Source organism: Rhizobium sp. RU35A (assembly GCF_900156005.1).
GTDB classification, from domain to species: Bacteria; Pseudomonadota; Alphaproteobacteria; order Rhizobiales; family Rhizobiaceae; genus Neorhizobium; species Neorhizobium straminoryzae.
Genome location: NZ_FTMR01000015.1, coordinates 1 through 99995 on the forward strand (window position 1 = coordinate 1; position 99995 = coordinate 99995).

Here is a 99995-nt window from a genome sequence, read left to right on the forward strand (position 1 = left end):
AGCGGGAATTCTCGACACGGTTTTGACGGAAGAAGGGACGCCGCAGGAGGCTTAGCATAGCGCCGCGAAGCGGAAGCCGGGACCGACTTCCCCCGCCAAAACCGTTCCGTTAGATTCGACAGTGACAGGAAAGGTGATCCCATGACCAATGCTTTTGACCAGGCACTGCAAAAGGCAACCGGCGGCTACCCAGTCGATACGCTGATCGTAACCAAAAACGAGGATGGCGAACCCGAAGTGTCCATGTTCGTCCTCGATGCGGACAATCAGCTGCTTCACGTTTCCTATGACCCAGAGGGCGGTATCATATTCAAAACCGCTCAACAGGACGAGCTGCTATTCTCGCGCCAACTCCTTGAGACCATCGCGAAGATGCAGGTTTCGGCGGACAGAAGATGGAAAGAGCTTCAGCGTCATTGGGTGGACGACAAGGCGACCTGGGAGGGCTTTGAACATCTTCTCGATACACCAGATATTCAGTGAAGCGAGCGCGTCGGCTCCGGCAGCAGCTTTAGCATCTGCTTTACGACCGTTCGCAATTTCCTCCAGTCTCGCAGATCGCCTTCGTTCACGCGCTCCTGGATCGCCGTTAGGATCCATCCAACGCAGGCGATATCGTCCGCAGCGCGATATTTGTCTGACCTGTGGAAGCACGCGACGATGCGAGGCCGCGCGCCTTCCTCGGTCTTTGGAATCTGCGAAACCAGATCCTGCGCTTCTCGATAGGCATTTGCCACACGTTTGAGGTCGTCTGGCCCGGCTTGGGTGATCATGCCGACGGTCCACATCAGCGTGTTTGACAGGTGTTCCACTTCGTCAGTCATGGCGATCCTTATTCCTCTCCATTGTGACAACGCCTCAAAAAGTTAACACCACGCGGACACTCGCGTCAGGTGCAAATCTGCAGATTAGGCTCGCGTCATGTTCCATCTTGACTTTTAGCGGCCCATGCGTTCCCTGTTTGTTCCTTTCATTCCGTATCACGAAAGGACCAGTTTGAAATGCTCGCCGGCCTGAAAATCGAGGCAGAAGTCTATGTGCCTCTCATGCTCCATGGGTTATGCGCCGGCTTTCCGTCACCCGCAGATGACTACATCGAAGAATCGATTGACCTCACAAAGCTCCTAATCCGGAACCCGCCGGCGACGTTCTTGTGGAAGGTCGACGGCAATTCGATGCGAGACGCGGGAATCTTCCACGGGGATTTGATCGTGGTCGACCGCAGCCTGCGCCCGGTCGACGGCGATATTGTCGTAGCGACCGTACATGGCGAGCGGTCGTTGAAGCGGCTGCGCATGACAGGTGGTCGCCCGCGGCTGATGTTCGAGAATTCGGACATGCCGCTGTTCGACCTTCCGGAGATCGCAGAAGTCGAGATCTGGGGCGTGGCACTCTGCAACGTTCATTGGCTGCGACCGAGGAGAAAGGTATGACCTCCTTCGCGCTGATTGACGGCAACTCATTCTATTGCTCCTGCGAGCGCGTCTTCGACCCGTCAATAGCCAAGCGCCCGGTGATTGTTCTGTCCAACAATGACGGCTGTGCCGTCGCCAGGACGGCGGAGGCCAAGGCGCTCGGAATTGGCATGGGCGAACCATACTTCAAGATCCGTGACCTCTGTCGCGATAACGGCGTGGCGGTCTACTCTAGCAATTACACCCTTTATGGCGACATGAGCGCCAGGCTGAATGCGATCTATCGGCAATGGTCTCCGGATGTTGAGGTCTATTCGATCGATGAAAGCTTTTTGGATATGACCGACATCAGGCCCGCCGATCGCGTTACTTTCGGCCGCGATCTTCGGTCCACGGTTCAGCAATGGACCGGGATCCCGACATGTGTCGGCATTGGCCCGAGCAAGACACTGGCGAAGTTCGCAAACCACGTTGCAAAGAAGAACCCGGAGCTTGGCGGCGTCTGCGATCTGACAGATGCAGCCGTTCGGCAAAGCTGGCTCGATCGCGTCGAGGTGGGGGAGGTTTGGGGCGTTGGATCGGCATCAGAGCGAAAACTCTTCGGCCTGGGCATTGAGACAGCCGGCGACCTGGCCCGCGTTGATGCGCGGCTTGCTCGCAATCTCCTGAGCGTGGTGGGCGAAAGGACGGTTCTGGAGCTGCAGGGCATTTCATGCCTACCGCTCGAAGACGTACCGCCACAACGGAAGGGCTGCGCCGTAACCCGATCCTTCGGAACACCGGTTACGGATCTGGCCGGAATGCTCGAGGCGGTCGCGGCCTATGCGATGAGGGCAGCAGAGAAGCTGCGCCGGCATGGTCTCGAGGCAACACATATGGCGGTCTTCATGCACACATCGCGCTTCAACCAAAAGGACAATCCGCATTCGGCCCAAACGACGGTGCATTTTACCGAAGCATCGAATGACACATTCGACCTGATCCGGGCAGCGCAAAGCGGAGCGCGAAAGATTTTCAGGGACGGCCATCGCTATGCAAAGGCCGGCATCATCATGAATGATCTGGTGCAGGCGGCGTCACAGCCGCGGCCCCTGTTCGATGCGCGGGACCGAGATCAGTCAGAACGGCTGATGACCGCACTCGATGCGGTCAACGGCAAATTCGGGCGAGGATCGCTCATTCCTGCCTCGGCCGGAATCAAGCGTGACTGGCAAGCGAAGTTTGACCGCCGATCGCCGCGATACACGACCGATATAAAGGAGCTGCCAGTCGCGCTGGCAAGATGAGGTTTAGGCCATGCGTGAGAAGCCGCCCTAGTGGGGCGGCTCGTCGCTGATCAGTGCTTCGAAAGCAGCATCCTCTTCGGCAAGCTTCGCTTCGGCCGACGCCAGCTCGGCTGCGATCTGCTGGCGCTCGGCCTGATCGATGGATGCCGCAAGTTCAGCGCGCAGTTCGTTGATGTGGTCGTAAGTGGTCATCGTCGGTAAGCATCCGGCGAAGGCCGCAGGTAAGGTCAGGCCGCCTGAGCACTCAGCGTCTTGGGTGTCCAGTTCCACGGCAGCAATTGCTCAAGCCTGCTGATCGGCGTGTCCGCAATGTTGGCGAGGACGTCGGCAAGCCAGGCCTGCGGGTCGATGTCATTGAGCTTGGCGCTCATGATCAGTGTCGCCATGAACGCGGCGCGATCAGCACCCCGATCCGATCCGGCGAAGAGCCATGACTTCCTGCCGAGTGCAAAGCCTCTGAGCGCGCGCTCGGCGGCGTTGTTCGTGAGACAAATCCGGCCGTCGTCGAGGAAGGATGTGAAGCCAACCCAGCGCTTGAGCATGTAATCGATTGCCTCGGCGACGGGAGAACTGCGCGACAGTTTTGCCCGTTCGGTCTGGAGCCAATCGCGCAGTTCTTCGACGAGCGGCTGGCTATCTTTGGGGCGGTGGGCCAGGCGCTGCTCGGCGGCAAGACCGTTGATCTCCCGTTCGATGTCGAACAGGGCATCGATCCGTTTGACGGCCTCCAGCGCCATCGGGGAGATCGGCGCAGCCTTGCTGCCACGTTTGGCGTTCGTGGCAATATCGGCCAGCACGAAGAACTTGCGGCGTGCGTGTGCCCAACACAGCGCCTGCGTCAGAGGCGCGGGATCGCGGTCTGTCTTGAACAGCGGATTATACCCGCCATAGGCATCCGCCTGCAGAATGCCGGTGAAGGTCTTCAGGTGACGTTCGGGATGCTCCTGCCGCCGGTCCCGCGAGGCATAGTAGAGGGCGGCGGGCGGTGACTGTCCGCCGAACGGTCGATCGTCCCGGACATAAGTCCAGATGCGGCCAGTGTCGGTCTTGCCTCTCGCCAGGATTGGCACTGTCGTGTCGTCGCCATGCAGCCGTTCAGCGGCCAGAACATGCGCCTCGATCAGCGAATGGATTGGCTTGAGCGCCGCGGCACAAGCGCCGACCTGGTCGGCCAGCGTCGACAGGCTGAGATCGATCCCCTCTCGGGCATAGCGCTCGCTCTGGCGATTGAGCGGCTGGTGCTGGGCGAACTTCTCGAACAAGATCATTGCCAGAAGGTTGGGCCCGGCAAAGCCTCGTGGTGTCACATGGAAGGGCGCTGGCGGCTGGGTGATCTTCTCGCATTCGCGGCAGGAGAACTTCTCCCGCACGGTCTGAATAACTTTCCACTGACGAGGGATGACCTCCAGGGTCTCGGTGACATCCTCGCCGAGCTTCGACAGCTTTGCCGAGCCGCAGCAAGGGCAACTGGCCGGGGCGGCGATAACGACATGTTCGCGCGGCAGATGTTCAGGAAAGGGCTTGCGTGACGGACGCTTGCGATCGAAGGCCCTGACGGTCGAGTTTTTGGCAACCATCTCCGCCGTGAACTCGTCTTCGCCGGCATCAGCTTCGAGTTCTTCGAGTTGCAACTCCATCTGTTCGAGAAGCCGCGCCTTGCGCTCAGTGCGGCTGCCGTAAAGCTCGCGGCGAACCTTCTCTATCTCCAGCTTCAACCGCGCGATCAGCGCCTCGGAATGCGATACGAGCGCCTTCGCACTGGCGGCCTCTGCTTTGGCCGTCGCCGCTTCTGCCTCGGCAGTAACACGCCGCGCGCGCTCTTCGGCAAGCAGTGCGAGTGCACTGGCAAGGTCGTCCGGAAGCTGTTCGACGGGGGTGTTCATGGCGAGATGGAATCATATTCGCTCCCGCCATTCTAGCATTTTTGCTTATCCGGCCGAGGTCGGTCGCCAGGTTTTTTGTGGCATCCGCCAGTCTATACCTTCTAGCAAATAGCCGAGTTGCCCAGGGGTAATCACCACCGTCCCATCGGCCGCCGACGGCCATATGAAGCGTCCCCGTTCCAGCTTCTTCGTGAACAGGCAGGCTCCCTGGCCATCATGCCAGATGACCTTGATCAGGCCACCGCCACGACCGCGGAAGACGAACAGGTGTCCGCACATCGGATCACGCTTCAACGTCTCCTGTACCATCAGTGACAGACCGGGAAAGCCCTTGCGCATGTCTGTATGGCCCGTCGCCAGCCAGACCTTCACACCAGCAGGAACCGGAATCATCGCCGACCCAGTACACAATCGAGAATGCGGCCGAGCGCCTCCGTGTCGATGTCGCTGTCCACACGGACACGGCGACCGCGGCCCAGCTCAATCGTCACATCGCTACGCTTCCGACGGGGTTGCGGCGCGACTGGCGTTTCCGTGGCGGCGGGCTGGACTGCTGGCGAGGCCTCCGACACGATCACGGGCACCAACGTGCTCGCCGTGTCAGGCCTCGGTTCCTCGATTTGGCAGAGTTCCTTGCGCCACCGAAAGAGCTGGCTCACGTGGATGCCGGCCGCACGGGCAATCTCGGAAAGAACCGCACCAGGCTCAAGGCAGGCTGCAACCAGCCGCTCTTTGTCCTCGCGAGACCAGCGCCGACGGCGCTCGACAGACGTGATCACTTCAATCGGATGCTTCGTCATAGGACTACTCCTAGTGTTTGCACTAGGACTTCCGATGTTCGCATCAAGCTCGCAAGACGGCCCTCAACGTGGGCTTACCATCGTCGGCTCCTTTGAATGAAAACAAAGGTGCCGGACCGATAAGGGAGGGGTTGGGTCAATGACCGCCGAAGGCGGCCTACGGGGCGTGGGGGAGCCGATTTCGTTGCGCAGCGGCGAAATTGGGGGTACCGCGTATCGTTGACGCAACCCCTCCCTTGTCGGTGTAATTGGCTAGTGTTCAGAGAGAATATACCTCTCCGTATGGCACCTCTTTTGCTCTTTCGGAGCAGCTAAGCGCGGCAGACGTTTTGGGTTCGAAGGGATACCCGAACGACTGATAATCTAGTGCTATTCAGAGAGCATGCCTGGAGCATGATGGTTCGCAATGCGCTGCAGAACCATGCGAAACATGAGCCTGCGGGCGAATGATGGTTTCATCGCGCCGGAATGACATGGCGCATCGCCCTCGCGACGGTCGTGGGCACGCGCACATATTGCGCGACCCCAAGATCATGGTCGTAGTCGCCTGCGCCTTGAACGGATTCGAACCGAGAACCCACCACCTGCGAGAGGCCGTAGAAATATGTCTTTTCAAATACTTGGCCAATTCATCGGCAATAATGAGCTGAATCCGTTCGACAAACAGATGCTGTCGAAGCAGCTCTACGGCTGCCAATCTGTCATATGTAACACATTTCCTCCGAGCTTCTGAAACGCCCGCTGACGGCAGGAGAACACGATAATCTGCTGATCTCGAGACTGCCTGTGGAGTGCGTCGAACATCTTTTCGATGCGGTCGTCGTCCGAGTAGACCAGCGCATCATCGAGGATGACGGGGGCCGGCCGGCCGTCACGCGCGAGGAGCCGCGCAAACGCCAGCCGCGTCAGCACTGACAACTGCTCCCGCATTCCGCCGCTCAGGCGGTCGACATCCTCTTCCTGCCCGTTGCGCAGGATGGTCTGGGGTAGAAGCGTCTTGTCATCGAAGGTGATCGAAACATCGTCGAAGAGCAGTCTCAGCAGCGGCCCGAGCTCAGCCATAACAGGTTTGAGGTAGAGTTCTCGAGCCTCGGACCTGGCATTTTCCAAGGCGGTGGTCACACGCTGGAGGACAGCCACCTCCTTCTCGAATGCCGCCACCCGCGCAATCGCCGCAGTGAGTGCCTCCGAGGTCTCCCGCCACTTCTCTTCTACGGCTTCGTCGGATTGTGTCCGGATCTCTGCGTTCAGTCCGGCCATGGTCTCCCGCAGTGCATTGATCTCCTTGTCGGCTGCCGCTTCGATCGAGCGAGCACGCGTCAGCGTCGCCTCGATCGACGCGAGATCACCGGCATCTTCACCCAGTTTCAGGGCTCGCGCCTCAGCCTCCGAAAGCGATTGATCCAGATCGGCCAGCGTGGCCGACAATGTGCGTTCGCGCTCTTCACGCGCTTCGTCCGGCCCGAGGATCACAGCCAACTGTGCCTGATCGGCAGTCAGAGACGCCAATCGCGTCTCCGCGGCGACGAAGGCGTCATCGGCACGAGACTGGTCTGGCTCTACCTCACGGAGGGCGAGACGCGCCTGCTTGCGGCGTTCTTCCGCTTGTGCCAGCGCGGTGCGAAGCAGCGCCGGATCCTCATTCAGGTCGAGACCCTCAAGGCTGGCCGTGTTACCTGCTTCGATTTCCTCTCTGAGTTTCGCCAGGCCCTCTGGAGCAATGAAGGACAGCCGGTCTCTAAATCCCCGCAAGTCAGCATCGGCCATTTGTGCCCTTGTCTGCCTGTTCCGCGCTGCAGAGAGGCTATCGACGCCCATTGACGCGAGAAGGGCGGTTCGTGCCGCCTCTGCCCGCACCAGTTGATTGTCGCTCCTACTGGGGCGGTTGGAACGCAAGGCAATTGTCCCAATTCCTGCGACTTCAAGCCGAGCATGTCCGTCGTAGGTACGGTCTTCGCCATCTACCAGGGGCTTGCCGTCGAGGGTCACCATTCCGGCTGTATCGGCTTCGTAGTGGACTGAGACTGACGGGCGAGCCGCCTCATCGATGGCACGCAGCTTCGCAATTTCGACTTCGCATGCTTGCAGTTCTTCGACGGACTTTGTCGGTATTTGCAGAAGTGCGAGTTGAGCCTCACCCTCTTCAATGCTCTGACGTAGCTTCTCCGCCTCGGCCAATCGCTGCTTCAAGTCGGCCAGACGTTTATGCGCCTCGCGTGCCTTTGTTGCCGCGTCGAAGCGAGTTAGCCGCTCGCGAAGCTCCTGCTCCTCAGTCTCGGCGAGGTCCACGTTCTTGCGTGCCATTTCGATCGCGTCGGCCGCCTCCCGGCGCTGCTTTATCGCTTCAGCCCTATCGACCTCGGCAGAAGACAGACTGCCTTGCAGAAGAGCTGCCTTCTCCCGAGCTTCGGTAAACGTCTTGAATTCCCGCTCTGCCGCGTTTCGCCTTTCGCGAACAAGCTTCAGTTCCGCTTCTGCCGTCTTCAGTTTCTCGTTCTGCGCCTTGGCGGCATCAAATCTGCTCTGGGCTGTTTGAATCGCCGCCCTGCGCTCTTCTCTTTCTGCAGGACTGTCGAGTTCGGCGAGCTTCGCTGCTGCGTTCGCGCGTTGGTCCAGCGCTTGGCGCAATCGGGTTACCTCGGCTGCCAGCCGCACCTCATCCGCGGCGAGCCTATCCCGTTCCTCGATCGCAGCCGCATAGCGACCGCCAGTTTTTGGTCTCCCCGTCGCCGTGACCATGTCTGACAGGGCTTCTTTCACGGCCGCCATGATCTCGGCCATCCGGCGCCCGCCGGTGACGGCTTCCACCTCGCCCTGAACCGACTCGAGCAGGCTTTGGCGGACCTGCTTTTCTCCTTCCTCCTCGGTCCGGCTTCGCTTTTCCATGCCCGTAATGCCCTGGCGCACCCACAGGAGGCCTGCAGGTCCGGAGGTCCCTCCCCTGATCAAGCTGGTGATGAAGTTTTCTGCCTCATCTGCCTGGGCGACGAGACGGCCGGATCCAAGATCCAGGACACGGGCTGATCGCCCACCATAATACTGCTTGGTAATTCGGAAGCTGCCCGCGCCGGTCGTGATATCCGCTTCGACCAACGGGTTCCCACCGCTATAGGGGCGCAGTCTCTGTACATCGCCCGGGGTGCCGGAATGAGGTTGGAAGAAAAGCGCATGCAAGGCTTCAAAGCTCGTGGACTTGCCGTACTCGTTGGCGGCGCAAAGCACGTTCACGCCATCTCCAATGCCTTCGATGGCAACGCCGCGACCGCCAAACCGTTTCACGTTGAAAAGGCGCAGGGCTGAGATCTTCATGGCGTGATCGCCTGTGTGTAGGAGTAGAGACGCATCAAGGCCGCTCGCGCAATCTCACGCTCAGACAAGGGTCGACGCTCATCCGTAGACTCGGCGAGCAGAGCATTGGCAGCTTCACGCAGGGCGCCGCCACGATCGATCTGGTCGAGGTCGTCGAGCTCGCATTGCGTGACCAATCCATCCTGGTCCAGCTCCAGAAAAGCGAAATCCGGAACTGCCCTTTCAACGGCGGCGACAAGCTCCCCGCGCGCTGCGAGACGGGTATGCCCTGATGCCACCACCCGGAACAGCGAGTTCCTGCGTTCCCGCGAAGCCGGCAGCAAGGAACTAAGAGCAGGCTCTGGAGCGTCGCCTTCGAGCAGATGAAGATCGAGGCTACGCCAGACGAACGTCGCTGTGGGCAAAGCTTGGATTTCGGGTAGCATCGAGGGACCGGCAATAGTCACCAAGAGCGCCGTGCCTGGCGCATCATGCTTGAAACGGTCCGGCTCTGGCGTCCCGCAATAATAAGTCCGCGGGTCTACACCGACCATGCCGTGCCAATCGCCGAGCGCGAGATAATCAAGCCCTGCGCGTCTTGCCCGGTCTGGTGCAATCACCTCGGAAGAGGCTCCCTCCTCTGAAAAACTGCGAATGCCTCCATGAGCCAGTCCAATCCGCAGCGTCCCATCGGGTGTAGCTTGGCCATCCATCCATTCCGTCAGGTCTCGGCCGGGGCGACGGGTGGTACACGGTGCGGGCAACAGGACGACACCGCTCGCCAATTCTACCGGCTGAGGCTCCACCGCGAGCACAACGTTTTCGGGTGCTTCTGCCCTTAACGTGGTCCAGAGCTGGGAGGCCTGCAGGGAATCGTGATTTCCCGGCAAAATGACCCATCTGATCGCGGGATCGTACGCCATCTCGGTAAAAGCCTGGCGTCGCACCTGCGCTGCAGGCGTCTCGGTATCGAAGGTGTCTCCAGCGAGCAGCACTGTTGTTGCATTTTGCTCGCGGGCATGTGCAGCGAGCCGCGTGATTAAATTGTGTCTTGCTTCCCGCAAACGGCTGGGCAAGTCACCCTCAAAGTTGCCGAAACGCTTTCCGAGATGAAGATCGCTAGAATGGATGAATCGAAACATGACTACTCAGGTGTTTGGATGGTTGACGCATGCGACCGCGCCACTGCGATTGCTTCGTCCAGCCGTGCACGGGACACTGCGGCAAGGCGTTCGACACCGAGCAGCCGAGCCAGATCACGCGCCGGGTCTGGCTGATCCAGCAGATCTGGGTTATCGGAGACGACAGAGGCAAGTTCCGCCAGCGGTATATCTGCGATCGACCTGCGCGCTTCCTCGCTGGTCGGCTGCCGATAGGGCATGATCTTTGAAACAGTGCCCGCCTTCCATATGAATTCGCCGCTCGACTCCTTTGTTTTTTCATAACCGCGGAGGTGGAGATCTATCCGCTCCCGGATCCGCCCGCCCGTGCGCAACCAGCCATGCGCCCGGGATATACGCTGGGCAAGAATGTCTGCGCGCAACGGACTTTCAGTTTCGATGACTGCCTCGATCATCCTGCGCAGGGTATCGCGATAGCCAAATTCAAAAAACTGATCTGGCTCGGGTCGGAAACTGGAAAGATCGGTGACCTTGTATCCCCGCTCGTTCGAAGTTTTGTTGCTGGCCAAGGTGGGAGTGGCTGGCATTTCCAGAGTTTGCGGCTCGCTGGACAGTGGCCGCTCCTCCGCAGAAACGCGTTCGGCCTCGAACGCGACCGACGGCAACTCGATCGGCTGAACGGATATCGTAGTATCATCGATACGATTTTCTTCAGTCCCTTCAACCTCGTGTCCCATATCCCAATGGGTCACAGTGCTTTCTGTTTCTGCAGTACGACGTGCCCGGCTCTCCTCCAATAGGGCCTCCAGGCTGCTATGAAGCCGCTCGGCGCAGCCTGTGGCATCGAACCACCAATCGGTCGACCAGACGCGGAGTATATTCCAACCGAGACCTCTCAACACCTGTTCACGGACCTTGTCGCGGTCTCTGGCGGTGGCTGATCGGTGATACGTCGCACCGTCGCATTCGATGCCTGCCAGGAAAGCGCCAGCTAGGTCCGGGTGACGGATACCGAAATCGATACGGAATCCGGAGATGCCCACCTGCGGCACAATGCGCCAGCCACGCCGTTCCAGCTGTGCTGCCACGGCCTCTTCAAAAGGAGAATCGAATCCGCCGACAGAGCCGATATCGGCAGCCGGCAGGGCGACCGGTCCGCGCTCGGCATAGTCGAGGAAGGTCTTCAGGTGATGCACGGCCAATGCCTTGGTGCGTGTCGGGTCGATCTGGTCGGCCGTGAATCCCGAGAACACGACAAGTTCCTGCCGGGCGCGCGTAACGGCGACATTCAGACGACGCTCGCCACCATCCCGATTGAGCGCACCGAAGTCCATCGTGAGCTTGCCTGCGGCATCCTTCCAGAAGGTGATCGAAAAGAGAATGATGTCTCGCTCATCGCCTTGAACATTCTCCAGATTCTTCACGATCGTAGGCTCGACCCGCTCTTCGGCAAAAAACCACTCGAGTTCCGGCTCGTCACGGCGCGCGGTATCAAGAAGATCGAGGATCAGCGATTGTTGTTGCGCGTTGAAAGTGATCACTCCCAGCGTCGGGCGATCGGTTTCGGGCAGCTTCAGCCATGCCTTCATTCGGGAAACGGCTTCTCTTACGACCGCATCCGCTTCTGGTCGATTGGTTCGGCTCTTGCCGCGATCATAGACACCCGCTGGCACTTTCCGCAGATGAACGGCGCGGTCTTCAACGACCGGCGACGGAAAGGTCACCAACCGGTTCTGATAGTAATGATGATTGGAGAAGGCGATCAGGGACTCGCTGCGGCTGCGATAGTGCCATCGCAAATCACGAGTGGGGATGCCTGCCGCCTTGGCCTCGTCGAGAATGCTTTCCAGGTCCTTCTCGTGATCAGCGACGTCCTCCTCTTCCTCGTTGCGTCCGAAGAAGTTCGTCGGCGGCAACTGCTTGGGATCGCCGACGATGATCGTCTGACGGGCTCGCGCGATGGCGCCCACAGCGTCCCAGGTCGTAATTTGCGATGCCTCGTCGAAAATCACAACATCGAACAACGCCTGGTTCGGTGGCAGATACTGAGCGATCGACAAGGGTGACATCAGCATGCAGGGCGCGAGCTTGGAGAAGTTCTGCGGCATCTTGCTGATCATGTCCCGTATGGACTGGCTCGGTCGCTGCAACTCCATCTGATAGCGCAGCAGCCCGAGCTCTGAATTGCGGGGAACGCTTTGCACGGGCGGCAATCCGTGGGCGATAGCACTGATGACGCGCGATGTCGCGTGTGAGCGCACGAGATCGTCAATGTCGCGAAATTCACTGATCGCGTTCTCGTGCTGGAAACGCCTAAAGTTTCGCAAAATCGGGTCGGCATCGAGGACCTTTGGAAGCCACCACCTTGCATAGGCCAGGCGAAACGCAGCCCGTGTTTCATCAGGTCGGATTGCACCTATTTCGAGCTGTTCGACCAGCGATGAGAGATTCGCCTGCACCGCCTGATTTCTGATCCGGCACCAGGCTGACCAATCACGAAGCAGATGCCTTGCGCCGATAAGAGCATCGAGTTTGTCCCTCAGCGTCGCGAGGTCGACGACATCCTTTTCAAAGAGACTGTCGCGGCCGGCGATCGTGCTGAAGCGCCTTTGCGCCTCCTTCATGCCGTCGACCGCCGCCAGCAACCTGTCGCCTGCATGCCGGACCACATCGTCTTGAACCACCGCACGAAGACACGGCGCAAGAGCGCGGAGCGTCGTCCGGGTCTCGTCCTGATCGCGGCCCGGTAACGGGATTATTGCACGAAGCTCACGCGCAATGTCCAGCACTGCCGCAACGGCTCCAACATCTGTCGCCAGACCATCGACCGGCAGAGGCTTGCCGTTCAAGAGATTCTGATCGATCGCTGAAAGGCAAGCCTTCATGCGCCGCAAAAGGGGAAGATCCCGTTCCGGATCCACGGAGCCCTGCTCGGCATAGCTCTGGAGAAGCTTCTGAACCTTGCGCTTGCCCAGCATCGCATTCGGCCAGAATGAAGCACTAGCCTCGCGCCACTGGCGATCCAGGACTTCAGCCTCGAGGTCGCGGACGGCGGGGGAACTGTAGGAAGCAGCGGCCTCGCGCTCTGCTTCGCGATAGGCACTGATGGAGCTGGCGAGACTTTCCAGCGCTTCCGCGCATCGGGGAAAATCCCGATCAAAAACGATAGATACGTCATGGCCGCGCGATTTCTGCAGCACCCCTGCCAAGCTTACCAGTGCCTGCAGCTCAATTCGTGACAGCCGCTCCTGCGGTTTGAGGCCAAGGCGGGCGACAAATCCATTCGCCGAGTCAACTAGTAGTTCGATCGCATTCAGCAGCGACTGTGCTGCCGCAATTACGCCATCCTGCCAGCCGGAACTCCATTCGTTGACATTGATGAGGTCGAGTGCCGGCTGACGTTCAACCGAACCGAAGACGAGACCGAGTTCGCTGGCGAGCTCTTCGAGCTCGCGTAACGTCTGTGAGTCATGTGCGTCGCGTTCCAACCACGTCAAGCCTGGTGCAGGCGCCTCCGCAGCTTTGAGAGCGATGCCCAACGCGAGATACGGCGTCCATCCGTTTGAGTAGCGTCTATGCAGTGCGCCGACATACGCGTTCAGCTCGTCGCGACGCAACCGAAGGCGCTCGTTGATCGCGATCCATTCAGACGCATCATTCCGTCCACCATGTTCCCAAGCCGCTTTCAGCTGGCCAAGGAAATGGCGGCGATCCGCCTTGTTCGAGTGCAGCTCGATGCAATGATCTCCAAGACCATGTGTGCGCAAGCGGCGATAAACCACGTCGAGCGCAGCCGTCTTTTCAGCGACGAACAGCACCGTCTTTCCAACGGCAAGACAGTTGGCGATCATGTTGGCGATCGTCTGGCTCTTACCCGTGCCGGGTGGGCCAACGATGACAAAATCCCGCCCTTCGGCTGCGGCCAAGCTTGCCGCCGTTTGCGACGAGTCTGATGGAAGAAGACAGATGATGTCCGCTGGCGCGTAAGCCTGATCGAGCTCGCGCTCGTCGCGGAACGTCGTTTCTCCGCTTCCTTGATGAAAGGCCTGCTCAGGCGTGTCGATCAAGTGCCGAACGACCCTGTTCTCGCGCAAGGCGTCCGTGCGTTCGACGAGATCCTTCCACATAAGAAATTTGGCAAAGGAGAAGGTCGACAGGGCCGTTTCGTCCACAACCTCCATCCCCGGAACATCGCGGATGGCCTGGCGCATCAATGAGAATACGCGCGGCACGTCTATCCCATTGTCGTCGAGCGGCAGGTCGCCGCTGAATTGAGGGAGAGACAGGTCAAAATCCCGTTCCAAAAACTGAAGAAGTGTCGCATTGAACCGCGGTTCATCTTCATGGAAGCGGATGGTGAAGCGTGAACTGGCGCTGCGGCGCTCAAGTTTGACTGGGACAAGTAGAAGCGGCGCACGATAGCTGCGTTCGTCTTCCGGCTTCTTCTTCCACCTGAGGAATCCGACTGCCAGAAAAAGAGTGTTGGCGCCACCCTCGGCAAAATCGTTGCGAACCTGCCGATAGAGATCGATCAACCGAGCTTCGAGCTGGCGCACGTCGAGGGGCGAGGGCAACTCGTCCCGAAGCAATGCTTCCGCCGCGAAGCCACGTTGGAGATCCCGGCCATGGACATCCCGATAAAGTGCTGCATCCCGTTCACCGAGCGGGTTCTGCTCTGGCAAGGATATGATGCGTATTGCTGCGCCGTTCGCCAGCCGATCTTCGAGATAAGCCACGTCCGTGCAGAGAAATGGGATCGTTTTCTTGGAATCCGGGAAATTGAGAAGTCGATTGCGAAGCGTCAGATCGAGCAGCTTTTTCTGCCATCTGTCGATGCGACCGGCAGCGTTGGTTGGCTTTACCTCAACGGTTTCAGCCGGCATCTCTGTGAAATTGGGGGCAGAGGGAAGCGGCAAGTCGGCCACGGGGGCCGAGTCATCCTCCTGAACATTGCGACGGATAGGCTCATGTGAGGCAAGCGGCATGATCCCGCCGCCACGCGATCGCCTGACATCAATAGCGGCCACAAAAGCATGCGCCTCGTCCACTCCAAGCCGGCTGTCCAGGGCCCGAAGAGCGCTTTCAAACGTCATGGCAGGCCGATGTGTCACGCCAGTCGTTTCAAAGACGATCAATTCGCGCGATGCCAGGGCCTTGCGAACCTCCATCTGGTCCGGCTCTATGGCATGTGCGAAGGTTCTCTTTGCAAGCCACACACCAACGGAAGCATGCCCCTCGAACATCAAGATCACGGGGTTCAATCCAGCGGCTTCCAACCCGGCGGCGAAAAGAAGCGTGGTATCGAGACAGGTGGCGAGCCGCTCCTCAGCGACCGTGCTCGGACGCCGGATCTTCTGGCCGCGATTCTCGAAGCTTGCAGGCGGCTCTGCATAGTGCAACCCGATCCCTGCAATCGCTGAGTAGACTGCCGCAGCCAGCATGTAGGCGCGCTGGGGATTGTTTGTCTGGTAGCCATCCAGTCCACCTGAATGGCCATGAGCATTGAGCCTTTCCGCAGCCATTCGCAGAATCTGGGACACACCGGGATCGTTGGGCATGACGAAGGCCGGGAGTAGCTGCACCATGTCGGCAACCCCTCCCCATTCGTCACGCGCAAGCAGTCTGACGGGAAGGCGCCGTTCGTCCAGAGTTTGTCCGCCAGACGACGCGCGAAGTGTGATCTCACCGCGCTCTGCTTCATTTAGTCCTGAAAGATATCCTGGATCGAACTCCACTTTTCTATCGGCGAGCATAACCCGGTCACCCGGCACCAGGCGATCAAGTGTCCATGTCTTCGGCCTAAGAAAAGCGGGCGACGCTGTCAGCTCGATGCGGCAGTTTTCGAATTGCCTGTCCGTATTGTTCTCGACCAAGATCGATCGGATGACCGGGATTGCGTTTTGGTAGGACGCATAGGTGAAGCACGCAGCAATATCGGCAACAATGGCAGGATTGTCGGGCTTACTGGCCTCTTGGTTCTCCGTCCCACTCATTTCTGAAAACTGCATCGCCATATCCCCCTAGCGGGAGATTAGCGACGTTTCTCAACTTTAAGAAGACCAATATTAGGACCAGAGTAACTTTTTGAATGGTTTTATCCGCCACTGCGGCACCTGGTTTTTAGTGCACGGACGCCTTTGGTGCGCGCTCGCGTAGCAAACGAAAAACAACGCGCCGAACAGCATATACAGCTCCTGAGGCCTTCGCGGCTTGCATGCTTCGAGGGCAAGAACCCTCGGACGCCGATTGCGTCACTCGTCAGGAGCACAAATTCGCGCACAATATATGCGCCCGTCCTTGGCCAAGAAGCTAGCGAGTGGTTGCCGGTGAGTGCCAGGGCTAGGTATTCAATCTCTTTTCGATACGACGGCCCCTTGCTTGGCCGTGATTAAATCACAACCTACAATAGGGTGCCGAATCGAGTAGCTCGTCATTGAAAAACCAAAGGCTCCATGGCGCCGCTGTACTCGGAGGCTAGTACGACCTTGATGATGTTTGTGGATAGGGGCGACCGTTGAGTGCTCGATACGTAAAGCCATTAACGAAATGCAGATCTGACGGCACACTTTACACGCGTCGCGCGGATATTGAGGAAGCGTTGGCGAGACTGCTTGAGCAGTCCCGCGAGGAAATCATAGCTGCCCTGAAGATCCGCGACACGTCATCACCGCTCTACGTGAAGTCCGAGTGTATCGTCTATTTGATACGCGACACTCGGCATGACAATGACGAGAGCTATTTCAACGACCTTTACCGCGAACTCATGCGCCGTCTCTCAGCTGCACTGCCACGCATCTGCGGCGAGCGCATCGACGTGTCCGAGAGGGTTCATGCCGCAGATGCTCGCGATACGGTAAGGGATACCTTCGTCCGCAAGTTGATCGAGGATCGAGCCGAGCCAGGGTCTGCCCTCGACTATTTCGAGGTCATGTTTGCCGGTGCCATTGCAGCGCTCCGCACGACATCCATGCACAGGGCGAGGAGACAGACGGCGCGCACCGAAGCCGTTGAGGCTGACCACGAGACAAACGAACCCTCGCTGGCGGTAGAGCGCGCGGTCGGGAGTTTAGACCTCAAAGAGGAGTTGCTGTCTGACGATCCGATTTACCGGTCGCGCGTAGCCGACGCGATTAGGTCCCTGCCAGACAAGTTACGCAGAGTCGTTGAGTTGATCATCAGGGACATGCCAATCGATTCGTCGGACGATAGCGTCATGACAATTCGAAAGGCGATCGGCGTCAAATCCGAGAAAACAGTTCGGAACAGACGTGACGAAGCATACCTATTGATACGCCAAGCTCTGTCGATTGGAGACGACCATGACTGACAGCCGTAACGACAGCGCAGAGGAGATCCTGCTCGCATTCGCAGTTGAGCAGGCGCACGACAAAGCGACTCTTGACCGCTACCTTCAGCTATACCCTCATCTTTCGGGCGAGTTGATCGACCTATCCCTTGATCTGAGACTGCAGCGCGCGACTGGAGAGATTACCACGCCGGCCGATGAGGCGTGGGTAGAAGCGTCCCTTGCAGCCTTCCGAGCCACGTCGCCAGTTCAGGCATCCACCGCTGTGGTTGACCCCTTCGCCAACGTTTCTTCCCAAGAACTGGTAAGTCTTCGCCGTGCCCTCGATGTGCCCAGCGGCGTGATCCAGGGATTTAGCTCCCGACTCGTGGACATCGCCAGCGTGCCCGCCTGGTTCGTCGACGCTCTTGCGCGCGGCCTACAATCCACCGTGGACGACCTGCGCCGCTTCATGGCAGCACCACCTCGACTTGCGTCTAGCGTCAGCTACAAGGCCGACGATGCACCATCAGCCGACCAGAAGAAAATCACTTTCGAGGACCTGCTCAAGCAATGCAAGGTGCCGGATGAGCGACGGCAGCAGTTGCTGGCCTCACGGGAGTGACCCATGGACGCTGTCGAACTTGCGCGGCAGCGTGCCGCGGCGCTTCACGATGAGGTGGTCTCCAACGGGGCTGACCCGTGGGATCCTGAGGCTCTCGTTAAAGCCGCCGCATCCAGTCTGGAATTGGACATCGAGCTCGTCGAGCCAGGCAGCGCGATCCTGGAGGGCGGTCGGGCACAGTTCGATCCCATAAATCGTGCCATCAGGCACGAGGACTCGGGAACAACCTTCTTCAAGGCCTTCCTGGTGGGCCACGAACTCGGCCACGCCACGCTCGGCGACGACCGGATCGAGCACGTCGCCCACGACGTCGATCCCACGCGGCCAGCGGAAGCTGCCCCCGTTGGCGAGGATCGGGTCGTCGACTACAGCCGGCGGCAGCGCCGCGAGATCCAGATGGACCTGTTCGGTCGCGAACTTCTGCTACCGCGCAACCGGGCTCGCTCACTCCACCTTGAGGGCATGACGGCGTCAGAGATTGCGACGAAGCTGGGGGCGCCCTTCGACGTCGTCGCGCTGCAGCTTCTCGACGCGTTGCTTCTTCCTGCGGTCGAGCCGGAACCCGAGCAGGCCGAGGCAAGACCTCCAAAGCCGCTCAACGACGAGCAGCGCGAGGCCGCGCGGCATCGTGGGGTCCCCTATCTTCTGGAGGCCGGACCGGGAACGGGGAAGACGCAGACCCTCGTCGGGCGGGTCGCCGGCCTCGTCGATGAAGGAGTCGATCCCCGATCGATCCTTGTGCTGACCTTCTCCAACAAGGCTGCCGGAGAACTATCTGAGCGCATCGCTAGACTGCGGCCAGAGGCAGCGTCGGCGATGTGGATCGGGACATTCCACGCCTTCGGTCTCGATCTAGTGCGAAGATACCACAAGCAGCTGGGCTTCCCGAGAGAGCCCCGCATGATGGATCGCAGCGAGGCGATCGCGATCATGGAGCGCGAATATCTCGCCCTGGACCTCACCCATCATCGGGAGTTCATGAATCCCGATCGTCCCCTCAAGGACATGCTCACCGCGATATCCCGGGCGAAAGACGAGGTCGCGGACGCTGACCGCTACGCCGCGCTGGCGCGGGAGATGCTGGACAAGGCCACCGACCCCGAAGGCCGCAATGCCGCTGAGCGGTGCGCCGAAGTCGCGCTTGTCTATAAGAAATACGAGGAGTTGAAGCTCGCGGCATGCGCGGTGGACTTCGGCGATCTCGTGTCTCTGCCCGTAAAGCTGCTCGAGTCCGATGCCGAGGCAGTCTCGATTCTGCGCGCCACATATAGCCATATCCTCGTCGACGAGTATCAAGACGTGAACCGCAGCAGCGTGAGGCTGCTTCAGCGACTGACGGATGTTGGTAAAAACCTTTGGGCCGTTGGTGATGCGCGTCAGGCGATCTATAGGTTCCGCGGCGCGTCCTCATTCAACATGTCGCGATTCAAGACCGAGGACTTTCCTGGTGGTACTGGTGATCGGCTGCGTCTCAACTACCGCTCGACGCCCGAGATCGTTGGTGCATTTTCGAATTTCGGCGGGGGCATGCAGGCTGGCACTGGCGATGCCTCCCTCAAAGCAGATCGACCGTCCAGCGGTGTCCCGCCAGAGCATGTGACCTTCGGTGACAACGACGACGAGGCGGACGCACTCGCCGACGAAATTCTGCGCCATTCTCAGGATGTCGCCTTCCGCGACCAGGCTGTGCTCTGCCCCGGCAACGACCGGCTCAACCGCATGGGTCGTGAACTGGAGCGACGCGGAATTCCGGTTCTCTACCTCGGCAATCTCTTCGAACGACCCGAGGTCAAGGATCTGCTGTCCGTTCTGTCGTTGCTCGTCGACAAGCGTGCCATGGGACTGGTGCGTAAGCCCTCCCTCCAGGGATTGTCGACCGGGCTAAGTCTGGCGGGTGCGGCAGCGGTGGTCGAGCACCTTCGGAAGGCGGAAGCTGGACCGCTCGCCTGGGCCGGTTCATCGCCCTCGCTACCAACCCTGGACGCCGCTGACACTGACGCCATGCGCCGGGTGGCCGGCATGCTGGACGGCTTTGGAACCGATGCGCTTCCTTGGTCCGTGCTGGCGCATGTCATGCTCGATCGGACACGAACGGCGGCGCTGATCGCTTCGACGGACGATATCTCGAGTCGCGCCATGGGCGTGGCGATCTGGCAGCTGATGGGCTTCCTGCGCGCTCAACGTGCAGGGCCGGGTTTGGCGATCCACCGCACGCTTGACGGGATCAGGCGACTTGTCCAGCTCGCCGATGAACGGGATCTTCGACAGATTCCGCTAGCCGCTCAGGGCATCAACGCGGTCCGGCTGATGACCATCCATGGTAGCAAGGGTCTCGAGTTCCCCGTGGTGCACGTCATGGGTATGAATAAGGGGAGCATGCCCAGCACTGCGCGTAAGCCGGCCTGTCCGGTTCCAGATGGCATGATCGCTGGCGGAGAAGGCGGAACCGTTGCTCTGGCCGCTACGGATCACGGGCTCGAGCAGGAATGCCTTTTATATGTCGCCGCCTCTCGAGCGCGGGACCGCCTTCTCCTTTATTCAGCGACCCGTATGGCGAACGGCAATCGGCGCAATCCCTCGGATTTCATCGCACGGTTAGGCGTAAGGACAACGCGCGCGGCAATGCCGCACGCGGACCGGAAACCGGACCCCGAGGATGAACCGATCCCGATCGTATTGGGGCCTGAAATCAAGATCACGACAGCGCAATTGGATTTGTATGATCGGTGCCCGCGGCGCTTTTTGTACACCCATGTACTTGGCGTCGGCGGTCGGCGCACGCCAACAACCATGACGACAATGCACGATCTGGTCCGCGCCATCGTGACGGAAATCGCGGCGACTGATCCCTCCGCCGTGTCGCTTGGCGACGTGGAGAGACTGCTGGAGCAGAGATGGTCTGAAGGGCCACTGGCTGGGGACGAGTATCGGCTGCACCGTGAAGTTGCGACCCTGCTTGTCCAGCGGTTCGTGGCGATGCGTGCGGGTACAACCCGTTCGATACCGCCCTCTCTCCAAACAGGGCTCGGAACGACTACCGTCTCGGCAAATGCAGACGATGTCGTGATGACACCTAATGGACGGCACATCGTGCGAATGGTTCGGACCGGTCACCGATCCTCCAAAACCGGACAGGGCCTCGCCGACGCCGCCTTTCAGATGGCGGCTGTCAACTCACTTCCCGGCTGCACGGTCGAGATCGTCCACCTCGGCGACGACGATCACACTACAAGGGTCGAGTTCGACCATAAGGCGCTCGGCAAGAGAACAGAAAAGCTTGCCGAAGTCTTCGCGGCGATCGAGGGCGGAAACTTCACGCCTGAGCGATCCGACCGCACATGCCCCTTTTGTCCCGCCTTCTTTACCTGCGGTCCAGTGGCCGACGGCAGGCTGCAAAAAAATCTCTGACCAAAATTACCGGTCGGCCGATGCTGGCGAGATTAACCCTGTGAGACCGACGCAATAAGGCTGAGGTCCACAGGAAAACAAAATATGTCTCTTATCGAAAACCCCGACATCGACGATGTCGCACTCGCCGTGCAGGAAGATCGCCCCCTGCGCCCCGGTCGCTACCGGGTCTCGCTCGCTGTCGACAGCGTCGATTTCAACCCGCTTATCCTCGACGATCCGGTTCCGCTCGGCCGCCAGATCCTGAAGAAGGCCGGCATTAACGACATCGACGGTCACTCACTGTTCGTGATCACGTCTGAAGGCGACTTCGAAGATGTCCGGGCGGATGAGGAGGTCGATCTGCGCGATCGGGCCGCCTTCCGCTTCATCACTTTCAGCACCGACCCGCTCTACCGCGTCAAGCTGAACGAGGCGCGCATCGTGTGGGGCCGTTCTTCCATCCCTGAAGCGGTGCTGCGTGCGCTCGCCGGCATCGGCAGTGACGAGGCGGTCTTCTTGGAGGTGCGTGGCGGCAAGGACAAGCTGATCGAACCGGGCACCGATGCGGATGTCGCCGCCAACGGCGTCGAGAAGTTCATCACGGCGCCCAACAAGGTCACGTACACGTTCTTCGTCAACGGCAAGCCCTATGAGACCGATAAGAAGAAGCTGACCGGCGCGCAGATCAAGGCGATGGTGCCCGACTGGGATCCGCAGCACGACCTTTCGCTGGAGGGCGAGGGCGACGATCCGGACCGTATCATTGCCGATGACGAGGCAGTGAGCCTCACCCCGAAGCATGGTGTCCGCCGCTTCTCGTCGGTCCCCAAGGCGAACTTCGGCTGATGCCCGGCGTTCTCGACATGCAGCTGGAGCAGCTGCGGGAGCGCTTCGGCGAGGTTCAGACCCGGCAGTTGCCGAGCGGCACTACGCTCGTCACCGTGCCGGGCGTCCGCCTGCCAGAGGGGTGGTCGAAGTCGTCGACCACCATCCGCTTCATCGTCCCGCCTGGATATCCATTTGCACAACTCGACTGCTTCTGGGCGGATCCTGATCTTCTTCTAGCACATGGAGGCCCGCCACAGAATTCGGCGTCAAATCCTGTCCCGGAGACCGCCGAGCCGGCGCTGTGGTTCTCCTGGCATCTGATGGGGCCTTGGAACCCCAACCGCGACACACTGTCGACGTGGATGAATGTGGTGATCGATCGAATGAGGCAGGTCCAATGAGCCGCGTCCGCTTTCCTGCACCTCTCTACTTCGACCTGGCGTCGACGCTGCTCGACGCCGATGGTCTGGAGAGCTGTGCCATCGCGTATGCCCATCACGATGCGCAGAGCGAGACGTGGATCGTTGCCGACGCCACACCTGTACCGGACGATGCATATGAGCACCGCACCTGCGTATCTGCCGTCCTGAAATCGTCCTTCCTTATCGAGGTTGCAAACCGCAGCCGGGTCACCGGCATGGCCGTCGTCGCGATCCACACGCATCCCGCCAGTCCCGGCCATCCACGTTTCTCGACGATCGACGATGCGGGCGAAACGGAACTGGGTTCGTATTTTACGCGTCGAGCCGCTCCAGTGCCGCATGTCGCACTGGTGATCGGGCCAGAGGGTTGTCGCGCACGGCTTCTCGGAAACGATGATGAGATTGACGTGTGGGAAGTGGGCGAAAGTCTCATGCTCCATTCGCCCATGCACGGCGTCTCCGATCAGGAACGCGACGATCGGCAGCTCCGGGCATTCGGAGCGCCGGGGCAACGGCTGCTACGCCGCCTCCATTTCGGCGTAATCGGTGCGGGTGGGACGGGATCGCTCGAGTGCCAGCAACTTGCCCATCTCGGCGCCACGCGGATCACGGTGATCGATCCCGATCTGGTCGAGGAGACGAACCTGAACCGCCTCGTCGGCTCCATCCCCTCGGACGTCGGCCGGCCGAAGGTCGAGGTGGCGGCCAGAATGATCCGTGCCATTAACCCTGATGTCACGGTGGTTCCGCTTCAAGCTGACATCGTTGACGAGGAGGTAGCTAAGCTCATCGCGGGCTTCGATTTCATGCTGCTGTGCACGGATTCCCACGCGAGCCGGGCGGTCGTCAACCAAGCCGCCTATCAGTATTTGGTGCCCGTGATCGATATGGGCGTCAGCATCACCGTCGCGTACGGAGCCGTCACCCACATCACGGGACGCGTGCAGATGCTCGCCCCCGGACTTCCTTGCCTGACCTGCTCGGGCGCGCTCGACGGCGAGGCGATCCGTCGCGAGATGCTGACGCCAGAGCAGCGTGCGGCGGACCCCTATGTCCACGGCGCGCACGAACCTCAGCCCGCCGTTCTGTCGATCAACTCTACCGTGAGTTCGCTCGCGATGACCATGCTGCTCGGGGCTGCCACGTCGGTTCCGGTCAAGCCGCGTTATCAGGTTTATGACGGCATTCGCGGCCGAGTGAAGGAAATGGCTGTCACGGTGCAGCCGAATTGCGTGGCCTGCTCGTCCATGGGCGCATTGGCAAAAGGCCCAGCATGGAAACTGCCGGTCCGGCCGAAACGTCACAACAGGAGCGATAAATGACAGAGCCTGCGCGAATGGTCCGGTTGCTTGGCGATGCCGAATACAGAGACCAGGCTGAAGAAACCCTCAGCGCCCCTGGCGACGCTTCCATGGTGTTTCGCTCACGACCCAGATCGATTGTCATGGCCTGCCCTGATGGGTGCGGCGAGACCTTAGTAATTAACCTGGACAGTCGCGCCGACAAGGCATGGCGCTTTGATATGCGGGGAGAAGGACTTACCCTCTTTCCCTCGGTGTGGCGTGAAGGAGGGTGCGAAAGCCACTTCATCGTCTGGCGTGGTCACATTCTGTGGTGCGACCGATTTGAGGGGGGAAATCGGGAGCCGCCTTATAATCCCGAGATCGAAGCGGCCGTTCTCAGCGCAATGGACGAGGTTCAACCACGCAATGCCGTGGAACTAGCCGATGCAATCGATGAACTCGTCTGGGACGTAAATCGCGCAGCAGGCCGGCTCGTAGCTCGCGGGCTTGCTCGGTCGTGGAAAATCAATACCGGGTGGGTGTTCGTGCGTGTGGTATAGCCACTACAAAATGTGGTTGACTAACGTCTTTGACGCCAGAAAGGCGTGGCGGCTCTACAAGTACTCGGCTAAAAGTTGTGGGCACAGGAGAGGCCGCCAGCATGTCGAATTCAGATGCCAAGATTGCTTTCGTTGCATACGCCTCCAAAGAACCGGCGGTCTCCAAGATCATTTTTGATGCCGTTCGACGTGCCAACTCCAAACCCATTCCGGTTCGTTTCGAGCCTTGGGAATTCAACGATGTCCCCGGGACTGAGTTGGTAGGACCAATTCTCGGGAAAATCTCGGAATCACCATTTGTTGTGGCTGATATCACGACGCTTAACTTAAATGTTGTCTATGAAGTAGGATTCGCAATCGGGCGGGGAAAGCGAGTATTCCTAATCCGCCACAGAGAGACCGATGGCGATAAATCGCTCGCCAGCGAAGTAGGCATTTTCGACACGCTCGGCTATCACCAATATTCCACCGTTGACGACCTTCAAGCTCGCTTGACGGCTCACATCGACGAATCCCCGCTTCCTCTAACAACTCAGCTCAACAAAAAAGCGCCGATATATACCGTTGACCCTCCGGCTGTCGGGCAAGCAGAAAAGCTGCTCGTATCGCGGATGAAGAAAGCGGGTTTCTATTCCTATAGAAGCTTCAATGCCGACGAAGATCTTCGGCTCAGTGCAACGGACGCGATCCAGCAAATTTCTCAATCATCTGGTGTATTCCTCGCACTTCAGGGCCAAGCGACACCTGGATCCTTGGTGCATAACATAAGGATAATGTTCGCTGCTGGTTTGGCGCATGGGATGGAGAAACCTACTCTGATCATAGCGCCTAGCACCTTCACCGTGCCTCTGGACATCCGTGACGTGGTTCGTCCCTTTAAACGAGAGGAAGACATTATAAATGCGGTCGCTGATTTTTGCCCGTCGATAGTCGCCTACAATGCTAGTTTCGAACCAGCGTCTGAGGAGCCGCTCACGAAGCTTCAGTCCCTAACATTCGGAGATCCTCGGGCCGAAAATGAGATGCCTACTCTTGGACGCTACTACTTGAAGACCCATGAGTACGAGCGGGCCCTAAAGGGCGAAGTTAACCTCGTTGTAGGTAGGAAAGGGTCGGGCAAAACTGCTTTATGGATCAGCGTGCGTGACAAAACCAGACAGGATAAGCGGAACATTGTCGTCGATCTTCGGCCCGATGGTTATCAGCTGATAAAGCTTAAGGAAGAAATTTTCGATCACCTATCAGAAGGTGCCCGCGAACATCTCATTACCGCCTTTTGGGAATACCTTATTCTCCTTGAAGTTGCTTACAAGTTGCTTGAAAAAGACCAGCAGATTTACCGTCAGGACCATGAGCTATATCAGCTCTACATTGATTTGGCAGACGCTTATAAATCACCGGACCTCTCCACTGACGGCGACTTTGCCGAGCGCCTGTCAAATCTTTCTCAGCGCATCGTCAACGAGTACCGAGCTCGTTTCTCGGACAAGGAGGGGCAACGTCTGACAACCGCTCAGGTTACGGAGTTGCTCTATTCTCATGACCTTCGGGAGCTACGTCGAAGGGTGTCAGAGTATCTGGAATTCAAGAAATCGGTTTGGGTGCTGTTTGACAATCTTGACCGTGGATGGAGTACACAGGGGTTTGACGCCCTCGATGCTATCGTCCTCCGCTGCCTTGTGGATGCTGGCCGCAAGCTCGAACGAGAAATGCGGCGGGACCAGCACGATTTTCATTGTATAATTTTCATTCGGAACGACGTCTACGACCACCTCATGAGGCACTCCACCGATTACGGCAAGGAGATGAGGGCCACGCTAGACTGGTCCGACCCAGATTTGCTCAAGGAGATGCTTCGGCTTCGCCTCGCTGCGGGCATTGAGGGCAGTGAACGATCTTTTGACGCGATATGGCGCCAAATCTGCGTCCCGCATTTTCAGGGCGAGGAGACCTTTGCGTTTCTGACCGAACGCTCGCTCATGAGACCCCGCAACATCATCAAAATTCTCAGCCACTGCCGAGGCTTTGCGACAAGCTTTCGACATGAACGAATAGAGGAAGGGGATATAGAGAAGGGGTTAAAGGCTTACTCCACCGACATCACTTCGGAGCTGGATCGGGAGCTCACTGATGTATTCCCTGAAGCTCGTGATCTTCTTTATCATTTCCTTGATGCACCCGACACGCTAACAAACGAGGAACTGAAAAACATACTGAAAAACAGCGGCATCGAAGATGATCGCTGTGAGGCAGTGGTCGACTTCCTCCTTTATTACGGAATCCTTGGAGTGAGAGCATCTGGAAGTGAGTATTATATCTACACTGTAAATTACGACTCAAGACCAATCAAGATCAGACTGAACCGCGATCCGAACGCAAAATATATAGTAAATCCTGCATTCTGGCCGGAGTTGAATATAACGCGCACATCACAAGGACTGTTAGAGCCTGACGGAGATGCAAAAGTAAGGGCAGGCCAAGAGATCGCCAGCAGTTAAAAGCAGTCGCATTTTTGCTGATGATACGCATCATTGTCAGAGCACTCCCCACGCCCGAAACCTCCCCCTCCCCGTCATCTCGCGCAGGCCGAGTTCCAAAACGATCCGCCGCGCCGCCTGCGGCGTCACCTCCAGCGTTTTCGCCACCATCCCCGCCGACACAAGAGGACGTGCCATCACCAGCTCGACCAACTCGGGCAATTTTGAAGATGTTCGCCGTCCCTCGAGCTTGCGGTCCATCATCGTTTTCGCCAGGGTCAACCGGTCATGCTCCTTCAGCCCGATCTCGGCGGCCGCCAAAAATCCATGAGCGATGGCGAGCAGACGCGCCTCGCGGTCGCGATGCCGGCGGCGATCGACTGGGATGGTTTTGAGGCCGAGATTAATCGCGGCGAGATGGGCGCCGGTGGTGATGCCGGCTTCCCGCAGGATGGAGGCGCAAAACAGTCGGCCGAGCCAGGGCGCGTGCTGAAGGACCGACAATTCGTTCCAGGCATCAAGGGCAATGATCGCCTGCAGTGCCGCCGGGAGGTGTTCGGCCTGCCGCAGCACGCCGCGCCATTCGTCGAGCCGGGCATCCTCGTCCCAGTCGAGATCATAGACGAGAGGATCTCGTTCGCGGTTATCGGCCGGAGCCCGGCTGGGTTTCATAGCTTGTTCGATCGCGGCCTCCGACCGGGCGAGCACCGCATCGATGGCGGCATAGTCGACGCCAGGAAGGTTTTCGATGTCGTCGGCGTCATCCCCCTCCCCTTCCGGATCGATTGTGGCCGCACGCCGGATGGCACCGATCGTCTGCGCTTCCTCCTTGTCAGCCGACGTGATCTCCGCGGTTTTTCTGAGAATGCTGACGCCGTCTGCCGACAATGCCCAGCCGGGAAGTTGGGCGGCGATGCGCCGGCGGGTGCGCAGCACGTCGCGGGCGATGGTGAGTTCGTGGGTCGGGGTGCGGATGTCTCGCGTGGCGTCGTGGAGGACGAGGTCTTCGAGATGGACGAGTTCGCCGTCGATCCACAGCGAGGCGCAGGCGTCGGCGAAATTTTGCCGCTCGAGAAAGCCTGCGCCGACGGGCGAGCGAGAAATGCGCTCGTCGAGACGGGTGAGGGCGATGCCGGCGTCAAAAGCCGGCCGCATCAGGGCACTCGTACTAATTTTCGCGAGATCGTAAGACATTGATTTTATGGTAAATGATTTGCTAAAAGAACTCTATTTAAATATTATGCTTCCTCACATGGTATGTTTGGCGGTTGGGTATATAGCCACCGATAAGTAACCCTTATCGGTAGCCATGTGTACACCGTGATTGTACATCGTCAGGCCCAGTGCTAAAGTGTTCTCCAGTCGCAAAACCGGAGCCCACAATGCCCCAGACGCACTACAAGATCAGCGAGGCACGCAAGAACTTTGCCGAGGTTCTCGAACGGGCCAACCAGGGCGAAGAAATCATCATCATGCGCGGCAACGAGATCTACGCCCGCATCGGTCCAGCTGATCCTGCCGGCAAAAGGCCGTTCGGACTCCTGGCGCAGCGGGGACTTCCGGACGACCTGTTTGATGAGCATGATGGCGAGCAAGCTGCAATCGACGCCGGTGACTGGAATGATGACACCGGAATCTTTCACGGTGAGCCTGCCGATGGCGAGAAACTTCCGTGAAGCTCCTGCTCGACAGCCATGCCGTCTATTGGTGGACGATCGGCAGCGTACGCCTTTCGCCGCGTGCGCGCTCACTGATCGAGGACAAGAGCAATACTGTGCTCGTCAGTGCGGTCTCGTTTTATGAACTCGACAACAAGATGCGGCTGAATAAGCTGGATCTCAAGCCGCAGGAATTGCGCGCCGCTATCACCGCCAGCGGCTTCCAGACCCTTGCCATCAGCGACTTGCATGCAGAACTTGCGGCGGCCTTCGACTGGGAGCACCGTGATCCTTGGGACCGCATCCTCGCGGCACAAACAAGATTGGAGCATTGCGCATTGGTCTCGACCGATGTCGTGTTTGATGCCGTGCTGCAGGAGAGGATCTGGTGAGGAGAGCCTTATGAAAGTCCTTGTCGGCGTAACGGAAGCGGCGGAACGGTTCGAGGAGTTGATTGAATTGGTATTGCGCGGTGATGAGATCACGATCTGCCGCGACGAGCGGCCAGTCGCGATACTGACGCCCATCATCCGAAATGCCAACGCTTTTCAGGAGTTCCTGGATTTAGCAGCGGAGGGTCGCAAGGGTGTACCTTCAGGCGCAACCTCCGACCATTCTGATTTCTACGACGAACAAGGCCTACCCAAATGAGTGGAGTCGATCGCCGCGTCCATGACCTCGACACGATCGCCGCTGTCTTGCCGATGGAACGACGCGACGAACTCGCGGAGTTGCTGACTGACCAGGATGTCGAGACGCTGCGGCATCTCGTCAACGAGGGTATGGGCGCCAACACGCTGCGGGCGCTGACCTCCGATCTCGCCTATCTGCAGGCCTGGTCGCTGGCCGCAACCGGGCGATCACTTCCCTGGCCGGCACCCGAGGCGCTGCTGTTGAAGTTCGTCGCGCATCACCTTTGGGATCCGGAAAAGCGGCTTGTGGACCCAGAGCACGGCATGCCTGATGATGTCGAGCACAAGCTTCGAGTCCATGGTTTTTTGCGATCGCCCGGCCCGCATGCCCCGGATACTGTGCGCCGGCGTCTGGCCACCTGGTCGACACTCACCAAATGGCGAGGCCTCACTGGTGCCTTTGCCTCCCCTGCCCTGAAATCCGCAATCAGGCTGGCGGTGCGAGCGACGCCGCGGCCAAAGAAGCGCAAAAGCGCCAAGGCTGTCACGGGAGATGTACTGTCCAAGCTGATCGCCACCTGCCAAACCAGCAATCTGCGTGACGTCAGGGACCGGGCCATCCTGATGGTCGCCTTTGCCTCCGGCGGCCGTCGCAGAAGTGAGATTGCAGGGCTTCGAAAGGAACAGCTTGCGCGCGAGACACCGATCCCTGTCGACGGTGGCCCTCCCCTTCCCTCGCTGTCCATTCACCTTGGTCGCACGAAGACCGCCGGCGCCGACAACGACGAGATTGTCTATCTCACCGGTCGCCCGGTCGATGCGCTGGACGCCTGGCTTGAAGCAGCCCGTATCGACAAGGGTACGATCTTCCGGGCGATCGATCGGTGGGGGAATGTCTCACAACGTGCGCTGGATCCAAAGGCGATCAATGACATCGTCAAGCAGCGCGCCAAAATGGCTGGTCTTGATCCCACTGAGTTCTCTGCTCACGGTCTTCGGTCAGGGTATCTGACGGAAGCGGCCAATCGCGGCGTCCCGCTTCCAGAGGCCATGGAGCAATCACGACACAGGTCCGTTCAACAGGCCTCCGAATATTACAACAGCGCGACCCGGCGAAGTGGCAGGGCAGCTCGGATACTCAGCTAAACCCGCGCACCTTCTGAAGACCCCTCGTATGAGGCGTCCGTCTATCGCGCCTTGTCGATGGCTGCGAAAGCCTGATTGCCGTTGCCAGACAATGGATGCCGCGCGGCATGGCGATGTTGGCAGGCACCCGCGCCGTCAGGACCAAGTCCTTGTCTCCCGACAGGCGGCCAATCGCGACCTGAGCGATCGGCTGGCTTTGGCCCTGCACATGCACGCTCTGAATGACCTCGCAGGTTTGGACACAAGCGCGGCCGGATTTGCCCGTATCGGCTGCAGTTTGTGCAGGCTGAGTAAAATGCATACAGCGCAGAACCCAACTGCCGTAGCTCGCCGTCGTAGCCATGGCGGAAGAATGCCGGCGGCGTCGATGCGGACGACGCAATCGCGAGCAAGATGCCGAGCAGGGTCATCGCGGCTGGCACGAGGCAGAATGTCTCGGAAATGGCTATGAGCAATTTACGTAGGCGCGCCTTCATGAAAACTGGACCAAGTTGGTCCCAAACGGCGCGGCGCGCGACCTTTCACAGGAAAGCTGTCGTCCCGGATACAATATCGTCCACTCACACGGGTTCCGGTGGACCGCCGAATGGCAAGTGCACCGACAAAAAAATCCGCAGCCGTTGTCGGCTGCGGATAAAAAATACGATTAAGCCTTGTCGACGACCTTCTCGACCTTGTCCTTGGCTTCGCCCTTGACCTGCTGGGCATCGCCCTTTGCTTCCTGAGCGGTGCCCTTTGCCTTCATCGACGTGTCGTCGGTGGCTTCCCCGACGCCCTGACGAGCTTTGCCAGCGATTTCGTTTGCTTTACCGGACGCTTTGTCTGCGGTGCTACCCATGAGAATTCTCCCTGTGAGAAACGTGATTGTTTCACATTGCACAACACTTAGTAGAAATGATTGTTCCGTACAATTTTAGATTTTTCTGAAAAGAGATGACTTATCGACTATCAACCCGATGGAGTCTCCTTGTCGAACAGCATCTCGCGGGCGACCAGCACAAACGTCAATCCCTGCACAACGACGCTGAGCAGCACGACGGGATAGGTTGCGGCGAGGAGGGCTGAATTGTCCGGACTCTCGGCCGGGGGAGCGCCAGAGCGGCCAATATGACGCTCCGTAAGCGGTGTTTTGACCACACCTTCCGGATCAGTTCGTGATTGACGATGTTGAAGCCGAACGAGGGCTTGGAGATATGTCGATTTCACAGCTTACGCTGACATCGAGTGATGAAGAGCCGGTGCGCCGGTTCGAGGTTTTCACGGGCAGCGGCCGACGGCGTGAGTGGAGCGACGAGCGCAAAGCTGAGATCGTGGCGGAGAGCTATGATCCAGCCGTAACGGTCTGCGCTGTCGCGCGGCGTCACGGATTGACGCCGCAGCAATTGTTCACCTGGCGTCGGCTTGCCCGCAAGCCGCTCGAAGTTGTGCCTGATGTCGAGGACGTTCCGATGTTTGCGCAAGCGGTCTTGGCCGTGCCTACCAAAGCGGTAGCCAAAGAGCCGGAACCGGCGCGTGCGCCGAGAAAGAAGCCGGGGAGCGGCGCAATTGAATTGGAGATCGGCGGGACGATCGTCAGGATCGCATCCGGTGCAGATGCGGCCACGATTGCTGCCGTCATCCAGGCCGTGAAGGCACAATCGTGATCGGGCCGTCGGGAGCGGTAAAGGTGATGGTTGCCACTCGGCCTGTCGACTTTCGCAAAGGCGCGGAAGGCCTTGCGGCGCTGGTCAAGGCCGAGATGGGGGCCGATCCGTTCTCCGGCGCGATCTACGTGTTCCGGGCCAGGCGGGCGGACCGGATCAAGCTCGTCTTCTGGGACGGTAGCGGTGTATGCCTGGTCTCCAAGCGGCTTGAAGATGGCGAGTTCCATTGGCCCAAGATGCAGGATGGAGCGATGCGTCTGACGGCTGCCCAGTTCTCGGCACTGTTCGAGGGGCTGAACTGGAAGCGCGTTCAAGCGCCGATCGAGGCGCGTGTTCCGGAGAAGGCGGGATAGTCGCCGCGACCAATTGAATCAGGCTCATCCACACCCTCGTCTTGGTCGCAGGATTGTGCTGTTGTCGATCCATGACGATGACGGCCGACGAGCTTCCCGACGACCTGAACGCGCTCAAGGCCATGGTGCTTTCGCGCGAGCTCGAGAACGCCAGGCTGCGTCAGATCATCAGGGAATTGCAGCGTCATCGCTTCGGCCGTCGCGCTGAGACGCTTCCAGAAGATCAGCTTCTCCTTGGGCTCGAAGAGGCCGAACAGGTCGAGGCGGACGGCCTGGAAGATAAGGAGCAGGCATCGAGCGATCTGCGCCGGGAACGGGTCGCCAGGCGGCGGACAAACCGTGGTGCCCTTCCTGCCCATCTGCCGCGCATCGATGTCGTCATCGACATCGAGAGCCATGACTGCCCCTGCTGTGGCAAAGGCCTGCATCGGATCGGCGAAGACGTCAGCGAGAAGCTCGACATCGTGCCAGCCCAGTTCCGCGTTCTGGTAACGCGCCGTCCCAAATATGCATGCCGGGCCTGCGAGGAAGTCGTCGTCCAGGCGGTAGCTCCCGCGCGGTTGATCGAAGGTGGCATTCCGACTGAAGCGACCGTCGCCCAGGTGCTGGTCTCCAAATACGCCGATCACCTGCCGCTCTACAGACAGGCGCAAATCTACAAGCGTCAGGGCATCGACCTCGACCGCTCGACACTTGCCGACTGGGTCGGTCGCGCCGCCTGGCATCTGCGCCCGGTTCATCGAAGGCTGCTCGAGCATCTGAAGGCCTCGTCAAAGCTTTTCGCCGACGAGACGACCGCCCCGGTGCTCGATCCGGGCCGGGGAAAGACAAAGACCGGGCAACTTTGGGCTTATGCGCGCGACGACAGGCCATGGCAGGGAGCCGACCCGCCCGGTGTCGTCTATGTCTATGCGCCCGATCGCAAGAGCGAACGGCCGATGGCACATCTCAATGGCTTCGTCGGCATCCTGCAGGTCGACGGATATGTTGGCTATCGAGCGCTCGCCGCCGGCAACAGTGTGTCTTTGGCATTCTGCTGGAGCCATGTGCGCCGGCGTTTCTATGAACTGGCGTCGGCCGGTCCCGCGCCTATTGCCAGCGAAGCGCTCAGGCGCATCGCCGAACTCTACAAGATCGAGGACGATATCCGCGGTCTCATTCACAAGGAACGTCGCGCTATCCGGCAGGCCAAGAGCCGTCCGATCATCGACAGTCTCGCGCCTTGGCTGACCGAGCAACTCTCGCTCATCAGCCAGAAGACCAAGCTCGCCGAAGCAATCCGCTACACGATCTCACGCTGGGATGGATTGATCCGTTTCATCGATGACGGCCGTATCGAGATCGACTCCAACACCGTCGAACGCTCTATCAGGCCGATCGCCCTGAATCGGAAAAATGCATTGTTCGCAGGCTCTGACGCCGGGGCCGAACACTGGGCGACCATTGCCTCGCTCATCGAAACGGCCAAGCTCAATGCCGTTGATCCGCTGGCCTATCTGGCCGACGTCATCACCAAGATCGTCAATGGACACCCGAATGGTCAGCTCGACGACCTGTTGCCTTGGGCCTACGCCGTGAAGCCAGAAACCAAGCACGTGGCCTGAGAACACCGCTTACGACGCTCCGGATCCCCGCCCAGGTGAAAAAAGGGGTATTGCGGTACGAAATCAGCTCGCTGAAGATGGGAAGATAGATTTTACAAATGATATTTGAGAAATGCACAGGCGTCGCACGCCAACGCCCTTGATCCACGCACCCTCGGATGAGTGCAACGAGCACCTTTGAAAAGGCCACATAGCCGCGTGACGCTCAACGATTCATTTTCATCTGCCACCTTCGCCTCAAGGCGCTTCCAAGATTACACTGACCTTACTGAAACGATCAATGCTCGTGCCAACATAGGTTACCCTAGCTACCACCAGAACATGTCCAACAACGCCCTATGTAAATATCTTCATAGACGTGTTTCAACGCTTTCATGAAAATCCAATCAGCAAGCCAGACTAGTGTCTTCGCCCGTCATCATTCTGAAAGAGCAACTCCTCTTCTATTTCACGGATGTGCTGTCTCCCACCGGAAAGCCGGAAGTAAGGCCCATATCGGTGCTCGGACACAATGAACACAAATGACCATTGTCGCCGTTCAAGCTCCTCAGCGAGGTGAAACAATTTTTGGATGTCAAGCTCAACGTCGAGGAGAGCACCAAGAAATCGGTCAAGGGGGATGCGATACAGATCCGTAATATCTGTGCACGTGATAAGCGTGATTCCTCCTGCTGTCCATTGCGCTCGTGTCTGAGCAGTGAGCACTCCCGGACGGCAGAACAGAGCGATCGAGCGCGTAGACACAGAAGCTGTCCTTTTTTCGAAAACCTCAAAATCTACAGAAGGTTGCGAGCGATTGCGCCTTCGATGATCTTCTGGAGCCCGTAACTGTTTACGCCCTGCGGCAACTCTTGGTCAGGCCACGGCAACGAAGTCGGTTGACCTCAAACCCGCTTGTCGAAAGAGGGGATCAGCCCCCAGGAGCATGCGGAGTAAAGCGTTGACGACAGACCGACGTCAAGCATGTAGGGCGCACTTGTGCCATAACCGTCGGCACCATCGACAGGCGTGCCATGTCCCATTCCGGCAACGGTGATGAGTTCGATGACGACCGTGCCGTGCCGGTTCTTCCAGGATGAAACGCTGTGGCCCTCCCGCGTCTCGACCGCTGCTTCTTTGGAGACAATATCGTGCACAGCCTGCCATTGTGTGACGACAGCGTCTCCGTTTGAGGGCACGACCGTCCTATCCTGCAGTCCATGCCAGACGGAGATCGTCGGCCAGGGTCCTTGATGGCGAGATGCCAGACGAAGTTGGTCCTGTAGCTTTGTCACGTTCGGGAGACCGTGACCACGCATGCGGTCAAAGGCTTCAGGTACCGAACTGGCACATCCATAAGCGAGGCCGGCGATAACAGAGCCGCCTGCGAACAGTTCCGGATAGGTCGCAAGCATGACGTTCGCCATTGCGCCTCCGGCTGAAAGGCCAGTCACGAAGATCCGCGCAGGATCGATGTTATAACGCTCCATAGCGGTGTCTACCATCTGCCGGATGGAAAGTGCCTCTCCCCGGTCGCGACGCATGTGATCGGGTACGAACCAGTTGAAGCAAGTATTGGAATTGTTCTGCCTCGTTTGCTGGGGATAAAGAACCACAAAGCCGTATTCTTCGGCCAGACGCGACCACCCTGATCCATGGTCATAGGCCGCGGCGTTTTGAGTACATCCGTGAAGGACTACCACCATTGCGGGACGTTCGGCCCGTCCCGCCGGGACGTGAATCTTGGCATCCAGGCCGCCTGGATTGGAACCAAACGGTCCGAGGTTCACCAGTGGCGTTGGCGAAGAGGGCAAGTGGGGCTGCATGACGCGCAGTTTCGAAAGGCGGGCCAGGGTATCGGACATTGATCGCATTCCATAATCCTTTGCGTATGTCGCCGCCTTAACGCGCCGCAGTCCCTAACGCGTCATCTTGGCCAGTGCTGCTGCGCCGCACAAATATTGTGGTTGGCTTGTCTGCTCGATCAAGTCGCCTGAGATCTGAAAGACCGTACTCCAAGGGTGATGAACTATCTTGCGGATGGGCACAGCGCGTTGGTTGTTGGGTGATGATTGACGACCACTCCTCCTCAACCGTCGCCCCCATCTTTGGCGAGAGCGGTTTCCAGATCGTCAAGGGTCACCTTGATCGCTTCCGTGACGCCGCCGCGTGTGAGCATCAAATTCATCGTCCGGTGGTAAGCTTCCCACATCACGTTCAACGGTTCTTCGGTGATGTGGACTTCGAAGACACCCGGCGCGTGCTCGCGCTCCATTCCTGGCAGCAGAAAACTGTTGCGAAAGGTTACCATTTCCACGCGTGTGCCAACGGTCATGACACTGCTCCCTTCAGGTTTAACGCTAAGGTGTTCAGTTGAATGGCTGCTTTCGCCGCAAGGCAGGAAGCTGCCGGGACCGATAGGTGCTCCCAAGTTGCAAGCATTGCCGCCAAGGCGTGGTGACGCAGAGTGGACGGGCGTTGCGCGAGAAAGATAGGCACCGCAAGTGGGGCTCCATACCCATCTGGCGCACGGTTGCCCCCGTGAGGAATGCAGGCTCTATACGGGGTCACCGCTCTTTCGGACAACTTCTGGCCTTCGCTTGAACCGGCTACATCATTGATTGGATCGTCCATGACAATGTCCTCTTCAGTGCGGGTGGCGTTTTCGGCATGCTTTAACGAAGGCCTTCGGTCGCCTTCAGCGAGACCAGTTTTTGTGTCTTCTCGTCCCAGAGGATGAGCTTTATGCAACCGAGGCTGTCGCGAAGGCTGATGCGGCCAAAGTTCGCGAGTTCGGGATAGTCGCGAAGAACCTCGGGCAGACGATAAGACGGCACCTTGCTTGAGAGATGGTGAATGTGATGCATCCCGATATTGCCGGTCATCCATCGCAGCGGAGCCGGTAAGTCATAGTAAGAAGCACTGTGCATCGCAGCAAATGGGAAAGTCCAATCCGGCGGCCTTGACCAATAGGTGTCCTCGAACTGGTGCTGAACGTAGAAAAGCCAGACGCCGGCTGACCCCGCCAGCAGCACGATCGGCAGATGAACGATGAGGAAGGGCAGGATCCCGATTGCCCAGATAAGGACGAGAGCGATGGCCGCGACCGCTGCATTGGTTGCCATGGTCGAAACCCAGGGCAAGGCGCCCGCACGCATCATGCCGAATGGAAGCCTTTGCTTGAATAGAAACAGGAAGGCCGGACCGATGCCGAACATCACCAACGGGTGCCGGTAAAGGCGGTAACCAAACCTGCCACGCGAACTCAGTGCCTCATATTCGGCGACGGTCAACGTGGTGATATCGCCGACGCCGCGCTGATTGAGATTACCGGCCGAGGCATGATGCGCCGCATGCGCGCGCCTCCAATAGTCGTAGGGTGTCAGCGTGAGAATGCCGATCACACGGCCAGTCCAGTCGTCCCAGAGACGGCGCCCGAAAAAAGAGCCGTGCCCGCAATCATGCTGCAGCATGAACAGCCGCAACAGGAAGCCAGCCGCTGGAACGATCAGCAGGAGGCCGATCCAGTAGCCGAAATGCAATGACGCCCAGGCCGCTGTCCAGAAGAATACGAACGGCACAAGAGTGACGATCAGTTCGTAGACGCTACGCGTTACGCTCGGTACACGATAGACAGAAAGAACTTTCAGCCAAGCCTTTTCAGCGGCATCGTGAGGTGCAGCTGCCAATGAAACGACGCTCATTGCCTACCACCGCCATTTTGCTCCGACGCACTGCGAAAGAAGTGTTCGGCATGCTGAAATTCGCTTTCGGCGCCGATCCGGTCGCCCGCAGACAGCTTCATTGCGGCAAAATGCAGATGCTGCTTATGTTTGTCGAACAGGCGCTCGCGCGCAGTACCCGCTTTGAGGCCGGCGGACCGGCTAGATCTGTTGTTCATGATTGTTAGGGCCTTGCGCCCACTCCTTGCGTCTGACATGGGCAGTCTCAATCGATCTGCTCGGCAACAATCTTGCGCAGTTCCTGGCGACTGAGGCCGACCACCACCGCCATCGGCCTGGCCGCTGTTGGAGATGGTGAGGCCTGGACGTTCGAGACGGTGAATGTATATGGATATTAAAGGGTTGGCATGAGTATCCACGCGCAGGAGTCGGACTCGACTGCGGCATTTTGGAACCGCTGAAGGAATGTGAGCACGTCGGCGATCCGAACGGAATGCTCAAAAGGTCTCGGACAACATGTCCGAACATTCACTATCTTTAGCGCAACATTGTGGCAGCATCGCGTTCACGGGACGATGTCAGGCATCCTTCTGCTCCGTTGTCACCTCGAAGTGCACAAGTTTCGCCGGGCCAAATGCGGTGGACATGGCCACGTCCGTTGCATCCCTGCCGGTTGCCATCAGAACACGTCCGATTCTCGGTGTGTTGTGGCGCGCATCGACGGTGTACCAGCGGCCGCTCAAAAACACCTCGAACCAAGCGCTGAAGTCCATCGGGTTTGGGTCTGTCGGCACGCCGATGTCCCCTAGATAGCCGGTGCAATAGCGGGCCGGCACATTCATGCATCGGCACAAGGTGATGGCGAGGTGCGCATAGTCTCGACACACACCCGCCCTGTCCTGCCAACCGCCAAAGGCCGTTCTAGTCGGATCAGCTTTCGAATAGTCGAACACGATCCGGTCGTGTGCATAATCGAGGATTGATTTCACGCGATCCCAGCCGGGCCTCGTATGGGAAAAGGTCTCCCAGGCGAAATCCGCCAAGCGGTCGGTGTCACAGTAACGGCTCCCGAGAAGATAAACGAGAACATGATCGGGTAGATCATTGATATCGTGTTGAACGGCGTTGACGGGGACAGAATCCGGTTGACCATCGTCATAGATCTGAAACCCGGTGCTGATCGTTGTAACGCCCTGCGGGGCAACGATACGGCTGCACGCATTGCCGAAGCCATCCATATATTCCCACGCCCTGATCGGGCGATCAAAGGAAATCGTCTGATCCCCGAGCAAATCCCCGCGCCGGCTGGGATGAAGGTTCAGGACCAGCAACATGGGTGTATCCTGCTTGCATTCATAGCCAATCCGGAAGCCGGCACGTATTTTCATAAAGAATTCCTTTCTCGGGGGCGACGCGATCCACCAACGGTTGTGGATGCAGAGTGTTCCGTGCGGCCATCTTAGCAGTGCATTTATTCGCAGGTCGTCACATTCACCTGAACATTCATGTCAATTAGATTCCCTTGGGCCCCGTCGAAACTGCCGGAGAGAGGAACCGCCTGCTTCGGGTCACGAGCAACGCCAACCCGGATCAGTTCCCGGTTTCCAACGATGCCATTCGTCGGATCAAACTCCACCCAACCTGCACCAGGGAGATAGACTTGGCACCAGGCATGGGTTGCCCCACCCCCCAGATTCGGATTGCCATCGCGGTCGGGAACATAGATATAGCCCGTGACAAAGCGAGCCGCCAAACCCAGCGAGCGCACCGCCTCCATCATCAACAGTGCGAAGTCTCGGCACGTTCCGCTGCGAAGCCATAAAGTCTCCACCGGAGTTTGAATGCCGCGGCTCTCACGGCGTCGATAGGAAAAGCTTTCCCGAATGGCATAACACAAGGTCATCAGCACATTGCCGGTTCGGGCAGGACCTGCGACGGGAACAAATTGCCGAGCCCAGGGAGCGACAGCGTTATCAGGGTCGGGGTAATGGCGCTCGACGGTTCGTCCCAGATCAATGATTTCATCATCATCATAGCTGAACGGATAGCCACGCACATCCGTGTGCATTTCCAGGTCAAGCGGGACATGGACCGTATGATCGAGCTTTATACGCGTTTCGATCACCAATTCGAACGAGGACGCTTCAATGTCGACCAAGGCGATACAATTGCCGAAGACATCGTAGATCCAACGGACGGACGACGGGGGAGGACTTGTCTGAAGAGAACATGCGAGGAGAGTTTGATCAAAGCTGTCCCGCGGACGGAACATGAGACGGTGACGTCCGAACGTCACGGGATGCGTGTACTGGTACTGCGTGCGGTGCTTCACCGAATAAAGCGTCATGACGTCTGCGCCTTCATTGTCGCAAGGAGATCCGTCGGCGGGGCGTCACGATCGACGTTACGTTTCTTTTTGGGGAAGCGGATAATGGACCGCATCATACAGAGAACGAATTTCGTTGCTTTCGAAACGCGTGTCGCCGATTTCGAGGACCGCTCCCCGAAGCTGGGAACAGGGCAGTTCTTCAATAGCGAACCGAAGGGTCTCTGCGGTATTGTCGAACCGCTTGTAACGGGGACCGCTGGTGCTCCCGCCCACGCGCCTGCCCGCGAAAAAGCCTGCAGGCGACGAATAGTCGATCTGTATCATGGTTCATCCTCTCAAAGGCGTGCGGGATCAAGGCCGGCAATGCCGGCTCCGGGCTGGCCAATCGGGCAGGTTGCGCTCTCATGGCGGTCGAGAGCGGAAAAGCTCGTAAGGCCAATGATGCGCAGCCGTCCGCAACGCTCGGAAATATCCGCCGAAACGGCAGGAAGGTTGTCGCCATACTCACGTCGGCCGATCCTCACGAGATTACGCGACATGGAGGCGGGATAGAATTCTGCACGCATTGCCTTGCTCCTTCTTCATCGAGGCGCCGGCCATGAATGCAACTGTGCGAGACAAGAGCGACGAGAGGAACTGCGGGTAGGACGCGCGCAGTCGACGCGTTTCGGGACGGTTGGGCGGTACGATCCGGCATCACACGAGGCAGAACGCGTTCCGGCCACTATTTCTTTTTGGAACGAGTCACCGGTTCGGAATTCGCCAGAGCTTCCTTTTCCAGACGCAATTGGCGCAGACGAGACGTCTTGCTCACTCTGAGCGCGTTCTCGGAGGATATGATGTGTCGAGCGGTCTGATCGGTCACGGCAGCCTTCTCCCCGGCCGAAAGTTTAACCGGTGCAGCGTGAGGCCCCTTCGACGTCGACATGAAACATCCTTACATCGTGCTGAACTGAATTCCCATGAAAATTTCGCCTTTATCGAAGGATATAATTCGGGAAAATTCTGAATTTTCGATTTTATCTATCCAATAGATGGGAGTTTTTTTCATAATTAAAACCGTTTGAACATATTAATATTTTTTCTATCGGAAAAACATTACCGTCCATACACGCAGGGCGCTGGATCAGAGCTTTCTCTTCCGATCCGGACAGCGGTGTTTCGACGAACGAATCCATGAGACACAGCCTGTTGTCGGCTGCGAATGGGTCCACCCTGTCGACGGCATCGCGCGGCACTTGAAAGTCTGGAGCCGGGCGCCATATCCGCACTGACGGAGCAAGGCATGCTGTAGGCAGCCAAAATCTAACCGGCTACGATCTGACACCTCGGCCCAGTTGATGCTCTCATTGCAGGTTTTGTCCTTTACTCTCGACATACATCGCTCGGCCACATTCACAGCGAGCCGGCACAGTTTGCCGGGTCTGATTCTGATCGAGACGCAGGCTTTCGATTGTCAACCATCTCGATAGACGCACAGACAATGCCGGCGAAAGACGCCGGCTAGCGCATTCTATCGGGATCACACACGAGCGCTCATTCGCTCAGGGGAGCTTCATTATGCCGACAGACAAGCAACCGGTCGACGACATTGGCGCGACCGAAAAAATCACCCGGCGCGTGTTAAAACGCAGCAACTACTCGACGACCGACCTTGGCGCCGTTGCAGGTCCCGATCACGGCGGTGAACTCGCAATCATTGAACGCATCCAAACCGGCATGATCATGAGCGAGATCTATCCGATCTCGAAACGGCGCAAAGCGCATTCCGACAAAGTGGCACTCCGACGATGGGAGAACGAGGGCGGCAGCATGGATGAAGGCGAGCAGTAAGGCATCGCAATCTACGGAGACGAGGCATGTCAAAGACAGATAACGTGGTGATTCTGGCGGTAGTCAGAAAAATGCGGGAGCCGGCGTTTGGCGAACGGCTGAATGTGATCGAACTGCCCCCCACGCAAATCAAGGCGAAGAAACCAGATACCGATCCCCCCGAGCAACCGGTGCCTGCGGGGTACTGAGATGCATTTCCAAAACCAACCAGGACCCCAAACCCCTATCCAGGGAGGATATGCCGATGAGCGAATGGCGTGAATTTGCAGCCAGTTCCAATGGGGATCGATGGCTGTTGGGACGAGATCCGGCAACGGACAATCCTCTGGTGCTTCACCGGGCCAACCCGTCTTCCGGTGGATACGAAACGCGCACCCCGATTGACGCTTTTCTGGCGCAGCGTATCGGAACGCCCGAGCGCGATGCCCTGCTGGGCATGCTCGGCAAGGATAAGGCGGCAGAGGCGAACCCTTCAGACGCGAAAACACCGTCCGCGAAGCTCGCGGCAGAGTATCTGCGGCTTGGCGGAACGCGACGGGCCAAGATCGACGACAACATCGTCAATACCCGCAAGTGGGAGAACGAGCCGTCTGCCGCAAACGACTTCTGGATGAAGCACATCGAGCCCATGGACGACCGACAGCGACGAGATGTCGAAATCGAGTTGCCATCCATCAGCGATGACTGAACAAGCAACGGCCTCCATGTCCATCCAAAGAACAAGTTTTTACGTCCTTTTGACGCTCGTGACGATTTCCTTTGTATGGCTTATTTTGCCCTATTACACCGCCATCCTCTGGGCGGTCATCTTGGCCATCATCTTTTTCCCCATCCACGTCCGGCTTGAGAGGCGGATGAAAGGCCGCAAAAACATCGCGGCCTTCCTGACAGTTCTGTTATGCGTGCTCCTGGTCATTTTGCCTGCCATGATTGTTTTGGCCTCACTGATCCAGGAGGGGACCAATCTTTACCAGCGCATGAGCAACAACGAGATTGATCTCAACAGTTATCTCAATCAGATCGAGCAGGCCCTGCCACCGTCGCTCGAAGACTGGCTGGCCTCCCTCAAGCTCGGAGGCGCCGCGCAAATGCCGGAAAAGATTTCCTCGGGCATAATGCAAGCAGGACAATCCATCGCCGGCAGCGTCCTGAGCTTTAGCCAGAATACCGCTCATGTGTTTGTCAGCATCGGGCTCATGCTCTACCTGCTGTTCTTCCTGTTCAGGGATGGAGCAAGCCTTGCCGGGACGCTTCGTCAGACAACGCCCCTGAGTGACACCTATACGCGGAAATTCCTGGACAAATTTGCGGAAGTGGCGCGCGCAACGGTCAAAGGCAACGTTATCATAGCCATTATCCAGGGGACTATCGGAGGGCTGACATTCTGGATAATCGGGATGGAGGCGGCACTGCTTTGGGCCGTCATCATGACTCTGCTATCGATGTTGCCAGCCATCGGTGCAGCGCTGGTCTGGGGACCGGCGGCGATCTGGATGTTTCTCATCGGCGCGTGGATGAAGGGGGGCGTCCTCGTCTTCGTTGGTGTCGTGTTCATCGGTTTGGTCGACAACCTGCTGCGCCCGCCCCTCGTCGGGAAAGGTACCCGCCTGCCCGATTACATCATTCTGATTTCAACTCTGGGCGGCATTTCCCTGTTCGGGTTGAGTGGCTTCGTGATCGGCCCCCTCATTGCAGCTCTCTTTGTCTCGGCCTGGTCACTCTTTACGCAACAGCAGCAGGACGAGGGTGTGAAGCCGCAGCATGCGGCATATGCGCAGGAGAAGGCCGCGCCTTTCCACTAGGCGGAGCAACAAATCCCATATACGGTCAGCACGTCTGGATTGCTGAGAGAGCCGGGACAGCTCGGAATAACGGCAGGAGCGGCGACCGTGAAGCAATTTGGGACTATGCGCGATTCAAACATGCTCGCGCGGGCGATCGTGGAGACCATGCCCCAACCCTTCGTCGTTCTGGACGAAGACCTTTGCGTCGTCGCTGCCAACAGCAGTTTTTATGAGACTTTCGACATCAATCCCGCTCATGCCTATCCCAAATCCCTGCTGGATCTGGGAAACGGCGATTGGAACAGGCCTGTCATACGCCAGGCCCTCGCGGCAGCGGTGTCTCAGCGTATCATGATGGAGGGCATGGAGTTTGAGCAGGATCTTGGACGGTTCGGCAAGCGGATCTTTTCGATTACGTCCAGGCTTCTCAATATCCGGTCTGCGAATACGCCAAACACTCTGCTGGCATTTGCCGATGTGACGGTGATCCGACAGATCGCGGCCGACAAGCAGCAACTCCTTGAAAAGGCTGAAGAGCTTCTGGCCCAGCAACGTGTGCTGTTGCAGGAAATGCAACATCGGATCGGCAACAGCCTGCAGATCATCGCCAGTATCCTGATGCTGAAAGCGCGTGCTGTCAGCTCGGACGAGACACGCCGGGTACTTGAAGACGCCCGTCAGCGCGTGGTGTCGGTTGCGACTGTGCAGAACTATCTGCACCTCGATGCGGGGATGGACGAAATTGATGTGTCTTCGTACCTGACAAAGCTGTGCAAGGGACTGGCAAGTTCGATCGTGCTCGACAGTGCGCCGGTCACATTGGAAGTCTCGGCGAGTGAAACCCGGATATCCTCGCAAGAGGCCGTCAGCCTCGGCCTGATCGTCACCGAACTGGTCATCAACGCGATCAAATATGCCTTCCCTGTCCCCAAGCCTGACGCGAAGGTTATCATCAACTACAGAGCGCATCTGACCGAATGGCATTTGACTGTCAGCGATAATGGCGTTGGACAGATAGCCAAGCCCCCTGGAGACATTTCCGGTGCGGGTCTTGGCTCCCTGATCATTGATGCCCTGGCCAAACGACTGGACGCATCCGTCTCCACCATCTCAAGCGCTGCGGGCATGAGCGTGTCAATTACACAGGCGGGATCGACGAGCCCACTTGTAAACGGTGCTGGACCGCACGACATGTAAGGGGATAGCAGCTCGTTTTACGGGCGCTGCGATTGAGGATTGACGTTCCTCGCCCCAACGAAGGAGGACGACATGTCTTCCACTCACCTACAAGAGCACCTCGATCCCTCCGATTTTGCGATGATCAGGGATGTCCTGAGAGCCGGTGGTTTCAGAGGCGTTGAAGCTACGGCAAACTCCGATGCAAAAAAGGCGGCATCGGTCTTTCTGAAGACCGAGTTCCGTAACGGGAAGAGAACCCGGGAAACACTGCTCCTAGCCCTCCAGAGCAAGCGCGTCGACCTTCACAAGGGTTTGCCCGTCGCCATCTCACGCAAGAGCGAAGCCATCGACAGATGGCAGGACGAAGGAGGCCAGTGATGGCGCTTTCCTTTCCCAACTCCAGCCGAAGCTACGATGAAACGCATTCCCGCATCCGATTTCTCGGCTATGACGGTATGTTCGAGGTGAGGTTTTACGTGCCCGCTGAAGTGCTTACGGCCGGGCTCTCGCCCTGGACGGCGAGCGAAAGCGATTATCTCGCCTCGTTCGACGCGCTGCGTTCAAAAATTCTCGATGCAGCCAAAAGCGCCTACAAATCCCGCCCAAACAGATCCATCACATTGGCTCTCGAACACTTCAAGTGACGTGTGACGCGCAAGACGCTCCGCCAGGAGGCGCAGCCGAGAATGAACGCGAACAGGAGAATTCGCATGGTCATGGAAAAAGGAAAAGCCACGATGTTCGAGCGTCTGGACAACTACCGGCCCTCGAAGACCATCCTTGTCTGGGCTTGCGGCATGACGGCCGTAGCCACGATGGTCGCCGGATTTGGCTGGGGAGGGTGGATGACGGGAAGCAGCGCCGTGAGAGCGGCGACGGCTGCAAGCGAAGCGGCGAACCTGCAGCTTGCATCCGCTGTTTGTGTCGAGCGGTTCAACGCTGCACCGGATTCGGCAAAACGGCTGATCGAATTCAACGCTCTCCCGGACCGGTACAAGAAGCGACAGTTCATTGAAGCCGGCGGCTGGGCAACAATGCCGGGCCAGACCTCAGCGGATGGTGGCGTGGCAGAAGGGTGCAGCACAGCCCTTTCGGCATGAAGCAGAGGATGGGCGCCTGGGGCGCGCCCGCGACAGCAATTGCAGTCAATGTGCAGGCCTGCCACCGCCACCTCTGCCGGAAAAATGTCGCGGTCGCCGCAACGCTTCGTCCCTATAAGTGGTGGCAAGGCCGAGTTATGGTAGATGCGAAGCCTCAGGTGTCTTTGATCAGTCGACCACCTGGATGACGACACGCGTTCTCGCATCGACGATCAGGCGTATCTGGTTTACGAACACAAAGGCGTAATCAGGGCTGTCTGGTATCGGCAAGAGCAAGAGGTTCGCCGGAATCGTATGACCGACCTTGAGGGTCTCCGTCATTTGAACCGGGTTTGGCGGCGCAGGCTGACTGGCGACATAGGCAACGGCCAGATCGGTCGGTGGCCGTGGCGTTGGCACCACATCGGCGGCCGTTCCCGCAAAGACAGTCTGCGCGGATATCACAATCGCCAGGGTGGCGAACAACAATTTGATCATCGAACTCTTCCAAGGACATTGACTGGCTGCGGGGCGGACGAAGTTCCCCCGGGAGCTGGATTATTCCAGATCCGACTTGCGTCAGCGGTCAGCAAAGGAGCGCCACGCAGCGGCAGGGCGAAAGATCGAGACTACAGCCTGAACTTGCTGGTCGCGGAATCGACCTCCAGGCGCATGGCGTTGAGAGAGCCTCTGATCACGCGAATATCGGCACTGAGGGCAGCAGGGGCCTCTTGCTTCTCCCAATACAAAAGCGTGTCGTGCCAGCCTCTGGTATTTTCCAATAAGCCCCGCGCGCTCTGCATTTCGTGCAAGCTCGACAAGGTCATTCGCCTCGGCCCCCCATACGGGAAGTGCTTCACGAAGCCTGAGAATCTGTTTGTGAATGTCGGTGATTTGATCGTTTTCCGTCTACTTTAGATGGACATGATTTTACAACAATCAACTTTTGGTTTTTCACGTTCACGTGTTCAGTTGCGATGGTTTCGCTGATGCGGCGGACGTGATCGCAAAGCCGCGGAGCCCCCCCCAAAAAAAACAACCGAAAGTCGTGTAAATGCCGCGCAGCACTGGCCAAATCCGTATGGCACTCCATATACAATCCTTCGCTGTTCTTGTGCCTTAGCAACGCCCTCGTGAGCGGATGCCGGCGGTCCCTACGAAGCCTCGTGCTGGACAGACGCTTGGCACAACAGAGAAACTTCAAATGCGTATCGCACAAGTCGCACCCCTGGCGGAATCCGTTCCGCCGAAGCTTTATGGCGGCACGGAACGTGTCGTCTCCTGGTTGACGGAAGAGCTCGTCGAGCAGGGCCACGATGTCACGCTCTTTGCCAGCGGAGATTCTGAGACGTCTGCTGAACTCGTGCAGGCGGTTCCTCAGGGGTTGAGATTGGGAGGCATTCGGGATCACACGGCAAGCCTCCTGGTCATGCTGGAGGAGGTTCGCCGGCGGGCTTCGTCCTTCGACGTCATCCACTTCCACGTCGATCTGCTCCAGTTTCCAGCGTTTCGAGCCTCCTCCGTTCCTTGTCTGACCACACTGCATGGCAGATTGGACCTGCCAGATTTTCATCCTGTCTATCATGCGTTTCCGGAGATGCCGCTCGTTTCGATTTCCCAGAACCAGCGGCTGCCGCTTCCCGACGCCAACTGGTTGGCCAACATTCAACATGGCCTTCCCGCAGGTCCGGTGCCCTTCACTGCAGCCAAACGCGACTATCTTGCCTTTCTGGGACGCGTTGCTCCGGAGAAACGCCCCGACCGGGCGATCGAGATTGCAAAGCGGACGGGCATCGCCCTCAAGATCGCGGCGAAAGTCGATCCAGCCGACCAAGACTACTTCGACCATGTCATCCGCCCGCAACTTGATCACCCCCTGATCGACTTCATCGGCGAGATCGGTGACCACGCGAAGCGCGACTTTCTCGGAAACGCCATCGCTCTGCTGTTTCCCATCGACTGGCCGGAGCCGTTCGGACTGGTGATGATCGAGGCCATGCGAGAAGGAACGCCGACGATTGCCTGGCGCCGGGGCTCGGTTCCGGAGGTTATGGACGAGGGCGTGACAGGCTTTATCGTCGACTCGATCGAAGGGGCCGTCGCGGCGGTCCGAATGGCCGCCGATCTGGACCGGACGGCGGTCCGGCAGCGCTTCGAGGAGCGCTTCACCGCCGCACGGATGGCATCGGACTATGTCGCGGAGTACACAGGTCTATCGGATGTGCCGGTGAGGATGGGACCTCAACGTCGTCAGCTTGCCGATATTGCTCCGGCACCCTTGGTGCAGGTCGTGGCAGCGACAAACCTTTCCGGCGACCGCCCTGGCTTTGCATCCCCCGTTCACGGGCCGGTCTGATGGGATCCCCTGTTGATCCCCCGTTCGAAGTATCGGAAAACCTGGACGCCATTCGCTACGATCTTGAAGTTGAGACCTCCCTGGTCGGCTGGTCGCTACAGAAACTGAAGGATGGGGATACTTTCGCAGTCCTGAACAGCCATGGAGATATTGCCGGCCACAATACCGTGGAGGGCTTGTTTCATCGCGATACGAGATTTCTGTCTCAGTTGGAGCTTCGGTTTCAGGGGCGCAAGCTCCTGCTGCTGAATTCCTCCAATCACGACGACAAGGCTGCACTGTCCGTCGATCTCACAAATCCTGATATCGAAGATGGTGCCGCGGCACTGCCCCGGGAGACCATCTTCTTCGAACGCACGAAGTTTCTCTACAAGGGAGTGTTTTACGAGCGTCTTAGCGTGCGGAACTTCACGCCGATCGACCGCCGCTTGACCATCGATTACACCTTCAGTGCGGATTTTCGCGACCTGTTCGAGGTTCGCGGGATGACGCGGGCAAAACGGGGGCACGGAACGTCCGATGTGGTAACCGCCAACACGGTCGAATTTCGCTATCTGGGTCTGGATGAGGTGGAGCGCCGCACGCGGATTGCTTTCACGCCTGTTCCCGAACGTCTGGAGACAGACCGGTCGACGCTGGAGCTGACACTTGCGCCGGGCGAAAAGAAGTCGATCTTCCTGACCGTCGCCTGTGAGGAGGGCGAGTCCACGCCGTTGCTGGAGTTCTTCAGCGCCTACCGTGAAAGCCGCCGCGCCAGACGCGTCCAGACGCGGAGCATCGCCACGGTGCAAAGCTCGAGCGACCTTTTCAATGAAGTTGCCTGCCGTGCCACCTCCGACGTCTATATGCTGGTCACGCCGACTGACTCCGGCCCCTATCCTTATGCGGGAATTCCCTGGTTCAGCACGATTTTCGGACGCGATGGGATTTTTACGGCCATGTTCATGCTGTGGATGGACCCGTCGATCGCACGCGGCGTTCTGCGCACCTTGGCGGCGATGCAATCCCGCGAAACAGATCCCCGCGCTGACGCGCAGCCGGGCAAGATCCTTCACGAGGTGCGCCATGGCGAAATGGCCAATCTTGGTGAAGTGCCATTCGGCCGCTACTATGGCAGCGTCGATTCAACGCCGCTCTTCGTGATGCTGGCAGGAATGTATCTGGACGCCACCGGTGACCTTGGGACCATTGCCGAGATCTGGCCGAACATCGACGCAGCGTTGCGCTGGATCGATGAGTATGGCGACCGAGACGGAGACGGCTTTGTCGAGTACCAGGCGGAAAGCAATGGCAGCCTGAAAAACCAGGGCTGGAAGGATTCCCACGACTCCATCTTCCACGAAGACGGAACGGACGCGACAGGATCCATCGCCCTGTGCGAGGTGCAAGCTTATGTCTTTGCAGCCAAGCGTGCAGCCGCCCGAATGGCCGAACGACTCGGGCATCACCAGCGGGCCGCCGATCTGATAGCCGCCGCCCAACACCTGCGCCTTCGCTTCGAATCCGAATTCTGGGATGAGGGCCTCGGAACCTACGTTCTGGCGCTCGACGGCATGAAGCGCCCGTGTCGCGTGCGAAGTTCCAACGCAGGCCATGCCCTGTTTGCAGGCGTTACGTCGCCCGAAAGGGCGGCACGCGTCGCGGCAACCCTGTTGAGCAAGGAAGGCTACAGCGGCTGGGGCATCCGGACCCTTGCCCAGGGCGAAGCACGCTACAATCCCATGTCTTACCACAACGGCTCGATATGGCCGCACGACAACGCCGCGATTGCGATCGGGCTTGCGCGCTACAACCTTAAACAAGAGGCGGCGCGGGTGTTCACAGGTCTGTTTGATGCGGCAAAGGAGCAGGAGATGCGACGTCTGCCCGAGTTGTTCTGCGGTTTCATCCGGCGGCCCGGTCGAGGACCAACCCCTTATCCGGTCGCGTGTTCACCACAGGCCTGGGCCGCCTCTGCGCTGTTCGGCGTTCTGGGTGCCTGCCTCGGCCTTGAGCAGGCTCATACTAAAAATGAGATCCGTTTCCGCGATCCGATCATGCCCGCATTCCTGGATGAGATTGTGTTGCGCAATATCAAGCTCGGCTCATCGTATGCCGATTTCCGGATGCATCGCTACGGCACTGACGTTGCCACAAATGTTCTGGGACGAAATGGCAACGCCAAGATCCTTATCGTAAAGTAGCATTCTCTTACACACTGATCATCGTCAATGGCGTGCTACAAATTCTGGGCGAAGACCATCTCCCGAATTTGAACCATATCGCGCCCAACAAATCCGTAAAATGTTCCATGTCAGGTTGGCTCCCGTCATTGAATTTAGATATCGCTCTTCTTGCTAATCATTGTTTTCCGTACATAGAATCGGGACTTTAATATTTCATCGGTCGGTTGATGTTGCGTTTGAACGTGCATAAACGCCCGCTTTGACAGCAGTTCATCCAAGATAATCCTCCGGCCCGTGCTTTGCTATGCCCATTGGGGTATACCTATTGAGACAATCTCCGTGAGACGCAAATCAGTGTATCATTTGGGTTGATTTTGTAGTTATGAGACGCTACCCATTGAAGGTCTAGAACCTAATGAGACGTTTCATGGCAATTTACGGGTATGCGCGGGTCAGCACCATCGATCAGGATTTGGCGATTCAAGAGGCGGCTCTGAAGGCGGCCGGGTGCACTGTCATCCGGGCGGAAAAGAAATCCGGAGCGACCAAGCAGGATCGGAAGGAGCTTAACACGCTTCTGGAATTCATGCGCGACGGCGACAGCCTAGTCGTGACGCGGGTCGATCGGCTGGCAAGGTCAGTTGGGGATCTGCAGGACATCGTAAGGCTGCTCAAGCAGAAAGGGGTAACGCTGAAGGCGACGGAACAGCCAATCGACACCAGCTCGGCGGCCGGCAAAGCTTTCCTCGATATGCTAGGCGTGTTCGCTGAGTTCGAAACGAACCTTCGCAGAGAGCGACAGATGGAAGGCATCGCCGCAGCGAAAAGCAGAGGGGTGTACAAAGGCAGAAAGCCCCATGTCGATGTTGCTGAGATCCGCCGGCTTAGGTCCGACGGAATGGGACCGACAGAAATTGCTAAGACGCTGAACATAGGCCGGGCGAGCGTCTATCGTGCCCTTAGAGAGGCAGCATGATCGTTGGGCGAGATGGCGGCTAGCCCATAGAAAAACCTGCACACCATGGAAAATGGCGCAATTGCCCCCGGCGCCTTGGACAACAAAGATCTATCGAAGCGCTCGCAAGGCGTTCAGAATAACCGCGACGTCGATCACTTCTTGCGCCAAAGCCCCCTGAACCGGCGGCAGATAGCCAAGGCTGGCAAATGCCATGGCAAAGAATGAGAGCCCAAGGCCAACTACGACGCTTTGGACTGCAATTGACCGGCTGCGGCGCGCCACGGACATAGCCTTCACCAGCGGCGCGAGTTCATCCACCAGCAGAACAACACCGGCAGCTTCAGAAGACGAAGCCGTTCCGTACGCTCCCATAGCGACGCCCACATCGGCAGCGGCAAGCGCTGGGGCATCGTTGACGCCGTCCCCTACCATCATAACCGGGCCATTGACGATCTCGTTGCGCACAGCAGCAACTTTGGCATGCGGCGACAGATCGCCCAGCACGAGATCAAACCCGAGTTGCTTGCCAACTTTCCAAGCGATGTCGCTGCGGTCCCCGGATGCCAGTACCAGCCGCCGGACCCCTGCCCTTCGCAATTCGTCCAACATGGGCTCCGCATCGGCACGGACCCGATCCTGTAGAACAATGATGCCTGCCACCGTGCCATCAATACCAACCGCCACGGTCATCGCAGCCGGGTCAATATCCTGCAGCAGATCATCCGCCTGAACATTGCCGCCACGAAACCGTTCCCGCCAACAACGACTTGACGACCATCCACAAGCCCCTCGATACCAGTACCAGGTGTTTCCACCACCGCAATCGGGACGGACAAGACCAGCCCAGCTGCCTGCGCTGCATTAATCAGCGCGGTTGCGACAACATGGCCCGACGCCTGATCGAGACTGGCAGCGGCCTTCAGAATATCCGCCTCGGCATATCCCGCACGCGTCCTTATTTCAGTAATAGCCGCCTGCCCGTGTGTAATTGTTCCGGTCTTGTCGAGGATGACGGTCCGCACCCTCGACATTGCCTCGAGTACACCGCCGCCTTTGACCAGTACGCCCATCCGCGCAGTGCGCGACATGCCCGAGATCAGCGCAACAGGAACGGCGAGGATAAGCGGGCATGGTGTCGCGACGACTAGCACGGACAGTACGCGGATCGTATCCTGCGTGAAAAACCAAGTGAGTGCGGCGATCGCGACTGTAAGTGCCAGAAAGCCGACGGCGTAGCGGTCGGCCATGCGGGCCATGGGCGCCTTGCTCGATTGAGCCGCCTCGACTAGACGGACGATGCCCGCATATGTGCTTTCGGCAGCCGGGCGGATTGCGACAAGCTCAAACGCGGCACCGACAGACGCTGCCCCGCTGAGCGCTTCGCTGCCTTTCAGGATGTTTTGTGGAAGAGATTCGCCCGTGAGCGCTGATAGATCGAGTACAGCAATCTCGCTGACCACGCGACCGTCTACCGGCAGGACGTCGCCTTGCCGAATGAGAAGCCGATCCCCCGGCTTGATATCGGCAATCGGCACCTGTTCCAGCACGTCACCATTAAACCGCATGGTATTCTGAGCCACGCGGCCCATCAGCGCCGTCATCTCCCTCTTCGCCCGACCCTGCGCAAAATCCTCGAGGAGCTGCCCGCCCGCATACATCATTGCCACGACATTCGCCGCCAAGGGTTCACCAAACGCCAAGGCTGCGGACATCGATAGCGCCGCCACAATATCAAGCCCGATATCACCATTTCGCAGAGAGATTAAGATCTGGGCGAACAATCCCATAAGGACAGGTGCAGTCGCGATCGACCAGACCCAGCCGGCCTCCATCGGCTGGTCAAACCACGAGAGCAAGCCACCGACAGCCAGCCCTGTTGAGGCAAAACCAATCAGGAGTCGTGACCGCTGATCACGCCATAGGTCTCCGATATCAAGCGTCATTGCGTCTCCTTATGGCCCGCAGTGGGCATGACTTCATCTAGGCCTACTATTGCACCTTACCGCATCTTTGCTCCGATCCGTTTGATCTTGATCCGACAATCATCTTCGCGGCTGACGACTTGACACACGTCGAAAGAGCAAAATGCTGAAGTGAGCGGCAGCTTTACCTGACCTTGACCCATTGTCCTTGATTGGCCTCGGGAAGATGAATTGCAAGGTCATGCCGCTATGGTCGGCGACCGGCTTGATGACGAAAAGTCCGAGACCGCTACCGCCGATCAGTGCATCTCCTGGCTCGAAACGCTGCATTAGCCGCTAAACCGAGCCAGAGAGCAGCCTGGATCCAGGTGACGCTGAACTTGAACTCGTGCCTCCGCGAGCTCAGGTTCAGAACAACCTAGCGTCAATACTTTTAGGTTACAGCTCAATGCTGCACACAACCAAGGTCGCACAGAACAACTGACCAAAGGTTGCCGGGAGTTCCAAACGGTAGTCTCAAGCCCTTCCACTGCTAAACTCCCCATTTTCTGACGAACCAGGTTTTCACGATGGTTGTCAGCACGGTGTAGCCAACCAGAAACGAGGCAACAATGGGCCAGTACAGAAGGGGTAGTGGCTGAAAGCCCAAAACGGCGGCCAAAGGTGAGTAAGGCAACGCGATCGCGACTGCGCATATAATGACCGTTGAGGCGATTAGAGACGGGCTTGCCCAACTGTCGATGAATGGCCGCTTTGTTGTCCGAATGACGTGAATGATCAGGGTCTGCGACAGGATCGATTCCACGAACCATCCTGTCTGGAAGAGAGAGGGGTTCGCCCAGGCATCGAAGACGTAGAGCATGGTCGCGTAGGTCGCATAGTCAAAGATCGAGCTCATCGGGCCAATGAAGAGCATGAAACGCATGATGTTGCCGATTTCCCATTTGCGCGGTCTTTGCAGATACTCCTCATCAACAGTGTCGGTCGGGATCGTCGTCTGCGAGAAATCGTAGAGCAGGTTGTTGGCGAGTACCTGGAGCGGTGCCATCGGCAGGAAAGGCAGGAAGACGGAGGCACCGAGTACGCTGAACATGTTTCCGAAACTCGAGCTCGCACTCATCTTGATGTATTTGACGATATTGCCAAACACCCTTCGTCCCTCAAGAACGCCCTCGTTTAGGATCGAGAGGTTCTTTTCAAGAAGGATGATGTCTGCTGATTCCTTTGCGATATCTGCTGCGGTATCAACGGATATGCCGACGTCGGCCCGCTTGAGCGCAGGTCCGTCATTGATGCCGTCGCCGAGAAACCCGACGACATGCGCCTTTGCCTGAAGTGCTGCTATGATCCGCGCCTTCTGCTGCGGTGAAACCTTAGCGAAGACATTGGCCTTCTCGACTGCGTCTCCAAAAGCCACATCATCCATGTCTTCGATCTCGCGACCCGTGACGACCCCGGTCACGGCGAGGCCGACATCCCGGCAGGTTTTCAACGTCACCAAGTCATTGTCCCCGGTCAGGATCTTGATGGCGACACCGGACGCGGCCAGCGCCGAAAGTGCGGGGGCTGCCGTTTCCTTAGGCGGGTCGAGAAAGGCTATGAAGCCCTGCAGGGTGAGAGCCTTTTCATCGTCGGTGCGATAGGACGATTGAGGCTCAGCATCCTCCCTCGTTGCCAAAGCAATGACGCGGAAGCCGTCGCCATTGAGCTTGGACGTCACGGTGGCGACTTTCGCACGCTGGGTCTCGTCGAGCGGTCGCACCCCTTCAGAAGTCCGGCAATTCACGCAGACTGCAAGCACCTCTTCAACGGCCCCCTTGCAGATCAGCATGGCTTTTCGCTCAGGTGTCTCGACAATGACCGAGAGCCGACGGCGATTGAAATCGAAAGGGATCTCGTCGAGCTTCCGGTACCCACCCTCCACAGACAAATGATCCTCAAGCTCTGCATGCTCCTGGATGGCGATGTCGAGAAGGTTCTTCAATCCACTTTCGAAATGGCTGTTGAGGTAGGCGTATTCGAGAACGCTGTCGTCATTGAGGCCTGCGACGTCGAGGTGCAGTTTCAGCACGACACGGTCCTGGGTCAGCGTGCCGGTCTTGTCAGTGCACAACACGTCCATCGCCCCGAAGTTCTGGATCGCATCGAGGCGCTTGACGATCGCATGTTTCTTCGCCATCGCCATCGCGCCCTGGGCCAGATTGACGGTGACAATCATGGGCAACATTTCCGGCGCAAGACCGACAGCCACGGCCACGGCAAAAAACAGTGCCTCCCACCAATTGTGTTTGGTCAAGCCGTTTATCAGGAAGACGAGGGGCACCATCACCAGGATGAACCGAACCATGAGCCAGGAGAAGCGTCTGATCCCTCGATCAAAGCTCGTCTCGGTGTCCGCTGCCATGATCTGGCGTGCCAGCGTTCCAAAGGAAGTGGCATCGCCCGTATGCACGACCAGGGCGGTCCCATAACCGCTGGAGATGCTCGAGCCCATGAAGCAGATGTTGGGCAGGCTCAGCAGATCACGGTCCCCGGGCGGGATGGGATCGGCGCTTTTCTCGACAGGCATGGACTCGCCTGTCAGCGTCGACTGGTTCACGTAAAGATCATTGGCGCTGCAAAGCCTGACATCAGCGGGCACCATGTCACCTGCCGACAGCTTGACGAGATCTCCGGGCACCAGGCCATCAAGGGGGATTGCGGCGAAACCTTCGTCGTCGACGCTGGCAAGCCCTTGCCGTTTTGCGCTGACCTGTACACGCACCATATTGGCGAGCTTTGCCGCCGCCATGCTGGACCGATGCTCCTGGATGTAGCTGAGGCCGATGCTCAAGACCACCATGGTCGCAATGACAAATGCGGAACGGAGATCGGAGAGAAGCCATGAAAGCCCTGCAAGACCGAACAGAAGGGCGTTCAACGGATTCTTCAACTTGTCCCAGAGTTCACGAAGGAAAGTGGATCGCTCCTGTCCCCCGGCCAAATTCGGTCCATAGGTCTGCAGTCGCGACTTCACCTCGACTACCGAAAGGCCTAGTGGGCTCGTCATCAGTTCACGGAAGACAGTCTCGACGTCTGCGGCGGCAATCTTCTGCAGCCTGATCCTGGAGCTATCTGCCGTTGCGGTGAGATCTTGGGATGGAGACGGCGGGGCATTGCGGTCAGCGAACCCGTCTGGCCTCCATGCCATGCCCGATTGCTGTGGCGACATCATCAATCCCTCGCAATCTTGGTCCCTGCACGCGCTTCCAGTATCGCGATGGCATCGTCCAGACGACCAATCCCGGCAAAGCCACCGGTTTCGGCAAACTCGGCAGCGGCGGCAAGCTTTGGGCCCATGGAGCCTGAGGGTGCACCCAGACTACGCGCTTTCTGCGGTGTCAGGCTTGAAAGGGCGACAGCATCCGCCTGACCATAGCCTTGAAACACCGCCTCGACATCGGTCAGGAGGAGAAGCGCATCGGCATGGAGTTGCCGGGCAAGTAGCGCGCTTGCCGCATCCTTGTCGATGACGGCCTCGATGCCGAAGAGGCTGCCATCCGCGCGTCGCACGACCGGAATGCCACCTCCGCCCGCGCAGACCACGATCACGCCCTGATTGAGCAGGAGCTTCAGGACTTTCCAATCGGGAATTTCAACGGGCCGTGGTGATGCCACGACCCTACGCCATCGGTCTCCGTCTCGGGCAATCGCCCATCCAGCCGCCTTCGCGTGCCTCTCGGCTTCAGTCTTGTCGTATACCGGCCCGACAAATTTGCTGGGCTTCTTGAAAGCCGGGTCCTTGGGATCAACAACGACCTGTGTCAGGAGGGTGGCCACGGGTTGGGAATGACCGAGCGCATTCTCAAGCTCCTGCTCAATCATGTATCCGATCATGCCTTCGGTTTCTGCACCGAGGACATCGAGCGGATAGGCTTCGTCCGCTTTGTAGGCCGCCCCTTGCAGGGCGAGCAAACCGACCTGTGGACCGTTTCCATGCGTAACAACCAGCCTGTGACCGGCCCGAATGATTGCCGCAAGAGACCGGGCCGCGACCTGAATGTTTGTGCGTTGCGCCTCGGCCGTCAAAGCCTCACCGCGTCGTAGTAAGGCGTTGCCGCCAAGAGCTGCTACAACCAGCATTTCTCATGCCCCCAGCGTTGCGACGAGAACCGCTTTGATCGTGTGTAGCCGGTTTTCCGCCTGATCGAAGACGATCGAGGCTGGGCTTTCGAAAACCTCTTCGGTGACTTCCATCGCATCAAGGCCGAATTCTTCGTGGATTTCGGCGCCGACAGTCGTGGCGGTGTTGTGAAAGGCAGGCAGGCAATGCATGAAGCGCACGCGCGGATTTCCGGTGCGCGCCATCAGGACAGCATTGACCTGATAGGGCGTGAGGAGCTTTATCCGCTCCGCCCATTTCTCCTTTGCCTCGCCCATCGACACCCAGACATCGGTGTAGACGAAATCGACATTCGCGACGGCCCGTCCGATATCCTCCGTGATCATGATCCGGGCACCGGTTTCTGCCGCAATGGCGCTAGCCTCCTCGCGGATTTCAGCAGAAGGCCAGCAAGGTTTTGGCGCGCAAAGCCTGATGTCCATACCCATCTTCGCGCCCCCGATCAGCAGGCTGTCGCCCATGTTGTTGGCGGCATCGCCAATGAAGACAAATGAGACCTGATGCAGCGGTTTCTCGGCGTATTCCTGCATCGTCAGGAAATCAGCGAGTATCTGGGTGGGATGGAACTCGTTCGTGAGGCCGTTATAAACCGGCACGCCGGAATATCTGGCGAGTTCCTCGACGATCGATTGTCCGAAGCCCCGATATTCAATGGCATCATAGATCCGGCCGAGAACGCGGGCCGTGTCCTTCACCGATTCCTTGTGTCCGATATGGCTGCCCGTCGGCCCGAGATAGGTGACGCGGGCACCCTGGTCATAGGCCGCGACTTCGAAGCCGACCCGCGTTCGGGTCGAATCCTTCTCGAAGATGAGGGCTATGTCCTTGCCCTGCAATCTCGGGACTTCGGTTCCGGCGTATTTCGCGGTCTTGAGATCTGCGGCAAGCTTGATCAGAAAGCCGATTTCACGCGGCGTGTAGTCGCGCAAAGTTAGCAGGCTGCGATTCTTCAGGTTGAAGGCCATGAACGTGCTCCTTGAAATCAGATCGCATCACGAATGGTCGGGCAACTCATGCAATGGCCGCCACCACGTCCCCGACCGAGTTCTGCACCGGGGATGGCAAGGACCTCGATCCCGGCAGCTTTCAGCGCAGCATTGGTGTCGTCATTGCGGTCGTAGCCGACGACGACACCAGGTCTGAGCGCCAGAACATTGTTGCCGTCGTTCCATTGCTCGCGGGCGCGCTCCTCTTCCGTCGTGCCACCCGTAGGGACGATCTGAAGGTTCCGATAACCGAGAACCTCGGCCACGATATCGAATATCGGGCGGGGATCTTGTCGAAAGGACAAGGGCTTTTTGCCATCCCCGGGTCGGATGTCGTAGCAGACGAGCTCGTCGGCGACCTCCTTGAAGGTGGTGACGACATCTCCTCCGCAGAGCGTGAAGACAGTGTCGAGATGCATGGCCGCCCGCGACTTCGGAATTCGAAAGGCAAGGACGCGATCGACAACTTCTTTGGCAAACAGCGCCTGGGCGAGTTGTCCAATCCCTTGTGGTGAAGACCGTTCACCCATGCCCACGAGAACGGTACGGTTTCCAGTCGGCATCACATCGCCACCCTCAAGCGTTGCAAGTCCGTGGTCCGCAGTCGGATCACCCCAGTGGACCGTGACATTGCCGGCGAACTTCGGGTGGAACCTGTAGATAGCCGTGGTCAAAAGGGTTTCCGGACGTCGGGCTGGCCAATACATCGGATTCATCGCGACGCCCCCATAGATCCAGGCGGAGTTGTCGCGGGTGAAAAGGGCGTTCGGCAGCGGCGGCAAAATGAAGCCATGATGACCTAGATAGCTGCCGAACAGACCCTCCGGTTTGAACGGGAGATCGTCCACCGCCAGTCCACCCAGAAGGAACTCAGCCAACCTCAACCCAGACAGTTCTTCCATCCAGGTGCGCAGTTCAGCCGTCATTCCAGTACCCACCTGATTGGACACAATCCGATGGTCGAGCACAAGGCTTCGGGCTTCAGGAATATCCAGCGCTTCAGCCAGCAAGGTGTTGACGTCGAGGACCTCGATCCCCTGCTCGCGCATTAAGCCTGAAAAGACATCATGATCCTTTTGCGCCTGCTTGACCCAGAAGACGTCGTCGAACAGCAACTCCTCCCGATTGGAAGGCGTGAGGCGCCGATGTGCAAGACCGGGGCGGCAGACCAGTACCTGGCGTAAGGTGCCAGTCTCGGAATGAACGCCGAGCGGGAGGGAGTTGTTCATAACCGTCTTCCTCGGCCAATGGCCATTGGAGCAATCTCAGCGACAGTCGTCGGCGGTCTGGCCTACGCAATTGCGTCAGAACAGCGCGCTAGAGAGCACTGATTGCACCCGTCCACATCAGGTATCCGGCAGCCGCAGCCGCGAGGATGATTCCAGCGGCAAGGAGAGCCTCCATGCCGGAGAAGGCTTCACGTGCATGTTTGCCCTTTGCCCACCAGTAAACGGGAATGCCCAGCACATAGAGGATGGCGCACATCAGGAGGTATGGCGGACCAGCCGCATAGATCAGCCAGCAGCCGTAGACTGTGGCGACAGCCCCTGTGAACACGTCGCGTCCGCGTCGCTCCCCTGGGCCGTATCCTTCACCGCGTAGGGCGAGCTTGAGGGCATACGCGCCCGAAAGCACGTAAGGCACCAGGATTGCCGTCGACGCGATGTAGAAGAGAGCAAGATAGGTCGAATTCGCGAAGAAGGTTACGACCAGAAATGCCTGAACAAGCAGGTTGGTGATCCAGAGTGCTCCCGATGGCGAGCCCTTCCCGTTTTCGATGGCAAAGACCTCGGGAAGGATCCCTTCCTTCGCCGCACGATAGGGGATTTCTGCTGCAAAGAGGGTCCAGCTCAAGAACGCGCCGGCGACGGAGACAACAAGGCCGATCCGCACGGCAACCGAGGCCCAAGAGCCTGCGACCTGCTCGATAACGTTGGCCATGGAGGCGGCAGCAGGCAGACCGGCGAGTTCTGGCTGGGTCAGAATGCCGAAGGAGAGGAGCGAGACTGCGAGATAGGCGCAAAGGGCGAGGACAAACCCGAGGATCGTCGCACGACCGATATCGGCTCGTTTCTCGGCGCGAGCGGAATAGACGCTCGCCCCTTCAATGCCGATGAAGACCCAGAGGGTCACAAGCATTGTGCTCTTAACCTGTGTCAAAATACTGCCGAGTTCGGGCGTCCCGGTGCCCCAGAGATCAATCGTGAAAGTCGGCAGACGAAAAGCCACTGTCACGAGCACGATGAAAAGAAGGATTGGCGCCAGTTTAGCAATGGTGGTCAACACGTTGATGATTGCAGCCTGCCGAATGCCCATCAGGATTAGCGCATGGGTCGCCCAGAGCAGGACCGACGCACCGACAATCGCCTGAAGAGAGTTCCCCTCGGCCCCAAAGGCAGGATAGAAATAGCTCAACGCCCCGAAGATCAGCACGACGTAGGATACGTTGCCGATCCAGGCACTCAGCCAGTAACCCCAGGCACTGTTGAAGCCGACGAAATCACCGAAACCAGCCCGGGCATAAGCATAGGGACCAGCATCAAGCGCCGGCTTTCGCGTCGCAAGGCCCTGATAGACGAAAGCCAGCGCCAACATCCCGATACCTGTGATCAGCCATCCGATCATGACGACGGCAGGGGACGCGCCCTTGGCGATGTTCTGAGGCAGGCTGAAGACGCCGCCGCCGATCATTGAACCGACAACGAGAGCCACCAGAGGCAGCAGGCCGAGTTTAGCTGAGGCAACAGGACTTTGCGCGCGGACGACGTCCACGGTTTGGATGCTCATGCTCGTATTCCTTCTCTGAACAGACAGTGCAGATATCGAGCTGGGTTCCGACTAAGGAACGAACCTCACGAACTATCGTAGGCTTTGGGCACGTCATAAGTGACGGCATGGGCTTTCCCCATGAGATAAGACTACACCTGTTCTAGGATTTTGCACTTGATGCAGGTCAAGATAGGGCCACGTCATCGGCAAATTCGATGATCGAGCAGGCATCGGTAACACCATAACGGAAATATGGCGCCATCCAAACGCGCAAATGACAGAGAGTCCGGCCGGGCGGGCCTCTTTTAGAGGGTCTTCTCAACAGCAGACTCGCCAACCAAGCCTTGAGATTGCGGCTTACTTGATACCAATCAAGCGGCGTGAACGGGAGCGTGTTACCTTGCCGTCAGATGTTCGGCGGCCCGTCGCTGGACAGGAGGACGCGGGATGCTTGAATACAGGATCTCGGCGCAGCGGATCGATCCCAGGGAGAGCGTGGCGCGTAGCGAGAGTGCACAGGTCAGGCTTGCCACAGGACTGACCGGTTCGGTCGACGCCTTCAATCCGGCCGAACTGTTGCTGGCATCTGTTGCAGCCTGCATGATCAAGGGGATCGAGCGTGTCCTGCCCCTCCTCGATTTCTCTCTCGATGGCGTCGAGGTGATGCTTCATGCCGTCCGGCAGGATGATCCGCCGCGTATCGTCTCCATCGACTATGAACTCGTGGTCGATACAGAAGAGACCGACCAGCGGCTTGAACTCCTGCACAAGAACGTCCGCAAATACGGCACGATCTCCAACACCGTGGCTCTCGCGGCCCGCCTTGATGGCGTCATCCGGAGGGCCTCATGAGGAGCCTTCACAGCGAAACGCATCTCGTTTCCCGGATCGGATGGCTGCGAGCCGCCGTTCTCGGCGCCAATGACGGCATCGTATCGACCGCAAGCCTGATCGTCGGGGTGGCAGCCTCTGCGGCGGGGAGTTCCGAGATCCTGATCGCCGGCATCGCCGGACTGGTGGCCGGGGCCATGTCCATGGCGGCAGGGGAATATGTCTCGGTGAGTTCCCAGGCGGATACCGAACAGGCCGATCTCACCCGCGAACGGCTGGAGCTTGAGAGCCAACCCGATCTGGAGCGCGAAGAACTTGCACAGCTATATGTCAAGCGCGGTGTCGATATCGATCTGGCCAGAAGGGTGGCCGAGCAGTTGATGCAGAAGGATGCGCTCGAAGCGCATGCCCGCGAAGAACTCGGCATTTCCGAGATCACCACCGCCCGACCGATCGTGGCTGCCCTGACATCGGCGCTGACATTTGCTGTCGGTGCCATGATGCCGCTGGCCATGGTGTGGCTGGCGCCGGCCAACCAGCTCGTGTGGCTTGTCTCTGCCGCGTCACTGCTGTTTCTCGCACTGCTTGGAGCCATAGGCGCCAAGGCTGGCGGGGCAGACGTGCTGAAGGCCACAATCCGCGTCACCTTCTGGGGTGCCTTTGCCATGGCGCTGACGGCAGGGATTGGCGCGCTGGTCGGAACCGCCGTCTAGGTGGTGCACGACGCTCAGAGGATATGCTTCGGTGTGGGTGCCACACCGCTAACAGGACCGGCATGCGCCGGTCGCCAGGGAGTGAGATCATGACCTATACACTCGATAAGACAATCAAAGGCATGCCATTTGACGCTGTGGTCGCCGCCACGAAGGAGGCCCTGTCGACCAAAGGATTCGGCGTGCTGACCGAAATCGATGTGCGCGCGACAATGAAGAAGAAGCTCGACGTCGATGTGGCTGACTATCTCATTCTCGGCGCATGCAATCCGAAAATGGCGCTCGAGGCGATGAAGATGGAACCCAGGGTCGGGGGGGCCATGCTGCCCTGCAATGTGATCGTGCGTTCGCTGGAGGACGGGACCATCATGGTCAGCGCCATCGATCCCGTCGCCTCGATGCAGGCGATCGACAACCCGGAACTCAAAACAGTCGCCGGACAGGTCCGGTCTCTCCTGCACGACGCCGTTTCCGCCATCTGAGGCGTCGGTTCCCCGGCTCGGCCGCAGGCTCACTGAACGGGTCAGCATTGTGCCCGGCCCACGACGGCGTCTCCGCTCGCATCGGCCTTAGGTCTCGAGGGCGCGCCTGATCTTGCGGACGATGGCGCGGCGAGCCTTGTCGTCTGCAGCCATGCGAAGTTCGGCCTGGAGATCCTGAATCAGGCCCTGATAGTCGTTGTTCCAGTCGCGATGACCCGCCTGTGCAGGATCCATGCGAGGCGGTGGCAGGAAGGTCGAAATGTCGACGGGGCCATCGGCGTCGAGCCGAAAGGCCGAGTCGATGTGGGGGATGAAGATCCGTTCCTCGCCAACAACAGCGGCGACCCGTGCCTTCATGGCGGCCAGTGCCTGATCTTCACCATGCACCAGGAAAACTGCGTGGCGGATCGGCTTTCGGGCTGAGAGCCAGTCCGTCAGTTCGCCACCATCGGCATGACCGCTGTAGACATCAATCGAACGGATCCTTGCCCTCACGGCGATCTCGTCGCCCTGAATCTTCACGGTCGACGCACCGTCCTGGAGTATGCGCCCGAGCGTTCCCGCAGCCTGGAAGCCGACGAGAAGCACCGTCCCCTCCTCCCGCCACAGCCAGTTTTTCAGCCTGTGGCGGATGCGTCCTGCCTCGCACATGCCACTCGCTGCGATCACGACGTGAAAACCCTTCACAAAGTCCAGCGCCTTGGATTGCTCGACGCTTTCGGTGAAGCGTACGAAGCGCGAGCGGATCGCGCGCTCCAACAGGTCGCCATTGTCCAATTCGCCGGAATGGGCCTTGAAGATCTCGGTCGCCCGGGTCGCAAGCGGAGAGTCGATGATGACGGGGCATTCGGGAATCTTCCCTTGCTCCATCAGGAAGGAGAGATCGGCGAGAAGTTCCTGGGTTCTCTCGACGGCGAAGGAGGGAATGATCAGAGCCCCGTCCTGATGCCGCGCTGCGGCGTTTACCTCATCCTGCAAGATCCGTCTGCGCATCTCGTCGGTCGTGTCGATGCGGTCCCGGTCGCCATAGGTGCTCTCGCACACCACGTAGTCCCAGCATTGAGGCGCTTCCGGATCAGCCTGGAGCAGTTTGAAGGCCGGCCCGAGATCACCGGAAAACAGAAGCCGGACTGGCGCCTCGCCGCCGATCTCGATCTCCACGGAGGCCGATCCAAGCAGATGCCCGGCATTCCAGAAGCGGATGCGAATGCCGTCACCCAGATCCTGCCACTGACGCAACGACAATGGTCTGAACTGGGTGAGCGTCGCCTCCGCATCCTCGGCGGTATAGATCGGTTCGACGACCTCACGGGCGCGCCGCCGGTTCCGGCGGTTTAGCTGCTCGACTTCGAATTCCTGGATATGAGCCGAATCCGGCAGCATCACGCTGCACAGATCAATCGTGCCACGCGTTGCGTAAATCGGTCCGGCATAACCATGCTTCACGAGCTTCGGCAAAAGGCCCGAATGGTCGATGTGGGCATGGGTCAGAATGACCGCGTCAACCTGGCGGGGATCGAACGGGAAAGCCCTGTAGTTCAGTTGCTTCTCGCTCTTGGAACCTTGGAACATCCCGCAATCCACCAGGACATGCCGACCATTTGCCTCAAGACTAAAGCATGATCCGGTCACCGTGCCTGCGGCGCCATGGAAACTCAATTTTGGGCCTGAACGCATTGTCTTGTCCTCCATAGCCAGCAAGGTAACCGCAAAAGGACGTTTGTCGCTTGATAAGCATCAAGTGGAGTCGCAATAATCCAGCAAGCAGCGCTCTATGTTGTCAAATGGGAGACCACCAGGGCGTGAACGTCATAGTCGGATCTCTCCAGAGACTGAGTAAGAACCGATCGTTCTCATGGAGCTCAGTCCGGAACGTGAACGCCGGCATTGGGTCATTAGCGGAATTCACTTGGGAAAGCGGCTAGATAACTTTCGACCGAGAGCGTCTATAGAATCTTTCATGACTTCTAAGCGCCGAAGGGTAGCTTCGCCTTTATCGAAGTCCACGCCTGTTCCGCTTTCTTCCCAGCGGATTTCGTCTTGGACGGCTCGGATGACATTGCCACCAACAGGTCATCCAACTCGGCCTGGATGGCGAGAGGGTGAACTTTGGCGGCATCCATGGCGGCGAGGTACGCCCGCGCGCGCTCTGGCTGGCGAAGATGTGGCAGGACGATCTCGAGATCATATGCGATTTCCCGAAGGAATACGATGTCATCAGCGAAACGGGCATCAAGCCAGCATCTAACCGTAGGGACTGTATCAGCGACTTGGGAGCGTTTGCCTTCGAGCATCTCGATCTTTGTCTGGATCGCCGTCAGCATCACATTACGAAAGCGCTCCGCCGAAGTATCGAGGTCTGCAAGCCATTCCGACGACAGAAGCCTACTTGCCTGTTCACGAGCCCAGCCAACGCCCGCCAAGGCACCGACTCCACCGACGCCGCCAAGCACAAGCGCCCCGGCAGGCCCGAAAGCCACGAGACCGATGAACTTCCCCGACAGGCCGCCGATCGCGGATAGTCCGCCTTTAACGGACGCATCCATTGCAACTGAAAGCGGAAGGTCGGACATCGGCACACGACCGCGCCAGACGCGATAGAGGTTTCGGGCCGATGACGCAGCGACGGCGAAATACGGGACGTTCAAATCGCCAAGAGCCTCTCCGGCTTCCATCGAGGTCGTCATGATCAGGTCGGCGATTTCGCGGTCGAACCCATCCACGTAGAAAACCAATTTCGCCCAAGGAGCGCCGATCTCCATGACGGCCTCGGCAAGTTCGGCATTGGCATAGACTGGCACGTCAGGGTATTTCTCAAAGTGCCTCCGCAGTCCATCCACATTCAGCAGGCATTTCACCTGAAACGGCATACCGTCCACGAGGAGATCGAACCCAGGATTATTCGCTGCCTCGGGAAACGAGACGACGTGACCGCTTTCGACGAGGCGAGACGCGACAATCTGCTCCGACACGTATCCCCTGAGATTGTTTTCAGCTCCTGAAGCCGCTGTCGCCGACATGGAGCTGACACGATCGGCAAAAGCTCCGAACTGGAAGATTGTCCCGATATCTTCCGTGCGGGAGAAGTCAGAGGCTGAAATTACCATCGGATCAATAGAAGCGGCGTTGTAGATGATGTCGCCAGCGGATAGAGCGGCAACGGTGGCGACTTCCGCTTCGTCACCCTTACTTCTGGACAGAACACGGTCGAGGAAGATGCCGCGACGGTCTGCCGCAAAATGGCAAACCATGAGGTCGCCAAAAGCATTGGGCAGGCCTCCACCCATTGCCTTCGCCACTGCTTGGTTTCGCGACAGAGCCGCCGTCGCTAGAGTGGACGGAAGCGAAACTAAGTCGGCTGCTGTCACTGTCCTGAAATCATTGAGGGCAGTTGCGAGCCCTTCCCGCTCGGATGAAAGGCCGCGCAGTGCCAACTGGATCGCGACGACCGCCGCCAGCTTTGCGGCCTGCCCGCCGGTCACATGGCGGTTGGCGAGATATCCGATGCCCGCGACGGCGGGGATGCTGAACAGCGGGTTTGCGAGCATGAATAGCGTCGAAACGACTGCATGCCCGCTCACAAAAGGGATGAATGCCGACGCCTGAGCGGCGAGGATGTAGGCGCTGAAGCCCGCCAGATTCACGCCGACACCAATGGAAAACGCAGTTGTGCCTGTCGCCAGCAGAGCAAGTGTCGCCTTGTCCGCCGATGTGAGGGCCTTCTGCATTGCTTCATCACGAAGCTCTGGTGGTAGGCTCCTGATGTAATCGCGGATGCGCTCGTCGAGTGCGCTTTGCAGTCCCTCGGACATCTCGCCAGACTTTGCCGCCTCGGCAAGCGCCCTTGCAACCGTCTCCGCCTGGCCAGTGACGAGAGCCGAGAAATCCTGATGCCGTCGGCCTCGGATCGCCTTGAAGACTTTCCACGCTCGGTGGAGAGTGGGTTGTTGCCCGATTTCTGTATCGTCTGCGACAGGCAGGGCCATGATCGCCGCTGTCTTAATAGCCGCACCCGCGCCAATCGCGCTAGCCTTCCTAGTGGATAATGGGAGGACCGTGTCGAGACCGAGGGCATCAGTGATTCTCGTCCATAGTCGGACGCGAAGCGCTCGATCCGACGAAGTGGAAAGAAACAAAGCGTCAGCGGCCTCACCCAGGCGGCGGGCGAATGCGTTCGTATCTGTATCCCGTGCGTTTTTCTGGAATCGGGCAACCATGTCAGATACTCGATCCACAGACATAGAGAGCAGGGTCGTTGCCTCGAAGCTGGCGATGAGATTGCAGAGCTCACGACGATCGAACGCCCCGAGTCCAGCGAAAATCGTCCATGGTGGCACGTACAATTCAATTTCCCCTATCCAGCGCCGATGAATGTATCCCGGACATCCTGGGCATAGCCGTGTCCGTCGTCGAATTATTTGAGACGTTTCGGGCGCTTGAGGATTGGAGTTTCCGGCCCGGGTTATCGATTTATCTAAGCCGCTTTGATTTGATGGCACAAGACGCCTTTCTATCCACACCACCATCCGCGAGAAAATTTTCAATCGACGAGGAAAACGGTCCGCCCTCCCGTCAGGGTCTATTGTTGGCTGCGGTGTTGACGATCGGCGCCCTAATGCAACTCACTGAGGGGGGGAGAAAGGCGCTCTGCCCTCTCTCCCCCACAAGCACCAAACCGGTATCCCCATGCTTCGGCCTGTGGCCTGCAGCACCGGCCGCATTTTCATGAAATCCGTCTCGGCCCTCCGGGTGGGTGATCCCCCTCCGGTTTAGCGCTTGTCCCCCTCTCTCCAGCTGTTCCGCACGAGCTCGGGAGCAGGAGCGAGGCTCCTGCCCTCCCTTCGATTTCGGGAGGTCAAGGAGTGATCGCTTGCGCTTGTGGAGAGGGAAAGATGACAGAAAAGCTTGAGCTGCAACCCAACGAGCCATTGTCAGTGAAGGTCGAACGTCACCGGGCCGTCTACCTGGCGGCAGTCAACGGCGAGGGCGGCACTGACATGGATCAGGAGGCGAAGGCACGTATGGAAATCATCAGGCACGCGCCGTCAGATCAGGATGAGAGAGATCAGAAGCTACTTTACGTATCGGGGTATCTAATTGCCTGCAAGGGGAGACTAAACCCTGAGGAAATGGAGCTTCTTCTTTCAGGCTCCATCTCACTATCGGGGCATTGATGATCAACGGGCATCTGGCCCTGAAATCAGTAGTTGGTGGCAACCCATTCGCCGGATGCAGACTTGGCAAATCCAATGACGCGATCGAGAGGAGCTGCGTTTGGATTCCTCTTGATGGCCGCAACGCATGATACGCCTGGACCGCTGGCGTTCTCGTCACACTCTCCCAAAGCAAGGGTTACATCGGCTTCACCGCGGCCGGTCCTCAGAGGATTGCGGGCATAAGCCTTGCGGTATGCGGCTAGAGCTTCCTCTTCTGTCGGTATCTCAAGCACAGGGGCGGGAGGTTCGGGAATCAGGGAGGGATTGGCTGCAATAAGGGCCGCGATCTCCGCATCAGTAGGGGCCCGAACAACCGGCTCTGGCTCCGGCATGATGAGATAAGTACCTCCAGCACCGGCGAGAATGCCTATACCTGCGGCTGCTAAGGTGAGAATGTTGCTGTTCATGTCATCCACTCAGTCATTCAGGTTGAACCAAGCGCGTTGCTTGAGGCCCTTATCGTTCGGAATGTCGAAATAATAAGGATCTGCGCGGCGAGGGCGGGGCTGAGTGATCTGCACCATGCACCCATTGTCTCGGTTGAAAACATCATTGTCGTTGTTCTGGTTGATCTGCCGGATCGTGACACCCTTTCGCTCGTTTTCGCGCTTGTCACCAAATTGGGTACGGAAGGCGGCACGGTTGCTGCACTGGTTGACGGTCTTCGCGCACTGATCCTTGTCGTCTCGGCCCAAGAACGGCCGATCCCCATCGGTGCGGGAGGAAACGGCAGTCATGCCGGCAGGGCATTCCTCGTAAGGTTCATATCTCGGTTTTCCGGCTTTTGCTTCATGGCAGATCGGCCAGGAGAAGCCGGGCTTCGCCATAGCTGATATGAGCCTTTTCATCGGGGGAACGCAGTAGGGGACGCCATGCCAGGAGGGGCTTTGTGAGGCTGCGCACAACAGGATCTGGCAACCCCATGAGGCATCCTCGGCCTTGGCAGATGCTGGAGAGATGGCAAGGGCCGCGAGACCGGCTGCGGCAAAAAACGCTGGTTTCATATCAGGTGTCCCTCTTGATCAATGCTGCTGAAATTGCCGGCTCGGAAAAAGGTCTTTCGAGCGGAGTCCTGTGTTGGATGCGTTCGCCTGCAGCGTAGATGACGGCCGAGATCAGCGCGAAGCACGCAAACCAGGAAATGCCGATGCGATAGAGCAGTGGCTGATTGGGAATATCCCGAGAAACCGCGGCGAATGCGAAGAGCCCGACCAGGTAGCTGTCGAAAGACAAGTGGCGCTTGTCGTGGAAAGCCCGCGACAGGATGAGAAGGAAGGCCGCTAGTAGCGCGTGGATCCACCAGAGTCTCTGCGCCGGGATTGTGAGGGCGATCGAGAGGGAGATGGCAAGCAGCAAGCCAGGCAAGGGATCCGTTGCGAGAGAGGTCGCAATATGTGCGAGGTCTGGCAACTATCGGTCTGTCCTCTTCGGCTTGTTTCGCGCATCAGCAAAAGGAGGAGAGATCTCGCTTTTCCTCTCGGCCAATAGATTGAAGTCGGCGATCGGATGCCGATCTAACGTCCTGTCGACCGCTTTGCGGCGCCATTCATTCATGTCCAACACGTAGGTTCCCCACATCCCATACCGAGCGGCCATCGCGTTGGTCTGATAGGCGTAATATTGGGAGTTGATGTAAGGGGAATCGAGACGAGCCCAACCGACGCGCAGCATTTCGGCGGCGAGATCCACACCGTTAGTCGTGCATTGTGCGACGGGTATCCCATCGTTGGCGTAAGCCAGACCGACGCAAGTCGTGGGTCTGTTTCCGACAGTCCTTTTCAGCCAGGCCTTGGCGAAGGGACCGCATGGAACGGGGGTTGGAGCCTGTTGCTTGTCCCGGTTGGTCCACTTTGGGTTCAAAGCCCATTGAGGAAGCTCACAGGTGTCGATGCCAGCCAACCTTACTTTATAGCCATTGCCAAGCGTGCCGAACCATAGCGTGCGGCCGTCGAGAACGGTTACCGGGCCTTTGAACGTCGGCAACCGAACAGCAGCAGCAACGGGAGGCGCAGCCTGACCGCGTAGGGCGTGCCAGTTCTGATAGATCGGATCGGCGGCAAACGCCGGCAAGGCCAAAGAGCTTGCGGCGATAAAAAGGAAAAGGCGGTTTCTCATGGCTGGGCGCTCCTCGATCGCTGGTTCGCCTCACGACTAAGCAGGATGGAAGGATGCTGAACGTCGGAGAATTGCCAAAGGCCGGCCTTCTTTTGCTGAGCAAGCTGCTCGGCTATGGCGTAGGGGGCATGATAAGGGAGACCATCGGTCTTCAAGGCGGCGAATGCATAGCCGCTTGTCACCATGATCTGCGCGAGGTCGAGCCTTTGACTGCCAACCGTGGCGTAACAAACGACATATGAGATGCCGTTAAGCTTCGCCACGGGAGCACAGATCGGTTTAGTGTCCTTGATGTAGGCAGCCAACATCGCAAGCGATGCCTCGCCGCAATCTTGTCTGTTGCCCTGACCATCCGTGTAGGCAGTGCCGCGCAAGCAGGACTGGATGCCATAGAGACGAAACCTTTCTCCGTTCGAGATCCAGGTATCGCCCGTTTCCAGAGTGATGCCGGGCGCAAGATCGAAATACCCTTCAGGTGCGGCATTGGCCGCGAACGGCAACAGGGTCGCGACGAGTGCAGCAGCAAGCTTCATTGCGCCTTCACCCGAGGATCTGCCCACATGCCGTAGGAACCCTTCTGGCCGATTTCCTGAGCTTCTGTGAGATCGGGACGCTCAAATGAACCGTCGGCTTTCTTAGTCAGGCGAACCGCTCCCAACGACAGAAGCTGCTCCTCAAGATTATCAACCGTGTCCATTGCGCCGGGATAGTTATAGTAGCCGTAGCAAGTGACATCCTGGACTGGGGCGGCCTGCTCGCTGATGAACGCCCTGCAGAACAGCACCTTGGGGCTTTGCAGCATCGCTTGGAGCTGCTGCGTACCAAACTCCTCGCAAGTCCCGGAATAGTCCTCCGCGCGATTGACCAGATCGCCGTTGCAGGGCTGAACGCCATACAGATGCAACGTTGTCGATTCATCGACGCGAAACTCAGTCGCCGAAATAGCCTTGAAGCCATTGGCCGTGGCGTAACCTTTGCGATCAGCGACTTTGCCGGTCCCGTCGTAATACTCGACGACAAGAACCGTCTTGCCCGGCGCCGCCAACGACCTGATGTAGTCCTTGTTCACCGCAGGAGCGGCAAGCGCTTGTGTTGCCAATGCGCAACTTAGAAGCGCGGGAATGATGGCCTGTTTCATAATCTAGCCCTAACCATCCTGAGTCCGATTGTTGACCCTGCAAAATAGGGTTTAACACCGGTCAGAAAACTTGTAAGAATGCATCAAATCGGTATCATGCGTGCATTAACTCTAGTCGGTTTTCATGGCGATCACAACACCGTTTGACGGGCGGGTGCGATGGATAAAAACACTGTCTATGCAGGGTATCTAGGCCCGCGAACCCTGACTAGCGCAGCATTATCCGTGCTGCTCGCGGCCAATACTGCTGCGTCACAAGACCTAGCCACAACAGGGCGTATTTCCAGCGATTACAACGGTTCTGTGACAATCGACGAGGAATCTCTTGTCACGAACTTCGAAGATCGCTGGAGCGGTGTCGAGACATCAGAGAAGGAGTTTGTCCTTGGTGCAAAAGGTGTTGTCACGAAGGGCGGAGCTGAAGTATTGGGCGGAACGGCGTCGGAGAACGCGGGCGCCAAAGGGCATCAAATTGATGCGTCTATCAGCGCGTATTTTGATGTCTCGGAGCGCGCCACGGGCCGCATTGAGCCTGTCCAAACTCCCACTCTAGATACTCCATCTAGTAATACCCCCAAAAATATATGGGCACGGACTCCCGTTGAAGAGTGCGGGCCGTCGCCCCTGTCACCTGAGGAGATTAAAGCGCTGGTTGCATCCACTGCGCGCCGATACAGCGTCGATGAGGGCTTCGCGGTTGCGATTGCCTGGGCCGAAAGCCGCTTCGATGAGATCCGCAATTCACCGAAAGGCGCACGCGGACCGATGCAGCTTATCCCCGAAACGGCGGCTCGCTTCGGTGTTCAGGAGATTTGCGATCCCGCTCAAAACATCGAGGGCGGGATGAAGTACCTGCGCTTCCTGCTCGATGAGTTTCAGAACCCGCTTCTGGTCGCAGCCGCTTACAACAGCGGGGAGGGGCGCATCTACGAATATGGCGGCGTTCCGCCATTCCAAGAAACCGTCGGCTATGTCGCAAAGGTCGTGAATTTCCAGCTTGGCCTACCGATGCCAACCGGCAAGCGGAAGGCGAGCGGGATCGTCCGAGACATGGCGGCAAAGAACACCAGCGATGCCGGAGTCATCGCTGTGGAGAAGACCGGCAAGTTCGTCGGCGGCGTGATGCATTTTTAAGGAGAGAACCATGAAGAACGTCGTTTCCCGGCATTCCGGGGCATTGAAGGCAGTAGCCGTCATTGGCTTGGTGGCAGCCCTGCAAGTTGCTGGCGCTGATCAAGCGCTTGCACAGGCTAGCGGTGGCGGCGGCGGTGCATTCGCCCCCCTTCAGACAGCCGTGCAGATGATCGTTGACTTCATCACCGGCCCCTTTGGACGTCTGATGGCAATCATCGCCGTGATTGGCCTCGGCTTCCTTGCCTTTGCCGGCAGGCTTTCGTGGTTCACGGCCGGAGCCGTCGTCATTGGCATCGGTCTCGTGTTCGGCGCTCCTGCCATCGTTGACCAGATGATTTCGTCGGTAGGCGGCGGCTGATGAGCGATTTTCAGGACGAGAAGCCAGCTTTGACGCCGTTGGTGATCGGCTTGACCCGTTCTCCGACGCTATGGGGCGTGCCCTACATGGCGGTCGTCCTGATCATCGGCGTGACAATCATTGGGTGGCTGGTGACGAACCATCTGGCGGCACTGCTGATCGCGCCAGCCGCCTACCTTGTCCTTTTCTCGCTTTGTGCCTGGGACAGCAAGATTCTCGACGTCCTGCAGGTCACGTCCCGCAAGACGCCAAGGACCCCCAACAAGCGCTTTTGGGGCACCAACTCATACGGACCATAGTAGATGCTGAAAGTCGTCAAGGAAGAGCTTGGGTTTGGGAAGGTCGCCGGCAACGAGCGGCCTATGTCCGTTCACATCCCCTATATGCGGCATGTGTCTGACACGATCATCGGGCTCGAGAATGGAACCCTGATCAGCGTCATCAAGCTTGATGGACTGTTCTTCCAGACGGAGGACCAGGCCGAATTGAACATGCGTTCTGTTGTGCAGAACACCATGATCCGAGCACTAGGTTCGAGCCGCTATTCTCTTTGGTCGACTGTAATCCGTCGTGAGGTGGAGACCGAAATCGGCGGTTCGTTCGATTCCTCCTTCTGCGAGATCCTGAACGATCGCTATATGGACCAACTTCGCAAGAAGCGGATGTTTACGAACGAAATCTACCTGACGATCGTGCGTTCGGGCATGAAAGGGGCGCTTGGCCTCGGCGACTCGCTAAAGCGGATCTTTGAACGCTCGAACAAGGAGGCCAGGGCCCAAGCGACCCGTGAAGACGTGACCGACCTTGAAGAGCTGGTTGGGAACATCGTGAAAGAGTTGCACAAGTACGGCGCAAAGCCGCTTGGCATCACGTATCGCAAGAAATCGGACGATACCGCGAAGAAAGACATCGATGGAGAAGAGGCTAAGGGCGATCCGTATTCGGAGCCCTGCGAGTTCTTCAACACGATCCTGACCTGCGGTGTGCCGCGAAAGATGCGGCTTCCGCGCATGGGAATCCGCAACTACGTCGGCACTTCACGGCTTCACTTTTCAAAGCGGACGATGCAGGCACAAGCGGCGGTGGACGAAGATAGCCGCTATGCCGCTCTCCTCTCGATCAAAGAATATCCTCCATTCACTGGTCCCGGCATGTTGGATGGGTTGCTGCAGGTGAACCACGAGTTCATCCTCACCCAGTCTTTCACCCTTGCAGACAAGCCGATCGCACAAGAGCGGATCAGCCGCCTTCAACGCCAAATCAAGGCCTCCGACGAAGCGGGTAGCTCGGTCGAATCCGACATCGACTATGCATTGAACAGCCTCCTCAATCAGGAGGCTGTATTCGGCTTCCATCATTTTTCGCTTCTGTGCATTTCGCGGGACCTCGACGGATTGAGCCGTTGCGTGTCGGAACTTGGCGCTTGCCTCACCGACATGAACATCAACTGGCTCCGGGAGGATCTCAATCTAGAAGCGGCGTTCTGGGCGCAGCTGCCGGGAAACCGCTCCTACATCTCCCGCATCGCCATGCTGTCGAGCGCCAACTTCTCCGGCCTTTCCTCGATGCATAATTTCGCGACTGGACAAGCGGATCGCACCCATTGGGGCCTGCCGATCACCATTCTGGAAACGACCTCACAAACCCCCTACTGGTTCAACTTCCACCGTCGCGATATCGGGCACTTCACGGTGACTGGTCCGACAGGATCCGGCAAGACCGTTGGTTTGACCTTCCTGCTGGCTCAGGCGATGCGGGTTTCACCCACGCCTCGCGCCGTGTTCTTCGACAAGGACCGCGGGGCCGAGATCTTCGTCAGGGCGATCGGCGGAGCCTACGAGGTTCTGTCTCCGGGAACGCCCACGGGCTTTAACCCGCTGCAATTGGAAAACACCGGCGAGAATCGGGAATTTCTGGTCCGTCTGCTCAAGGCCATGCTGCGCGGCGATCGTCGCACCGACTTCACGCAAGAGGACGAGGACACGCTGGAAAAGGCGATCGTCCGGATCATGCAGGAGCCTGCAGCTCAGCGGAACCTCCCGAATCTTGCCGGCCTCTTGATGGGGCGGTCCAAGGCCGATGCCAACGATCTATACTCGCGGCTTCGCCCTTGGATCGAAGGCGAAAAAGCCTGGCTGTTCAACGCGCCCCATGACGTCCTGTCCTTCTCGGGTCACAGCGTCTTTGGCTTTGATATGACCAACATCCTCGGAAACGAGGAGCTAAGAACCCCTGCGCTGATGTATCTTTACCATCGGCTGGACGAGCTGCTGGACGGTAACCCCGTCATGTTCTTCATGGATGAAGGCTGGCAGCTGCTGATGGATGACACTTTCAGCGCCTTCATCGTCGACAAGATGAAGACGATCCGAAAGCTCAACGGCATCGTGGGCTTTGGTACGCAGTCGGCTGCTGACATTACCAAATCCAAAGCGTCGCACACGCTCATTGAGCAATCGGCGACCAACATCCACTTCCCGAACCCACGGGCTGACGAAGAGAGTTACATCAAGCGCTTCGGCCTGACGGTGAAGGAGTTCAAGTTCATCAAGAACACGCCTCCTGAAAAGAGAACCTTCCTGATTAAACATGGCAACGACTCTGTCATTGCGCGTCTCGATCTGTCGACAATGCCGGATCTCGTGAAGGTGCTTTCAGGACGCAAGGAGACGATCGAGGAGTGCGCTGCACTTCGCGAGCATTACGGAGACGAACCCGAAAACTGGTTGGCGAAATTCTGCGGATGGGAGAAGACCGAATGAGGGACAATCGGACTCTAACGCTGCTAGTTGCAGCCTTGGCTTGGGGAACAGCGCCCCCCGCCTCCTCGCAAGTTCCTGTTACGGATGACGCCCTCACTTCAACAGATGCAGTGCGCAGTGAAACGACGAAGCAGATCGAAGAAACAGACAGTCGCCGGCACTCCGTGAGCAAGAGCGTGACCTGCTCGATGTACCGGCCGGGGCGCGGAGGTGACGCCCCCTCGGCAGCACAAGCCAATCCGGAGATTGTCGGGCTCGTGAAGCGAGTGGCGCGTGAGGAAGGGGTAGACGAAACCCTCTTCATGTCTCTCGTCTACCAGGAGAGCCGGTTCAATCCCTGCGCAAAGTCGCCTGTCGGCGCTATGGGCTTGTCGCAGCTGATGCCGGGCACAGCCAAGGATCTTGGCGTGAATCCTCACGATATCGAGGATAACCTTCGCGGCGGCGCACGCTACCTGAAGCAGCAGCTCCGCACCTTCAACGGCAATACCAACCTTGCGCTCGCCGCGTACAACGCGGGGCCAGGCAACGTCCGCAAGTATGGCGGCATCCCTCCGTTCAAGGAGACGCAGGGCTATGTCGCCGCGATCAAAGGCAAATGGATGCCTCAGTTTGGAGGCTCAGATGTTTCGAACATCCCCGAAAACTTCGGCGGAGGCACGTCGGGCTTTTCGGGTGCGAGAGACGCAACGATCAACTCAATGGCAACCAGCCAGTCGATTTCCGAAAACAGCAGGAACGTCGCGTCATGGCTTCAGCAACTCGGCCAGATGGAAAGCGGCACGATCCAAGACAGCTGGGACCACAATTCCGGCGCACGCAATGCGAACCTCGAAATGATGAACCAGGTCATCCGCCTCGGAACAACGTTTGCCGAGCTTATGAATTCTCAAAATGCACTCGATCTGGGCGGGCTCTCGGGGTCTTCGCGGTCCAGCGGCTACAAGCGAGACAAGAAGGAAGACGATCGCGAGGTAGCTGACCTCTGCGACAAGGAACTGCAGCTTGAGTGGAATCCGGAGGAACAGGCCTGCGTTCGAAAACTCGAACCAGAGGCTGACATGAAGCTGATGTTGAGCGCCGAATGACAAGGAGAACGGCCATGAAAAGAGCATTTCTGACTGCGTTTTCGCTAGCGATGGCGTCTACCGCGTATGCACAGGTTCCCGTGATCGACAGCGCCAATCTGAAGATTGCAACGGAAACCTCTCAGACGACCGATCAGATCCTGGATACGAACAAGGAGGTTCTGAAGACGGTAGAAGAGACGCTTAAAGCCGTCACGGGGGATCGCGGGAGCGTTTCGAATCCCATGCAGAACCTCGCCGTTGGTCAAGGGTTCAGCGTTTCTCAGATGCCGTCACTCGACAGCCTCATGCAGGGCGGAGTCCCGAACTTCGGCAGCATGAGCGGTGACATCGGCCAGATTGCCACCACCTTCATCAACGGTCTTCAGCTAGTAAAGAACTTGTCTGGCAAGGCGGACAGCACGTTCTCCGGCGACAAGTCCTACGAAGAGATGATGAAGACCGTCCTTGGAGTTGCTGCCCTAGTCACCGGCTCGCAACAGGCCGTTCAGTCGCGAACACAGGCATTCCAGCAGGCAGGTCAGCAGATCGGCCAGGCCCAAGACATCAAAGGGTCCATCGATCAGAACACGCAGCTGCAGGTTCAAACCGGCCTGACGATCAACGAAATGATTGGCGTGATGAATGGGGCGGTCGGCTCCTTGCAGGCTCAAAACCAGCGCCGCCTTGTCGACATCTCCAATACCAAGAAGGCGCTGACCTACGGTGACTAAGACATTTCGAGTGAAAGGCTTTGTGCTCCTCTCCGTTCTGGTTGCTGCCGGCTTAACCGGCTGCGCCGGTGCTCCGAAAGAGAAGACTGCACCGTGCAAGAGGCCGGCAAACCTCACATCCTACGCCGAGGATCCGCGACATGAATGTGGCCCAATGACCAGCGTGAATGGCAACCCATCGGAAGCGCTAGCGGCGATCGACGCTTTCGCTGCAAGCGGAGAGCAGTGACCCCATGAACTTTCTAGGCGGCCTGCTTGAGGCTCTTGAAGATGCAGGGCGGAATTTCTCGGAGCGGGCTTATGAGGTCGTTGGCGACGAGATCATGCCCTTGCTGACGATCATGCTTATTGCCTACGTCGCCTATTACGGACTTCAACTCGTCATGGGGACCGCGCGAGTGAGTGTCGGAGAGATCGTCGGCCGGGTCGTGCGGATGATGCTTATCGTTGCCTTCATTGATCAGTGGGGCAATTTCCAACTTTTCTTTTACGACTGGCTGAACAACACGCCGGAAGACGTGGGGCGGGCGCTTCTTACGGCAAGCGGTACCGGGATAACTGAGCCAACAGACGGCCTCTCCATGATTTGGGAGACGGCGAATAAAGCAGCGGCAGCTTTCGCTGAGCAGTCGGGCTACTTCGCCATTCTGCCGGGTCTCGTGGGCTTCCTGATCATGCTAGCGGTTGGGCTGTTCATTGCCGTTGCGCTTGCAATCCTCGTGCTTGCGAAGGTGATGATGTGGGTGCTGCTTGGCACCGCACCGATCTTTATCGCCTGCCTATTGTTTGATTCCACGCGCCAGTACGGAATGGCTTGGTTCCAGCAGGTTTTGACGTACGCGATCATTCCGCTCTTCGTTTACGTCGTCGCCGCCTTTCTCATCACGACCATGGACGCTGAACTGCAGAAGGTCGCAGCGGCAGCATCCGCGAACGAGATCCAGCTAGACGATATCTCGGCTTTCGTCCTGATCTGCGCGGCGGGCGCTTTTGTCCTCTTCAACATTCAAACGCTCGCCCAGGGAATTACCGGGGGCGTGGCAACGGGCGTTGGGCAGATCGCTCGATCGGTTGGCTACGCGACCGGTGTTGCACTGCCGGCACGAGCTTTGACCACGGCCCGGTCTGTCGCCGGGAGGGCTGGAGAAATTGGAATGGCTGCACGCACCAGAACCCATGCCGGCATGAAGGAAAACACCCGGAATGCTGGTGCGGCAGAAGCGATACAAAACAGAATTACCAACAACAGTCTGCCCAACTAGGCAACTGGTGGCGGGAATTAAGGGCTAGGATACATGGCAGAGAATAACGATGCTCTCCGGAGCTATTTTCAGGATGGGGACCGTTGGGAACAAGAGATCGTCAAAAAGGCCAAACGATCCAAGGCGTTCGCTTGGCTGATTACGCTGATCTTCGGCGGCATCACGATCCTGTCGCTCTCCGCGTTGGTGATGCTCGTGCCCCTCAAGAGCTTCGAGCCGTACATTGTCGAGGTCGACAAGAACACTGGCTATATTGAGGTCAAGACAGGGCTGACCCGAACATCGAACATCACCGATCAGCAGGCGGTCACTCAGGCGAATGTCGTCCGTTACATTCGATCCCGCGAGGGCTATGATCCCTTTGCCATCGAGCAGAACTTTGGAATTGCAGCTTTGCTCTCCACCGGCGACGCAGCGCGCGACCTCCAAGCCCAATGGAGTGCCGCGAACCCTGACAATCCAGCTCGCCGGCTCGGCAAAAATAAGTCGATCACCGTCGACATAAAGTCTGTCACCTTCCCCAACACGACAACGGCGCTCGTCCGGTTCTCGACGCATGAGCGCTCTGATTCAGACGTCATCACACGCCATTTTATCTCTATCGTTCGCTATCGCTACACGGATACGCCTGAGCGCAACGAATGGCGCTTCGAAAACCCGTTGGGCTTCCAGGTTTATGACTACCGCCGTGATCAGGAAACGGTGACCTCGGGAGGCCAGCAGTGAAATATGGCTTGCCTCTCGCAGCGTCGATCGCCGCTCTCACGATAGTCCAAGCCTATGCAGCGCAACAGCCCCGCCCTGGCAGTCTGGATGCGCGTGTGACCAGTGTCGTCTATCAGCCGAACAACGTCGTGAAGGTATCTGCGACCTACGGCATCTCAACGATGATCATCTTCGACGAAGATGAGAAGTTTGAGACGATCTCGCTTGGCGACACCGACAGTTGGCAGGTTGCCCCGTCAGAAAAGGGCAACATCCTTTTTGTCAAGCCGATAGCCAAGGATGTTTCCACAAACATGAACGTGGTGACCTCAAAGAGGATCTACTTCCTTGAGCTCAACGACTATGCACCGGAAGCAGGGAAAAAGGTCTTCGGCATTCGCTTCGTTTATCCGGAGAAGAACCTGAACGAGTCTCTGCGGAAGGAGGCTGAGTTTCGGGCAGCTAACCCGAACATTTCGAGCATCGACAAAGCGAACGTCAATATTGACTACTCTTTCTCGGGCGACGCGGCGCTGAAGCCGACAATGGTCTTCGATGACGGAAAGAAGACCTTTTTCAAGTTCGGCCGAGGGACCGTGCCGGCCATTTTTGGCGTTCAATCCGACTTCTCCGAGACCCTGCGAAACTTCCGCAAGGAAGGCGAATACATCGTCGTTGACGGCGTAGCCACGCAATACACGCTCCGGGACGGAAACCAGTGGACGTGCATTTTCAACCTCCGCAAGCCAGACTTTGCAGCACCTGATCCTGACATCATGGCTCCGAAGCCGGATCCTGATGCCAGCAAACGCAGGAGGAGCGGCAACTAATGAAGCGCAGCCCTGAACTCGACGCAATGGCGGCGGCCGACGAGGCCGAAATCAGCAATCAAAACGTGAAGCGCAATCAAACGGTCGGCATGGCCGCCCTTTTGTTGGCTGGCGTCTTCGCCGCGTACCTGGTGCTCGCCAGGTCCGGAGAAAGCCCGCCTGAAAGCCCCCAAAGTGAGGAGGAGTTCCGTACCACAACCTTCCGGCCGCCCGGTTTCGTGCGCGATGGAGAACCCACTCCCCCACCACCCGAACAGCCTGTGTTGGAACTTCCACCTCCGCCAGCTCCGCCGGTGGACGTCACTGAATTCAACGTGCCTCCCCCGCCCGAAGTAGCTCAACCGGCGAGCGCCCCCCCGCCCGCCGAAGAGGTATTTCCGGAGCGATTTCGGTCAAAGCTAATCACGCTTGACCAGAACCTGGGAGGGTCCGCGAATGGTTCGCTCGATGGCTCGAACAGCGGCACGCCTTTGACCGTCGCTGGCGAGGATCGCAACAGCCAGTACCTGTCCTCCGCAAGTGCGATCGGTGACCGTTCCGCCAAGGCCCGGCAGATTGAGCGCATCGACGCCATGATCCCAGAGGGCACGCTGATCCCCGGCATCTTGGAAACGGCGATCGTCAGCGACCTTCCGGGCCAGGTCCGGGCCATCACATCCAAGGATGTCTACTCCTTCGATGGGCGGCGTGTCCTGATCCCAACAGGAACACGCCTGATCGGGGAATATCAGTCCGAAGTTACGCGGGGGCAGAAGCGGGTCTTTGTCGTGTGGACGAGGCTGATCCGGGATGACGGCGTGTCGGTGCGCTTGAACTCCATCGGCACGGACAGCCTCGGGCGATCGGGCCTGACGGGTCATGTCGACAACAAGTTCCGTGAGCGCTTTGGCGCATCAATCTTGCTGTCGATCGTCGGAGGCGGTGCAAGCTATCTAACCGGATACGGTAGCGACTCCAGCTCCGGAAACGATGACACTGAGCGAGGTGCTGAATTGGCGCGAGAAACGATCGCGCAGACCTTCAGCGACATGGCGAACACGGTCCTTGCCGAAAACTTGAGGATCCCGCCAACGATCAGCGTACCGCAAGGCGAGCGGATCTTTGTCTATGTTCGCCAGGACCTCGATTTCAGCGCCATGTACGACGATCCTGTCACGGAAGCGATGAAGGAGATCAAACGTGAACGTTATGGTAGGTAACACGACCGCTCATGATCCTCATTATTTTCTGAACCGGTCTCTGGAGCCCATCAGGCAATTTCTCGATGACCCGAAGGTGGTTGAGATTGCAGTGAATCGGCCAGGCCAAGTTTATGTTGAGCGCTTCGGTGCTGATCACATGGAGCATCATGAAATCGATGCTCTGACGGCACGCGAGATCGAGAACATTGGCGAGCGGGTTGCCGCAGCGACAAAGCAGTTCCTCAACGCCGCTAATCCGATCCTTAGCGCAGCACTGCCGACCGGCGAACGTATCCAGGTCGTCTTGCCGCCCGCGGCACCTGACGGTGGGTCGATCACGATCCGTAAGCAGGTTGTGCAGAATTTTTCTCTGCAGGACTACCGTGACAACGGCTCTCTCGACAAAGTCTCGGTTGCCGTCGGGGGCCTAAGCGACGTGGATCGGGAGCTGATCGCCTATCTACGCGCGGAGAAGATCTACGACTTCATCCATACGGCCATCACGAAGCGGGTTTCGATCCTGATCAGTGGCGGCACGTCGTCGGGCAAAACCACGTTTCTGAACGCGTGCCTGAACTCTGTAGACCTGAATGAGCGGATCCTGACGCTTGAAGACACTCGTGAGCTATTCCCACCACAGAAGAACGCGGTCCACCTGATCGCCTCCAAGGGTGGGCAAGGCACTGCAAACGTGACGATGCAAAACCTTCTTGAATCGGCGCTTCGAATGCGGCCGGATCGCCTCTTTGTTGGCGAGATTCGTGGCGCTGAGGCCTTTTCATTCCTTCGCGCCATCAACACAGGCCACCCGGGCAGCATGTCGACAGTACACGCCGATACGCCGCTCGGCGCCTATGAACAGCTTGCCATGATGATGCAGCAGTCCGGCATGTCCGCCGGCTACTCCAAGCAGGACCTGATGTCCTACATCCAAATGGTCATTCCGATCGTGATCCAGCTCAGGCGGGAAGGCGGCAAGCGCGGGGTTTCCGAAATCTACTTCGCGCGGGATGCATCATGAGTAAGGGGCTACAGGCCTTCTATCTGTTCTTCTGCCTGTTGATCGCATTTGCAGTCTGGATGCTGGCATACGGGGCGGGGCTTCAGCTCTTCTACGGTGACGGTAGGATCCTCGAGGCGACAATTACCTCAAACCCATTCGCACCAATTCAGCAGTTCTGGGCCTATAGCTCCTCCCCGTCCCTTCAAAAAGTCGCGCTCGGCTCCGTAGTGCCCGCGCTGCTCGTATCAGGCCTCATTGCTTACCTTGGGCTCAAACCTACCAGCAATCCATTGGGCGATGCGGCCTTTCAGGATCTTGCAACCCTTCGGCGCGGGAAGTGGTTTGGCAAGAAAGGTCACATATTTGGTCGCATCGGGAGCAACGTCCTCCGCGCGTATGACGATCGCCACCACCTCATTATTGGCCCGACGCGATCCGGTAAGGGCGCGGGCTACGTCATCCCCAACGCTCTCATGCACGAAGGCTCTATGATCGTCACGGATCTGAAGGGCGAGGTCTACAAGGCAACCGCCGGCTATCGGAAGCGCAACGGCAGCCAGGTCTTCTTGTTCGCGCCGGGTTCCGAGACGACCAACAGCTATAATCCCTTGGATTTCGTTCGTCCGGAGCGAGGCAATCGCACGACTGACATTCAAAATATCGCCAGCATTCTTGTACCGGAAAACACCGAATCCGAGAATTCAGTTTGGCAAGCCACAGCTCAACAGGTTCTCGCCGGCGCCATCAGCTATGTTCTCGAAAGCCCCTTCTACAAAGGACGCAGGAACCTCGGCGAGATCAACTCCTTCTTCAACAGCGGGACCGATCTGCAGGCCTTGATGAAGTACATCAAGGAGAAGGAGCCATACCTGTCGAAGTTCACGATGGAGAGCTTCAATTCCTACCTGTCTCTCTCGGATCGGGCCGCGGCCTCGGCACTGCTTGATATCCAGAAGGCGATGAGGCCGTTCAAGAACGAACGCGTTGTGGCCGCAACGAACATGACCGACATGGACCTTCGATCCATGAAGCGTCGCCCGATCACAATCTACCTTGCCCCGAACATCACCGACATCACGCTTCTTAGGCCGCTGCTGACGCTGTTCGTTCAACAGGTGATGGACATACTTACCCTTGAGCATGATCCCAACTCCGTGCCGGTCTATTTCCTGCTGGATGAGTTTCGCCAGCTGAAGCGCATGGACGAGATCATGACGAAGCTGCCCTATGTGGCCGGCTATAAGATCAAGCTCGCCTTCATCATCCAGGACCTGAAGAACCTGGATGAGATCTATGGTGAGACGTCCCGACATTCGCTCCTTGGCAACTGCGGCTATCAGCTCATCCTTGGTGCCAATGACCAGGCCACGGCAGAATATGCTTCCCGCGCGCTTGGCAAGAGAACCATCCGATATCAGTCTGAATCCCGCACTATCGAGCTTATGGGCCTCCCGCGCCGAACAAAGGTCGAGCAAATTCGCGATCGGGACCTGATGATGCCGCAGGAAGTGCGCCAGATGCCCGAGAACAAGATGATCTTGCTGGTGGAGGGTCAGCGGCCAATCTTTGGAGACAAGCTGCGCTTCTTTAAGACGCAGCCCTTCAAGGAGGCGGAGGCCTATTCTCAGACACACATACCGACCGTTCCAACTGTCGATTACCTGCCACCTAAACCTGTTCCAGCGACCACGCCAGCCTATGCCAATGCAGGCCAGGAACAAGCTGAACAAGCGGAAGCGATAAAGCCTGCGACTGAGGCGAAAGAGGAGGAGCCGCGGGCGCCTGTCCAGGAGGAGGCTCCGAAAGAGCCAGCGCCCTCCACCTCGCCCGCTCGTGTTGTGAATCCATCCGCCCTGGCCAACAAGAAGGTCAGCGCCGGGGGCACTCCGGAACCTGCTAAGGCAGCTGTGCCCGCTCCCCAAAAGCGCACAACACCTGTCTCAGAGAACGACATCGAAAAAGCGCACAATGATCGGGTTAGTCGTCTAAGGGAGGTCGTCGAACGGGAAGCCGAAGGCAAATCACCGCGCAAGAGGAAGAGCTTGGAAGAGCTATTCGCAGCGACCGTTCCTGATCCAATCATGGAACAGGCCGACCGCTAATTCAGGTTCAGAAGGGCCAGAAGCTGGCTGCGTACTGACCCGCCTCTGTTAGCCAAGCCACAGAAGCATGATACCAGCCGATCACGGTCCCGTAGACCTTGATCAGGATCGCGAGGATCCCAACGGAGACCATACCCCACACCATCATCTTGCCGACGATGTCGGCAGACTTGGGGTCGTTTACTTCCACCAGGTAGGTGTTCTGATTACCGTCCTGCATGACACTTTAGCGATCACGGTCGTCCCGATTACGCTCCCTCTGTTCAACCTGTTCACGCTCCAACTCCTCGAGACGAGGAATGTGCTGTTGCGCGGGATCAGTCCGAGTGGTCTCGCCGCCCCGCTGGGCCGCTTCCCTGTCTCTGTTTACACGATCTTGCTGCCTCTGAGTAGCGTCCACCGTCTCAGCGAGCTGGTGAGCCTCACGCTCCGCTTGCCCAATCGGACGTTCCTCTTCCAGATCCACCCTGAGATCGCGTTGGCGATCGTCGGCAGTATCCGCAGTTATCGGCTGCTTGTTTGACTTGTTTTCGTCCCCACGCTCTTCATTACGTTCAATGGTCTCGATCTCCGCGCGCAGTTCCGGATCCTCGTTGGCAACATCCCGGAGATAGCCGTTTCCGGAAGCGGCGAGTTGAGCTGCATGATGAAGCGAAGCCTCAAGGCCCTTCTCATACTGCTCCCGGTTTTCGTCTCCGAGATCGCCGGCTTCGATATGGGCGAGGCCGGAGCGATAGTGTTCCACATTTGCCATCGCATCGCGACCTACCTCAACGACAGCCTCTCCATGCTTGGCAACAGCTGCCTCCCACTGGACGTTAGCATTCGTCTGCTCTTGCACCTCGGATGCCGTTCTTTCCGGCGCGACGCCACTTTCTCTGGAGACGTCGCCAGCAGCGTTTCGTCCATCCTGCTCATCAAGCCCACGCTCCTTCAGCTCAACCATCTGCCTGCGCAGATCGACGATCTCGCGAGCGAGGGAGGACACTTCTTCGAAGCCTGACCGGTCCTCTGGACCAGCGCTGCGCTGAAGGTTGAACAGAGCCGTTTCAACCGTCTTTTCGTACGCTTCGAACTCTGGGCGTGTTTGCTCGCGCATGTCCTTTGCCTCCGACAACATGTCTCTGATTGCGACCATATTGGAGCGGTAATCACCGCCGAAATCTGCATGGATGACTGCACCAGCAGGCGATTGATCCGTTTGGGCAAGGCCGTTTTCCAGATAGGAGCGATGCTGAGCGGCGTAGGCCGCAACCACTGTGTCGCCGGCGTTAACTGCAATCTTCTGCCAGGTCTCCTGCGCTTTTAGAATGTACTGGCGGCTTCTCTGGCTCGTCGCCACCACGCGCCGACCAGCTCGCTTTGCGTCATATCGCGCCTGCGCTGGCTCGCTGGTGCCGACATGCTCGGTTCGACCGTCATGCTTGACGGCGCGAACCTGATTACGCGTGAAGGCTGGCGGCGTGGCGAACTCGCGGCGATCGGTCATTTCCATATTGATGCCGTGGTCACGCGCCTTCTCGGCCATGACCTCCCGCCATTGCCGGAAGGTGGCCGGAGTCGTCTCGATCCGATCGCCCGATTCCGATCGCATGGTGACGATGGCATGGGCATGAACATGCGGCCGCTTGCCCCCCTCCCCTGCTTCTTTCGGATCGCTCTCCGGATCGTGCATAGCGAAAACGTACCGATGGCCCGCAAACTGCTCAGCCAGGAAGTCGCGAACAGCTCCTTCGAAAGCGACAGCATCCGTGCCGGCACGCGCCGACATGATCACGTGCATCACGTCACGGCTCTTGCGGCTATGCAGCTCATCCCGCCATTCCTTTTGCACCAGGTCGCCCGCAGCCTTGTCATCGGCAATCGAGCGTCCCTGATCGTCTCGAACGTCGTTCCGCTGCGCGATCAGGTCTCGCAACTTGGCAGCGCCATATTCCACGCCATTGCCATAGCCTGTGAACGAGAAAGCCGCGGGGGCCTCTTTCGCAACGGCGCTGGCGTTGAAACGCTCCTGAACGATGGCGGCCGCCTTCGCGTCCGCCGTCAGCCGCTCGCCCTGACCGCTGCGCAACACAACATAGCCGTCGACGCTCAAGGATCCATCGTTTCGGGTTTCGACAGAGTAAGCGTAGCGTCGATCACCAAAGCCACGCTTAAGAATGTCCCGCACCTGCTCATGCGGGTCCAAGCCGCCAGAAACGCCAGACAAGCTCACCTCGACGCTAAAAGCGCCGATATCGCGGCTCTCGGTCCGGTTCTGGAAAAGGTGATCCCAATCGCCACGCAGACGCGCCAGCTCCTCACGGCCACGCAACGTCTCGCCGTTCTCGTTCTCAACCTTCAGCTCCCCCCCTCTGGAAACATAGTTGAGCATCGAGCCGACGCGGGCGCCACCACCGTAGGAAGCCAGTTTGACCACGGCTGGCTGGCTCCCTTTGGCAACGCTCGCAAGACGAACGTCCATTGATCGCATAGCACCCGAACCGGCAGCCATCGTCCTCGAAGGCGATGACACATTGAATGCCGAAGTTCTCACCCCTCCCCTAGATCCCGACCCGCCTTTAGACATCCCAACCTGATGCTGCAGATTCTTCAGTCTCTTCTCAAGCTCTTCCTCGACAGCCCTCCCACGGCCGCCGAGCGTCATTTCGTGCAATAGCGCCGCGCGCCTTTGCTCCCATTCGCTTGTGAAAGTGCCGAAAAAGAACTCCACGGCCTACACCTCGCCTCGGCGCTCATGCCCGGCACGGCGCGAAAGTGTCCGCAGCTCACTCATTACAGCCGCCTGAATCCGCTGTACGTTGCCAAGGTTGATGTCCAGCTCTGAGGGATGGACACCCTTTCCTGCATTCAGGGAGCGGGCTACCTGATTCAAATTGATGCCGATCATCCGCATGTCTTCGAGCAACGCGGCCATGATCAACCTGTCTTCCGCAGTCAGAATGGGTCGAACGCCAGCACCCTCGAGGAGCAGCGAACGGAAAAAAGCAGACACACTCATACCGGCCGACTTGGCCGCTTCTTCGATGGCCGAATACTCTGCATCGCTGACGCGCACGTTGATTAGACGCCCCTTGCGTTGCTTGGCTGTCGGCACTTCGATTGTGTCCTCACTCATCAATCGACTAGGCCTCCCCGGAGCTTTGCGACCCTCATCGTGGGCTTGTCCCACGATCGCAATGCAAAATGTAAAACATTTTTGCGTATCCTGCCACTCTAACCTAAAGCACTTTACCCTACTTTCAATTTAATTCCACCTCTTGACTGGCTCCGCTTCGCTTCGCACTCTTTCCGTTGGAACGCTCAGCAGGGTTCACCGCCAAAACCGCTTCTGAAGGCCTTTGTCTGTCCCTCGTACTCAGGCGAAAGGGACGCTTCGCTCTTCACCCTTGCGCCTTCCGTGCGAGCGCCAAGTGAGGCCTCACGCGGCTCCGGGGTTCACCACTCGACCCAGACACTTGTAAAAACCACACGACCAACTCGTGTGGTTTCATAGATGTTCTAAAGCGTGTGTTCACATGCATGTTTTGATCTTAACCTGCGTGTGTTCACATGTTAAGTTTGCTTCGATGTGAAGATCTTAACGACGATACTGATGTGCCGATTGAACCCACGTCGGATCGCTAGGGGGCGGGGGAACCATTAGTCTTGAGAGGATCGTGCAATGGCAATCTGCATATCGCTGGTAAGCGGCAAGGGTGGAGCGGGCAAGACAACCGCCGCAATCCTAGTCGCTGGAGAATATGCGCTTCATGGTAAGCAAGTGCTCTTGGTCGATGCCGATGGCCGACAAAACCTGAATGAGTGGTGGTCCCGTTCCGATGCGAAAGACAACAGGCCAGACGGCATTGAGCTTCGCACGGCAGTAACCAACGCATCACTTCAGCATATTCTGGAGAACGAAACGCATGGGTTTGACGTCGTGCTGATCGACTCGCCCGGTCAAGACACCGTGCTGCGAGACACGATCATCGCCGGCTCGGACATCGTTATGACCCCGATCCAGCCAAACCAAGACGAGATTCTTGCTGCCGGCCAGGCAGCAATGGACGTGGCTGACACCTGCGATCGTACCGGGCGAAACATTCCACATCTCAACTTCAGAACCCGGATTACTCTCCCGGGACGTTCACTGGAAGCCTACCGCCTGATACGCCCCTTCATCGCAAACTTGCAGGAACAGGGATATGATTCATACCTCTTGGACACTGAGCTTTATGAGCGAAACCCATACCGCGACATCAGACTTGGATATGGGACGCTGCAAATGCTGGAGCTGAGCGACTCAGTCAAAAAGGCCCGGAGCGAGGTCATGACCTTGATGCAAGAAATTGAACGTTTCCTGCCGAACGAGCAGAAGAGGTCGTAAAATGGCTAAAGGGACTTCCAGCATATCTGATTTTCCCGTTGCACCGCGACGGTCCCGGGGGAATGTACCCAATCCAATGTCGCAGCCGGCTATAGACAACGAAGCAGAAAACGCGGTCGCCAGCCATCAACCGGACGAGGTCGCTGTCGAAGAAGCTCCCGCTCAGGTACCAGCCGTTCAGGTGCCCCCAAGATCAAGTTTGATTTTGCCCTCACCGGAGGCTCGCCGGGAGAGAGCGACGAACAAGTCGTTGGAGCGTGAGGCGTCCAGGATACGACTGCAGGAGCTCAAGCAGAACAAGGCGCGCGAGAGCAAGCACTTCGTCAATTGCCCTCTTGATTACGACACCAAGAAACGCTTGGAGCGCGCAGCCTCTGAAAACGACTTAAAAATGACGGTGATCGTCAAGGCCGCAATCGACCAATTCCTGAAGGATAATGGTTATTGATCCTCGACCTTCGATTTCTGGCCGGGGTCGCCGTAGGCAGCGTCCTCGGACTGATGATCGCCCCCGACGGGTTAGAATCGGCAGGGTTATACCTTCCGACGATCACGGGAAATATCCTCGGAATTAGCTCATCTGCACCAGAGCCGATTAAACAGGCTGATTGGCCAACCAACGAACGCGCAAAAAGGGAGCTGTTCCGGTTCGCGATGTGGGACTTCGAGACATTTGGGCCGAAGTCTCAGATTTTGATCACTAGATGCATCAGCATCGACCAGCTTTCCTTGGCTTGTGAAATGCGCGTGAAGCTGAGCTGGATCTCCGAAGAAAGAACGGTCGAAGGCGTTTTTCAATCCAGCGCCCAAGGCTGGAGCCTGATCGCTGCGAAAGCCGTGAACAGGAATGCTCCCACTGGATCTTGAGGTGATGGACAACGCGCCCTGAGTTGCGGATTTACATCGAGGAAATCAGGATCCTGGCGTTCATTCCCCCATTTTTGTTAGGGTTTTGTAACTGGCGCGCAGGATGACAGTGCCTTAATGGCACGTTATGGTGCGTGATATCTGCCACAGGCGGATTTGGGGACTGAGGGAATGCCGACGGTGCGGAATCTATCCGACTATATCAAATCAAGGGAACTGGTTGAGACTACAGATCCAGATTTCCAGAGACCCTTGTACCGCAAGGACGGATTCGACGGCATAGTCAGCTTCGGCGAGATCGACGCAAAACTTTCCGCATTCCTACTCGACGAACGCGCGAAAACTGGTCTGACCCAGAGTGATTTCGCGACTTTGGCTGGTCTCGCTCGAGTGGTCTATAGCCGCTACGAACTGAACATTTCGCGACTGACCGTCTCTCGAATGATTCACCTTTCCGAGCTCCTTGGGTTCCTGCCGATGCAGATGATTCATGCCGCAGCACCTCATCTCTACGGTAAAAATCCTGAAGAGGCCGATGATCGGGTTGAACTCTTCAGACTCATTCATGACCTCCCGCATGACACCATACGCAGTTTGATCGGTATAGTTGGCCAACTGACGCCTAAGGATGTTCTTGAAGCTCGGCAAAAAGCGGAAGCGGAGGCCGAAGCACAAGCTGAGGCCGAACGCCAACGACTGACTAGAAAAGCGGCTAGAGTCAGCAGGAAAGGCCGTCCCCCTGGCCGGCCACCAGGTCGAAAATCATCCAAGGTCGATACCCCGATAGACGATTGAAGAACGGAAAGGGCCGTCAAGTGATGGCCATTTAGGAACGCGTCGTCCCTCGTCCCTGTGGTCTATCTGATCGAGCCCACGACCCGGTGCGTCGGCACTACCGCTCACCCCGCTTTCAGATCGCTGTTCGCATTTGCACGCATCAGCGACATCAGCATCGGTCCCAGTCCGAACTCCCCTGCCCTCGCTCGGCGCGTGAGATCGCGGAGATATCCACCTGCCGAGTTGATATGCCCTGCCCTCTCCAGAATCGCTGCCACAGCGACTGCGGCGTTCTCCGGTCCCATCACCTCGCAAGCTTCTTGATAAGCCGACGGGCTGACGCCAAGCATTGATCGAACCACCACCGCAGCGCCCATCAGCTCGCGCCAATGGGAGATCGTGCCGCCGGGCCCGTATTCCGAAATCTGCGGGCAGGCTTTCAGGACCATGGACAGCGGGAACGCCTTCATCTGTTCCAGCTTTGCCAATGGCTGAGCAACCGCTTTGGGTGCTACTTCCAGCTCGACGGCTCCGCCCTGCTCTTTTCCAGAGCTAGGTTCAAGTTCATAGATGGATTCGGGTTTTGAATTCTGTATGTGGCAGCCATTTTGAACACCATTGCCGTCCATATTTTGAGAATCTAACTGATTTTCCAGAAGGTTGAGGATTTCAGTGCGCAAAAGCTGAATCTCGTCGAGGATTGCCTCCACCTGGTGACGGTCAGGATTGCGGGGAAGTCGGCTGACAATGCCGACATACATGTCTTCGATGGCCTCCCAGTCGCCGTCGGCCCCCTCCTCCATCGCGGCGGAAATTAGCTTGCGTACATCACGCCGGCAGATAGTCAGCGCCTCTTTGGCCCGTCTAAACTGCAGGCGTTCGGCAGCGACTTCCTGTGCCAGGATTGCAAGTTCCGCAGCACGAGCCAAAAGTGGAGAAAGATCGAACCCGAAAGCTTGCTCGATATCGCCACACTTGTCCCGGTGAGCGTAGCGCTTCCCGTTCGGACTATCCTTGCGCTGGATGAGCCCGGCTTCGACCAGGGCAGCCAGATGTCGCCGCAGGGTCGTCCCAGTGATGCCGTGCGCTCTGACAGAAAGCTGGGCGTTCGAAGGGAAGACCACCAATCCGCTATCGCAGTTGAGCTCGCTTTCCGGATAAAATGTCAGCAATGCGTCCAGCACAGTCAGCGCCCTGTCCTGGAGGCCGAGGCGTTCACGGGCCTCACAGGCGTCGCGAAACACCTTCCATTTTTCGACCGGGCGGTTTGGTTTTGTCTCGGACGTCTGGAGCTGCCTCTTTACAAGAGCAAGCACAGCCGGCCGCCGCCCAAAGGGCGTCGTCACATTTCCCGTCTGCATATTCCTTCACCTTTCTTCAGGCAAAAGAAATCCGCTCACCAAAACGATGCCAAAGACCCTTGACTGGGATTCATGGAAATGCGATTCTCGATCTTGCTAGGAATTGAGAGAGGCTTCCATGACGGAAACGTTTTGGGGGCCTTTTTCTTTTGTCGCGGTCTCTCCTCTTGACCAATTAACGAGTGTCTCGATCACACCTCTTGGTGAGTTGGATCGGACTGATTGTTGTATTCGCTTAGAAGGTCAGGCATTCGGTCCGCCAGCCAGCGCGCGAAAGCGCGTTCCTGCTTCGGGATTGAGACCGTAGTTCCAGCCGAATTACTCTTCATGCGGCCAAAAACTCGGTCACCCACGGCGAAGTCAACAATCTCTTCAGCTGGTTCCGCAGTCACTTTGTCGGCTGCAGCACTTGCAGCTCGTATCGCTTGGGCAATACGGCTGGAGCTGTCAGCGCCTCGAAACTCGACCGTGTCGATTATCTTGCGAACACGTGCTGCGCTGCTCGGATCTTTCAGCAACTCGGCAAATGCGGTCCATTTCGGGCGACCAACTCCTTTTGCTCTGCCGATCGCAAGAATGATGTCTTCGGGAACCGCCTCCGTCACTCGAAACAGATGCGATATTGCCGCTTCTGAAGCTCCCAAGATTGGGCACATGGCGCGATGGGAAAGGCCAGCACTTTTGAGCTGTACTGCCCACATTGCCTGCTCGATCCAGGTCAAGTTTTCCCGAACACCATTCTCAAGCGATTGCTCTTCAATCAATTGCCGATCGGAAAGCTCTCGAACATACGCTCGAATCTTTATGGTCTCCGGGCGATCCGCTTCTGCCATTATGGCCTTGATCGCCGCCCATCGACGGTAACCGTAGGCAAGCTGGTAATGATCCGGTTTCGTCGGATGCGGCCGAACGAGAACCGGAATTTTTTGGCCTTCGCTTGCGATGGAAACCTTAAGCGCCTCGAGCTCTTTGGCCGCATCTTCGTCGTTGCCAAAGCGATCTCTATAGGGGGAGCGGTCGATACGGTCAGGATCGAGTGAAATGACACTATCTTCGGTGAGCTGTGTCAGTGCTCGACCCACATTGGAAATGACCGGTGAAGAGTGCCGCCGCGCCAGCGAGGGCTTGTCAGACGCGTCCGACACCACAGCAGATTCTGTCCGGTTTTCGGCGGCCGCCATTCGCTGAAGGATGCTTTTCTTCATGTGCTACGCCCCCAAACTTTGTGAACGAGATCGAGGATTTCGGAGTTAACTCGATCAGCGCTCTCAATTGCACGCTTCAACGCTTCACGACCGACCTCGCCCGACTCGAGCTCGTATAGGGTCTTCTTCGCTACCGCTGCACCGGCGATTGCCGTCGATTCGAGCGCCTCCGCAACCAGTACATCATCACCAAACAATCGGCGCATGACTCCAGACATGTACTTCTGAGGCCCGTCATTCGGGTTCACGCGGGTGAGCAGGAAACGGAAAAAGTCATGCTCAAATTTTGCTCCAAACTGCCCCAGCACCTCCGATAGATCGGAGATCATGATCAGGAACTGATTGCACGATGCCACGTCGAGCATCGCCGGGTGAACGGTAATGATTAAGGACGTTGCTGCGTAAAGAGCGGCGAGCGTTGAGTATCCAAGGGACGGTGGGGTGTCGATGATAACGATATCGTATCGATCATCGACGCGGGCCAGGGCACTGCTTAACCGCTCGAAAAACAAACCCAAGTCATCTCTGGTTTTCGAGGTCAGATAGGACGGGGTATCAAACTCAAAGTCCATTAGCTCCAGATTGCCAGGAACTAGATCGACACCCGGGAAATAGGTTGGCCGGATCACTTCAGCGAGCGGCCGCCTCTCATTGTCATATCGAATGGCTGCATAGGCTGTTTGATTCTCGCCGAGATCGAACTCCGGCTGAATACCAAATAGCGCAGTCATCGATGCTTGCGGATCAAGATCCAGACACAGGACCCGATAACCCTGAAGCCCTAGAAAATGTGCAAGATGGATAGAAGTGGTTGTCTTGGAACTACCACCTTTAAAATTCGCCGTAGCAATTACCTGAAGCTTTTCCCCTTTGCGACGATGCGGAAGCAGCTCGCCAGCTTCGTCCGGACGAAGTTCGGCCAGGAATGCCCTCAGTTCCTTGACCTGTTCTATCGTGTAGGTTCGCCTGTTGTTTTCTGCACGCTCGGGCAAAGGCCCCTTCCCTTCCAGCGTCAACTGGCGAAGAGTACTTTCCGGAACCTTGAGTAGCCTCACTAGGTCAAGGGTTGAGAATGTCCGACCAAATGTTTTCTGCGCAGAGGGTGGATAAACAGCCTCACGCATATCGTTCAGCTCCGCAGAGAGTTTCGAGGTGTAGACCCCGATCTTCGACGCAGTGTCTCTGACGCTCTGAGAAGCTGGCTGCAACATTCAATCCTCTTGACGGTTCTGACCACTTTACGAGATCATTTCCGTCAGGGATGCCAGACTGACTCCGATTCTTCAAGGCGTTTTTCGTTAACAAGAAGTTAACGCATCAAGGATGCCCGACTTTACAGTTGTAAAGTTTTGGGTCGATGCGCATGAGGCCCGACAGTTATGCCAGGGGCCCTACCCTTTAGAAGAGCTGAACTGTCGCAGATAGTCAGCGACTGCCTGAGCCTTTGCGGCGGCAGTGATGACTGCACGTGAATCCTGCTTGAGCACCTTGAGCCAGTTTTCAACGTAAGTCGCGGTGTTATCTCGCGGATCATGCTCGATGCCAAGATCGGCGCAGACGAACGCGGCTGAGATCTCGGCAACAAGCTCCTCCATGGCGTAGGCCTCACTGCCGAACCGCCCACTCAGATCACGACCCAAACGTGCCTTTGCACCACTCCAATGAGAAATTTCATGAAGAACAGTGCTGTAAAGGTGAACCTCGCTGAGGAACCGCCCCCGATCCGGAATCAGAATGTCATCGAGACCAGGGCGATAACAAGCCTGCTTGCCGCCGTAGGTGATCTTCGCGCCAGTGCGATCTATGAAGGATTCGACGTTTTCGAGAACTGGAACGGCATCCATTGGCACATCATCGGCCGAGCTCTTGAATCGGTCAGGCAGGTTATCGATCTGCTCGACGTTGAAGACAGCGTAGCCCCTGAGATAGGGGAATGTGCGATCGTCCGCCTCCTGATCCTTTGGCGTGAAGGTGCCGTACTTGACGACGAGGGTTCCTTGTTCGCCCTTGCGGACCTGGGCGCCAAGCTCCTGAGCCTGCCGGTAAGTCATCCATGTGTTTTCGTCGTAGCCGGCGATTTGCCCGGAGAGCCACAGCATGACCACGTTGATGCCGCGATAGGCTTCGCCGGAGGCACGCAGCGGCGTAGCCGACCTGCGAACATTTCCGCGCCATGGCCGAATCCAGGGCTTGGTGCCGGCCTCGAGCTGCTGGATGATGGTGTCGGTGATCCGCTGGTAGGTGTCCTTTACGCTCTGCATTGCCGTCTCCTGTTCGTTGGTTGACGGCAAAGATCCGAAGATAGCGGAACGAGCCCATGCACCCGTAGGGCCGCAACGGAGTGTAGGACCGCGCAAGCGGTTGAATGGGGAAGGGGCTATCGTAGTTTGTCCGTCAAATCATCCAACGGACAGGGGAGGGCGCAGAGCTCCGGCACCCCGGCGCCAACGACAAAGGCCCTCACTGCAGCGATAGGGCCGCAGGTCAGCGTTCTCGGTCGTCTTGGTCGCGGTTTCGCTGGCGATCAGCAAGCTGCTGCGCTTCGATAGCCTTAAGCTCGGCATTGATGTGCTGCGACTGAGGCTCTTGGGCCTTTTGCTGACCTGGCTGCGAATGGGCATCTTGGACCTGTTCCGGCCGACCCAGAGTCTTGAAATCAGATCGAGCGGTGAACTTAACTTCCTCGTCGTCAGGAGGCATCCGCTCGGGGAGATCAGCACGGTCTACGGCCACAATCCCCTTTTCGGTCACGAGGCTCGCTACGCGATTGTCATGGCCGAGAACCTGGCCTTCGATCACTTCGCCCGGGCGGGCCGTGCGGATATTATGCTCGAACGGTTTCTCGCCAGCCTGCTCAAGATCGGACATGGCACTGCGGATCGCCTCGCGGCGGTTAGGATCCATCGCATCCTGGATGAGGTGCTTCATAGCAGGACTGGACGGATCATTCGTGGTCTCAATGGATGCCTCGATCATGCGAGGCTTGGTGATGACACTCAGATCGATGTCATGCCCATAGGTGCGGCCCAATGAGACCACCAGAGCTTCGTTTGCCCTTCCATTGCCTTCGCGAAAGGCATGAACATAGTTCAACTCAGATAGGACGTGAGCGGCCTTCTCGGCGAACTGCTCAGGTGTGGCGGCTCGCAAGCCCTGAACGTCTCTAGCAGGCCTCAGCGCCTCGTTGAGACCCATTTCGATGCGCGAGCCGGGGAGGAAAGTCGTATCGCCCTTCGAAAGCCCGCCTACCGGCTCTACCCGATGCCCATCGACGACAGGACTTTCATTTCGCGTATGTCCTGCCCATTCATAGACATCTTGAAAGATGTAGCCGTGCAGAGCCTTCAGATGCGCTGCGTCGTGATTCCCGGTCGGGCCTTTTCCCTCAGCCAGCTCCGTTTGCCTCAAAGCCGTAAAAGCGTATTCGGCCTCACGTAGCGCCGAATGGCTCCTGATATCCAGTTTGTTCTTCAGAACATCCCTGAAATCCTTATCCTCTGAAGTGTTTGGATAGGTGTAGGAGCCTTTGGCTTCATCATCGCGGGCCAAGCGAAACCTCATGCAAAAAAGCCGCCTGAGATCACAGGCGGCCGCGAGAAATATCTAAGTGATTATCAAGCCCGCTTGAAGCGGGCCAGCAACTCTTGGCGCATTTCCTCGGAAGTGATGTCTCCCGCAACGTAACGGCCGTTTGCTTCTTCCAAAACCGGATCGCCAGTGTAACCCTGCCGCATATTGGCGGCACGAGCCTGATCGACGGCTTTCTGTCGGGCTGCAACAGCTTCCGGAGAGCGATCGGGGCGAGGGGCATGAACGTTCATTGGCGGAGCCTCCAGTTATTATTCAACTTAGCACAAAAAGAGCCAAATATCCAGCGAATGCGGGGTAAGCGGCTCTTTTATGGTGGGAGCCCGATCAGAGATCGGGCCTCCCAGAGCGATCAATCGCGGGGTTCCCATTCGATGATGGCCTGCAGTGCCACGTCATCTTGGCCGGGGTAGCGTCCCAAGTTGGCGTTGAAGCCGAGGCGCTTGATGGAGAGGGTGTAGTACGGCTTCCCTTCTCCGCTGGTCTTCTTCCAGATGCCGCCAACTTCGATGTCGTGGCCGCGAGGTGATTTGGCATAGACGCGATGCGTCGGAGCCTTTTCGTTGGTGGAGTCGAAAGGTGTGACCTTGATATCCAGGTCCCGGTCGATCGTGGAGATGAGGCCGGTTCCCTTGGCGTTGTCGATGTCGTCTTTGTCGAACTGAATGAAGTTGGTCATGCTCATGTTAATCACTCCTCTATGGTGGTTGCGATGATCGTTCATTAGGCACGGCGAAAAGCGGTGCGCACCGTAGGCCGGAGCGCAGCGAAGGAGGCTGGACGGGGACAAATTTTGTTTCGCGAGGAAGCCGAAGGCGGGGAAAATTTGGAGACGAACGGCTTTGCGCCAACCGCGTCGCCGTGCGAACGGGCATCAAGAGCAACCACTTTGGAGGTGTGGGGCCTGAGCGCTTGCAGCAATACGTCACCTCGACAAATGGGACATCGGCACAGGTCAAGGGCGGGATTGTGTTGAATGCAGCCGAACCAGCAGCCTGAAACAAGAGGCTGGGGTAACCGATGGTTTCGCCAAAACATGAGATCTCGCCATCTCTTGCCCATATGAGCGCCGCCAGTCGTTCAGGTGCCGGAATGGCTGCGGCGATAGGAGGAGGGCGATTCAACCTGAGCGCCCCACAAGCCTTGGCCTCGCTGTCGGGCTCTTACCTCGGCGCGGCGATACTGGTCCAGATCGATCGGGTGGGATCTTGGCAGATAACGCAACAGGAGGCTGGCTTGGCCCGCCTTCACCATTTCGAGGCCAATATCCGAGTTGTCGATGAAGCACTGGCCGACAAGGCGTTTGTACTGGTCTCGATCGACTTCAACGCAGCGGACATGCTTGCCATCGATCATGCGGGCGAGGAACCGTCGTGCCTCGATGCCGCACCTCCATATCGCGCCATTCTTGAAGCCGGTCTGATCGCGCTCACAAGCATCAATAGCCGCAATGCGGATCCTCTGTTGGCGGATGCTGAAGGTGTCTCCATCAATCACCCGCGCTCGGCCTGAATAGTCGGCCGCTGCAGAAGACGCGGTGAACAGAAGCGCGGCCAGCGCGGCTCCAACTAAGCGATTTTCTATCACGAGTGTGCCTCCATTGAGTTGCGGGCTGCCAGCCCAAATACGGAGCGGTTCAGATGAAGGTCACCGCTCGCGGCACGGTCGGCCATGGCCCGCAAATACCCACCCGGCGAGCTGATCTCGGCCCGCGTGTATTTCTCAAAGGTGAGAGCGATAGCAACAGCGGCCGCCTGCTGCCCCATTCGCTCCACGGCCCGCTGGCGCGCATCTTCGGACACTCCGGCGATGCGGCAAAGTTTGGGAGCGATCCGGTCCAGGTCCGCCCAACTACGCGGGGGCTGGTAGCCATATTCGGCAAGGCTTGGCGTAGCCCGCCACACATCTTTCAGCGCCACAAGTGAAGGCCGCACTTGCAGGTGCCTATTGCTTTGGCGCGAACGGCTCACCAGGCTTTCTTCAAAAGCCCTCTTGCTGGCGGAGCCAGCCTCTAGCGAACTGACTTGTTCGGCGTCAGCCGAACGCCGTTCATCATTACGAGCTTCAAAAGGCTTCGGGGTTGTAATCTGTATGTGCATGTCGTTTTCGACATCCGTGCATGTCATATTTGCATCTATGTCGGAAGCGTGCGGGGTCCGATTCACGTTGCGGAGTCGGTCGGCAAGCCACTCCAAAAGCATTGTGGCCTTCCGAAGGGCGTGGGCCGGCTCGTGCCTGGCTGATCCGATGAAGGCGGCGATCTTCTCAACACGGGAACCGGACGGCGATGTCCTTGATGGACTTGCCCTCATCGAATAACGCTCTGAATGCCTCGAACTGGTCGGCGGGGTGCATTGCTTCCCGCATCACGTTCTCGGTCAGGCTTAACTCCGTGGCGTCACCCGCCTCCCGGACAATGACATTTACAGCGTAGTCAGCCGTGATCTCGCCCCGTTCGGCCAGAAGATTGAGGGCTGCAAGGCGGCGACCGCCGGCGGTTACGAGGTATCTCCCCTGGGATGCCTTGCGCACCACAAGGTTTTGAATGACGCCATTGGCGAGGATCGAGGCCGACAGGCTCTCGATGCTCTCCTTGGTGTAAGTCTTCCGGACGTTCTTCGGGTCTGCGTCCAGCTTGTTCAATGCTATCGCGATGATGTCGCTCATGGTCTCTTGCTCCAGTTTTTCCCGTTTCCCTTGGGAGCAAGCCCCGCTACTGGGCGAAGCCTCTGCCTTCGTTTTCGAAGGATGTGCCCCCACATCCGGCGGAACGAAGGGGGAGGGCTTGAGCCCGCTCCCGTTAGGACGCCGATCGGGTCATGGGGCGGGAGGAAGGAAAAACGGAAGGTTTGCCGGCTTGACGGCGAAAACCGTTTTTCCTGACGAGCGACAGCGCTTGCGCGCTTGCCCATTGGCGCGATCGGCGACCTATCGTAAGAGCGGTACAGGGTAGGGTCGATGCGCGGCCGATCCCGGCCGCTCCTTGTGGATGCGAACCGGCGACGCCGGTTCTCCGTCTTCTGAACCAGGTTATAAAACGACGGATCTGCCCGCTGCGCTCCGAGTGATGAGCGCTCCGCTCCTCGGGCAGCTCTCCATTTCAACTTGATTCAACGTGTCGATAGCGGCAGCAGCCGCTCGGCTCGGATCGATCGGCGCCAGTCCGAGATCCGAGAAGGACAATGAAGAGCATCGGAGCTTTCAGCATAGCGCCGCCCCTCCTTCAGGGGCGGGAAAGCGGGAATTCTCGACACGGTTTTGACGGAAGAAGGGACGCCGCAGGAGGCTTAGCATAGCGCCGCGAAGCGGAAG

99 protein-coding genes are annotated in these 99995 nt (G+C 58.1%); 51 read left to right on the top strand and 48 right to left on the bottom strand.

The window, feature by feature from the left end; genetic code table 11:
* Positions 1-141 precede the first annotated feature (141 nt).
* A complete protein-coding gene (locus F3H95_RS23855; RefSeq protein ID WP_107341903.1) occupies positions 142-483 on the top strand; it encodes a hypothetical protein in 342 nt (113 codons plus the stop codon).
* Here the strand turns inward: F3H95_RS23855 and F3H95_RS23860 are convergent.
* Complete coding sequence (locus F3H95_RS23860; RefSeq protein WP_107341902.1) at positions 477-824, bottom strand: hypothetical protein; 348 nt, start codon at positions 822-824, stop codon at positions 477-479. The genes F3H95_RS23855 and F3H95_RS23860 overlap by 7 nt on opposite strands.
* A gap of 177 nt (positions 825-1001) precedes the next feature.
* Between F3H95_RS23860 and umuD the strand changes: the two genes are divergently transcribed.
* Positions 1002-1433, top strand: coding sequence for a translesion error-prone DNA polymerase V autoproteolytic subunit (gene umuD, locus F3H95_RS23865; RefSeq protein WP_234614051.1), 432 nt, complete (start codon positions 1002-1004; stop codon positions 1431-1433).
* The gene (locus tag F3H95_RS23870) at positions 1430-2701 is read left to right on the top strand and encodes a Y-family DNA polymerase (RefSeq protein ID WP_149747787.1); all 1272 of its coding nucleotides are present in this window, start codon (positions 1430-1432) and stop codon (positions 2699-2701) included. The genes umuD and F3H95_RS23870 overlap by 4 nt, the downstream gene beginning before the upstream one ends.
* 27 nt (positions 2702-2728) lie before the next feature.
* On the opposite strand, the gene F3H95_RS27275 is transcribed toward F3H95_RS23870, so the two are convergent.
* The 7 genes from F3H95_RS27275 to F3H95_RS23900 form a co-directional block, all read right to left on the bottom strand.
* Positions 2729-2893 (bottom strand): hypothetical protein, encoded by a 165-nt coding sequence (locus F3H95_RS27275; protein ID WP_188134468.1) that lies wholly within the window; start codon positions 2891-2893, stop codon positions 2729-2731.
* Between the two features lie 35 nt (positions 2894-2928).
* On the bottom strand, positions 2929-4584 hold the full coding sequence (locus tag F3H95_RS23875; RefSeq protein WP_149747788.1) for an IS66 family transposase: 1656 nt from the start codon (positions 4582-4584) through the stop codon (positions 2929-2931).
* Positions 4585-4629: 45 nt separating this feature from the next.
* The gene (gene tnpB / locus F3H95_RS23880; RefSeq protein ID WP_037103542.1) at positions 4630-4977 is read right to left on the bottom strand and encodes an IS66 family insertion sequence element accessory protein TnpB; all 348 of its coding nucleotides are present in this window, start codon (positions 4975-4977) and stop codon (positions 4630-4632) included.
* Complete coding sequence (locus F3H95_RS23885) at positions 4974-5384, bottom strand: transposase (RefSeq protein ID WP_149747789.1); 411 nt, start codon at positions 5382-5384, stop codon at positions 4974-4976. The genes tnpB (F3H95_RS23880) and F3H95_RS23885 overlap by 4 nt, the downstream gene beginning before the upstream one ends.
* 684 nt (positions 5385-6068) lie before the next feature.
* Complete coding sequence (locus F3H95_RS23890; RefSeq protein WP_149747790.1) at positions 6069-8693, bottom strand: DNA-binding protein; 2625 nt, start codon at positions 8691-8693, stop codon at positions 6069-6071.
* Positions 8690-9814, bottom strand: a complete 1125-nt coding sequence (locus F3H95_RS23895) for a DNA repair exonuclease (RefSeq protein ID WP_149747791.1) — start codon at positions 9812-9814, stop codon at positions 8690-8692. The genes F3H95_RS23890 and F3H95_RS23895 overlap by 4 nt, the downstream gene beginning before the upstream one ends.
* 2 nt (positions 9815-9816) lie before the next feature.
* Entirely contained in the window at positions 9817-15801 is a 5985-nt protein-coding gene (locus F3H95_RS23900) for a DUF3320 domain-containing protein (protein WP_149747792.1), read from the bottom strand.
* A gap of 590 nt (positions 15802-16391) precedes the next feature.
* Between F3H95_RS23900 and F3H95_RS23905 the strand changes: the two genes are divergently transcribed.
* From F3H95_RS23905 to F3H95_RS23940, 8 genes are all read left to right on the top strand, one after another.
* Entirely contained in the window at positions 16392-17120 is a 729-nt protein-coding gene (locus tag F3H95_RS23905; protein ID WP_149747793.1) for a DNA-binding response regulator, read from the top strand.
* Positions 17113-17703, top strand: coding sequence for a hypothetical protein (locus F3H95_RS23910; RefSeq protein ID WP_149747794.1), 591 nt, complete (start codon positions 17113-17115; stop codon positions 17701-17703). Before F3H95_RS23905 ends, F3H95_RS23910 begins: the two co-directional genes overlap by 8 nt.
* Before the next feature lie 3 nt (positions 17704-17706).
* Positions 17707-21111, top strand: coding sequence for an ATP-dependent helicase (locus F3H95_RS23915; RefSeq protein WP_149747795.1), 3405 nt, complete (start codon positions 17707-17709; stop codon positions 21109-21111).
* A gap of 84 nt (positions 21112-21195) precedes the next feature.
* Complete coding sequence (locus F3H95_RS23920) at positions 21196-21939, top strand: multiubiquitin domain-containing protein (RefSeq protein ID WP_149747796.1); 744 nt, start codon at positions 21196-21198, stop codon at positions 21937-21939.
* A complete protein-coding gene (locus F3H95_RS23925; protein WP_149747797.1) occupies positions 21939-22322 on the top strand; it encodes an E2/UBC family protein in 384 nt (127 codons plus the stop codon). The genes F3H95_RS23920 and F3H95_RS23925 overlap by 1 nt, the downstream gene beginning before the upstream one ends.
* The gene (locus F3H95_RS23930; RefSeq protein WP_149747798.1) at positions 22319-23665 is read left to right on the top strand and encodes a ThiF family adenylyltransferase; all 1347 of its coding nucleotides are present in this window, start codon (positions 22319-22321) and stop codon (positions 23663-23665) included. Before F3H95_RS23925 ends, F3H95_RS23930 begins: the two co-directional genes overlap by 4 nt.
* Positions 23662-24186 (top strand): DUF6527 family protein, encoded by a 525-nt coding sequence (locus F3H95_RS23935; RefSeq protein ID WP_149747799.1) that lies wholly within the window; start codon positions 23662-23664, stop codon positions 24184-24186. Before F3H95_RS23930 ends, F3H95_RS23935 begins: the two co-directional genes overlap by 4 nt.
* Before the next feature lie 101 nt (positions 24187-24287).
* Positions 24288-26684, top strand: a complete 2397-nt coding sequence (locus F3H95_RS23940; RefSeq protein WP_149747800.1) for a hypothetical protein — start codon at positions 24288-24290, stop codon at positions 26682-26684.
* 36 nt (positions 26685-26720) lie between these two features.
* On the opposite strand, the gene F3H95_RS23945 is transcribed toward F3H95_RS23940, so the two are convergent.
* Positions 26721-27866, bottom strand: a complete 1146-nt coding sequence (locus tag F3H95_RS23945; protein ID WP_149747801.1) for an RHE_PE00001 family protein — start codon at positions 27864-27866, stop codon at positions 26721-26723.
* Positions 27867-28045: 179 nt separating this feature from the next.
* Here F3H95_RS23945 and F3H95_RS23950 point away from each other — a divergent pair, with 179 nt between their 5' ends.
* From F3H95_RS23950 to F3H95_RS23965, 4 genes are read left to right on the top strand one after another with little or no spacing between them, the layout of a single operon-like run.
* Positions 28046-28339 (top strand): type II toxin-antitoxin system prevent-host-death family antitoxin, encoded by a 294-nt coding sequence (locus F3H95_RS23950; protein ID WP_149747802.1) that lies wholly within the window; start codon positions 28046-28048, stop codon positions 28337-28339.
* Complete coding sequence (locus F3H95_RS23955; RefSeq protein ID WP_149747803.1) at positions 28336-28713, top strand: type II toxin-antitoxin system VapC family toxin; 378 nt, start codon at positions 28336-28338, stop codon at positions 28711-28713. Before F3H95_RS23950 ends, F3H95_RS23955 begins: the two co-directional genes overlap by 4 nt.
* Before the next feature lie 10 nt (positions 28714-28723).
* Positions 28724-28972 carry a prevent-host-death family protein gene (locus F3H95_RS23960; RefSeq protein ID WP_149747804.1) on the top strand — a complete coding sequence of 83 codons (249 nt, stop codon included), beginning with the start codon at positions 28724-28726 and terminating at the stop codon, positions 28970-28972.
* Positions 28969-30099, top strand: a complete 1131-nt coding sequence (locus tag F3H95_RS23965; RefSeq protein WP_149747805.1) for a site-specific integrase — start codon at positions 28969-28971, stop codon at positions 30097-30099. Before F3H95_RS23960 ends, F3H95_RS23965 begins: the two co-directional genes overlap by 4 nt.
* A 646-nt stretch (positions 30100-30745) precedes the next feature.
* On the opposite strand, the gene F3H95_RS23975 is transcribed toward F3H95_RS23965, so the two are convergent.
* The gene (locus tag F3H95_RS23975; RefSeq protein ID WP_149747807.1) at positions 30746-30937 is read right to left on the bottom strand and encodes a CsbD family protein; all 192 of its coding nucleotides are present in this window, start codon (positions 30935-30937) and stop codon (positions 30746-30748) included.
* Between the two features lie 316 nt (positions 30938-31253).
* Here F3H95_RS23975 and F3H95_RS23980 point away from each other — a divergent pair, with 316 nt between their 5' ends.
* The 3 genes from F3H95_RS23980 (at position 31254) to F3H95_RS23990 (ending at position 33699) form a co-directional block, all read left to right on the top strand.
* Positions 31254-31742, top strand: coding sequence for a transposase (locus F3H95_RS23980; protein WP_210245889.1), 489 nt, complete (start codon positions 31254-31256; stop codon positions 31740-31742).
* Positions 31739-32095, top strand: a complete 357-nt coding sequence (gene tnpB, locus F3H95_RS23985) for an IS66 family insertion sequence element accessory protein TnpB (RefSeq protein ID WP_143126136.1) — start codon at positions 31739-31741, stop codon at positions 32093-32095. Before F3H95_RS23980 ends, tnpB (F3H95_RS23985) begins: the two co-directional genes overlap by 4 nt.
* 71 nt (positions 32096-32166) lie before the next feature.
* Positions 32167-33699 (top strand): IS66 family transposase, encoded by a 1533-nt coding sequence (locus F3H95_RS23990; RefSeq protein ID WP_143126137.1) that lies wholly within the window; start codon positions 32167-32169, stop codon positions 33697-33699.
* An 884-nt stretch (positions 33700-34583) separates the two neighbouring features.
* On the opposite strand, the gene F3H95_RS23995 is transcribed toward F3H95_RS23990, so the two are convergent.
* From F3H95_RS23995 to F3H95_RS24035, 9 genes are all read right to left on the bottom strand, one after another.
* Positions 34584-35543, bottom strand: coding sequence for a PHB depolymerase family esterase (locus F3H95_RS23995; protein WP_244618119.1), 960 nt, complete (start codon positions 35541-35543; stop codon positions 34584-34586).
* Positions 35544-35767: 224 nt separating this feature from the next.
* A complete protein-coding gene (locus F3H95_RS24000) occupies positions 35768-36013 on the bottom strand; it encodes a hypothetical protein (protein WP_143127796.1) in 246 nt (81 codons plus the stop codon).
* A 340-nt stretch (positions 36014-36353) separates the two neighbouring features.
* Positions 36354-37382: a fatty acid desaturase gene (locus tag F3H95_RS24005; RefSeq protein WP_149747809.1), complete on the bottom strand. Its 1029-nt coding sequence runs from the start codon at positions 37380-37382 to the stop codon at positions 36354-36356.
* Entirely contained in the window at positions 37379-37579 is a 201-nt protein-coding gene (locus F3H95_RS24010; RefSeq protein WP_188134470.1) for a DUF4167 domain-containing protein, read from the bottom strand. The genes F3H95_RS24005 and F3H95_RS24010 overlap by 4 nt, the downstream gene beginning before the upstream one ends.
* 360 nt (positions 37580-37939) lie before the next feature.
* Positions 37940-38749 (bottom strand): transglutaminase family protein, encoded by an 810-nt coding sequence (locus F3H95_RS24015; RefSeq protein WP_149747811.1) that lies wholly within the window; start codon positions 38747-38749, stop codon positions 37940-37942.
* An 83-nt stretch (positions 38750-38832) separates the two neighbouring features.
* Positions 38833-39708 (bottom strand): transglutaminase family protein, encoded by an 876-nt coding sequence (locus F3H95_RS24020; protein ID WP_149747812.1) that lies wholly within the window; start codon positions 39706-39708, stop codon positions 38833-38835.
* A 57-nt stretch (positions 39709-39765) separates the two neighbouring features.
* Entirely contained in the window at positions 39766-40014 is a 249-nt protein-coding gene (locus tag F3H95_RS24025) for a hypothetical protein (RefSeq protein ID WP_149747813.1), read from the bottom strand.
* Between the two features lie 11 nt (positions 40015-40025).
* On the bottom strand, positions 40026-40256 hold the full coding sequence (locus F3H95_RS24030; RefSeq protein ID WP_149747814.1) for a hypothetical protein: 231 nt from the start codon (positions 40254-40256) through the stop codon (positions 40026-40028).
* 158 nt (positions 40257-40414) lie between these two features.
* A complete protein-coding gene (locus tag F3H95_RS24035; RefSeq protein ID WP_149747815.1) occupies positions 40415-40618 on the bottom strand; it encodes a hypothetical protein in 204 nt (67 codons plus the stop codon).
* Positions 40619-41250: 632 nt separating this feature from the next.
* Between F3H95_RS24035 and F3H95_RS24040 the strand changes: the two genes are divergently transcribed.
* The 8 genes from F3H95_RS24040 (at position 41251) to F3H95_RS24070 (ending at position 45586) form a co-directional block, all read left to right on the top strand.
* Entirely contained in the window at positions 41251-41523 is a 273-nt protein-coding gene (locus F3H95_RS24040) for a hypothetical protein (RefSeq protein ID WP_149747816.1), read from the top strand.
* A 26-nt stretch (positions 41524-41549) separates the two neighbouring features.
* A complete protein-coding gene (locus tag F3H95_RS27280; RefSeq protein ID WP_185969984.1) occupies positions 41550-41711 on the top strand; it encodes a hypothetical protein in 162 nt (53 codons plus the stop codon).
* A gap of 56 nt (positions 41712-41767) precedes the next feature.
* Complete coding sequence (locus F3H95_RS27530; protein ID WP_244618120.1) at positions 41768-42211, top strand: hypothetical protein; 444 nt, start codon at positions 41768-41770, stop codon at positions 42209-42211.
* A gap of 16 nt (positions 42212-42227) precedes the next feature.
* Entirely contained in the window at positions 42228-43325 is a 1098-nt protein-coding gene (locus F3H95_RS24050) for an AI-2E family transporter (protein ID WP_149747817.1), read from the top strand.
* A gap of 87 nt (positions 43326-43412) precedes the next feature.
* Entirely contained in the window at positions 43413-44504 is a 1092-nt protein-coding gene (locus tag F3H95_RS24055; RefSeq protein WP_244618121.1) for a histidine kinase dimerization/phosphoacceptor domain -containing protein, read from the top strand.
* Between the two features lie 72 nt (positions 44505-44576).
* On the top strand, positions 44577-44864 hold the full coding sequence (locus F3H95_RS24060; RefSeq protein WP_143127780.1) for a hypothetical protein: 288 nt from the start codon (positions 44577-44579) through the stop codon (positions 44862-44864).
* On the top strand, positions 44864-45130 hold the full coding sequence (locus tag F3H95_RS24065) for a DUF1488 domain-containing protein (RefSeq protein ID WP_149747818.1): 267 nt from the start codon (positions 44864-44866) through the stop codon (positions 45128-45130). The genes F3H95_RS24060 and F3H95_RS24065 overlap by 1 nt, the downstream gene beginning before the upstream one ends.
* 66 nt (positions 45131-45196) lie before the next feature.
* Complete coding sequence (locus tag F3H95_RS24070) at positions 45197-45586, top strand: hypothetical protein (protein WP_143127776.1); 390 nt, start codon at positions 45197-45199, stop codon at positions 45584-45586.
* A gap of 168 nt (positions 45587-45754) precedes the next feature.
* Here F3H95_RS24070 and F3H95_RS24075 read toward each other — a convergent pair whose 3' ends face one another.
* Complete coding sequence (locus tag F3H95_RS24075) at positions 45755-46063, bottom strand: DUF1236 domain-containing protein (RefSeq protein ID WP_143127775.1); 309 nt, start codon at positions 46061-46063, stop codon at positions 45755-45757.
* 706 nt (positions 46064-46769) lie between these two features.
* On the opposite strand from F3H95_RS24075, the gene F3H95_RS24080 reads away from it, so the two are divergent.
* The 3 genes from F3H95_RS24080 to F3H95_RS24090 all read left to right on the top strand — a co-directional run bounded on the left by F3H95_RS24080 (position 46770) and on the right by F3H95_RS24090 (position 51062).
* Positions 46770-47921, top strand: a complete 1152-nt coding sequence (locus tag F3H95_RS24080) for a glycosyltransferase family 4 protein (RefSeq protein WP_149747819.1) — start codon at positions 46770-46772, stop codon at positions 47919-47921.
* A complete protein-coding gene (locus F3H95_RS24085) occupies positions 47921-50104 on the top strand; it encodes an amylo-alpha-1,6-glucosidase (RefSeq protein WP_149747820.1) in 2184 nt (727 codons plus the stop codon). The genes F3H95_RS24080 and F3H95_RS24085 overlap by 1 nt, the downstream gene beginning before the upstream one ends.
* A 409-nt stretch (positions 50105-50513) precedes the next feature.
* On the top strand, positions 50514-51062 hold the full coding sequence (locus tag F3H95_RS24090) for a recombinase family protein (protein WP_149747821.1): 549 nt from the start codon (positions 50514-50516) through the stop codon (positions 51060-51062).
* Positions 51063-51152: 90 nt separating this feature from the next.
* On the opposite strand, the gene F3H95_RS27730 is transcribed toward F3H95_RS24090, so the two are convergent.
* The 7 genes from F3H95_RS27730 to F3H95_RS24120 form a co-directional block, all read right to left on the bottom strand.
* The gene (locus F3H95_RS27730) at positions 51153-51761 is read right to left on the bottom strand and encodes an HAD-IC family P-type ATPase (RefSeq protein WP_348530086.1); all 609 of its coding nucleotides are present in this window, start codon (positions 51759-51761) and stop codon (positions 51153-51155) included.
* Positions 51731-52987: an HAD-IC family P-type ATPase gene (locus tag F3H95_RS27735; protein ID WP_348530084.1), complete on the bottom strand. Its 1257-nt coding sequence runs from the start codon at positions 52985-52987 to the stop codon at positions 51731-51733. Before F3H95_RS27735 ends, F3H95_RS27730 begins: the two co-directional genes overlap by 31 nt.
* Positions 52988-53498: 511 nt before the next feature.
* Complete coding sequence (gene mgtA / locus F3H95_RS24100; protein ID WP_244618122.1) at positions 53499-56180, bottom strand: magnesium-translocating P-type ATPase; 2682 nt, start codon at positions 56178-56180, stop codon at positions 53499-53501.
* Positions 56180-57088 (bottom strand): carbamate kinase, encoded by a 909-nt coding sequence (arcC, locus tag F3H95_RS24105; protein ID WP_149747822.1) that lies wholly within the window; start codon positions 57086-57088, stop codon positions 56180-56182. The genes mgtA and arcC overlap by 1 nt, the downstream gene beginning before the upstream one ends.
* Before the next feature lie 3 nt (positions 57089-57091).
* The gene (gene argF, locus F3H95_RS24110; RefSeq protein ID WP_149747823.1) at positions 57092-58093 is read right to left on the bottom strand and encodes an ornithine carbamoyltransferase; all 1002 of its coding nucleotides are present in this window, start codon (positions 58091-58093) and stop codon (positions 57092-57094) included.
* A gap of 17 nt (positions 58094-58110) precedes the next feature.
* Entirely contained in the window at positions 58111-59343 is a 1233-nt protein-coding gene (locus F3H95_RS24115) for an arginine deiminase (protein ID WP_149747824.1), read from the bottom strand.
* 88 nt (positions 59344-59431) lie between these two features.
* Positions 59432-60901 carry a basic amino acid/polyamine antiporter gene (locus tag F3H95_RS24120; RefSeq protein ID WP_149747825.1) on the bottom strand — a complete coding sequence of 490 codons (1470 nt, stop codon included), beginning with the start codon at positions 60899-60901 and terminating at the stop codon, positions 59432-59434.
* Positions 60902-61330: 429 nt separating this feature from the next.
* Here F3H95_RS24120 and F3H95_RS24125 point away from each other — a divergent pair, with 429 nt between their 5' ends.
* The 3 genes from F3H95_RS24125 (at position 61331) to F3H95_RS24135 (ending at position 62909) form a co-directional block, all read left to right on the top strand.
* Entirely contained in the window at positions 61331-61735 is a 405-nt protein-coding gene (locus F3H95_RS24125) for an OsmC family protein (protein WP_149747826.1), read from the top strand.
* Positions 61732-62427: a VIT family protein gene (locus F3H95_RS24130; RefSeq protein ID WP_149747827.1), complete on the top strand. Its 696-nt coding sequence runs from the start codon at positions 61732-61734 to the stop codon at positions 62425-62427. The genes F3H95_RS24125 and F3H95_RS24130 overlap by 4 nt, the downstream gene beginning before the upstream one ends.
* Positions 62428-62516: 89 nt before the next feature.
* Positions 62517-62909: a DUF302 domain-containing protein gene (locus F3H95_RS24135; protein WP_149747855.1), complete on the top strand. Its 393-nt coding sequence runs from the start codon at positions 62517-62519 to the stop codon at positions 62907-62909.
* Between the two features lie 87 nt (positions 62910-62996).
* On the opposite strand, the gene F3H95_RS24140 is transcribed toward F3H95_RS24135, so the two are convergent.
* Both F3H95_RS24140 and F3H95_RS24145 read right to left on the bottom strand, forming a co-directional pair.
* Positions 62997-64586 (bottom strand): MBL fold metallo-hydrolase, encoded by a 1590-nt coding sequence (locus tag F3H95_RS24140; protein ID WP_149747828.1) that lies wholly within the window; start codon positions 64584-64586, stop codon positions 62997-62999.
* A 290-nt stretch (positions 64587-64876) separates the two neighbouring features.
* Positions 64877-66895 carry a hypothetical protein gene (locus F3H95_RS24145; RefSeq protein ID WP_244618123.1) on the bottom strand — a complete coding sequence of 673 codons (2019 nt, stop codon included), beginning with the start codon at positions 66893-66895 and terminating at the stop codon, positions 64877-64879.
* 341 nt (positions 66896-67236) lie between these two features.
* On the opposite strand from F3H95_RS24145, the gene F3H95_RS27285 reads away from it, so the two are divergent.
* Positions 67237-67638 (top strand): hypothetical protein, encoded by a 402-nt coding sequence (locus F3H95_RS27285; RefSeq protein WP_188134474.1) that lies wholly within the window; start codon positions 67237-67239, stop codon positions 67636-67638.
* A 163-nt stretch (positions 67639-67801) separates the two neighbouring features.
* A complete protein-coding gene (locus tag F3H95_RS24150) occupies positions 67802-68083 on the top strand; it encodes a hypothetical protein (RefSeq protein WP_149747830.1) in 282 nt (93 codons plus the stop codon).
* A 26-nt stretch (positions 68084-68109) separates the two neighbouring features.
* Here F3H95_RS24150 and F3H95_RS24155 read toward each other — a convergent pair whose 3' ends face one another.
* The 6 genes from F3H95_RS24155 to F3H95_RS24175 are packed head-to-tail and all read right to left on the bottom strand — an operon-like array spanning position 68110 to position 71378.
* Positions 68110-68532, bottom strand: coding sequence for a hypothetical protein (locus tag F3H95_RS24155; RefSeq protein ID WP_149747831.1), 423 nt, complete (start codon positions 68530-68532; stop codon positions 68110-68112).
* Positions 68533-68541: 9 nt separating this feature from the next.
* The gene (locus tag F3H95_RS27290) at positions 68542-69129 is read right to left on the bottom strand and encodes a hypothetical protein (RefSeq protein ID WP_188134471.1); all 588 of its coding nucleotides are present in this window, start codon (positions 69127-69129) and stop codon (positions 68542-68544) included.
* 1 nt (position 69130) lies between these two features.
* The gene (locus F3H95_RS27295; protein WP_244618124.1) at positions 69131-69481 is read right to left on the bottom strand and encodes a hypothetical protein; all 351 of its coding nucleotides are present in this window, start codon (positions 69479-69481) and stop codon (positions 69131-69133) included.
* A gap of 54 nt (positions 69482-69535) precedes the next feature.
* Positions 69536-70240, bottom strand: coding sequence for a thermonuclease family protein (locus tag F3H95_RS24165; RefSeq protein WP_149747832.1), 705 nt, complete (start codon positions 70238-70240; stop codon positions 69536-69538).
* The gene (locus tag F3H95_RS24170) at positions 70237-70773 is read right to left on the bottom strand and encodes a thermonuclease family protein (protein WP_052642577.1); all 537 of its coding nucleotides are present in this window, start codon (positions 70771-70773) and stop codon (positions 70237-70239) included. The genes F3H95_RS24165 and F3H95_RS24170 overlap by 4 nt, the downstream gene beginning before the upstream one ends.
* The gene (locus F3H95_RS24175) at positions 70770-71378 is read right to left on the bottom strand and encodes a hypothetical protein (protein WP_143124840.1); all 609 of its coding nucleotides are present in this window, start codon (positions 71376-71378) and stop codon (positions 70770-70772) included. Before F3H95_RS24175 ends, F3H95_RS24170 begins: the two co-directional genes overlap by 4 nt.
* 159 nt (positions 71379-71537) lie before the next feature.
* Between F3H95_RS24175 and F3H95_RS24180 the strand changes: the two genes are divergently transcribed.
* Genes F3H95_RS24180 through F3H95_RS24240 form a run of 13 tightly spaced genes read left to right on the top strand, consistent with a single transcriptional unit; the run spans position 71538 to position 84516 of the window.
* Positions 71538-72512 (top strand): lytic transglycosylase domain-containing protein, encoded by a 975-nt coding sequence (locus tag F3H95_RS24180; RefSeq protein WP_149747833.1) that lies wholly within the window; start codon positions 71538-71540, stop codon positions 72510-72512.
* A 10-nt stretch (positions 72513-72522) separates the two neighbouring features.
* Positions 72523-72870 carry a TrbC/VirB2 family protein gene (locus tag F3H95_RS24185; RefSeq protein ID WP_052642572.1) on the top strand — a complete coding sequence of 116 codons (348 nt, stop codon included), beginning with the start codon at positions 72523-72525 and terminating at the stop codon, positions 72868-72870.
* A complete protein-coding gene (locus F3H95_RS24190) occupies positions 72870-73169 on the top strand; it encodes a VirB3 family type IV secretion system protein (RefSeq protein WP_081950740.1) in 300 nt (99 codons plus the stop codon). The genes F3H95_RS24185 and F3H95_RS24190 overlap by 1 nt, the downstream gene beginning before the upstream one ends.
* A 3-nt stretch (positions 73170-73172) precedes the next feature.
* Positions 73173-75632, top strand: coding sequence for a VirB4 family type IV secretion/conjugal transfer ATPase (locus F3H95_RS24195; RefSeq protein ID WP_149747834.1), 2460 nt, complete (start codon positions 73173-73175; stop codon positions 75630-75632).
* Positions 75629-76720, top strand: a complete 1092-nt coding sequence (locus F3H95_RS24200; protein WP_149747835.1) for a lytic transglycosylase domain-containing protein — start codon at positions 75629-75631, stop codon at positions 76718-76720. The genes F3H95_RS24195 and F3H95_RS24200 overlap by 4 nt, the downstream gene beginning before the upstream one ends.
* A gap of 14 nt (positions 76721-76734) precedes the next feature.
* Positions 76735-77433, top strand: a complete 699-nt coding sequence (locus F3H95_RS24205; protein WP_149747836.1) for a type IV secretion system protein — start codon at positions 76735-76737, stop codon at positions 77431-77433.
* Positions 77426-77662: a hypothetical protein gene (locus F3H95_RS27535; protein ID WP_149747837.1), complete on the top strand. Its 237-nt coding sequence runs from the start codon at positions 77426-77428 to the stop codon at positions 77660-77662. Before F3H95_RS24205 ends, F3H95_RS27535 begins: the two co-directional genes overlap by 8 nt.
* Positions 77663-77666: 4 nt before the next feature.
* A complete protein-coding gene (locus tag F3H95_RS24215) occupies positions 77667-78695 on the top strand; it encodes a type IV secretion system protein (RefSeq protein ID WP_149747838.1) in 1029 nt (342 codons plus the stop codon).
* Positions 78696-78728: 33 nt separating this feature from the next.
* Positions 78729-79421, top strand: coding sequence for a type IV secretion system protein (locus tag F3H95_RS24220; RefSeq protein WP_037093755.1), 693 nt, complete (start codon positions 78729-78731; stop codon positions 79419-79421).
* The gene (locus F3H95_RS24225) at positions 79418-80230 is read left to right on the top strand and encodes a TrbG/VirB9 family P-type conjugative transfer protein (RefSeq protein ID WP_149747839.1); all 813 of its coding nucleotides are present in this window, start codon (positions 79418-79420) and stop codon (positions 80228-80230) included. The genes F3H95_RS24220 and F3H95_RS24225 overlap by 4 nt, the downstream gene beginning before the upstream one ends.
* Positions 80230-81429 carry a type IV secretion system protein VirB10 gene (gene virB10 / locus F3H95_RS24230; protein WP_149747840.1) on the top strand — a complete coding sequence of 400 codons (1200 nt, stop codon included), beginning with the start codon at positions 80230-80232 and terminating at the stop codon, positions 81427-81429. Before F3H95_RS24225 ends, virB10 begins: the two co-directional genes overlap by 1 nt.
* Positions 81410-82432 (top strand): P-type DNA transfer ATPase VirB11, encoded by a 1023-nt coding sequence (gene virB11 / locus F3H95_RS24235; RefSeq protein WP_149747841.1) that lies wholly within the window; start codon positions 81410-81412, stop codon positions 82430-82432. The genes virB10 and virB11 overlap by 20 nt, the downstream gene beginning before the upstream one ends.
* Positions 82429-84516, top strand: a complete 2088-nt coding sequence (locus F3H95_RS24240; RefSeq protein WP_149747842.1) for a type IV secretory system conjugative DNA transfer family protein — start codon at positions 82429-82431, stop codon at positions 84514-84516. Before virB11 ends, F3H95_RS24240 begins: the two co-directional genes overlap by 4 nt.
* Before the next feature lie 7 nt (positions 84517-84523).
* Here the strand turns inward: F3H95_RS24240 and F3H95_RS24245 are convergent, their stop codons facing one another.
* The 3 genes from F3H95_RS24245 to F3H95_RS24255 are packed head-to-tail and all read right to left on the bottom strand — an operon-like array spanning position 84524 to position 87634.
* Positions 84524-84736 (bottom strand): hypothetical protein, encoded by a 213-nt coding sequence (locus F3H95_RS24245; RefSeq protein ID WP_052642558.1) that lies wholly within the window; start codon positions 84734-84736, stop codon positions 84524-84526.
* Between the two features lie 6 nt (positions 84737-84742).
* Positions 84743-87229 carry a conjugal transfer protein TraA gene (locus F3H95_RS24250; protein WP_149747843.1) on the bottom strand — a complete coding sequence of 829 codons (2487 nt, stop codon included), beginning with the start codon at positions 87227-87229 and terminating at the stop codon, positions 84743-84745.
* Between the two features lie 3 nt (positions 87230-87232).
* Entirely contained in the window at positions 87233-87634 is a 402-nt protein-coding gene (locus F3H95_RS24255; protein ID WP_107341890.1) for a DUF6290 family protein, read from the bottom strand.
* Between the two features lie 546 nt (positions 87635-88180).
* Between F3H95_RS24255 and F3H95_RS24260 the strand changes: the two genes are divergently transcribed.
* The 4 genes from F3H95_RS24260 to F3H95_RS24275 all read left to right on the top strand — a co-directional run bounded on the left by F3H95_RS24260 (position 88181) and on the right by F3H95_RS24275 (position 90547).
* Positions 88181-88885: a ParA family protein gene (locus F3H95_RS24260; protein WP_149747844.1), complete on the top strand. Its 705-nt coding sequence runs from the start codon at positions 88181-88183 to the stop codon at positions 88883-88885.
* Between the two features lie 76 nt (positions 88886-88961).
* Positions 88962-89333: a hypothetical protein gene (locus tag F3H95_RS27540; protein ID WP_244618125.1), complete on the top strand. Its 372-nt coding sequence runs from the start codon at positions 88962-88964 to the stop codon at positions 89331-89333.
* On the top strand, positions 89330-89752 hold the full coding sequence (locus F3H95_RS24270; protein ID WP_149747845.1) for a hypothetical protein: 423 nt from the start codon (positions 89330-89332) through the stop codon (positions 89750-89752). Before F3H95_RS27540 ends, F3H95_RS24270 begins: the two co-directional genes overlap by 4 nt.
* Positions 89753-89923: 171 nt before the next feature.
* Positions 89924-90547 carry a helix-turn-helix transcriptional regulator gene (locus F3H95_RS24275; protein ID WP_149747846.1) on the top strand — a complete coding sequence of 208 codons (624 nt, stop codon included), beginning with the start codon at positions 89924-89926 and terminating at the stop codon, positions 90545-90547.
* Positions 90548-90651: 104 nt separating this feature from the next.
* Here the strand turns inward: F3H95_RS24275 and repC (F3H95_RS24280) are convergent, their stop codons facing one another.
* From repC (F3H95_RS24280) to F3H95_RS24325, 10 genes are all read right to left on the bottom strand, one after another.
* Positions 90652-91890 carry a plasmid replication protein RepC gene (gene repC / locus F3H95_RS24280; protein WP_149747847.1) on the bottom strand — a complete coding sequence of 413 codons (1239 nt, stop codon included), beginning with the start codon at positions 91888-91890 and terminating at the stop codon, positions 90652-90654.
* A gap of 191 nt (positions 91891-92081) precedes the next feature.
* Positions 92082-93095: a plasmid partitioning protein RepB gene (gene repB / locus F3H95_RS24285; protein ID WP_149747848.1), complete on the bottom strand. Its 1014-nt coding sequence runs from the start codon at positions 93093-93095 to the stop codon at positions 92082-92084.
* Entirely contained in the window at positions 93092-94306 is a 1215-nt protein-coding gene (gene repA, locus F3H95_RS24290) for a plasmid partitioning protein RepA (RefSeq protein ID WP_102022175.1), read from the bottom strand. The genes repB and repA overlap by 4 nt, the downstream gene beginning before the upstream one ends.
* A gap of 180 nt (positions 94307-94486) precedes the next feature.
* Positions 94487-95356, bottom strand: a complete 870-nt coding sequence (locus tag F3H95_RS24295) for a zincin-like metallopeptidase domain-containing protein (RefSeq protein WP_149747849.1) — start codon at positions 95354-95356, stop codon at positions 94487-94489.
* A gap of 223 nt (positions 95357-95579) precedes the next feature.
* Entirely contained in the window at positions 95580-96644 is a 1065-nt protein-coding gene (locus F3H95_RS24300) for a Fic family protein (RefSeq protein WP_244618126.1), read from the bottom strand.
* Between the two features lie 65 nt (positions 96645-96709).
* A complete protein-coding gene (locus F3H95_RS24305) occupies positions 96710-96916 on the bottom strand; it encodes an antitoxin VbhA family protein (protein ID WP_037093580.1) in 207 nt (68 codons plus the stop codon).
* 119 nt (positions 96917-97035) lie between these two features.
* Entirely contained in the window at positions 97036-97368 is a 333-nt protein-coding gene (locus F3H95_RS24310) for a DUF736 family protein (protein ID WP_102022171.1), read from the bottom strand.
* Positions 97369-97763: 395 nt separating this feature from the next.
* On the bottom strand, positions 97764-98240 hold the full coding sequence (locus tag F3H95_RS24315) for a thermonuclease family protein (protein ID WP_149747856.1): 477 nt from the start codon (positions 98238-98240) through the stop codon (positions 97764-97766).
* Positions 98241-98266: 26 nt separating this feature from the next.
* Entirely contained in the window at positions 98267-98809 is a 543-nt protein-coding gene (gene repC / locus F3H95_RS24320; RefSeq protein WP_244618127.1) for a replication initiation protein RepC, read from the bottom strand.
* A gap of 139 nt (positions 98810-98948) precedes the next feature.
* Positions 98949-99350 carry a ParB/Srx family N-terminal domain-containing protein gene (locus tag F3H95_RS24325; protein ID WP_149747852.1) on the bottom strand — a complete coding sequence of 134 codons (402 nt, stop codon included), beginning with the start codon at positions 99348-99350 and terminating at the stop codon, positions 98949-98951.
* Positions 99351-99995: the final 645 nt, after the last annotated feature.

Coding starts and splice junctions, on each gene's coding strand:
- F3H95_RS24165 (WP_149747832.1), bottom strand. CDS start 70,240: ATGAGAAACCGCCTTTTCCTTTTTATCGCCGCAAGCTCTTTGGCCTTG.
- F3H95_RS23875 (WP_149747788.1), bottom strand. CDS start 4,584: ATGAACACCCCCGTCGAACAGCTTCCGGACGACCTTGCCAGTGCACTC.
- F3H95_RS24255 (WP_107341890.1), bottom strand. CDS start 87,634: ATGAGTGAGGACACAATCGAAGTGCCGACAGCCAAGCAACGCAAGGGG.
- F3H95_RS24050 (WP_149747817.1), top strand. CDS start 42,228: ATGTCCATCCAAAGAACAAGTTTTTACGTCCTTTTGACGCTCGTGACG.
- F3H95_RS24125 (WP_149747826.1), top strand. CDS start 61,331: ATGCTTGAATACAGGATCTCGGCGCAGCGGATCGATCCCAGGGAGAGC.
- F3H95_RS23885 (WP_149747789.1), bottom strand. CDS start 5,384: ATGACGAAGCATCCGATTGAAGTGATCACGTCTGTCGAGCGCCGTCGG.
- F3H95_RS24170 (WP_052642577.1), bottom strand. CDS start 70,773: ATGAAGCTTGCTGCTGCACTCGTCGCGACCCTGTTGCCGTTCGCGGCC.
- F3H95_RS24175 (WP_143124840.1), bottom strand. CDS start 71,378: ATGAAACAGGCCATCATTCCCGCGCTTCTAAGTTGCGCATTGGCAACA.
- F3H95_RS24200 (WP_149747835.1), top strand. CDS start 75,629: ATGAGGGACAATCGGACTCTAACGCTGCTAGTTGCAGCCTTGGCTTGG.
- F3H95_RS23935 (WP_149747799.1), top strand. CDS start 23,662: ATGACAGAGCCTGCGCGAATGGTCCGGTTGCTTGGCGATGCCGAATAC.
- F3H95_RS24025 (WP_149747813.1), bottom strand. CDS start 40,014: ATGATACAGATCGACTATTCGTCGCCTGCAGGCTTTTTCGCGGGCAGG.
- F3H95_RS24305 (WP_037093580.1), bottom strand. CDS start 96,916: ATGAACGTTCATGCCCCTCGCCCCGATCGCTCTCCGGAAGCTGTTGCA.
- F3H95_RS23895 (WP_149747791.1), bottom strand. CDS start 9,814: ATGTTTCGATTCATCCATTCTAGCGATCTTCATCTCGGAAAGCGTTTC.
- F3H95_RS24310 (WP_102022171.1), bottom strand. CDS start 97,368: ATGAGCATGACCAACTTCATTCAGTTCGACAAAGACGACATCGACAAC.
- F3H95_RS24115 (WP_149747824.1), bottom strand. CDS start 59,343: ATGAACAACTCCCTCCCGCTCGGCGTTCATTCCGAGACTGGCACCTTA.
- umuD (WP_234614051.1), top strand. CDS start 1,002: ATGCTCGCCGGCCTGAAAATCGAGGCAGAAGTCTATGTGCCTCTCATG.
- F3H95_RS23995 (WP_244618119.1), bottom strand. CDS start 35,543: ATGTCCGATACCCTGGCCCGCCTTTCGAAACTGCGCGTCATGCAGCCC.
- F3H95_RS24275 (WP_149747846.1), top strand. CDS start 89,924: ATGCCGACGGTGCGGAATCTATCCGACTATATCAAATCAAGGGAACTG.
- F3H95_RS23920 (WP_149747796.1), top strand. CDS start 21,196: ATGTCTCTTATCGAAAACCCCGACATCGACGATGTCGCACTCGCCGTG.
- F3H95_RS23990 (WP_143126137.1), top strand. CDS start 32,167: ATGACGATGACGGCCGACGAGCTTCCCGACGACCTGAACGCGCTCAAG.
- F3H95_RS24155 (WP_149747831.1), bottom strand. CDS start 68,532: ATGAACAGCAACATTCTCACCTTAGCAGCCGCAGGTATAGGCATTCTC.
- F3H95_RS27280 (WP_185969984.1), top strand. CDS start 41,550: ATGTCAAAGACAGATAACGTGGTGATTCTGGCGGTAGTCAGAAAAATG.
- F3H95_RS24035 (WP_149747815.1), bottom strand. CDS start 40,618: ATGTCGACGTCGAAGGGGCCTCACGCTGCACCGGTTAAACTTTCGGCC.
- F3H95_RS23925 (WP_149747797.1), top strand. CDS start 21,939: ATGCCCGGCGTTCTCGACATGCAGCTGGAGCAGCTGCGGGAGCGCTTC.
- F3H95_RS23965 (WP_149747805.1), top strand. CDS start 28,969: ATGAGTGGAGTCGATCGCCGCGTCCATGACCTCGACACGATCGCCGCT.
- repC (WP_149747847.1), bottom strand. CDS start 91,890: ATGCAGACGGGAAATGTGACGACGCCCTTTGGGCGGCGGCCGGCTGTG.
- F3H95_RS24020 (WP_149747812.1), bottom strand. CDS start 39,708: ATGACGCTTTATTCGGTGAAGCACCGCACGCAGTACCAGTACACGCAT.
- F3H95_RS24070 (WP_143127776.1), top strand. CDS start 45,197: ATGGTCATGGAAAAAGGAAAAGCCACGATGTTCGAGCGTCTGGACAAC.
- repC (WP_244618127.1), bottom strand. CDS start 98,809: ATGACATGCACGGATGTCGAAAACGACATGCACATACAGATTACAACC.
- F3H95_RS24130 (WP_149747827.1), top strand. CDS start 61,732: ATGAGGAGCCTTCACAGCGAAACGCATCTCGTTTCCCGGATCGGATGG.
- F3H95_RS27290 (WP_188134471.1), bottom strand. CDS start 69,129: ATGAAACCAGCGTTTTTTGCCGCAGCCGGTCTCGCGGCCCTTGCCATC.
- F3H95_RS23870 (WP_149747787.1), top strand. CDS start 1,430: ATGACCTCCTTCGCGCTGATTGACGGCAACTCATTCTATTGCTCCTGC.
- F3H95_RS27530 (WP_244618120.1), top strand. CDS start 41,768: ATGAGCGAATGGCGTGAATTTGCAGCCAGTTCCAATGGGGATCGATGG.
- F3H95_RS23910 (WP_149747794.1), top strand. CDS start 17,113: ATGACTGACAGCCGTAACGACAGCGCAGAGGAGATCCTGCTCGCATTC.
- F3H95_RS24065 (WP_149747818.1), top strand. CDS start 44,864: ATGGCGCTTTCCTTTCCCAACTCCAGCCGAAGCTACGATGAAACGCAT.
- F3H95_RS24060 (WP_143127780.1), top strand. CDS start 44,577: ATGTCTTCCACTCACCTACAAGAGCACCTCGATCCCTCCGATTTTGCG.
- F3H95_RS24325 (WP_149747852.1), bottom strand. CDS start 99,350: ATGAGCGACATCATCGCGATAGCATTGAACAAGCTGGACGCAGACCCG.
- F3H95_RS24085 (WP_149747820.1), top strand. CDS start 47,921: ATGGGATCCCCTGTTGATCCCCCGTTCGAAGTATCGGAAAACCTGGAC.
- F3H95_RS24240 (WP_149747842.1), top strand. CDS start 82,429: ATGAGTAAGGGGCTACAGGCCTTCTATCTGTTCTTCTGCCTGTTGATC.
- arcC (WP_149747822.1), bottom strand. CDS start 57,088: ATGCTGGTTGTAGCAGCTCTTGGCGGCAACGCCTTACTACGACGCGGT.
- F3H95_RS24075 (WP_143127775.1), bottom strand. CDS start 46,063: ATGATCAAATTGTTGTTCGCCACCCTGGCGATTGTGATATCCGCGCAG.
- F3H95_RS24090 (WP_149747821.1), top strand. CDS start 50,514: ATGGCAATTTACGGGTATGCGCGGGTCAGCACCATCGATCAGGATTTG.
- F3H95_RS23855 (WP_107341903.1), top strand. CDS start 142: ATGACCAATGCTTTTGACCAGGCACTGCAAAAGGCAACCGGCGGCTAC.
- F3H95_RS24010 (WP_188134470.1), bottom strand. CDS start 37,579: ATGAACAACAGATCTAGCCGGTCCGCCGGCCTCAAAGCGGGTACTGCG.
- F3H95_RS24180 (WP_149747833.1), top strand. CDS start 71,538: ATGGATAAAAACACTGTCTATGCAGGGTATCTAGGCCCGCGAACCCTG.
- F3H95_RS24215 (WP_149747838.1), top strand. CDS start 77,667: ATGAACTTTCTAGGCGGCCTGCTTGAGGCTCTTGAAGATGCAGGGCGG.
- mgtA (WP_244618122.1), bottom strand. CDS start 56,180: ATGATGTCGCCACAGCAATCGGGCATGGCATGGAGGCCAGACGGGTTC.
- F3H95_RS24030 (WP_149747814.1), bottom strand. CDS start 40,256: ATGCGTGCAGAATTCTATCCCGCCTCCATGTCGCGTAATCTCGTGAGG.
- F3H95_RS24135 (WP_149747855.1), top strand. CDS start 62,517: ATGACCTATACACTCGATAAGACAATCAAAGGCATGCCATTTGACGCT.
- repB (WP_149747848.1), bottom strand. CDS start 93,095: ATGAAGAAAAGCATCCTTCAGCGAATGGCGGCCGCCGAAAACCGGACA.
- F3H95_RS24000 (WP_143127796.1), bottom strand. CDS start 36,013: ATGACCGTTGGCACACGCGTGGAAATGGTAACCTTTCGCAACAGTTTT.
- F3H95_RS24015 (WP_149747811.1), bottom strand. CDS start 38,749: ATGAAAATACGTGCCGGCTTCCGGATTGGCTATGAATGCAAGCAGGAT.
- F3H95_RS24245 (WP_052642558.1), bottom strand. CDS start 84,736: ATGCAGGACGGTAATCAGAACACCTACCTGGTGGAAGTAAACGACCCC.
- F3H95_RS23900 (WP_149747792.1), bottom strand. CDS start 15,801: ATGCAGTTTTCAGAAATGAGTGGGACGGAGAACCAAGAGGCCAGTAAG.
- F3H95_RS27540 (WP_244618125.1), top strand. CDS start 88,962: ATGTCGCAGCCGGCTATAGACAACGAAGCAGAAAACGCGGTCGCCAGC.
- F3H95_RS24120 (WP_149747825.1), bottom strand. CDS start 60,901: ATGAGCATCCAAACCGTGGACGTCGTCCGCGCGCAAAGTCCTGTTGCC.
- F3H95_RS24040 (WP_149747816.1), top strand. CDS start 41,251: ATGCCGACAGACAAGCAACCGGTCGACGACATTGGCGCGACCGAAAAA.
- F3H95_RS23860 (WP_107341902.1), bottom strand. CDS start 824: ATGACTGACGAAGTGGAACACCTGTCAAACACGCTGATGTGGACCGTC.
- F3H95_RS27735 (WP_348530084.1), bottom strand. CDS start 52,987: ATGACGCTTGATATCGGAGACCTATGGCGTGATCAGCGGTCACGACTC.
- argF (WP_149747823.1), bottom strand. CDS start 58,093: ATGGCCTTCAACCTGAAGAATCGCAGCCTGCTAACTTTGCGCGACTAC.
- F3H95_RS23940 (WP_149747800.1), top strand. CDS start 24,288: ATGTCGAATTCAGATGCCAAGATTGCTTTCGTTGCATACGCCTCCAAA.
- F3H95_RS24140 (WP_149747828.1), bottom strand. CDS start 64,586: ATGCGTTCAGGCCCAAAATTGAGTTTCCATGGCGCCGCAGGCACGGTG.
- F3H95_RS24260 (WP_149747844.1), top strand. CDS start 88,181: ATGGCAATCTGCATATCGCTGGTAAGCGGCAAGGGTGGAGCGGGCAAG.
- F3H95_RS27275 (WP_188134468.1), bottom strand. CDS start 2,893: ATGACCACTTACGACCACATCAACGAACTGCGCGCTGAACTTGCGGCA.
- F3H95_RS24190 (WP_081950740.1), top strand. CDS start 72,870: ATGAGCGATTTTCAGGACGAGAAGCCAGCTTTGACGCCGTTGGTGATC.
- F3H95_RS24205 (WP_149747836.1), top strand. CDS start 76,735: ATGAAAAGAGCATTTCTGACTGCGTTTTCGCTAGCGATGGCGTCTACC.
- F3H95_RS24080 (WP_149747819.1), top strand. CDS start 46,770: ATGCGTATCGCACAAGTCGCACCCCTGGCGGAATCCGTTCCGCCGAAG.
- tnpB (WP_037103542.1), bottom strand. CDS start 4,977: ATGATTCCGGTTCCTGCTGGTGTGAAGGTCTGGCTGGCGACGGGCCAT.
- F3H95_RS24150 (WP_149747830.1), top strand. CDS start 67,802: ATGACAGAAAAGCTTGAGCTGCAACCCAACGAGCCATTGTCAGTGAAG.
- F3H95_RS27285 (WP_188134474.1), top strand. CDS start 67,237: ATGGTGGCACGTACAATTCAATTTCCCCTATCCAGCGCCGATGAATGT.
- F3H95_RS23960 (WP_149747804.1), top strand. CDS start 28,724: ATGAAAGTCCTTGTCGGCGTAACGGAAGCGGCGGAACGGTTCGAGGAG.
- F3H95_RS23915 (WP_149747795.1), top strand. CDS start 17,707: ATGGACGCTGTCGAACTTGCGCGGCAGCGTGCCGCGGCGCTTCACGAT.
- repA (WP_102022175.1), bottom strand. CDS start 94,306: ATGTTGCAGCCAGCTTCTCAGAGCGTCAGAGACACTGCGTCGAAGATC.
- F3H95_RS23975 (WP_149747807.1), bottom strand. CDS start 30,937: ATGGGTAGCACCGCAGACAAAGCGTCCGGTAAAGCAAACGAAATCGCT.
- virB10 (WP_149747840.1), top strand. CDS start 80,230: ATGAAGCGCAGCCCTGAACTCGACGCAATGGCGGCGGCCGACGAGGCC.
- F3H95_RS23930 (WP_149747798.1), top strand. CDS start 22,319: ATGAGCCGCGTCCGCTTTCCTGCACCTCTCTACTTCGACCTGGCGTCG.
- F3H95_RS24005 (WP_149747809.1), bottom strand. CDS start 37,382: ATGAGCGTCGTTTCATTGGCAGCTGCACCTCACGATGCCGCTGAAAAG.
- F3H95_RS24195 (WP_149747834.1), top strand. CDS start 73,173: ATGCTGAAAGTCGTCAAGGAAGAGCTTGGGTTTGGGAAGGTCGCCGGC.
- F3H95_RS24185 (WP_052642572.1), top strand. CDS start 72,523: ATGAAGAACGTCGTTTCCCGGCATTCCGGGGCATTGAAGGCAGTAGCC.
- F3H95_RS23950 (WP_149747802.1), top strand. CDS start 28,046: ATGCCCCAGACGCACTACAAGATCAGCGAGGCACGCAAGAACTTTGCC.
- F3H95_RS24220 (WP_037093755.1), top strand. CDS start 78,729: ATGGCAGAGAATAACGATGCTCTCCGGAGCTATTTTCAGGATGGGGAC.
- F3H95_RS24145 (WP_244618123.1), bottom strand. CDS start 66,895: ATGGCCCTGCCTGTCGCAGACGATACAGAAATCGGGCAACAACCCACT.
- F3H95_RS24295 (WP_149747849.1), bottom strand. CDS start 95,356: ATGCAGAGCGTAAAGGACACCTACCAGCGGATCACCGACACCATCATC.
- F3H95_RS23890 (WP_149747790.1), bottom strand. CDS start 8,693: ATGAAGATCTCAGCCCTGCGCCTTTTCAACGTGAAACGGTTTGGCGGT.